Origin of the sequence: Maritalea sp. (genome assembly GCF_051251695.1) — a bacterium.
GTDB lineage: Bacteria > Pseudomonadota > Alphaproteobacteria > Rhizobiales > Devosiaceae > Maritalea.
In genome coordinates this window covers 54,456-151,187 of the sequence record NZ_JBPOEU010000007.1, presented here as the reverse complement: position 1 = coordinate 151,187, position 96,732 = coordinate 54,456, and the positions used below count along the sequence as shown (strand labels likewise).

The 96,732-nt window shown below is 48.8% G+C and carries 88 protein-coding genes and 1 tRNA gene (1 of these 89 cut by a window edge); 55 read left to right on the top strand and 34 right to left on the bottom strand.

Annotation, left to right across the window (positions count from 1 at the left end; genetic code table 11):
- Positions 1-29: 29 nt before the first annotated feature.
- Both ACSHWX_RS05975 and ACSHWX_RS05970 read right to left on the bottom strand, forming a co-directional pair.
- A complete protein-coding gene (locus ACSHWX_RS05975) occupies positions 30-1,388 on the bottom strand; it encodes a phosphomannomutase (protein ID WP_435667281.1) in 1,359 nt (452 codons plus the stop codon).
- Between the two features lie 153 nt (positions 1,389-1,541).
- Positions 1,542-2,000 (bottom strand): MarR family winged helix-turn-helix transcriptional regulator, encoded by a 459-nt coding sequence (locus ACSHWX_RS05970; RefSeq protein WP_435667280.1) that lies wholly within the window; start codon positions 1,998-2,000, stop codon positions 1,542-1,544.
- A gap of 99 nt (positions 2,001-2,099) precedes the next feature.
- Between ACSHWX_RS05970 and hmgA the strand changes: the two genes are divergently transcribed.
- The 3 genes from hmgA to maiA are packed head-to-tail and all read left to right on the top strand — an operon-like array spanning position 2,100 to position 5,100.
- Positions 2,100-3,419 carry a homogentisate 1,2-dioxygenase gene (gene hmgA / locus ACSHWX_RS05965; RefSeq protein WP_435667279.1) on the top strand — a complete coding sequence of 440 codons (1,320 nt, stop codon included), beginning with the start codon at positions 2,100-2,102 and terminating at the stop codon, positions 3,417-3,419.
- A gap of 4 nt (positions 3,420-3,423) precedes the next feature.
- Entirely contained in the window at positions 3,424-4,437 is a 1,014-nt protein-coding gene (locus ACSHWX_RS05960) for a fumarylacetoacetate hydrolase family protein (protein WP_435667278.1), read from the top strand.
- A gap of 18 nt (positions 4,438-4,455) precedes the next feature.
- Positions 4,456-5,100, top strand: a complete 645-nt coding sequence (gene maiA, locus ACSHWX_RS05955; protein WP_435667277.1) for a maleylacetoacetate isomerase — start codon at positions 4,456-4,458, stop codon at positions 5,098-5,100.
- Between the two features lie 75 nt (positions 5,101-5,175).
- Here maiA and ACSHWX_RS05950 read toward each other — a convergent pair whose 3' ends face one another.
- Both ACSHWX_RS05950 and ACSHWX_RS05945 read right to left on the bottom strand, forming a co-directional pair.
- A complete protein-coding gene (locus ACSHWX_RS05950) occupies positions 5,176-5,718 on the bottom strand; it encodes a GNAT family N-acetyltransferase (RefSeq protein WP_435667276.1) in 543 nt (180 codons plus the stop codon).
- Between the two features lie 598 nt (positions 5,719-6,316).
- Entirely contained in the window at positions 6,317-6,781 is a 465-nt protein-coding gene (locus tag ACSHWX_RS05945; RefSeq protein WP_435667275.1) for an Lrp/AsnC family transcriptional regulator, read from the bottom strand.
- A gap of 130 nt (positions 6,782-6,911) precedes the next feature.
- Here ACSHWX_RS05945 and hppD point away from each other — a divergent pair, with 130 nt between their 5' ends.
- The 6 genes from hppD to ACSHWX_RS05915 all read left to right on the top strand — a co-directional run bounded on the left by hppD (position 6,912) and on the right by ACSHWX_RS05915 (position 12,808).
- The gene (gene hppD, locus ACSHWX_RS05940) at positions 6,912-8,024 is read left to right on the top strand and encodes a 4-hydroxyphenylpyruvate dioxygenase (protein WP_435667274.1); all 1,113 of its coding nucleotides are present in this window, start codon (positions 6,912-6,914) and stop codon (positions 8,022-8,024) included.
- A gap of 164 nt (positions 8,025-8,188) precedes the next feature.
- A complete protein-coding gene (locus tag ACSHWX_RS05935) occupies positions 8,189-8,605 on the top strand; it encodes a COG4315 family predicted lipoprotein (protein WP_435667273.1) in 417 nt (138 codons plus the stop codon).
- Positions 8,606-8,692: 87 nt separating this feature from the next.
- The gene (locus ACSHWX_RS05930) at positions 8,693-9,190 is read left to right on the top strand and encodes a sigma-70 family RNA polymerase sigma factor (protein ID WP_435667272.1); all 498 of its coding nucleotides are present in this window, start codon (positions 8,693-8,695) and stop codon (positions 9,188-9,190) included.
- Positions 9,187-9,963: an anti-sigma factor family protein gene (locus ACSHWX_RS05925; RefSeq protein ID WP_435667271.1), complete on the top strand. Its 777-nt coding sequence runs from the start codon at positions 9,187-9,189 to the stop codon at positions 9,961-9,963. The genes ACSHWX_RS05930 and ACSHWX_RS05925 overlap by 4 nt, the downstream gene beginning before the upstream one ends.
- Before the next feature lie 72 nt (positions 9,964-10,035).
- On the top strand, positions 10,036-10,698 hold the full coding sequence (locus ACSHWX_RS05920) for an aquaporin (RefSeq protein ID WP_435667270.1): 663 nt from the start codon (positions 10,036-10,038) through the stop codon (positions 10,696-10,698).
- A gap of 118 nt (positions 10,699-10,816) precedes the next feature.
- Positions 10,817-12,808, top strand: coding sequence for a putative bifunctional diguanylate cyclase/phosphodiesterase (locus tag ACSHWX_RS05915; protein ID WP_435667269.1), 1,992 nt, complete (start codon positions 10,817-10,819; stop codon positions 12,806-12,808).
- 1 nt (position 12,809) lies between these two features.
- Here ACSHWX_RS05915 and ACSHWX_RS05910 read toward each other — a convergent pair whose 3' ends face one another.
- Positions 12,810-13,445 carry a response regulator gene (locus ACSHWX_RS05910; RefSeq protein ID WP_435667268.1) on the bottom strand — a complete coding sequence of 212 codons (636 nt, stop codon included), beginning with the start codon at positions 13,443-13,445 and terminating at the stop codon, positions 12,810-12,812.
- The gene (locus ACSHWX_RS05905) at positions 13,442-14,830 is read right to left on the bottom strand and encodes a cache domain-containing protein (RefSeq protein ID WP_435667267.1); all 1,389 of its coding nucleotides are present in this window, start codon (positions 14,828-14,830) and stop codon (positions 13,442-13,444) included. Before ACSHWX_RS05905 ends, ACSHWX_RS05910 begins: the two co-directional genes overlap by 4 nt.
- Positions 14,831-15,086: 256 nt before the next feature.
- Here ACSHWX_RS05905 and ACSHWX_RS05900 point away from each other — a divergent pair, with 256 nt between their 5' ends.
- The 7 genes from ACSHWX_RS05900 to ACSHWX_RS05870 all read left to right on the top strand — a co-directional run bounded on the left by ACSHWX_RS05900 (position 15,087) and on the right by ACSHWX_RS05870 (position 21,349).
- Entirely contained in the window at positions 15,087-16,187 is a 1,101-nt protein-coding gene (locus ACSHWX_RS05900) for a TRAP transporter substrate-binding protein (RefSeq protein ID WP_435667266.1), read from the top strand.
- Positions 16,188-16,276: 89 nt separating this feature from the next.
- Positions 16,277-16,837 (top strand): TRAP transporter small permease subunit, encoded by a 561-nt coding sequence (locus tag ACSHWX_RS05895; RefSeq protein WP_435667265.1) that lies wholly within the window; start codon positions 16,277-16,279, stop codon positions 16,835-16,837.
- Entirely contained in the window at positions 16,834-18,207 is a 1,374-nt protein-coding gene (locus ACSHWX_RS05890; RefSeq protein WP_435667264.1) for a TRAP transporter large permease, read from the top strand. The genes ACSHWX_RS05895 and ACSHWX_RS05890 overlap by 4 nt, the downstream gene beginning before the upstream one ends.
- 140 nt (positions 18,208-18,347) lie before the next feature.
- On the top strand, positions 18,348-19,064 hold the full coding sequence (locus tag ACSHWX_RS05885; protein WP_435667263.1) for a cytochrome c biogenesis CcdA family protein: 717 nt from the start codon (positions 18,348-18,350) through the stop codon (positions 19,062-19,064).
- An 18-nt stretch (positions 19,065-19,082) separates the two neighbouring features.
- Complete coding sequence (locus ACSHWX_RS05880) at positions 19,083-19,484, top strand: TlpA family protein disulfide reductase (protein WP_435667262.1); 402 nt, start codon at positions 19,083-19,085, stop codon at positions 19,482-19,484.
- A gap of 54 nt (positions 19,485-19,538) precedes the next feature.
- The gene (locus ACSHWX_RS05875; RefSeq protein ID WP_435667261.1) at positions 19,539-20,420 is read left to right on the top strand and encodes a c-type cytochrome; all 882 of its coding nucleotides are present in this window, start codon (positions 19,539-19,541) and stop codon (positions 20,418-20,420) included.
- Positions 20,421-20,512: 92 nt separating this feature from the next.
- Positions 20,513-21,349, top strand: a complete 837-nt coding sequence (locus ACSHWX_RS05870; protein WP_435667260.1) for a TerC family protein — start codon at positions 20,513-20,515, stop codon at positions 21,347-21,349.
- Positions 21,350-21,363: 14 nt separating this feature from the next.
- Here the strand turns inward: ACSHWX_RS05870 and ACSHWX_RS05865 are convergent, their stop codons facing one another.
- The gene (locus ACSHWX_RS05865) at positions 21,364-22,953 is read right to left on the bottom strand and encodes an L-aspartate oxidase (RefSeq protein ID WP_435667259.1); all 1,590 of its coding nucleotides are present in this window, start codon (positions 22,951-22,953) and stop codon (positions 21,364-21,366) included.
- Positions 22,954-23,117: 164 nt separating this feature from the next.
- Between ACSHWX_RS05865 and ACSHWX_RS05860 the strand changes: the two genes are divergently transcribed.
- The 4 genes from ACSHWX_RS05860 to ACSHWX_RS05845 all read left to right on the top strand — a co-directional run bounded on the left by ACSHWX_RS05860 (position 23,118) and on the right by ACSHWX_RS05845 (position 25,961).
- On the top strand, positions 23,118-23,765 hold the full coding sequence (locus ACSHWX_RS05860) for an SH3 domain-containing protein (RefSeq protein WP_435667258.1): 648 nt from the start codon (positions 23,118-23,120) through the stop codon (positions 23,763-23,765).
- Between the two features lie 82 nt (positions 23,766-23,847).
- Entirely contained in the window at positions 23,848-24,351 is a 504-nt protein-coding gene (locus ACSHWX_RS05855; protein WP_435667257.1) for a CreA family protein, read from the top strand.
- Positions 24,352-24,417: 66 nt separating this feature from the next.
- Entirely contained in the window at positions 24,418-24,627 is a 210-nt protein-coding gene (locus tag ACSHWX_RS05850) for a PhnA domain-containing protein (RefSeq protein ID WP_435667256.1), read from the top strand.
- 134 nt (positions 24,628-24,761) lie between these two features.
- Complete coding sequence (locus tag ACSHWX_RS05845; protein WP_435667255.1) at positions 24,762-25,961, top strand: hypothetical protein; 1,200 nt, start codon at positions 24,762-24,764, stop codon at positions 25,959-25,961.
- A 61-nt stretch (positions 25,962-26,022) separates the two neighbouring features.
- On the opposite strand, the gene nadA is transcribed toward ACSHWX_RS05845, so the two are convergent.
- Positions 26,023-27,108, bottom strand: coding sequence for a quinolinate synthase NadA (gene nadA, locus ACSHWX_RS05840; protein ID WP_435667254.1), 1,086 nt, complete (start codon positions 27,106-27,108; stop codon positions 26,023-26,025).
- Between the two features lie 143 nt (positions 27,109-27,251).
- Between nadA and eda the strand changes: the two genes are divergently transcribed.
- Genes eda through ACSHWX_RS05820 form a run of 4 tightly spaced genes read left to right on the top strand, consistent with a single transcriptional unit; the run spans position 27,252 to position 30,361 of the window.
- Complete coding sequence (gene eda, locus ACSHWX_RS05835) at positions 27,252-27,887, top strand: bifunctional 4-hydroxy-2-oxoglutarate aldolase/2-dehydro-3-deoxy-phosphogluconate aldolase (protein ID WP_435667253.1); 636 nt, start codon at positions 27,252-27,254, stop codon at positions 27,885-27,887.
- 5 nt (positions 27,888-27,892) lie between these two features.
- Positions 27,893-28,642 (top strand): molybdate ABC transporter substrate-binding protein, encoded by a 750-nt coding sequence (gene modA / locus ACSHWX_RS05830; protein ID WP_435667252.1) that lies wholly within the window; start codon positions 27,893-27,895, stop codon positions 28,640-28,642.
- Entirely contained in the window at positions 28,639-29,343 is a 705-nt protein-coding gene (locus tag ACSHWX_RS05825; RefSeq protein WP_435667284.1) for an ABC transporter permease subunit, read from the top strand. Before modA ends, ACSHWX_RS05825 begins: the two co-directional genes overlap by 4 nt.
- On the top strand, positions 29,336-30,361 hold the full coding sequence (locus ACSHWX_RS05820) for a molybdenum ABC transporter ATP-binding protein (protein WP_435667251.1): 1,026 nt from the start codon (positions 29,336-29,338) through the stop codon (positions 30,359-30,361). The genes ACSHWX_RS05825 and ACSHWX_RS05820 overlap by 8 nt, the downstream gene beginning before the upstream one ends.
- A 21-nt stretch (positions 30,362-30,382) precedes the next feature.
- Here the strand turns inward: ACSHWX_RS05820 and ACSHWX_RS05815 are convergent, their stop codons facing one another.
- Positions 30,383-31,009 carry a trimeric intracellular cation channel family protein gene (locus ACSHWX_RS05815; protein WP_435667250.1) on the bottom strand — a complete coding sequence of 209 codons (627 nt, stop codon included), beginning with the start codon at positions 31,007-31,009 and terminating at the stop codon, positions 30,383-30,385.
- 142 nt (positions 31,010-31,151) lie between these two features.
- Between ACSHWX_RS05815 and ACSHWX_RS05810 the strand changes: the two genes are divergently transcribed.
- A complete protein-coding gene (locus ACSHWX_RS05810) occupies positions 31,152-31,601 on the top strand; it encodes a hypothetical protein (RefSeq protein ID WP_435667249.1) in 450 nt (149 codons plus the stop codon).
- Positions 31,602-32,037: 436 nt separating this feature from the next.
- Here ACSHWX_RS05810 and ACSHWX_RS05805 read toward each other — a convergent pair whose 3' ends face one another.
- The gene (locus ACSHWX_RS05805; protein WP_435667248.1) at positions 32,038-32,457 is read right to left on the bottom strand and encodes a hypothetical protein; all 420 of its coding nucleotides are present in this window, start codon (positions 32,455-32,457) and stop codon (positions 32,038-32,040) included.
- A 152-nt stretch (positions 32,458-32,609) separates the two neighbouring features.
- On the opposite strand from ACSHWX_RS05805, the gene ACSHWX_RS05800 reads away from it, so the two are divergent.
- The 6 genes from ACSHWX_RS05800 to ACSHWX_RS05775 all read left to right on the top strand — a co-directional run bounded on the left by ACSHWX_RS05800 (position 32,610) and on the right by ACSHWX_RS05775 (position 39,817).
- Positions 32,610-34,205 (top strand): DUF1007 family protein, encoded by a 1,596-nt coding sequence (locus ACSHWX_RS05800; RefSeq protein ID WP_435667247.1) that lies wholly within the window; start codon positions 32,610-32,612, stop codon positions 34,203-34,205.
- Between the two features lie 189 nt (positions 34,206-34,394).
- Positions 34,395-35,987 (top strand): bifunctional metallophosphatase/5'-nucleotidase, encoded by a 1,593-nt coding sequence (locus tag ACSHWX_RS05795; protein ID WP_435667246.1) that lies wholly within the window; start codon positions 34,395-34,397, stop codon positions 35,985-35,987.
- 199 nt (positions 35,988-36,186) lie between these two features.
- The gene (gene hemH, locus ACSHWX_RS05790; protein WP_435667245.1) at positions 36,187-37,212 is read left to right on the top strand and encodes a ferrochelatase; all 1,026 of its coding nucleotides are present in this window, start codon (positions 36,187-36,189) and stop codon (positions 37,210-37,212) included.
- A 117-nt stretch (positions 37,213-37,329) separates the two neighbouring features.
- Positions 37,330-38,289, top strand: a complete 960-nt coding sequence (locus ACSHWX_RS05785) for an SPFH domain-containing protein (RefSeq protein WP_435667244.1) — start codon at positions 37,330-37,332, stop codon at positions 38,287-38,289.
- Positions 38,290-38,291: 2 nt separating this feature from the next.
- Positions 38,292-38,744, top strand: coding sequence for an NfeD family protein (locus ACSHWX_RS05780; protein ID WP_435667243.1), 453 nt, complete (start codon positions 38,292-38,294; stop codon positions 38,742-38,744).
- Positions 38,745-38,887: 143 nt separating this feature from the next.
- Positions 38,888-39,817 (top strand): LysR family transcriptional regulator, encoded by a 930-nt coding sequence (locus ACSHWX_RS05775; RefSeq protein WP_435667242.1) that lies wholly within the window; start codon positions 38,888-38,890, stop codon positions 39,815-39,817.
- A 12-nt stretch (positions 39,818-39,829) separates the two neighbouring features.
- Here ACSHWX_RS05775 and ACSHWX_RS05770 read toward each other — a convergent pair whose 3' ends face one another.
- Together ACSHWX_RS05770 and ACSHWX_RS05765 are read right to left on the bottom strand one after the other, a co-directional pair.
- Entirely contained in the window at positions 39,830-40,687 is an 858-nt protein-coding gene (locus ACSHWX_RS05770) for a flagellar motor protein MotB (protein ID WP_435667241.1), read from the bottom strand.
- Positions 40,688-40,712: 25 nt separating this feature from the next.
- Positions 40,713-41,480: a motility protein A gene (locus ACSHWX_RS05765; RefSeq protein ID WP_435667240.1), complete on the bottom strand. Its 768-nt coding sequence runs from the start codon at positions 41,478-41,480 to the stop codon at positions 40,713-40,715.
- 239 nt (positions 41,481-41,719) lie between these two features.
- Here ACSHWX_RS05765 and ACSHWX_RS05760 point away from each other — a divergent pair, with 239 nt between their 5' ends.
- Positions 41,720-42,919, top strand: a complete 1,200-nt coding sequence (locus tag ACSHWX_RS05760; protein WP_435667239.1) for an outer membrane beta-barrel protein — start codon at positions 41,720-41,722, stop codon at positions 42,917-42,919.
- Here ACSHWX_RS05760 and galU read toward each other — a convergent pair.
- Positions 42,906-43,808, bottom strand: coding sequence for a UTP--glucose-1-phosphate uridylyltransferase GalU (gene galU, locus ACSHWX_RS05755; RefSeq protein WP_435667238.1), 903 nt, complete (start codon positions 43,806-43,808; stop codon positions 42,906-42,908). The genes ACSHWX_RS05760 and galU overlap by 14 nt on opposite strands.
- Positions 43,809-43,967: 159 nt before the next feature.
- On the opposite strand from galU, the gene galE reads away from it, so the two are divergent.
- From galE to ACSHWX_RS05740, 3 genes are read left to right on the top strand one after another with little or no spacing between them, the layout of a single operon-like run.
- On the top strand, positions 43,968-44,975 hold the full coding sequence (galE, locus tag ACSHWX_RS05750; RefSeq protein ID WP_435667237.1) for a UDP-glucose 4-epimerase GalE: 1,008 nt from the start codon (positions 43,968-43,970) through the stop codon (positions 44,973-44,975).
- Positions 44,976-45,013: 38 nt separating this feature from the next.
- Positions 45,014-46,225 carry a lytic murein transglycosylase gene (locus tag ACSHWX_RS05745; RefSeq protein WP_435667236.1) on the top strand — a complete coding sequence of 404 codons (1,212 nt, stop codon included), beginning with the start codon at positions 45,014-45,016 and terminating at the stop codon, positions 46,223-46,225.
- Positions 46,226-46,239: 14 nt separating this feature from the next.
- A complete protein-coding gene (locus tag ACSHWX_RS05740) occupies positions 46,240-47,421 on the top strand; it encodes an SGNH/GDSL hydrolase family protein (protein ID WP_435667235.1) in 1,182 nt (393 codons plus the stop codon).
- 81 nt (positions 47,422-47,502) lie between these two features.
- On the opposite strand, the gene ACSHWX_RS05735 is transcribed toward ACSHWX_RS05740, so the two are convergent.
- The 3 genes from ACSHWX_RS05735 to ACSHWX_RS05725 form a co-directional block, all read right to left on the bottom strand.
- Complete coding sequence (locus tag ACSHWX_RS05735; RefSeq protein ID WP_435667234.1) at positions 47,503-48,930, bottom strand: glutamate synthase subunit beta; 1,428 nt, start codon at positions 48,928-48,930, stop codon at positions 47,503-47,505.
- Positions 48,931-48,942: 12 nt separating this feature from the next.
- The gene (gltB, locus tag ACSHWX_RS05730) at positions 48,943-53,649 is read right to left on the bottom strand and encodes a glutamate synthase large subunit (protein WP_435667233.1); all 4,707 of its coding nucleotides are present in this window, start codon (positions 53,647-53,649) and stop codon (positions 48,943-48,945) included.
- Positions 53,650-54,126: 477 nt separating this feature from the next.
- Positions 54,127-54,594, bottom strand: a complete 468-nt coding sequence (locus ACSHWX_RS05725) for an Hsp20 family protein (RefSeq protein ID WP_435667232.1) — start codon at positions 54,592-54,594, stop codon at positions 54,127-54,129.
- Positions 54,595-55,054: 460 nt separating this feature from the next.
- Between ACSHWX_RS05725 and ACSHWX_RS05720 the strand changes: the two genes are divergently transcribed.
- Entirely contained in the window at positions 55,055-56,032 is a 978-nt protein-coding gene (locus ACSHWX_RS05720) for an alpha/beta fold hydrolase (protein WP_435667231.1), read from the top strand.
- A gap of 20 nt (positions 56,033-56,052) precedes the next feature.
- Here the strand turns inward: ACSHWX_RS05720 and hisN are convergent, their stop codons facing one another.
- Positions 56,053-56,871: a histidinol-phosphatase gene (gene hisN, locus ACSHWX_RS05715; RefSeq protein ID WP_435667230.1), complete on the bottom strand. Its 819-nt coding sequence runs from the start codon at positions 56,869-56,871 to the stop codon at positions 56,053-56,055.
- 303 nt (positions 56,872-57,174) lie between these two features.
- A complete protein-coding gene (locus ACSHWX_RS05710) occupies positions 57,175-58,056 on the bottom strand; it encodes an N-formylglutamate amidohydrolase (RefSeq protein ID WP_435667229.1) in 882 nt (293 codons plus the stop codon).
- Positions 58,057-58,238: 182 nt separating this feature from the next.
- Here ACSHWX_RS05710 and cpdR point away from each other — a divergent pair, with 182 nt between their 5' ends.
- On the top strand, positions 58,239-58,598 hold the full coding sequence (gene cpdR, locus ACSHWX_RS05705) for a cell cycle two-component system response regulator CpdR (protein WP_435667228.1): 360 nt from the start codon (positions 58,239-58,241) through the stop codon (positions 58,596-58,598).
- Positions 58,599-58,610: 12 nt separating this feature from the next.
- On the opposite strand, the gene ACSHWX_RS05700 is transcribed toward cpdR, so the two are convergent.
- Together ACSHWX_RS05700 and ACSHWX_RS05695 are read right to left on the bottom strand one after the other, a co-directional pair.
- A complete protein-coding gene (locus tag ACSHWX_RS05700) occupies positions 58,611-59,546 on the bottom strand; it encodes an alpha/beta fold hydrolase (RefSeq protein WP_435667227.1) in 936 nt (311 codons plus the stop codon).
- The gene (locus ACSHWX_RS05695) at positions 59,546-60,415 is read right to left on the bottom strand and encodes a fatty acid desaturase family protein (protein ID WP_435667226.1); all 870 of its coding nucleotides are present in this window, start codon (positions 60,413-60,415) and stop codon (positions 59,546-59,548) included. Before ACSHWX_RS05695 ends, ACSHWX_RS05700 begins: the two co-directional genes overlap by 1 nt.
- Positions 60,416-60,578: 163 nt before the next feature.
- Between ACSHWX_RS05695 and ACSHWX_RS05690 the strand changes: the two genes are divergently transcribed.
- A tRNA-Val gene (locus ACSHWX_RS05690) sits at positions 60,579-60,653 on the top strand.
- Between the two features lie 81 nt (positions 60,654-60,734).
- Here ACSHWX_RS05690 and ACSHWX_RS05685 read toward each other — a convergent pair.
- The 4 genes from ACSHWX_RS05685 to ACSHWX_RS05670 are packed head-to-tail and all read right to left on the bottom strand — an operon-like array spanning position 60,735 to position 63,780.
- On the bottom strand, positions 60,735-61,499 hold the full coding sequence (locus ACSHWX_RS05685; protein WP_435667225.1) for a hypothetical protein: 765 nt from the start codon (positions 61,497-61,499) through the stop codon (positions 60,735-60,737).
- A gap of 4 nt (positions 61,500-61,503) precedes the next feature.
- Positions 61,504-62,229: a fluoroquinolone export ABC transporter permease subunit gene (locus ACSHWX_RS05680; protein ID WP_435667224.1), complete on the bottom strand. Its 726-nt coding sequence runs from the start codon at positions 62,227-62,229 to the stop codon at positions 61,504-61,506.
- Positions 62,226-63,089: an ATP-binding cassette domain-containing protein gene (locus ACSHWX_RS05675; protein WP_435667223.1), complete on the bottom strand. Its 864-nt coding sequence runs from the start codon at positions 63,087-63,089 to the stop codon at positions 62,226-62,228. Before ACSHWX_RS05675 ends, ACSHWX_RS05680 begins: the two co-directional genes overlap by 4 nt.
- Positions 63,090-63,096: 7 nt before the next feature.
- Entirely contained in the window at positions 63,097-63,780 is a 684-nt protein-coding gene (locus ACSHWX_RS05670; RefSeq protein WP_435667222.1) for a TetR/AcrR family transcriptional regulator, read from the bottom strand.
- Positions 63,781-63,994: 214 nt separating this feature from the next.
- Between ACSHWX_RS05670 and ACSHWX_RS05665 the strand changes: the two genes are divergently transcribed.
- Positions 63,995-64,573 carry a hypothetical protein gene (locus ACSHWX_RS05665; RefSeq protein ID WP_435667221.1) on the top strand — a complete coding sequence of 193 codons (579 nt, stop codon included), beginning with the start codon at positions 63,995-63,997 and terminating at the stop codon, positions 64,571-64,573.
- On the opposite strand, the gene ACSHWX_RS05660 is transcribed toward ACSHWX_RS05665, so the two are convergent.
- Positions 64,570-64,983, bottom strand: a complete 414-nt coding sequence (locus tag ACSHWX_RS05660) for a MerR family transcriptional regulator (RefSeq protein WP_435667220.1) — start codon at positions 64,981-64,983, stop codon at positions 64,570-64,572. The genes ACSHWX_RS05665 and ACSHWX_RS05660 overlap by 4 nt on opposite strands.
- Positions 64,976-66,679: a long-chain-fatty-acid--CoA ligase gene (locus tag ACSHWX_RS05655; protein WP_435667219.1), complete on the bottom strand. Its 1,704-nt coding sequence runs from the start codon at positions 66,677-66,679 to the stop codon at positions 64,976-64,978. The genes ACSHWX_RS05660 and ACSHWX_RS05655 overlap by 8 nt, the downstream gene beginning before the upstream one ends.
- A 260-nt stretch (positions 66,680-66,939) precedes the next feature.
- On the opposite strand from ACSHWX_RS05655, the gene ACSHWX_RS05650 reads away from it, so the two are divergent.
- From ACSHWX_RS05650 to ACSHWX_RS05605, 10 genes are all read left to right on the top strand, one after another.
- Positions 66,940-69,414 (top strand): acyl-CoA dehydrogenase, encoded by a 2,475-nt coding sequence (locus ACSHWX_RS05650; protein ID WP_435667218.1) that lies wholly within the window; start codon positions 66,940-66,942, stop codon positions 69,412-69,414.
- 51 nt (positions 69,415-69,465) lie between these two features.
- A complete protein-coding gene (locus ACSHWX_RS05645) occupies positions 69,466-71,436 on the top strand; it encodes a 3-hydroxyacyl-CoA dehydrogenase NAD-binding domain-containing protein (RefSeq protein WP_435667217.1) in 1,971 nt (656 codons plus the stop codon).
- Positions 71,437-71,445: 9 nt separating this feature from the next.
- Positions 71,446-72,732, top strand: a complete 1,287-nt coding sequence (locus ACSHWX_RS05640; protein WP_435667216.1) for an acetyl-CoA C-acetyltransferase — start codon at positions 71,446-71,448, stop codon at positions 72,730-72,732.
- Between the two features lie 506 nt (positions 72,733-73,238).
- Positions 73,239-74,873, top strand: coding sequence for a peptide ABC transporter substrate-binding protein (locus ACSHWX_RS05635; protein WP_435667215.1), 1,635 nt, complete (start codon positions 73,239-73,241; stop codon positions 74,871-74,873).
- A gap of 183 nt (positions 74,874-75,056) precedes the next feature.
- A complete protein-coding gene (gene oppB, locus ACSHWX_RS05630) occupies positions 75,057-75,983 on the top strand; it encodes an oligopeptide ABC transporter permease OppB (RefSeq protein WP_435667214.1) in 927 nt (308 codons plus the stop codon).
- 9 nt (positions 75,984-75,992) lie between these two features.
- Positions 75,993-76,922, top strand: coding sequence for an ABC transporter permease subunit (locus ACSHWX_RS05625; RefSeq protein WP_435667213.1), 930 nt, complete (start codon positions 75,993-75,995; stop codon positions 76,920-76,922).
- A gap of 68 nt (positions 76,923-76,990) precedes the next feature.
- On the top strand, positions 76,991-78,829 hold the full coding sequence (locus tag ACSHWX_RS05620) for an ABC transporter ATP-binding protein (protein WP_435667212.1): 1,839 nt from the start codon (positions 76,991-76,993) through the stop codon (positions 78,827-78,829).
- Positions 78,830-79,043: 214 nt separating this feature from the next.
- Positions 79,044-79,169, top strand: coding sequence for a type B 50S ribosomal protein L36 (gene ykgO / locus ACSHWX_RS05615; protein WP_027835018.1), 126 nt, complete (start codon positions 79,044-79,046; stop codon positions 79,167-79,169).
- A gap of 173 nt (positions 79,170-79,342) precedes the next feature.
- Complete coding sequence (locus ACSHWX_RS05610) at positions 79,343-80,551, top strand: ammonium transporter (RefSeq protein ID WP_435667211.1); 1,209 nt, start codon at positions 79,343-79,345, stop codon at positions 80,549-80,551.
- Positions 80,552-80,564: 13 nt separating this feature from the next.
- Positions 80,565-80,903, top strand: a complete 339-nt coding sequence (locus ACSHWX_RS05605; RefSeq protein WP_435667210.1) for a P-II family nitrogen regulator — start codon at positions 80,565-80,567, stop codon at positions 80,901-80,903.
- Between the two features lie 90 nt (positions 80,904-80,993).
- Here the strand turns inward: ACSHWX_RS05605 and ACSHWX_RS05600 are convergent, their stop codons facing one another.
- The 4 genes from ACSHWX_RS05600 to ACSHWX_RS05585 all read right to left on the bottom strand — a co-directional run bounded on the left by ACSHWX_RS05600 (position 80,994) and on the right by ACSHWX_RS05585 (position 83,834).
- A complete protein-coding gene (locus tag ACSHWX_RS05600; protein WP_435667209.1) occupies positions 80,994-81,386 on the bottom strand; it encodes a carboxymuconolactone decarboxylase family protein in 393 nt (130 codons plus the stop codon).
- A complete protein-coding gene (locus ACSHWX_RS05595) occupies positions 81,383-81,799 on the bottom strand; it encodes a MerR family transcriptional regulator (protein ID WP_435667208.1) in 417 nt (138 codons plus the stop codon). The genes ACSHWX_RS05600 and ACSHWX_RS05595 overlap by 4 nt, the downstream gene beginning before the upstream one ends.
- 134 nt (positions 81,800-81,933) lie before the next feature.
- Positions 81,934-83,370, bottom strand: a complete 1,437-nt coding sequence (pyk, locus tag ACSHWX_RS05590; protein WP_435667207.1) for a pyruvate kinase — start codon at positions 83,368-83,370, stop codon at positions 81,934-81,936.
- 11 nt (positions 83,371-83,381) lie between these two features.
- Positions 83,382-83,834, bottom strand: coding sequence for a DUF1036 domain-containing protein (locus ACSHWX_RS05585; RefSeq protein ID WP_435667206.1), 453 nt, complete (start codon positions 83,832-83,834; stop codon positions 83,382-83,384).
- A gap of 225 nt (positions 83,835-84,059) precedes the next feature.
- Here ACSHWX_RS05585 and ACSHWX_RS05580 point away from each other — a divergent pair, with 225 nt between their 5' ends.
- Positions 84,060-84,332 carry a DUF2312 domain-containing protein gene (locus ACSHWX_RS05580; RefSeq protein WP_435667205.1) on the top strand — a complete coding sequence of 91 codons (273 nt, stop codon included), beginning with the start codon at positions 84,060-84,062 and terminating at the stop codon, positions 84,330-84,332.
- Positions 84,333-84,365: 33 nt separating this feature from the next.
- Here the strand turns inward: ACSHWX_RS05580 and dxs are convergent, their stop codons facing one another.
- The 4 genes from dxs to ACSHWX_RS05560 all read right to left on the bottom strand — a co-directional run bounded on the left by dxs (position 84,366) and on the right by ACSHWX_RS05560 (position 91,678).
- Entirely contained in the window at positions 84,366-86,300 is a 1,935-nt protein-coding gene (dxs, locus tag ACSHWX_RS05575; RefSeq protein ID WP_435667204.1) for a 1-deoxy-D-xylulose-5-phosphate synthase, read from the bottom strand.
- Between the two features lie 133 nt (positions 86,301-86,433).
- Positions 86,434-88,092, bottom strand: coding sequence for a DUF882 domain-containing protein (locus ACSHWX_RS05570; RefSeq protein ID WP_435667203.1), 1,659 nt, complete (start codon positions 88,090-88,092; stop codon positions 86,434-86,436).
- Positions 88,093-88,367: 275 nt separating this feature from the next.
- Positions 88,368-90,020 carry a L,D-transpeptidase family protein gene (locus ACSHWX_RS05565; RefSeq protein WP_435667202.1) on the bottom strand — a complete coding sequence of 551 codons (1,653 nt, stop codon included), beginning with the start codon at positions 90,018-90,020 and terminating at the stop codon, positions 88,368-88,370.
- Positions 90,021-90,205: 185 nt separating this feature from the next.
- Complete coding sequence (locus ACSHWX_RS05560) at positions 90,206-91,678, bottom strand: sigma-54-dependent transcriptional regulator (RefSeq protein WP_435667201.1); 1,473 nt, start codon at positions 91,676-91,678, stop codon at positions 90,206-90,208.
- Between the two features lie 392 nt (positions 91,679-92,070).
- Between ACSHWX_RS05560 and ACSHWX_RS05555 the strand changes: the two genes are divergently transcribed.
- The 5 genes from ACSHWX_RS05555 to ACSHWX_RS05535 all read left to right on the top strand — a co-directional run.
- Positions 92,071-93,912 (top strand): M3 family oligoendopeptidase, encoded by a 1,842-nt coding sequence (locus ACSHWX_RS05555; protein WP_435667200.1) that lies wholly within the window; start codon positions 92,071-92,073, stop codon positions 93,910-93,912.
- Between the two features lie 37 nt (positions 93,913-93,949).
- Complete coding sequence (locus ACSHWX_RS05550) at positions 93,950-94,081, top strand: aa3-type cytochrome c oxidase subunit IV (RefSeq protein ID WP_435667199.1); 132 nt, start codon at positions 93,950-93,952, stop codon at positions 94,079-94,081.
- Between the two features lie 90 nt (positions 94,082-94,171).
- Positions 94,172-95,320 carry a Re/Si-specific NAD(P)(+) transhydrogenase subunit alpha gene (locus ACSHWX_RS05545; RefSeq protein ID WP_435667198.1) on the top strand — a complete coding sequence of 383 codons (1,149 nt, stop codon included), beginning with the start codon at positions 94,172-94,174 and terminating at the stop codon, positions 95,318-95,320.
- Positions 95,317-95,679 carry a proton-translocating transhydrogenase family protein gene (locus ACSHWX_RS05540; RefSeq protein WP_435667197.1) on the top strand — a complete coding sequence of 121 codons (363 nt, stop codon included), beginning with the start codon at positions 95,317-95,319 and terminating at the stop codon, positions 95,677-95,679. Before ACSHWX_RS05545 ends, ACSHWX_RS05540 begins: the two co-directional genes overlap by 4 nt.
- Positions 95,680-95,687: 8 nt before the next feature.
- A protein-coding gene (locus ACSHWX_RS05535) for an NAD(P)(+) transhydrogenase (Re/Si-specific) subunit beta (RefSeq protein WP_435667283.1) crosses the window boundary here: on the top strand, positions 95,688-96,732 show its 5' portion. It continues 359 nt past the right edge of the window; 1,045 of the gene's 1,404 nt are visible here — the first part of the coding sequence; the start codon lies at positions 95,688-95,690; the stop codon falls past the right edge of the window.

Sequence of the window (96,732 nt, the reverse complement as noted above, 5' to 3'; positions counted from 1 at the left end):
GCGTTGATGCGCCGCGCGTTTTTTGTCTGTTACTCAGCTTTAATAAGCTTGGTGAGCTCTGCAACTTTTTGTTCAACCAATGCTTTGTCGCCACGGGTTTCAACGTTGATGCGCAAAAGCGGTTCTGTGTTTGATGAACGGATGTTGAAACGCCAGTTTTCATATTCAACACTTAATCCGTCAATATGTTCAACCTTTAGCGCGTCGGGTGCATATGTTGCTTCAATGTTGGCGATGATTTTTGGCGCATCATTGACCGTGAAGTTGATCTCGCCAGAGCAAGGGAACTTTTGAATGCGTTCCTGCACCATTTCTTTGAGCGTTTTGCCGCTCGCTGAGATTTCAGAAACAATGGCCAACCAAGGCAACATGCCTGTATCGCAATAACTGAAATCATCGAAATAGTGATGAGCGCTCATCTCGCCGCCGTAAATTGCTTTTTCTTCGCGCATGATTTGCTTGAAAAATGCATGGCCGGTTTTTGATACGATAGGTGTGCCACCTGCTGCTTCCACCACATCAACAGTGTTCCATGTGAGGCGCGGATCATAAATGATTTTGCCACCCGGGCTTGCGCGCAACAGCGTTTGTGCGATTAGGCCAACAAGGTAATAGCCTTCAACAAACTCGCCCGTGTGATCGTAAAAGAAGCAACGATCAAAATCACCGTCCCAAGCAATGCCCAAATCCGCGCCATGTTCTTTCACTGCATTCGCGGCTTTGGCGCGCTTTTCCGGCAAAAGAGGGTTTGGAATGCCGTTTGGCAGATTGCCGTCGGCCTCATGGTCGATTTTGATGAAAGTAAAGGGAAGATGTTCTTCCAACGCGTCAATCACTGCCCCGGCACAACCATTGCCTGCATGGCAAACAATTTTAAGCGGCTTTAGGTCAACATCTTTTACTTGATCCAAAAGTCGAGCAATATATTTTGAGCGGTCTAGCGTTGGAAGGTTTTTGCCGCGCTTTTCGTAAGCGACATTCTCAAAAACACGGTCGCTCATCACAGCGTCTTCTAATGGCTTTAGCGCATTGTCGCGGGTTGCTGCTTTTGCGCCCTTTAGTACCATTTTGATGCCGTTATAATTTTGCGGGTTATGACTTGCTGTCACCATTAATCCGCCATCAGCGCCACTATTGTCGGTGTGGAAATAGACTTCTTCGGTGCCGCATTGCCCAACTGGCAACACATCGACGCCGCTATCTTGCAGGCCTTGAATGATGGCGCTGGCAAATGGTGCGCTATCCAGGCGCATATCATGTCCCACGACAATTGTTTTTGCGGCAAGTTGATGTGCAACTGCTTGGCCAAATCGGTAGGCAAATGGCACATTCATTTGCTCTGGGATCAGGCCACGTACGTCATAGGCTTTAAAAGGAGATTGGGACATTTTGGCTCGCTTTGTTTTCTTGCGCTGCTGTTTTATGCACGATTTGGTTATTCGAACATAAAGGCCATGTGTTTCACCTGCCAAATCATGTTTTTTACCTGCCAAATAGAGCAAAAAGACATTTGATGCAATTTTGTGTCTTGGATAGAAGCCCTAGTCGGCAAATCGTCTTTCGATGGCGTTCAGTGCTTTGAGCAAAAGTTCGGCGTCTGCTGCACCTATGGAATCAGTGAAATTTGTCTCAAACGTTTTGGCGGATTTGACCAAATCCTTATAGGTGGCTTGGCCGACATTTGTAAGCTCTAGATGCTCCAATCGCCGGTCTTGCGGGTCTTGTGTGCGTTTGATCCAACGGCGTTTTTCCAGTGAAAAAACGGCCCGAGATACCTTTGTTTTATGCATTGGCGAATGATCGCAGATTTCTCTGGCGGTAATGGAGCCGAATTGGCCAATGGTTGCAAAGGTGCGCCACTCTGGACGGGTGAGGCCATATCTGCGTTTATATTCCTGCGCGAAGCGTAGGCTGACCCGTTCAGCCGCGCGGTTTAGCCGATAGGGCAGGAACTTTTCCAGCGCTAAAATGCCATCATTTTCGGTATTGTGGTCGTTCATCATTGTCCTCCAACAGATTGATAGTTACATAATGGATGGTTACATGTGCAACCACAATTTTGCCTTTGGAAAAATTAGATAGGGTCCAGCGGTGTTATTATGAGCAAAAATGATCTTGATTACATGCCAGGTTTTGGCAATGATTTTGAAACTGAGGCGCTGCCGGGTGCGCTGCCGCAGGGCCAGAATAGTCCACAAAAATGCGCTTATGGCCTTTATGCCGAGCAGCTTTCTGGCTCGCCATTTACAGCGCCAAGGGGCACCAACGAACGGTCTTGGTTATATCGCATTCGGCCAAGTGTAAGGCACACAACAAGGTTCACGCCTTTTGATCTGCCGCTTTGGAAAACCGCGCCGCACCAGATGAAGGGTGAGATGCCGATTGGGCAAACGCGCTGGGATCCAGTGCCTATGCCTGAGGAGAAAACGGATTTTCTGGCCGGGGTGAAAACTATTACCACCGCAGGGGACGTATTCACCCAAGTTGGCATGGCAAGCCATGTTTACGCGTTTAATGCGTCGATGGAAGACGATCATTTTTTCAATGCCGATGCTGAACTGTTGCTGGTGCCAGAGATGGGCAGCCTTCACATTTTTACCGAGATGGGCAAGTTCGATGTTACGCCGGGCGAAATCGTGGTCATCCCACGTGGTATGGTGTTCAAAGTTAGCGTTGAAGGGCCGTGTCGAGGCTATATGTGCGAGAATTACGGCGCGAAATTCACGCTGCCGGATCGTGGCCCGATTGGTGCGAACTGCCTTGCAAATCCGCGTGATTTTAAAACGCCTGTTGCGGCCTACGAGGAAAAAGACACGCCTTGCCGGGTGATCGTTAAATGGTGTGGCAAGTTTTACGAAACACAAATCCCCCATTCACCTTTGGACGTTGTCGCGTGGCACGGCAATTACACGCCATACAAATATGATTTGGCGACCTATTCACCGGTTGGCTCAATTCTGTTTGACCATCCTGATCCGTCAATTTTTACGGTGTTGACCGCGCCATCCGGTGAAGACGGTACGGCGAATATTGATTTCGTGATTTTCCCACCGCGCTGGTTGGTGGCAGAACACACGTTCCGCCCCCCTTGGTATCACCGCAACATCATGAGCGAATTTATGGGTCTTATCCATGGGCAGTATGATGCGAAAGAAGAGGGTTTTGTGCCCGGGGGCATGAGCTTGCACAATATGATGTTGCCGCATGGGCCGGACGCTGGCGGATTTTACAAAGCTTCTACGACTGAGCTAAAGCCGCACAAACTTAAAGACACGATGGCCTTTATGTTTGAAACGCGCTTCCCTCAGCTCTTGACTGAATATGCTGCGACGCTAGAAACACAACAAGACGATTACATCGATTGCTGGGCTGATCTTAAGAGCCACTTTGATGGCACCCCAGAAGGAAAGTGGGACTGATTTTATGAAACTTGCAACTCTTTCAAATGGTTCGCGTTATGGCGAACTCGTTGTGGTTAGCACTGATTTGAAGCGCTATGTTTCAGCTAACGACGTGGCAGTGACCATGCGGGACGCGATTGACAATTGGTCGAAGGCTGAACCCGGTTTGCAGGCGCTTTCTGACAAAATCAATGGTGACGCAAGTGTGGGCGAAGCTTTTGATGTGACCAAAGCAATGGCGCCTTTGCCAAACCCAAGCCAGTGGGCTGATGGGTCTGCATATGTCAATCACGTTGAATTGGTGCGCAAAGCGCGCGGCGCGGACCTTCCGGCCAGTTTTTGGGAAGATCCATTGATGTATATGGGTGCGCCAGACGCGATGCTTGGGGCAAACCAAGATGTTGAAGTCGGCTCTGAAAGTTGGGGCATCGACATGGAAGCGGAAATCGGCGTGATCTGTGATGACTTGCATATGGGTATTTCACCGGACGATGCGGCAGATAAGATCAAACTAATCGTGTTGCTCAACGACGTGAGCTATCGCGCTTTGATCCCCGGCGAATTGGCAAAAGGCTTTGGCTTTTTCCAATCAAAAGGCGCAACCGCCTTTGCACCTGTGGCCGTGACCCCGGACGAATTGGGCGACCATTGGGCTGATGGCAAAGTCCATCGGGACATGTTGGTGCATTATAATGGCGACGCGTTTGGCAAAGCCAATGCGGGCGTTGATATGACGTTTAATTTCCCAAAAATCGTTGCCCACGCGGCTAAAACGCGGCACGTTGCAGCTGGCGCAATTATTGGCTCAGGCACTGTGTCGAACAAAGACAGTGATGGCACGCCAGGTAAGCCAGTTCGCGATGGCGGATTGGGTTATTCTTGTATCGCGGAAATCCGCATGATTGAAACGATCAATGATGGTGCGCCAAAAACTGAATTTATGAAATTCGGTGATCAGGTGCGCATTGAAATGCTCAATGATGATGGATCGACTATTTTTGGTGCGGTTGACCAAAAGATCGTCAAATTTGGATAAGTTGGTAGGAGCGCCACTATGACAAAGCCTGTGCTTTATGACTATTGGCGCTCATCCGCCGCCTATCGCTTGCGCATCGCGTTCGGTATATGCGGAATTGAATATGACCGCGTGATCGTTGATTTGCTTAAGGGCGAACATAAGAGCGAGTCATATCGGACCCTAAACCCGCAAGGTTTGGTGCCAACGATTGAGCTGGATGGCATGCTATTCACCCAATCACTCGCCACCATTGAGTATTTGGCCGAAAAGCATCCCGAAGCCGGTTTGGTGCCAGGGGATGCAGTGGACCGCCAACGGGTGAGGGCACTTTCTCACGCGATTGCCATGGATATTCACCCGGTGTGCAATTTAGGTGTTGTGAAATATGCGATGGGCCTTGGCGATGATGGCGATAAAATCCGCCTAGACTGGTTTCAGCACTTTATCGGCCAAGGTCTTGAGGCTTATGAGGGGATGTTGAGCCACCAAACGGAAAGTAAATTTTCGTTTGGTGATGCGCCAAGCATGGCGGATATCTGCCTGATGCCGCAACTTTACAATGCGCGGCGCTGGGAGGTCGACCTTTCAGCGATGGAGCGCATTTTGGTAATTGAAGAAAACTGCAATCAGCATCCTGCATTTAAGGCTGCGCATCCGGATATGTTTGCTCCTGAGGGGTGATGGGTTCGGCTATCAAAAGTGGATTGGTGGCTTTGTGGATTTTGCGGTAGTTGAATTCTGCTATGCAAATGTTAGCTATCCATGATTGCTGAACTCTCGGTCCAATATACTCATCATCACGTCATCGTGCCACTTTCCGGCTATATTGGCGGACTCTCTTTCAATACCTTCTTGAATAAAACCGCATGCTAAATAGCATCGAATTGCACGCTTATTAAAGGCGAGGACGCGAAGGTCGATCCGGTGCAGATCTAGCACCTCAAATCCATGTTTGAGTACAAGTTTTATAGCTCGTCGTCCGATGCCTTTGTTAAGGTCGGCCTCTCCAAAAAGACCAATTGCCATTCGCGCTCGCCTGTCATGTTGATCGACGTTATCCAAACGCGCTTCGCCGACAAGTCGTCCGCTGAATGTAATACTCCACGCACAAGGATGTTTTGATAATCGGTCAAACCACTCCCGCGCATGTTCCAACTGCATTTTCGGGACTGGTCCCGAAGGAACGCCATACATAGTTCGAATTTCGTTAGAGAATCCGTAGTCGAGGCGGTCCATCACGTCCGATTTTATTGGAGTGCGGATCGATACATTTGTGGATAATTTGTCTATTTGTGCCATTAAATTATCATCTCAAATGCACGAAGCTTGGTCAAACTGAAAAACAATTCCCTCCCGTGAACCGGCTTTGGCCGTGCGGCAGATAATTGGTCGTTTGGGCTCAATCTTGCCATCTCTTCTCTCTCGTCATCCGAGGGTCCATGTTACACATCCATTTAACTTAGTGTTGCCAATTGAAACGGTGAGAGCCGAATTGACCCGGCGTTTGGACACTCGGGTGAAGCCTGAGTATGACGAAGTAGGTGAGGTTACATATGCGATGGCCGTTCCTCCCTTCATACGCGGCTAACGTGTTGGTGCGTGATATCCATCCGCCCTCATGGTGAGCCTCACCCTGAGCTTGTCGAAGGGCGAACCATGGGAAGTAGTGCATTGCGGTTTTATCCTTCGACAAGCTCAGGATGAGGAAGGGGAGAATGATGCTGACAGAATGGAACAGATGTCTCACCACGCACAGTCGTCATCCCGGATTTAGTCCGGGATCCAGTCGTGAATATCTATGAACTGCGGCGCCTTTGCTGATAAACCTCCTGCCTGGATTCCCGCTTTCGCGGGAATGACGGTTTGAGATGGAGGGAAAGTCGTGTGCATTACCTGTTCACCCCACCGGCAAGTTTGACGTGTCCTTGAGCGTTTCCAGAACGATGGAGGTCTTCACATTCTGAACTGACTCGTGGGGCAACAGCACGTCGTTGACGAATTCTCGTAGCTCGTTCAAGTCCTTTGCGACCACTTTGATGAAATAGTCCATTTCTCCGGTTAAGGCGTGCGCTTCTTGCACTTCGGGCAAGTTTAAAATGAGGGCGGCGAAGCGTTTTGAATTGTTGGGATTGTGGGTGGCCAGGGTGACATTGATGATCGTAACAATGTCCAGCCCGACTTTTTCCCGGTTCAGCTTGGCGTGATAGCCGGCGATCAGTCCGTCATCTTCCAGCCGAGACCGTCGTCTTGAACATTGGGATGCGGAAAGGTTTACCTGTTCGGATAATTCATTGTTGGTTAGTCGCGCGTCATCCTGCAATAAAGCCAGGATTGCGCGATCGAATTGATCAAGTGTGCTCATAGTGTGTGAATTATCCTTCATAATTGCACAGTTCTTGCATATAATTTCTGTTTAGGTGAAATTTTGCAAGCCTCTTGCATGTTTTTTGCGCGATAATCGTTTCAACGTAAAATGATAGGGAGAATTTAAAATGGGACCATTTCCTCACGACGCGCCGGTTGCGACGATTTCTGAGAAAAATCCAGCAGGCACCGACGGTTTTGAATTTGTCGAATTTGCACATGACGAACCCGAAAAGCTTGAAGAGCTTTTCACTAAAATGGGTTACGTTGCTGTCGCAAAACATAAGACCAAGAAAATCTGGCTTTGGCGTCAAGGTGATGTGAACTACATCTTGAACGGCGAAAAAGACAGCTTTGGTGGTCGCTTCGTTGATCTACACGGCCCATGTGCCCCTTCAATGGCATGGCGCGTTGTTGACGCCCAACATGCGTTCGATTACGCGGTGAAAAATGGCGCGGAACCTTATACTGGCGATGACAAATGTATCGATGCGCCAGCAATTTTGGGTATTGGCGGTTCGCTGTTGTATTTCGTGGATAGCTATGGCGAAAAAGGTTCTGCTTACGAAGCTGACTTCGAATGGCTAGGTGAAGTAAATCCTCGTCCTGAAGGCGTGGGTTTTTACTATTTGGATCACCTCACACATAATGTGTTCCGCGGAAATATGGACAAGTGGTGGGATTTTTACCGCAACCTTTTCAATTTCGAGCAAATTCATTTCTTCGACATTGATGGCAAATTTACCGGGTTGGTTAGCCGCGCGATTACATCGCCATGTGGCAAAATCCGCATCCCATTGAATGAGTCGAAAGACGACACGAGCCAAATTGAAGAGTATTTGAGAAAATACAAAGGCGAAGGCATTCAGCATATCGCTGTGGGTTGCGATCATATTTATGACAGCACAGATAAACTGGCTGAAAATGAGCTTAAGTTCATGCCGGGTCCACCAAAGACCTATTATCAAATGTCACATGACCGGGTGAACGGTCATGACGAGCCGCTTGATCGCATGATGAAGCACGGCATTCTGATTGACGGCGAAGGTGTATTGAACGGCGGTATGACTAAAATTCTATTGCAGATATTTTCCAAAACGGTCATCGGCCCAATCTTCTTTGAATTCATTCAGCGCAAGGGTGATGAAGGATTTGGCGAAGGTAACTTCCGCGCGTTGTTTGAATCTATCGAGCGTGAGCAAGTGGAACGCGGCATCGTTGGAACAGACGCCGCCGAATAAAAATAGCAGGGCAAAATGCCTCCCATTTTGAATGCTAATAGGGCATCTTTGGTTCTCCAAAGGTGCTCTTATTTTTGAGCAATTGAAATTTTTTTGAAATTGTTGGGAATAAATTTCGCTGAATTCTGTTGTCTTAGTATCGAAGCAAAATATGGGAGACAATTATGACCACGACAATTATGACTAAGACAATTATTTCAAAAATTTCAGCAGCCGCACTAATGTTTGCAAGCATTGGCGGTATCGCGTTGGCCGCAGGGCACATTCCGGTGCAAAAATACAAAACCGACATGGGTGAAGTATTGGCCGACAAAAACAATATGACGCTTTATACGTTTGATAAAGACAGTGACGGCGTTTCAAATTGTTATGACCAGTGTGCGCAAAACTGGCCGCCGCTATTTGCCGAAGAAGACGAGCATGAGGGTGACTATTCTGTTGTTGCGCGAAATGACGGCACAAAAGTTTGGGCCTATAAAGGCCAGCCGCTTTACTTATGGGTAGGTGATAGCGAGCCAGGTGATGTTAGCGGTGACGGCGTTGGTGGTGTATGGCACGTCGCCAAACCATCAATGTATTAATTGACGGCATTTCTCTGATATGATGGCAATAGATGCCTCGCCAATTTGTGGCGGGGCATGTTCCAGCGAGGCTTGGGAGAACAAAGTTTGAATTTTCGGCTGGAAGATCAGTTTGTGGTTCATATTCCCGCGCTGCAAAGATTTGCGCGAACGCTTACCGGTGCGCCGGAGCGGGCAGATGATTTGGTTCAAGACTGTCTTGAACGGGCGATCCGAAAAAAATCGCTATTTCGTCAACCCAATAATCCGCGCGCTTGGTTGTTTAAAATCATGCACAATGTTTATCGCAATCAGGTGGTTAAAGTCCGACCTACAGCCGATATTGAAGAGCTTGAAAACTTGGCTGAAGCCCCGCGCCAGGATGGGGTGATGGAGTTGACCGATGTACGTGCGGCCATGCATTTTTTATCCAAAGAACACCAAGAGATACTAATGCTGGTGGCCGTTGAAGGACTTAGTTACGCAGAGGCCGCCGATATATTGAATGTCCAAAAAGGTACAATTATGTCGCGTCTGGCACGGGCGAGGGACCATCTTCGCTCTATTATGAATGGTGAGCGTCAACAAAAAGGTGAAGCAAGATGAACATTTCTGACGATATGTTGGTTGCCTATGTTGATGGGGAATTGCCACAGGACGCGCGAAAACAGGTTGAAGCCTATCTGGCCGCAAACCCGGATGCGAAGCAGCGGGTCGATGAGTGGCAACAAAATGATGCGGCCCTTCGGGATGCTTTTGATTTAGGTGAAGAAGTGTTTGAAGCTGCACCGTTGGAAGCGCAAAATGACAATCAACGTTGGCGACAGTTGACGCGCTATGCGCTTGCGGCCTGTCTTTTGTTGGCTATTGGATTTGGGGGAGGGCTTTCGCTTTCTCAATTGCCTTTTATGCCAAAAGACAAATTTCAACTGCAAGTGGCAGCGTGGGCCAATGAAGCGCACGAAATATTTGCAATTGATGAAAACCGGCCCGGTGAGTTTGGATTGGACAGCACAGAGCAAGCCGCAAGTTGGTTGCGAAAACGCGTAGGTGTGAACGTTGCAATTCCGGATTTGAGCGCAAATGATTTGACGTTTGTTGGCGCTAGACTGGTGGGGCAAGGCGGCGCACCTGCAGCTTTGATGACCTATGAAGGCGCTAATGCCATAAGGGTTTCAGTTTATGTGCAGGCCCATCAACAAGAACTCGATGAATTGGGATATTGGTTTTTCCACGGTGAAGACAAAACGACTTGTGTGTGGCTTAACCAAAAGGTTGCTTTCTCCATTACTGGCGATTTGCCCGATGATGAGTTGAAAAGAATTGCCGTGAAAATGGCCGATGGGCTGGGCATGTCTTATCGCGGTCGAAACGTCTAGCGGGCCTTGGGTGTCATCTAACTGTCACCAAGGCGCATTAAAGCACCTAAAACAACGGGTTTTGGGTGTAATATGTTTAGCCGTTCTCAGACTTTACTTGCAGAGTTTTTGGGCACTGCTTTTCTGCTCGCGACGGTAGTTGGCTCTGGCATCATGGCCGAACGCTTGGCAGATGGAAACATCGCGATTGCATTGCTGGGTAACACGATTCCAACCGGGGCCATCCTATTTGTGCTCATCACCATATTGGGACCGATCTCTGGGGCGCATTTCAACCCAGCGGTGACCATGGTGATGGCGTTAAATGGCGACCTAAAACGTTTTGACGCGTTGCCCTATATCGCTGTTCAGATCATTGGCGGCTTGGTTGGTGTTTGGTGCGCGCATATGATGTTCGCTGAACAGGTTCTGCAAATATCGCAAAAAGACAGGTTTGGGCAAGGGCAGTGGTTTTCAGAATTTGTCGCGACCTTTGGGCTGATCTTGGTCATATTCTTGGCCGTGAAGTTCAAAAGAGAGGCCGTTGCGAGCGTGGTGGGTCTATACATCACATCGGCATATTGGTTTACCGCAAGTACTTCTTTTGCCAATCCCGCTGTTACGATTGCCCGCAGTCTTTCAGACAGTTTTGCAGGCATCGCCCCGATGTCGGTTATGCCATTTATCGGTGCGCAGTTGCTTGGTGCGCTTGCGGCCTTGATGATTTTTTTGTTCTTTAGACAACTTCCCAAGTAGTTGATTTCCAATAATATCTATTATTAACAATTACTTAACATGACTGTAAAGCCCAAATAGTTATGTATCTGTCACATTTAGCTGGTCTAATTGTCGATAGATATTATTTGAGGTATTTATGAGTCGGTTCGGCTTTTTGGGTTCTTTTGCGTTAATTCTATCGGCGTTCTTGATGTTGGTTTTCACGTCGGCGTTCCTAGCGCCTGCCATCGTCCAGGACCTGTCGTCATTAGATGCACGCTTGCTTGCGCGTGATTGGCTTGCGACCTTAAAGACCCAATTTGATCTGCCCGGAGAACCAGTAGAGTTCGAGACTAATATTACCGACAAGATCGCCGCTTCAATTTTGCATGGAGATAGCGAAAGATCGACCGATGTGGACCTGTTCCATCCGGTTGAGTTTCAGTCGGTTGACCATTTCGGCCAAATTAACGGCTACGTGGTTTTCACCAAATTCGGCGAAGTGTTTATCGCAGGTGGGATGCCCCGGCTGCGCTCATTCGACGATGTGGATTTTGATGCGGCTGTTCGAAGCTCAATGCGCGAGTTGAAGACTGTGGTATTTATGCACAGTCCTGATGATCGCAATGGCAAGTCTTCGTTGGTTGTGATTATCCCCATGACCAAGTTTGGTGTGCCGCGCGGCGTTGTGAGTATTGAAGTGGACCGGCATCAAATTGAAGGGGTTATGGAACGCGGTGTTCAATTCACCAGTTTCATTACGGCCACCATTTTGGCTTTCTTGGCGCTGGTTGTCATGGTCACGCTGTTTTATTGGGGGCGTCAGCGGCGCAAGGCGGAAAAAGAAGCCATAAAGCTCGCTTTCTTTGATTCTCTAACTGGATTGCCCAACAGACGCCGGTTCCATATGGATTTACCCCGATTGGTTCAGGAGGCATCCACGAAGGGTAGCGAGATCGCCCTTTTGAGTATCGATGTAGATAAGTTCAAGCAAATTAATGACCTTTATGGACACGGCGCGGGCGATGCTGTGCTGAAAGAGGTCGGAAATCGGATAAAACAACAGCTTTGGCAAGATGATCTTGTTTACCGGCTGTCCGGTGACGAATTTGTGGTGATTTTGCGCGATCAATTTATTCGGGGTCGACTTGACCGTATTTGCAACAATTTGGTGGGTGCAATGGTGCCGCCATTTATGATTGAACAAAACAATATCGTTGCCAATATATCAATTGGAGCTGCGACTTATCCATTTCACGCCTTGGATAGTGACCAATTGCTCAAACGAAGTGATTTGGCCCTTTATAATGCTAAAGAAAACGGGCGTGGTAGATGGTCGGTATTCACGCTTGAATTGGAACAGATACAAAAGCACAAGTTCCGGTTAGAGCGTGATCTGCGTACGGCAATAAGTGGGGGTGAATTGCAATTGCATTTTCAGCCTCAAGTGATGGCTAAAACTGGCCAACTTGTTGGTTTTGAAGCGCTTGCGCGGTGGACGCATTCAGAACTAGGCCCCATTTCCCCAGAGGAATTTATCAATGTTGCGGAACAAAGCGGATTGATTCAACCGCTTGGCATGTGGGCACTTGAAACGGCCTGCACCGAAGCCGCGCGCTGGGGGGGCGACCTCACGATTGCCGTCAATCTTTCACCCTTGCAATTGCGTGACGCACAGATTGTGACCTGCGTGCGTGACGCGCTAAATAAAAGTGGACTTGAGCCCAAACGGCTCGAATTGGAGATCACTGAAGGCGTGTTGGTTTTTGACACGGTAAAGGTTCGCGAGACGCTGGACGAATTGCGCCAGCTTGGTGTTGGTATTGCAATGGACGATTTTGGCACTGGCTATTCGTCGCTGAGCTATTTGACGCGGCTTCCTTTGACCAAGTTGAAAATTGATCGCTCGTTCATTACAAATTTTAAGCTGGGCGAGGCTGACGATGCCGTCGTGCATTGCGTTATTGGACTGTCCAAGTCACTCCAACTTAAAGTCGTTGCGGAAGGCGTGGAAACCAAGGAGCAGGTTCAGGCTTTGAAAACGGCAGGGTGCGATATTTTGCAAGGCTATTATTTTGGCAAACCAACTGGAAAACCTTCAGCGGTTATTGCTGAGTTTGCCGCGCATAAATTGGCGAAAACGGGCTAAATCAAATACTGGATAGTCCATTGGCGATGACATATCTGGTTAAGCCTGCTGTCGTTGCAATACCGAGTTTCTTCTTGATGTTTTTGCGGTGGGTTTCGACCGTTCTGATAGAGATATCCAATTTCACCGCCACGTCCTTGTTGGAGAACCCTTCCGCAACCAACAATAGAACGGCTTGTTCTCGTGTGGTGAGGAGCGAGCTGACGCTTTGTTTGGTGTCTTCGCCCATTAAAACTTGTGAAACACCGGTCGAAAAGTAAGTGCCGCCTGCAGCAACCGTTTCAATTGCGGTAACGATTTCTGACGTCGAAACATCCTTTAGCACATAACCGGACGCCCCATACATGGTGGACGTTGAAATATATTCTCGGCTATCATGCATTGAAAGCATTAGCAATTTGGTGTTTGGCAATTGATCTTTGAAGAGTTCGATCGCGTCAATGCCGTTCATTTCGGGCATGTTGATGTCCATCAACACCACGTCCGGCAGTGTGTTTCGAGCAACCCCAAGGCCGGTTTTGGCTGAGGGTTGTGCGCCGACCACTTCGATGTGGTCGTACGTCTCCAATACGGAGCGAATGCCTTCTAGCACCAATGGGTGGTCGTCGATCAACATCACTTTGATAGGTGTGTTCATGCGTCTTGCATCTCCGTTGGTTCTTTGGTGTTGGTGAGATAAATGGACCGTGGCAACCGCGCAACAAGTCTAGTGCCTTTTGGTGTGCTCAACACATCTAGATTGCCGCCAAAGTGTTCCATCCGTTCCTGCATATTACGTAGCCCGAGGCCGCCGGACGGGCCAACAGTTTTGTCTTTTGGGTTTTGCTGGGCAACAAATCCACGACCGTTATCGATGATTTTCATCTCTAGCCCTGAATTGTTGCTTTTAAGGACGAGTTTGACATGGTCGGCGCCTGAATGCCGTTCGATGTTGCTCAGCGCTTCTTGGGCAATACGATAGATTGCGGTTTTGGCGTCGAACGGGAGAACGTTTTTGAAGGCAACGCTTTCAAAATCAACAACAATGTCGGTGCGTTCTTCAAAGTTGCTGATCAGCGATTCTAATGCGGCACTTAAACCCAAATCATCAAGTTGCCCGGGCCGTAAATCATGGGATATGCGGCGGACTTCTTTAATGGCGGTATTTAGCGCACCCGCGCCACGTTCAATGGTTTCAAGGGCTGTGCTTTTGCCTTCCCGTACCTGTCGTTCTGCAAGGTCGAGCACATAGCGAACCCCCACCATGTTTTGGCTTATCCCGTCATGCAGCTCGCGAGCAATTCGCGACCGTTCTTCTTCTTGGGTATCAACGATACGTTGGGTAAGTTCTTTAAGCTTGCCGTCTGCCAAGCGGCGCTCGCGCAAGTTCATGATAATGCCGGTGCCAAACACCGCGAAAACCGCAGGTACAGTGATCAAGGCAACCAACCAAAAAGTTTGGTTCACTGTGTTGCTCAGGCTCTGATTGGCCGCCTCGGTTTGTTCCAAAATGTCGTCAATGTAAGCGCCGGTACCGATCATCCACTGCCATTTTTCAAGCCCTACGGCGTATCCCAGTTTATCAGAACTTTCATTGGATGAAGGCTTTTCCCAGACATAGCGATGGTAGCCGCCGCCGTTCTTTGCGTAATTTAAAAGTGCTGCGACATCTGGATGATCTGCCCAGTTTTTGCCAACCCGAAATGGCTGGCGAGGATGGACAACATTCGTGCCGTCATAATGATAGACGTAGAAATAGCCGTCTTCGCCAAAACTCAAACGTTTGAGGATCAGTTTGACCTGCTCTTTTGCGATTTCGTCGTCAGGGCTGGCATTTAGATATATTGGATTAATGGCGGTGAGAGCCATTTCAATATAGTTTTGAAGTTCGTCCTGCTTGGCGTTCAGCATCGATTGCTCAAACGTTTGAATACCTTCTTTTGACAATTGGCTAGATTGCCAGGTCACCAATGTTGTAATGGCAAGAATTGCCAGCAAAAGCGGGATGGTGGTGAGCGCAAGAATTTGTTGCCGAAAGGTCATTTTGCATGGTTCTCAAGAACAGTGGTTCAACAATTTAACATTTTTTCTCACGGTGATCTCCGTATTTATGGGTAATTTTTGTATCTAGGCGAATTCATCTACCCAGAAATCCGCATGTGGTGCTGTTTCTGCTTGAAAGTTGTAAAAAATACGGTTGGACTGTGGGCCAAGGTGCAGGCGAAACGCGTTTGGGCCTTGTTTACTTTTGCGCGGGGTTTTGCCGCTGCAATGAATTTGAATGATTTGGGAGGAACGAATGAAAAGACGTGAGTTTTTCAAAAAAGCAGGTGTAACCGTAGCCGGTGCCGCCGGTGCCGCAACGTTGGCATCGCCAGCATTGTCGCAAGGTCGCCAGCAATGGGTCGGCGTTTCGGCTTTTGGTAAAGCTGGCCTTTTGGGCGCAGCGCTTGAAAATTTCGGTAAGACGGTCAATACGCTTACAGAAGGTAGCCTTGAGATCAAGATGTATCACTCTGGCGAACTTGTTGGTGGTCTTGAAGCACTTGATGCTGTGCAGTCTGGTACTGCACAAATGGGCTTTGGCGCACCATATTATTGGGGCGGTAAGTCTGATGCGATCTCGTTCGTGGCGGCTTTGCCTTATGGTTTGAACGCGCAAGAACAGAACGCTTGGTTCTATTATGGCGGCGGCATCGAGCTTGCTGACGAAACAAGCTACAATCCGCTTGGTCTAAAGTTCTTGCCAATGGGCAATACCGGCAACCAAATGGGTGGCTGGTTCGCTAAAGACATCAACACCGTTGCTGACTTGGACGGCCTTAAGTTCCGTATGCCGGGACTTGGCGGTGAAGTGTTGAAAACTTTTGGCGTGAACGTTGTTTTGCTGCCAGGTTCTGACGTGCTTCCAGCTCTAACATCTGGCGCAATTGACGGCACAGAGTGGATCGGTCCTGCGGCTGATCTGGGTGCTGGCTTCTTTAAAGTTGTAAAGAACTACTATTATCCTGGTTGGCACGAGCCAGCTACGGTTCTTGACTCATTCTTTGATAAAGGCGCATGGGACGGTCTTACCGACACGCAACGCTCTGCAATTGAGCAAGCGGCGATGGCCACAAACTTGGGCATTTTGTCCCGTTTCCAAGCGGTGAACAACGCGTCATTGAAAAAACTTGTCGACGAACATGGCGTTCAGTTGAAGCCATATTCTGATGAGTTGTTGCAAGCTATTGGCGAGCGTACACCTGAAGTGACAGCTGAATTGGCTAAAAAGTCACCAGAAGCAACCAAACTTTACAACTCAATTGTTGAGTGGCGTGAAGGCATGGTTCAATGGTCAGGCATTTCTGAAGGTAAATTCATGAATGCGCGGACTTCTGCGAACTTCAAAACCGTCTAAATTTTGATGGTTTAAACCTATTGGCGGGGTCATTTGGTCCCGCCTTTATTATACCCTATAGTGGGAAAATATCCTTTGGGGGGAGTACGATGTCTGGGCTGATAAATGGTATCAGACTTGTGGCTGGGCTCATTGATCGGATCAATGAGATGGTGGGTCAAGTATTGTCTTGGCTGGCTCTGCTGCTGGTTTTAAATGTCTTCTTAGTTGTTGTTTTGCGATATGTTTTTTCATATGGCGATGTGTGGATGCAGGAAACTTACATCTGGATGCACGCATTTGTTTTCATGCTCGGCGCGGGATACACGCTTTTGCATGATGGGCATGTGCGAATCGATTTGATCTATTCGGGTGCATCGGATCGCTACAAAGCATTTGTGAATTTTTTCGGTTCAATCTTTTTGGCCGCCCCGGTTTTGTGGCTGATTTATGGGCGCGGGATGGACTTCTTCTATAGATCATTCTCCCGTCTTGAGACATCTCCGGAAGCAGGTGGTTTGCCTGCACTTTATGTCTTAAAGGCAGCCATTCCAGTGTTGGCCATCCTTTTGGGCCTGCAGGTTTTGTCCATGACGCTACGTTCGCTAGACACAATCATTACCGGCGAACGTGTTCGCTTGGTAGAAGACGAAGATGAGCCGCTCACATGACCCCAGAAATCTTAGCTTTTGTAATGTTCGGGGTAACGATTTTTGTGTTGCTCCTTGGTTTTCCCGTGGCGTTATCGCTTGCTGGAACGGCCATCATATTTGCCTTTCTCGGCGATCAACTTGATCTGTTTCATTTCGCATTTTTGAATCTTTCGCCAACGCGGATATTCTCGTTGATGAAAAACGAGCCGTTGGTGGCAGTGCCGCTGTTTGTCTATATGGGCGTCATATTGCAGCGATCGGATATTGCTGGCCAATTGCTTGAATCGATGGGTCAATTGTTTGGTAAAATTCGCGGTGGTCTTGGATATTCCGTGATTATTGTTGGCGCGTTGCTTGCTGCGTCTACCGGCATTGTTGGCGCGACCGTTGTGACCATGGGCCTGATGAGTTTGCCAGTGATGCTTAAGGCTGGATACAACCCCAAAATTGCTGGCGGTATCATTTGCGCGTCCGGTACGTTGGGGCAGATCATCCCGCCGTCTATTGTTTTGGTTTTGCTTGCGAGTATTTTGCAGGGTGTGAACGAAGAAGCGGCCGCCCTTACAGGCAATTTGGCTCCCGAACCGGTAACCGCAATTGACTTGTTTGCAGGGGCTTTGTTCCCTGGCTTAATGCTTGTCGGGCTCTATCTGCTTTGGATATTCATCCTGACCATCATTCGGCCACAAGATGTGCCGTCGATGAAAGATGAAAGCGTTACTGCGCCAAGCGTTGGAACACTCATTCAGGCGGTTGCACCACCCCTTATGTTGATCATTTTGGTGTTGGGTTCAATCTTAGCTGGTATCGCAACACCAACAGAATCTGCCGCAGTGGGTGCAGCGGGTGCTGCTGTTCTTGCGTGGCGTGCCAAGAAATTTAGCTTCACCCTGTTCAAAGAAGTTGGCTTGGAAACGGTGAAAGTGTCTTCGATGGTCTTTTTGATCATCATCGGAGCGGGCCTTTTTTCGACGGTCTTTAAGGGCTTTGGCGGCGATGATGTGATTGCAGAGTTCTTGCGCAACCTGCCGGGCGGTGCGTTTTCAGCGCTTCTTCTTGTGATGATATTGATGTTCTTTCTTGGGTTTTTCCTTGATTTCATCGAGATCATTTATGTTGTGGTGCCAATTGTTGGCCCGATCCTCATTGCGCTTGGTTATGATCCATTGTGGCTTGGGATTATGATTGCGATTAACTTGCAAACAAGTTTCCTCACGCCGCCCTTTGGGTTTGCGCTGTTCTATTTGCGAGGGGTTGCCCCCGCTGATTTCAAGACCAGCGATCTTTATGCCGGGGTGATGCCGTTTATCGTTATTCAGTTGATCGCACTCGGCTTGTTGTGGGTATTCCCAAGCATTGTGACATGGTTGCCAAGAACGCTGTTCTAGGCAATTGATGACTGATCAGAATATTGGCTGCGCGGGATAACCGGGCAGCCTTTTTTGTTCACACGCTTGTGACAAAAGGTTAGCAGCACCCGCTGGTTTGATGCTGTAAGTGTTTATATAGTGATTTGAAAGAGGGTGCAGTGCTGGACTTTGTATTTGCCTATTTGGCGGGTTTGCTAACGCTGATCAACCCTTGCGTGTTGCCGTTGCTGCCTATTGTGTTGGCTGGGTCTGTTTCTAAAAACAGGCTTGGGCCAGTGGCGATGGCGGTTGGTCTTGCTGCCTCTTTTACCATCGTTGGGTTTCTTGTTTACACCGTCGCGCAAACTGTTGGGCTGGACCAAGACGCGATTTCGCGGTTCGGTGCTGGCATTATGATTGCCTTTGGGGTGATTTTGGTAGTGCCGCAGTTTGAACGTCAGTTTTCAAAAGTTACGGGCGGCTTGGCCGTTGGCGGCAATAAGACGATCAATGAAATTGACGACAGCAATCTTGTTGGACAAGCCTTAACAGGCGTGCTGTTGGGTGTGGCGTGGTCACCCTGTATTGGGCCAACATTGGGCGGCGCGATTGGGCTGGCGAGCCAAGGTGAGAGCTATTTATTTGCGCTGGGGATTATGGCTGTATTTTCGCTCGGGGCGGCAACAATTGTGTTGGCGCTAAGTTACGGGTCGCGTGAGTTAATTGGGCAAAGACGGGATGCGCTTAATTCTATTTCCCAATATGCAAAGCCTATAATGGGCGTTGCCTTGTTGTTGGTTGGATTGGCCCTTTGGTTTCACATTGATCGCATAATTGAAATTTGGGCGCTGGATAATCTACCGCTTTGGTTGATTGAGTTGTCTGTAAGTCTTTAGAATTTTTAGGAGGTCGTGATGCGACAAATATTGATTAAGTTTTCGGTCGTGATGGCACTGTTGCTGTCCGTTGTTGGTAGTGCAAGTGCTACCGACTATGTGGATTATAGCCCGGCTGTGTTAGCAAAAGCTGAGCAAAGCGGAAAACCCTATTTGCTTGATTTTTATGCGAGTTGGTGTGGGACCTGTCGGCAGCAAGAAAATGTGCTGGGCAATTTGCAGTCTGCCGACGCGCGATACCGAGATGTTCAAATTATTCGCGTAGATTGGGATAATCCGATTTCAGACGATGTGATAGCTTGGCACAAAATTCCACGTCGATCCACGTTGGTCATTTTTAAAGGTAAAGACGAATTGGGCCGTGTTGTTGCACAGACAAGTGCCAAAAAAATCCAGACATTGTTGGAGCTTGGGCTTTAAACGGATTTGACAGCGATGGCGCTGCGTGAATAATCAACCTAAGGGGAGAATATTATGCAGCGTCGGTTTTTGTTTCTAGTCGCACTGGTGGTCATCGGCTTTGCTGGGGCTGCCTATTTCTTTTGGCCGGTAAATGGGCCAGCGCGAAATCTCAACCTTACCGGCGACGTGGTGCGCGGCAATTACGTCATTCGGACTGCCGGATGTGTCGCGTGTCACACGGATATTGAGGGCGGTGGCGCCTACCTTGCAGGCGGATTGCCACTTAAAACCCCGTTCGGTGATTTTATTCCGCCCAACATAACTTCAGATAAGCAAGCCGGAATTGGGGCCTGGAGCCTAGAAGAGTTTTCCCACGCGATGAGCAACGGGATTTCACCGGGTAACAAACATCTTTATCCATCGTTCCCGTTCGACAGCTATACCAAAATGTCGGATCAAGACATGGTGGATTTATATGTCGCACTGATGGCCAGCGCGCCGGTGGCTCAAAAGGCAGCGGACCATTCAATTGGATTTCCGTTCAATATCAGGCTTTCAATGCAGGGCTGGAAACGCCTGTTTTTCCACCCAGAGCGCTTTACACCCGATATATCTAAATCCGGACTTTGGAACCGTGGGGCCTATTTGGCCAATGGCCCAGCCCATTGCGGCGCATGCCATACGCCGAGAAATATTTTTGGCGCAGCGCAAACAGATCAACATTTTAAAGGAACCCCAACGGGTTCCAAACCATTTTTCCCGGCAATTGACGCAGCAACGCTTAAGGAACGCGGATATGACGCTGAAACGCTGGTTGATGCGTTAACGGGTGGGTTTGATCCGGATTTTGATACGCTTGGCGGCGCCATGGGCGAGGTGATCAATGAGAGTTTGACCCACTGGACGCCAGAGGATTTATCCGCACTTGCTGCTTATTTGCTTGATGAAGATTGATTGAGTTGTCTCAATCTCTTCTTATGGGGTTGAGTTTGCGGCTGGATATCTGCATTAGTTCTTCGAAATTAATTTGATAGGCGGAAAGATAAATGGATAGTCTTTTTTCATTACAAAACTGGTTCACGCTTTTAATGTTGTTTGGATTGTTAGCCGTTCTTGGCTTTGACAATCTATTGTACATTTCACTTGAGTCTCAACGGGTTGAAAAATCCAAGCAACAATTTGTGCGCCGCATGGGCATTGGCCTTGCGGTCATCTTTCGTATCGTATTGCTGTTCTTATTGTTGCAGTTGATCGAGTTTTTTCAAGAACCATTCTTTGTTCTGAGTTTGACTGGTTTTATTGAAACCGAAATGAACGTGCATGCCTTTATCGTTTTGATAGGCGGCGGTTTCATTATCTATACGGCAATCCAAGAGATTTTTCACATGATCTCGGTGCATGATTTGCATGACGCAAATGACGATAAGCGTAAGCGAAGCGTTGGGATGACGATCTTCTGGCTGGTGGCGATGAACTTGGTGTTCTCATTTGATAGTGTGCTGTCTTCAATCGCGTTGACCGATCAGTTCTGGGTTATGGCTGTCGCGATTGTGTTATCGGGCATCATGATGATCGTGTTGAGCGATTATGTATCTGAATTTTTGCAACGTAATCGCATGTACCAAGTACTTGGTCTGTTCATCTTGCTGCTTGTCGGGATATTGTTGCTCAGTGAAGGTGGGCACCTTGCGCACCTAAAACTGTTTGGGTTCCCTGTTTTGCCAATGGCAAAATCGACATTCTACTTCGTACTGTTCGTAATGGTAGCCGTAGATGTGGTGCAAAGCAGATTTCAAAAGAAGCTCATGGCTGAGCGTGAGCATCGCGAAAAGCTAATCCGTGATGTGATAAAAAAAGAAGGCGCGGTCGAAGACCACGCCTAATTTGATTATTCGAATTAAACCGACGCGCGGATCTTAAGTGCGTCGGTTAACGTCATGGTCGTGTGATCCTTAAAGGCGGGGTCTTTTTCAGGGAAATCTGTTCTGAAATGTCCGCCGCGACTTTCGGTACGCTCAAGCGCCGCCGCTGCCACCAAGGTCGCAGAAATGGTCATGTTCAAGAATGATCGGGTGACGTCTTTCGCGGTTTCTTCTAGTTCTCGAATTTCACGCAAAGCTTGCTTGAGGCCAGCTTCATTACGCTCCACACCCACATGGTTGGTCATGACGTGCCGTAATTTTTGCACAGCGTCGAGGTTGCGCAACACCCGCTCGGCTTCTTGACCCTCGGCTTCATCCCATTCAATGCCTAAATAGGGGGGGAGGCTCGTGTTGATCGGCTCCAGCCCAGAAATATCTTCGGCAATGCGCGACCCAAACACCACTGCTTCGAGCAGCGAGTTTGATGCAAGCCGGTTGGCCCCATGCAGTCCTGTACATGATGCTTCCCCGCAGACCCAAAGCCCGGCGAGTGAAGAGCGTCCGCGATCGTCAACTTTTACGCCCCCCATGTGGAAATGGGCGGCAGGGGTGACAGGGATCATGTCAGCGACCGGGTCAATGCCCGCTTCTTTGCAATAATTGGCGACGGTTGGAAATGCCGTTAAAATGCGTTCGCCGAGCACTTCTCGCGTATCGAGGAAGATTTTTCGTCCCGCCTGAATTTCGCGGAAATTGGCGCGGGCAACGACGTCGCGTGGGGCAAGCTCAGCGTCTTCATGAACATCAAGCATGTAACGCTCGCCCAAATCGTTCAGCAATGTTGCGCCTTCACCCCGCAGTGCTTCTGTCGCCAATGGCGCTGGGTCTTGCCCGACGGCCATTGCCGTTGGATGGAATTGAACAAATTCGCTATCTGCTATGATGGCACCAGCACGGGCTGCCATGCCCATGGCGTGGCCACGAACGCCCGGTGGGTTGGTTGTAACCGCATAAAGGCCACCGAGCCCGCCAGCAGCCAAAACCGTTGCCCGGGCGCGGATCAATACCGGCTCTGCATAGCGGTCACCTAACTTACGGGCATAAACGCCGATCACCCGTCCGTTTGAACGGGCTAAATCAACGGCGGTGATGCCTTCAACAATTCGAATTGAGGGGGTATTGCGTACCTCTTCAATCAAGGCTGCCATAATTTCGCGTCCGGCCCGGTCGCCAGAAACGCGGACCACGCGATTGACAGAGTGCGCCGCTTCTTTTGACAGAATGAAACTGCCATCTTCTGCGCGGTCAAAGGGGGTGCCCCACTTGGCCAAATCATCTATGCGTTCTGCCGCTTCTGCTGCAACAGATTGTGCAAGCTCGAAATCAACAATGCCAGCGCCTGCAATGTCGGTGTCACGGGCGTGTGCTTCTGCGCTATCGCCTTCGCCAACGGCTGCGGCAACGCCACCTTGTGCCCATGTCGAAGACGCCCCTAAACCCAAAGGTTTTGGCGACAAGACGGTGACCGGGCGAGGTGCCAATTTGAGCGCACAGAACAACCCCGCAAGCCCAGCACCAACAATTAGCGCGCCTTCTGCATTCAAGACATTGTCATAAATGGTCATAGATATTTCTCAATTGCGGTTCAGAAAAGTTTCGGGCCAATTTTAATTGCTTTGGCAGATTCGTTTTGCTGACCGGCAAGATACATTTATTGATCGGTCAATGAAAGAGCTGGCAAGTTGGCTTAAGGGCAAATTGACAAGGATTGATAAGGGAAGAGGGAACGATGATTAAGGTGATGAGTGCCACCGTTGGTGGTTTGGTAGGTGCATTGGTGTTTTCGGGAACAGCATTTGCGAGTGGTGAGACAATGCCCGCCGGCACACTTTATGTGTGCGACGAGGGGACGCCCTATATTCAGGTGCTCGTACCCAATGACATGAACAAGAACACCATTTTGATGCTTGAGAGCGAGCAAATTGAAATGACGCCAACCCCGGTTGCATCCGGCTTTGGCGCAGATGTCATTGTGGGGCCGCATCATTGGATGGTTCACGGCAAAGGCATGAATGAACTGCTGTTGATGAAAGACGATGACGCACCGAAAAACTGCACAGCCAACAATGTCGACAAGGTCAGTGACAATAAACTGAATACCGCTTCCAGTGATGGCGTTGTCTCAGCGATGGGCAATTTCTCTTTGGGTGGTATCGTGCGGTCTGGCCCGGGCATGGACTATGATAAAACTGACAGCCTTCCCTATGGCGAACCTGTGGTTTTAACAAAACGGTCGGGTGTCGTGATGGACAATTATGAGTGGTTCCAAATTGAATATAGTGAGGGGCTAACCGGTTATCAGTGGGGCGGCATTATGTGTTCAAAATCGCTGCATATTACTGGCCTTTATGAAGATTGCCCTGCTGACTTGAACTAAATTCATCTTGAGTGAAGACTTGTAAATGCGCTCGTCACTTCCCAATTGAAGATCAAGTGAAATCAAACCGGATTTAAAAAAGATGAAAAAGTTTTTTGCAACCGTTGCCCTTATTTCTGCGTGTATGTTTACATTCGCTACCCACGCCGATGAAGTGGGCAAAATCGGGGTGGATTGGGTCGGTAATGATATATTGATCGAAGCGGTTCAAGATCGTGAAATTGACGGTGTTACTTGCCATCTTGCGTATTTTGACCGTGGTTTTCTTGATCGATTGCAAAAAGGCAATTGGTTTGAAGATCCTTCCAACTCGTCGATTGCTTGTCGTGTGACCGGTCCTGTAACGATTGGTGAGATTGACTTGGACAAGAATGGCGAAGAGGTCTTTAAAGAAGGTCGTTCGTTCCTTTGGAAAAAGCTTGTCGTCAAACGCATTTATGACAAGAAAAATGACACACTGATCTATTTGTCCCATACCCGTGAGGTCGCAGAAGGATCAGCCAAAATGTCAATTTCCACCGTGCCGCTTTATGGGGTTGATGTGACTTGGAGCGACAAATATTGGCCAAATGGTCGTCCTGAATAGGAATTTGCGCGACATAATTGTCGAACTGGTTTATGCCTCGCTCAGTGTTTTGAGCGAGGTTTTTTTATGAGCGCACGTGACTGTAATGGTGCAGAACTTGAAGATGGTGACAATGTTCAGGTCAACAAGGACTTGAAGGTTAAAGGCATGTCGAAAACGCTGAAGCGTGGCACAGCCATCAAAAACATTCACACGACGGACAAAGACACTGAAGTTGAATGCCGGATTGGCAAATCAACGATTGTGCTTAAGACTGAGTTTTTGAAAAAAGCCTAGCTTTGTTCGCGGCTCATTTTGCCGCGACAGTTTCCTTTCATTTCAGGACGCAAAAATCCACCAAAGTTCTTGCTTTAGTGGTAGATGTAATATTATAACATTACCTTTCTACTGTATATATGAAAGGTGATGTAATGAAACAAATCTCTAAGGGGCAGCGAGCTTTGGCCATCTTGGCTATTGCTGGTTTCGCTTCCAGTGCTTTCCCAGCACAAGCTGAAAGCGATGTGTGGCGGTTTTTTGTGGCGGATCATGAACGGCCACAGATTTCCGTTTTGGAGAGTGGCAAAGAGCCGGTGCTGTGGGATGAATTATTGGCGCCAGCTCGATTGTATAAAAGCGCGGATGGCGGATTGGTTTTCGCCGTGCAACGCAACAATGGACGTGTTGATTTCGGAACCACCGGATTGGGACACGACGACCATGGTGATCATAAAGATATGCATTTGGACGAACCGCAATGGAATGGGTTGTTCCTGACCGGTTATAAACCAACGCATTTTGTGGTTCATGATCACTCAATCGCAGCATTTATGGACGGCACAGGTAGTGTGCAGCTTGTCGATCTAGATGAAGATAAAGCGCCATACTCAGTTGATGTTGGCATATCCGCAAGGCCCCATCACGGTGTCGCGGTGCCGTTGCACGATCATTTGCTGATCAGTGAGCCGCCAACAGACAGCGACAGCAGTTTGCCAAGTTCCGTCCGCGTGCTCGATCAAGAAATGCAGCTTGTAGGTGAACCGCATAAGTGTGACGGCCTTCATGGCGAGGCCACGTCAGGCGACAAAATCGCCTTTGCTTGTACTGATGGAATTTTGGTTTTCGACGAGAAGAATTTAACAACGTCCCGTTTCTTTGCTTACCCGGAAGAGTTGGGTGAGGGGCGTTCTGGCCGACTTGATGGCGGTCAAAACATTCAATTTTTTGCCGGGAATTTTGGCAAAGACAAAATGATCTTTATCGACGTTGAAGGTGAAGGGCAGTTCACAGCGCTCACTTTTGAGGCAAAGCTTGTTTCTGGATATTTGGATCCTGAAAATGCAGCGATGGCCTTTGCCCTAACTGCAGATGGTAAATTGCACAAAATTGACGCGCTGAGTGGCAAAATCGTTCAATCAACAGCGCTTATGGCGCCAATTGATATGGAGGGTGGACATAGCGCTGCGCGTCCAGCCTTCACTTTTGCCGGCGCAAATCTAGCGTTGGTTGATCCGGCCAAGGGACATTTGCATTTGATCAACAAATCCAATTTGTTGATTGCAGATACGATACAGGTTGGTGGAAAGCCGTTTTCAATTGTTGCCGTCGGTGGGCACTTGGAAGACCACTAAAAAATTGCCCTCGGCTAGATTGGCCGAGGGCGTTCAAATTCGCTTAAATTCCTACAAGTATTTAATTTTTTCGTTTGGTGGCTTGTTTGTCTTTGCCAAACTCAATCATGCGCTCAACCGCGCCGCGCGCCTTTTCGGCGATCGCGGGATCAACGGTTACTTCCTCCGTACCCGTATGCAGGGACCAAAGGATGTTTTCCAAATTGATGCGCTTCATGTGGGGGCAAATGTTACAGCCCTTAAGGAACTGAACGCCCGGTGTTTCCGCGGCCACATTGTCCGACATTGAGCATTCGGTGACCATGACGACATTTTTTGGCTTTTTGGTTTTGACCCAATTGATCATTCCCGCAGTGGAGCCAGAAAAATCACACGCATCAATAACGTCGGTCGGGCATTCTGGGTGGGCAATGATTTTCGCCGTTGGATAGGCTTCGCGCAATTCGGCGATATCAGCTGCCGAGAATGTTTCATGAACTTCACAGGCACCCGCCCATGTGATGATTTTTTTCTTGGTCTTTTTGGCTGTATTCTGCGCCAAATATTGATCAGGGATCATAATGATCGTGTCGCTATCCAACCCTTCAACAATGTCGAGCGCGTTGGAAGATGTGCAGCAAATGTCCGTTACTGCTTTTACCTCGGCTGAGGTGTTCACGTAGGTGACAACGGGCACGCCGGGATATTGCTCGCGCATGGCCATAACGTCTTCTGCCGTGATTGAAGAGGCCAAGGAACAGCCCGCTCGCGCATCCGGAATAAGAACTGTTTTTTGCGGGTTGAGCAGTTTTGATGTTTCGGCCATGAAATGCACGCCGCACTGGATGATCGTTGATTGATCAACCTTTGTCGCTTCAATGGCTAATTGCAAACTGTCGCCAACAACATCCGCAACACCATGATAAATTTGTGGTGTTTGATAGTTGTGCGCCAAGATGACGGCATCTTTCTCGCGCTTTAGCTGATTGATTTGACGAATCAGGGGTGCATAAAATTGCCACTCAATTTCGGGGATTTGGCCTTTGATACGTTCATAGATCGGGGCGGTTTCTTTTTCGACAGCTTTGGTGAATTTAAGGTCAAACAGACCTTTTAAAACGTCACGAGCCTCATCAAGCTGTGTCACCGAGTTGATCAATTGCGCCATAAAATCGCCCTTTCAGAAGCATCATCGATGCGGAACTTAGGTATTTTTGTTGTGTATTTCAATTGACCCTTTGTGTTAAAGCCCAAACCAATGTCGATTTTTCCGCATATTACACGCGGTGACCCTTTGGAGAAAGGCAGAATATGGCCCAGAATGTAGCTCAACTTACCCCCATTTTAACCGCAGCACCTGTCGTGCCGGTTATTGTTCTTGATGACATTGAAGCGGCGTTGCCCCTCGCTCAAGCCTTGGTAAAAGGTGGATTGCCTGCTTTAGAGGTGACTTTGCGCACGCCCAACGCGTTGACGATCATCAAAGAAATGGCAAAAGTTGAGGGGGCGTTTGTCGGCTCTGGCACGGTGCGGGATAAAAACCACATTGAACAATCGATAAAAGCAGGTGCGCAATTTATGGTTTCACCCGGTGCCCCAGCAAAATTGTTGGCTGATGCGTTGGAATATGACGTGCCGTTGCTCCCAGGTGTTTCAACAGCGACTGAGGCAATGGCGGCCTCAGAAGCAGGGTATTCCTATTTGAAACTGTTTCCAGCCGAAGCTGTGGGCGGCGCAAAGCTGCTCAAAAGTTTTTCTTCGCCATTGCCTGATCTCAAATTCTGCCCAACTGGCGGCGTTAGCCCGCAAAACGCGATGGACTATTTGAGCTTGCCAAATGTTATTTGTGTTGGTGGATCTTGGATTGTGCCTGCGGACGCAATCAAAGCGCGTGATTTTGATAAAATCGAAGCCTTGGCACGTGAAGCGTCTCAAATCGGCAAATAGTGAACATGTTGCGGCGACTGATATTTGGATTTTTGGTTTGGCTGGTGATTGTTTCACCGACCATTGCCAAGTCCAATATTTTTGTTGCCGCAAGTTTGAGCGACGTCGTTCAAGCGCTTGTTGATGCTTCTAACATTGATCAATTGGTTGTCGTGACAGGGGGCAGTTCTAGTCTTGCACGGCAAATAAAGGCCGGTGCGCCTGCCGATATGTTTATCTCAGCCAATAAAGATTGGGCCGAGTTGGTTGCTGGTGAACGCGATTTGACGGCCTTGTTCTCGAACAGTCTGGTGTTGGTTAGCCAGCAGCCAACCACAATTAAAGATATTGACGCGTTACCCACACAGCTGGATAATAAGCGATTGGCCATTGCTGATCCCAATCATGTGCCAGCTGGTATTTATGCTCAACAAGCGCTGGAATATTTGGGGATATGGCAAGATCTGTCCGATAAATTAGCGCCAACGGAAAATGTGCGTTTGGCCGCTCGGCTGGTGCAAATCGGTGCCGCACCGTATGGCGTCGTTTATGCTTCGGATGCTCAACTCTTAAAGCTGAATGTTGCCTATTCTTTCCCTGAACAAAGCCATGTTGCTATCCATTATTGGTCGGTGAAGTTAAATTCAGGCAAACGTGACATTGATGCATTTGAGCAGTTTCTTGGCAGTGACGAAGGCCGTGCTATAGTTGCCCAATATGGGTTTGTCCCAAATGAGTTTGCTGCAAATGAATTTGTTCCAATTGAGGGTGAATAGTGTCGGCTGAGATTTGGTCCATCATCTTTCTCTCTCTAAGGGTCGCATTGTTTGCGCTGACTTGGGCCGTGCCTGTGGCGTTTGGCCTTGCCTATATTCTTGCTCGGAAACGGTTCTTTGGCCGTGAACTGCTCAGTGCATTTTTGATGCTGCCATTGGTTATGCCACCTGTCGTCACCGGGTTGGTGCTTTTATTTGTCTTCGGGCCTACCGGCCCGATTGGCCGTTTGCTTGAACCGATTGGTGTTTCCTTCGCTTTCAATGCAGCTGGGGCCAGCTTGGCCGCCGGACTTGTCGCTCTTCCGCTGATTGTGCGGCCCATACGACTGTCGCTGGAAAGCGTTGGCGAAGATTTAGATGAGGCGTTGGCCGTGGCTGGTAGAACGCGCTGGCAGCGTTTTACATTGCTTTATTTTCCCATGTCGTTGCCCGGGGTTATCGCGGGTGGCATTTTGGGGTTTGCAAAGGCTCTTGGGGAGTTTGGTGCAACGATCACATTTGTTGCGAACATTCCGGGTGAAACACAAACATTCTCATTGGCTATCCATTCGGCCTTGCAACGTTTTGACGGCGGACAGACGGTTTTATTGTTGAGTGTGATTTCGATTGGCATTTCGGTTATCGCTGTTTTGGGATCAGAATATTTGCTCAAATGGTTGCAGGACCGTTTAATGGGCGAGCAGAAGTTGCGCCATGCTTGAAGTCGATGTTCAGGGCATACGCGGCAATCCAAATGCGCAATATCGGTTTACCGCTAAGGCGGGTATTACAGCAATTGTCGGCCCGTCAGGCGCGGGCAAAACGTCTTTGCTACGCGCCATTGCAGGTCTAGATGAGGTGCGAGGCGGACAGATCAAGTTGACTGGCGAGGTTCTGCCCCCCAAGCCAGAAAAGCGGCAATTGGGCATGGTGTTTCAAGAGCCAAGGCTTTTACCCCATTTGAACATATTGCAGAATATCGACCTGGAACGAGTTGGACCCAAACCCGCAGCTGAGATTGCCGATCAGCTCGGCATTGGCCAACTGTTGGGGCGTTCCCCCCGGCACCTTTCTGGTGGCGAGAAGCAACGGGTGATGATTGCTCGTGCGCTTTTTGGTGCGCCAAAGATGATGCTGTTTGATGAGCCGCTAAGCGCAATTGATCCGCATCTTAAAAGTGAGTTGGTTGATCTCATTCGGACCCAATTTGGGCAAGCCAATATTCCGGTTCTGTACGTCACGCATCAAATTGAAGAGGCCGCCCAATTGGCCCACAGTTTGATCGCGATTGAAGAAGGTCATATTGTTGCACAGGGACCATTGGCGGCGACAATGGCAAAATTGGACGGGCCCTCATTTTTTGAAAATGGCATCACCAGCATTTTATCTGGATTGGTCACCGGGATTGATCAACGCTTTGGCCTTGCGACGGTTTCAGTTGGGCAACAGCAAGTGGATTTGGTGCAAAAGTCGCTCAAGCTCGGCGATAAGGTGCAATTGCGGATTTGGGCGCGCGACGTGTTGCTGGCCAAGGATCGGCTCACTGGCGTCAGCGCACGCAATCAGTTGGCAGGCGAAATTCTCTCCATCGATAAAGTTGATATTGCGCACTCAGATGTTTTGGTTCGGGTCGAAGGCGAAATGGTTCGAGCACGGATTATGAACAAGACCGCCGCCGAACTGGATATGGCGGTGGGTCATAAAATTTTTGTAGTGTTTAAGTCAGTGTCGATTGAATAGGCGCTGCGTTTCGCATGCGGATCAATATTCCCGGCCCTCACGCGGTTTGTAGCGTGGGATTTGCCAGCCAAGTTGAATGCCGCCTGCTCGCAACGCAAAGCCAAAAAAGGTGCCTGCAATGGCGGCGTAAAATGGGTCGACGCCCAAATATATGAGGGCGATATAGCCCCCGGCTGCCAATAGCGCAGCGGTTGCATAGATCTCATCCTGCAAAATCAGCGTATTTTCATCGCAAACGACATCGCGGATCATGCCGCCAAAGGTTGCTGTCATCATGCCAAGTGCGATGGCGACGAAAAACCCTGCGCCGTTCTGGTGGGCGATATGGGCACCTAAAACGCCATAGGCAGCCAACCCCACGGCATCAAGCCATAAAAGAGCTAGGTATCGCCGCTGGATTAAGTGGGAAGTGAAAAACGCGACAAAGGCGATGGCCAAACAGGTCGCAAGATAGGTTTGGTCAACAATCCAAAAAACGGGCCGGTCCAAAATTAGGTCGCGCACCGTACCGCCGCCTACACCAGTTAACGTCGCCAACAGCCCAAAACTGATAATATCCAGCTGCTTTCGGCTGGCAACCAAAGCGCCAGTGGTCGCGAAAATGGCAACACCAAATAGGTCCAAATAATATATGGGCAGGCTGAACATAGAGGTCTCCACCAAATCAGTTGTGCAACTCTAACGCGTCGGCAAAATTGGCAAAAGCAAATTCACGATTTGCTTAAAAATCAATTTGAGCTATTTTTAGTCCGATATCTTAAAGTTGTCACAGCGAATTGGAGGGCAAGGTTTGACGTTTTCACAGCGATTTTCAGCCCACCTTTTTCACCGCTCCAATTGGTGGTTGCTGTGCTTTGTGGCGTGGATTTCCCTTTTGTGGAAATTTGGCGCGGGTGACGGAATTTACGCGCAAGACGCAAATGGGTTTCCCACGCTGGCGCTGGTTTTTTCCTATTTCGCGGTGTCACCTGCCTTCTTTTTTGCGCTTGCTGGGGTAAATCCGAAAGCCGCATCACGAAGTTGGGGTTATTTGGTCGAGGCAACTTGGCCGGTTTATCTATTGGACCATGTGGTCAATCTGGTGACAATTTCGGTGCTTTATTGGCTCGTTGGCGCCCCAATGGGGTGGGGCGTGTTTTTACCTGTCACTCAATCGATATATTTTGCGTTTTATGCTACGCGCGGCTATGTGCGGCGGGTTGGCTATAATCAATTTGATGATGAAAAAGATGAAATTTAGAGAATTATTTTGGGCGCATTTAACGCATAAAGAAATGTGGTGGGCACACGTTTTGGTCGTTTGCTGCATACCATTTTTTCTTTGGCTGAATCAGATTTTTAATGACGAGTTCAGCCCTGTTGAATTTCTTGGAGTCTGGCTTTTTTTAGTATTTGGCACCTACGAGTCGGCGCTGTTTTTTGCAATGGTAAGGGTGCCCGCCGAAGTGAAGAAAAGAGAGGAAGTGTTCTATTGGGACTCAAACTGGCAAATTTACATATTGCGACTGACGATGCGCTTGGTCGCATTCACTGTGTTTCTTAGACTGATGAATAGTTCCTATTGGCCATTCACTTTTTACACATTGGCAGTAATATTTTGCGTAACTTCTATTCGCCGATATTTTAAACTGCGAAAGGGCCAACAATCGCACTTCCGTGCCCACAAACATCGCAGTTCAAAAACTATCCGCTAATTTATGCAGTGCTTGTTTGAGTTTTTTGCGTTTCTTATGCGGCAATTGTCCGCGTAGTTGCCGATCAAGGGTTCGCCAATGGTGATCTAAGGCTTCAACCAAATTTAAGCCGCCTTCGCTTAGGGCGACGTCTAAATCATCGCTCCTTTTCGATGGGGTGCAGTGAACTAAACCTGCATTTTGGAAGCGGAACAAAATGGATCGCAAGGTTTCTTTATCCAAACCCAATTCAAACAACATTTCAGAAAATTCAGTTTGTTTGTTGCCGTTGAGCCAAAGCAAAATCGCATCATCGCCAGGGGCGAGGCCCAACTCGCGCAAGGGGGCCAGGGCGGCCTGTCGGCTTAGGGCGCCTGTTTCGATCAGGGCGAACAGCAATGTATTTTCGGTTTTTTTGGCCATAACTTCTTTTAGCCCATTTGTTCAGGCATTGGAAAATCCAGTCTTAGACTATCGTTAATCGGTTAATTTCAACTGACCCGCTTTGCAAAACTGAGAAAATTCTGCAAGAAACGAACGACTTAACGAACGACTTGTGGGCAGAAGGAAATGATATGCCATTTTTGCGTGCTGTTTTAGTTATTGTATTGATGGCGGCGGCTATGACCGACCGGGCAAATGCGCACCCGCATATATTCATCGATGCTCAGGTTGTCGTGGCTTTTAACGATCAAGGGGAAGTTTCTGGTTTGCGCCAAGCGTGGACATTTGACGCGCTTTACTCAGCTTGGGCCATTCAGGGCCTTGATCAGAATGAAGACGGGCAGGTTTCTAGCGACGAGCTGCAGGAACTCGCCGACGACAATATGCTGGGGCTTAAAGACTTCAATTATTATTCGGTTGTCGGTTTGGCGGGCGGCGCGGACCAAGAGTTTAAGACTGGCCGTGATGCGCGCATGGAGTATGACGGGACGAACTTAAAGTTGGCGTTTGTTGTTGATTTGGTATCTCCGCTTGCGCCGTCAGGTGATATCGAAATTGAAGTTGCGGACCCTGAATACTATTCAGCATTTCAGTTTGCTGAGGGTGATGCTGTGTTTTTTGACAATGCACCATCCACTTGCGTTGCTGACGTGAATGGCCCAAAGCAGATTGACCCAGCAATTGAGGAACAATTGTTCGCTCTTGGCACGGATGTTTTGGAACTGCCTGGCGCATTGGCACAAGCGGTTAAAGACCTTTCCAACGTGATTATTGTGCGCTGCGATGCAGATGGTGCGGCGACAGGGGTGACCCCTGTTGTTGAGCAAAAGCCAAAGGGTTCGCCATTTGTCGCGCCGCCGCAAGAGCCGAATTTTGGTGGACAGCAGTCTGGCATTTTGGGCTGGATTAATATCCAACAAAAAGCGTTTTACAGATCATTGACCGATACGATGGCACGAATGCGTCAAGATGGCAGTGCGTTTTGGGTATTGGGCGGATTGAGCTTTCTTTATGGCATTTTTCATGCTGCCGGCCCCGGGCACGGCAAAGTCGTGATTTCCTCCTATATGCTGGCCAACGAAAGCGAGTGGCGGCATGGCGTATTGTTGAGCTTTGCAACTGCAATGGTGCAATCAATTGTGGCGATTGTCTTTGTGCTGGTAGCGGCCAGCTTGTTGCGGCTCACGAGTTTTGCCATGTCTGACGCGGCCCATTGGATGGCTGTGGGGTCATATTTTTTGGTGATGCTGTTGGGTGCATGGTTGATTTGGCGCAAATTGTTCAAGAAGGGCCATGTTCACCACCACCACGAACATTCAGGTGATCATCACGATCACGATCACAATCACGACCATGAGCATGGCCCAGATTGTGGCTGTAATCATGCGCCTGAACCGAGCCAATTCCGAGGGCAATCGCTGCGCGAACAATTGGGGTTGATCATTTCGGTTGGGTTGCGTCCATGTTCAGGCGCATTGGTGGTTTTGGCCTTTGCCCTTAGTCAAGGTTTGTTGTTGGCTGGCATTGCTGCAACATTTTTGATGGGAATTGGAACGGCGATCACCGTTTCCATTTTGGCGGCAATTGCGGTCTTTGCAAAAGGGTTTGCAAAAAGACGGGCTTTGGCTGGTGGCACTATTTGGGGTGAAGTGCTGGCCACCGGCGAGTTGGTTGGCGCATTTGTTGTTTTTGGATTTGGCGCACTGTTGCTGGTTTCAGCGTTCTAGCGGATCAATTTCTTGTCCAAATGGTCTAAAAATCCACTGGCCAGCGTCACAAAACTGTCATAAAGTCTTAGAAGATGCCAGAGCCTGTGGGAGGGATGGCGCATCAAAAATTCGTCGCACATTGTCAAAAATATGCAATGGAACGCGTTCTATAAGAAACTGATCTATATTTATTTGGAGGCTCATAAAATGAAGAAAAAAGTACTCGCGCTTGCGCTTGGTGCCGTTTTGGCCAGCGTTTCAGCGCCAGCATTTGCTGATTATACATTAAGCATTTTACACATCAACGATGTGCATTCGCGTATTCAACCGATCAACAAATATGATTCTGGTTGTAGTGCAGCAGACAATGCCGGTGGTAAGTGTTTTGGCGGCATGGCGCGTGTTGCGACGGCGATTGAAACACGTCGCTCTGCGCTGGAAGGCGCTGGCAACAATGTTTTGACGTTGGACGCCGGTGACCAGTTCCAAGGTTCGCTTTTTTATACAACATATAAAGGCGCGTTGGCTGTTAAGCTGATGAACATGATTGGCTTTGATGCCATGGCAGTGGGCAACCACGAATTCGACGATGGCCCACAAAAGCTAGCTGACTTTGTTGACGCCGCAGAATTTCCAGTTCTGTTCGCCAATACAAACTTGGCAAATGAGCCATTGCTTGCAGGCAAAATTCCTTCTCATATCGTGAAGGAAATTGGCGGCGAGAAAGTTGCCATCATTGGTGTACTTGCAGAAGACACAGTGGAAACTTCATCTCCGGGTGAAAACGTTCCGTTTATTCAAGCCGAAGATATTTTGAAAAAACTCGTTACTCAGCTTGAAGCTGATGGTGTGAACAAAATTATTCTGCTGTCTCACGTTGGCATTAATCGCGATAAACGGATTGCAGCTGCGGTTGACGGCATCGACGTAATTGTTGGCGGTCACTCGCACACATTGCTTGATGACTATCCAACAGTTGTTGAAGCGCCAAATGGCAAGTCAGTTCAAATTGTTCAGGCCTATGCATACTCAAAATATTTGGGTGAGCTAACGGTAACTTGGGACGAAAATGGCGATGTGACATCAGCAAAAGGCCAGCCTTGGTTGTTGGATGCTCGTGTTCCAGAATCTGCTGAAATGGTTGCGTTGATCGCGGAACAAGCGGCACCGCTTGAAGAAATTAAAGCAAAAATTGTTGGCGAATCTACAGCGATTATTAGTGGTGACCGTAATGTTTGTCGTGCCGAAGTTTGCTCGATGGGTGTGCTTGTTACAGAAGCGATGCTTGATCGGGTGAAAGACCAAGGCGTGCAAATTGTCATTCAAAATGGTGGTGGTCTACGTGCATCAATTGATGCGGGTGAAATCACTATGGGTGAAGTTCTAACGGTGTTGCCATTCCAAAACACGCTTGCAACATTTGAGTTGAAAGGTGCTGGCGTTATTGCAGCATTGGAAAATGGTCTAAGCCAAGTTGAAGATGGCGCAGGTCGTTTCCCACAAGTTGCTGGTATCAAATATACTTGGAGTGCATCAGCAGAAGCCGGTAGCCGCGTTGTGTCAGTTGCTGTGATGGGCGAAGACGGCTCGTTCGCACCAATTGATGAAGAAGCGACCTACGGCGTTGCGTCAAATAACTATATGCGTGGCGGTGGCGACGGATATAAAGTCTTCGCGACGGACGGCATGAACGCTTACGATTATGGCCCAGGTCTTGAAGATGTTGTGGCTGCGTATATCGTAAAACTTGGTGGTGCTTACACCCCAGTGGTTGATGACCGGATTACCAAAGTAGAATAGTTTATTTTACCAAGTAAATTTTGTTGAGGGCGATCCAATGGGTCGCCCTTTTCGTATTTGCAATTGAGAATGTACTCTTTATGCTGACCGCTGAAGGTTAGGGACCCGTGCGACAATTGGGCCACTGCACATTGCGGTGGTCGTCTTTATGTTGTGGCGACCCCTTTGGCGCTGCTAACAAAAAGAACAACGAGGCAAAATGTCGTCGCAACTCCCAACTGACCACCCTAAAGTTTTATCCAAAAAAGTGGGCGTATTGCTGCTCAATTTGGGCACACCTGACGCCACTGACTATTGGTCTATGCGTCGATATTTGAAAGAGTTTTTATCTGACCAACGGGTCATTGAAATACCAAAGTTGATTTGGTGGCCGATCTTGAACGGGATCGTTTTGACTGTGCGCCCAAAAAAGTCGGGTGCGGCTTACGATAAGATTTGGGATTATGAAAATGGCGATAGCCCGTTGCGGGTTATTTCTGAGGGGCAAGTAAAAGCTTTGCGCTCTTCGTTGGCAGGTCACGATAACATCGTGGTTGATTATGCAATGCGTTACGGTAATCCTTCCACGCAATCAAAGCTTGAAACCTTACAAAAACAGGGATGCGACAGAATTTTGCTGTTGCCGCTTTACCCGCAATATTCCGCCGCAACAACGGCAACTGCCAATGACAAAGCATTTGAAGCGCTCCAACAAATGCGCTGGCAGCCTGCAGTTCGCACGGCGCCTGCCTATTTTGAGACTGACGCCTATGTAAGCGCCATCGCGCGCTCGATTGAAGATGGGCTTGCGGGATTGGATTTCGAACCTGACTTGGTCATCACCTCCTATCATGGAGTGCCAAAAAGCTACTTGATGAAGGGCGACCCTTATCATTGCCAATGTATCAAATCGACCCGGCTGGTGCGCGAGAAACTCGGGTGGGCCGAAGACAAAATGATGGTCACGTTCCAGTCTCGGTTTGGACCGGAAGAGTGGTTGCAACCCTATACCGACAAAACGCTGGAAGCACTGCCAGCAAAAGGGGTAAAAAAAGTCGCCATTCTAACGCCGGGCTTTTCGGTAGATTGTCTTGAAACGCTTGAAGAGATTGCGATGGAAGGCAAGGAAGAGTTCATGGAGGCAGGGGGCGAAAAATTTGCCTACATCCCCTGTCTCAACGATAGTGAGTTAGGCATGAACGTTATAGAAGATGTTGTGCGGCGCGAACTGTCTGGCTGGGTTTGATTATGCGATAAGCGGTCCAATCACGAAGTGAAGTGGTTTCCCGAATTCGTTTGAATTTCTTGTAAAACCGGCCCATTGTCCCCACATATTCAATAGATTCAGTTTTTGGAGAGCATTATGGACGGATTTTCAATTGCCATTATTGTGGGCGCCTTTTTGGTTGTTTTGGTGCTGCTTGCTGGCGTTAAAACCGTACCGCAGGGGTACAATTACACCATTGAGCGTTTCGGGCGTTACACAAGAACACTTACCCCCGGGCTTAACCTGATCATTCCTTTTGTGGATGGGATCGGGCGCAAGCTGAATATGATGGAACAAGTGCTTGATGTTGCCCACCAAGAGGTCATCACCCGCGATAACGCTTCGGTCACAGCAAACGGGGTGACGTTCTACCAAGTTATGGATGCACCCGCTGCGGCATACGAAGTGAACAATCTTGAGAACGCGATTTTGAACCTGACGATGACCAATATTCGTACGGTGATGGGATCAATGGATTTGGATGAACTCCTGTCCAATCGGGATGGTATCAATTCACGCTTGCTCAGCGTTGTTGATGCGGCTGTATCACCTTGGGGCGTTAAGATTACGCGTATTGAGATTAAAGATATTGATCCGCCAAAAGACCTAATTGAAGCTATGGGTCGGCAAATGAAGGCCGAGCGGGAAAAGCGGGCGACCATTTTGGAATCTGAGGGCCGTCGTCAAAGTGCAATTCTTGAAGCAGAGGGTGAAAAAGAAGCCCAAGTGCTGGAGGCTGAGGGTCGTAAAGAAGCTGCCTTTAGAGACGCGGAAGCGCGCGAACGTTCTGCTGAAGCGGAAGCAAAGGCAACCCAAATGGTGTCAGAGGCCATTGCCCAGGGTGATGTGCAAGCGGTGAACTATTTTGTCGCGAACAACTACATCAAGGCGCTTGAAAGTATCGCGAAATCTCCAAATCAAAAAGTGCTTATGATGCCAATTGAAGCGGCAAATGTTATTGGCGCGGTTGGCGGTATCGCAGAGATCGCCCGCGAAGCTTTTGGCGGTGATAAGCCACAACGTAACAACGGGCGCGTTCCGAATTCGGAGAGCTAAAAATGGATATCATTGGTTTACTAGTCGAATATGGCGGTTGGTCTTGGATTATTGGCGGGTTCGTTCTTTTAGCGATTGAACTCGCGGTTCCCGGTGGGGTCTTTGTTTGGTTTGGCGTGTCTGCGGTGCTTGTGGGCGTCGCAACACTAACCCAATCGTTGAACTGGCAGCTCCAATGGATATTGTTCGCCCTGTTGTCCGTTGCAAGCGTGACGGTTTGGACGCTTTACTTTAAGGGGCGAAAAGACGTTTCAGATCGCCCGTTCCTAAATGCACGCAATCACAAGCTAGTTGGCCAAAGCTTTGTCCTTGATGAGCCAATTTTGAACGGCGTCGGACGTGTTAAGATCGACGATAGCTTTTGGCGGGTTACTGGGCCCGACGCCGACAAAGGTCAAATGGTTAGCGTTACTTCTGTTGATGCAACCGTTTTACATGTGGATGTTTCTGACTAGCTTTTAAGCGTTCGCGTGGGCTTTCTGCGGGCGGATACGTGCAGCAGCCGTACTAATATTTAGATGTGATTAGTTCTTTTTAGCCTCGACAGCCCAACATATATGCCTCTATTAGTTCTTCTAAAGAACTAATGGAGGGTGGAATGTCTAGACGTACGGACCAAATGCAGCAGATGCGTGTGTTTGCTATGGTTGCAGCGCAGGGCAACTTTGCGCGGGCAGCCAATGCGCTTTCTTTGCCAGCTTCTTCAATAAGTAAAACAATCGCCCAGTTGGAGGCGCGTCTAGAAACAGTACTTATCCGAAGAACGACGCGGGCAATTCAACTCACTGATGACGGCAAGGAATATCTGCGCAGCGTGAAAATTGCGCTGTTTGAGATCGATCGTGTTGAAGATCGGGTGCGCGCTGGGAACCGGCCAAAGGGCAAATTGCATGTCACCGTGCCGGTTGCATTTGGGGAGAGTTTTTTGAGCCCGATGTTGCCAGCATTTTGTGCAAACTATCCGGATTTGCTGATCGATTTTGATACGGATCGGCGCTATTTGGATATGGTGAGCCACAATATTGATGTGGCTGTTCGCACAATGAAGCCTGAGGAAGACTCCGCTTTTATTGCCCTTAAATTATTGCCTCATGTCAATTTCTTGGTGGCATCTCCTGAATATCTGGACCGGTTTGGGGTGCCTCAATCCATGGAGGGTTTAAATCAACACCGTCTGATGTATTTCGATTGGCCGAAAAGACAAGGGCAGTGGCAGATGCGCATTGATGGGCGGCCCATAATTATTCACAACGAGGCAGTGTTTCGGACCAATAGTTATCACACGCTCAAACATGGTGCCGTTTCTGGCATGGGGATTGCGAATTTACCGGCAGACTATGCGGTGGATTATCTTAAATCCGGCGAATTGGTGCGGGTGCTGCCTGAGGTTTTGGATGATAGGGGACACAGGGTGGCACTTTATCACGAGCGTCGCGCCCAATCACCAAAGACCGATGTGTTCCTTGATTTTCTAGTCGAGGCGACCGCAAAGCACAAAGCAAACTTGGCGGATCTTGGCTTTCACTAAACTGATAACCGTCTAGGGCTCTAGCTCAATTGGAACGGGTGGGCTTTCCTGCATCACCAAAATTGAAATTCTACGGTTTGCAGATAGGTAGGGGTCATTTGGGAACAATGGTTTCGCGTCGCCCTTGCCAACCACCGAGAAAACGCGTTCTGACGGTAGGCCATATTCTTCCATCAATCGACGCACGACGTTTGCCCGGTCGGATGATAATTCCCAGGGGCCATAGGATGCAGTTTGATATGTTGCGCCAGCGGCCGTGTGGCCAGTAATCCGAATTTGGTTTGGCAGTGTCTTTAGAATTGGAGCCATGACAGAAAGCGCCTGACGTGTAGCCTCATAGGGGTATTTTGACCCTTCTGGGAACATCGAACGACCTTCTTGGTCCACGATTTGGATGTGCAAACCTTCTTCGGTTTCTTCGATCAACAAATTATCGGCGACAAAGGTGATTTCAGGCAATTCTTGCCAAGCTTGGCGCAATGTTGTTGTTGCCAGAGCGAATTCTCGTGGCGTTTCAACTTCGGATTTTTCAATATCGTGGGTGTTGGCTTCTGGGCCCTGTTTTGAACGCTGATCATGTTTGATGTCAGAATATTCGGTTTGAGTATTTTGCTCTTCAACCGCAATGGCTTTGACGTATTCGCGTTGGGGATTGCCATCGCGCTCGATAATACCGGCGCGCGCTTCGATTTGGATAACGCCAAACGCATCTTTTAAAGAGCCTGCAACAACTTGAAGTTTCTCGTCGTCTTGAATTGAAAACGAAACGATAAGAACGAAAAACGCCACAAGAATGGACATAAGATCGGAAAAGGTGACAAGCCATTCGGGTATGTCACTACCACCGCCTTGTTTTTTCTTTCTCGCCATTTCAGTCCCCTAAATTCGTTGCCACTTACGCAGCTTCTTCCAAAGCATCGCGTTGTTTTTCGGGCAGGTAGGCGGTCAGCATTTCTTTGATCAAAGCCGGGCTTTTGCCATCACGAATGGACATAATGCCGTCGATGATCAACGTCTGATTGATGTCTTCTATTTCTAACTTAGAAGCGAGTTTGTCGGATAAGGGCAGACACACCAAGTTGGCCAAAACAGCACCATACATCGTGGTCAAAAGAGCAACCGCCATGGCTGGGCCAATCGCTGCAGGGTCAGACATGTTGGCCAACATCTGCACCAGACCAACAAGAGTTCCGATCATACCAAAAGCCGGAGCCGCATCACCCAAAGATTTGAAAACCCGCTGTCCTTCGGAAAGACGGGTGATGAACTGGTCACGTTCCAATTCCATCGTTTCGCGGATGAAAGCCGCGTCATAACCGTCAGCGATATATTGAGCGCCCTTTTTAAGGTTGGGATCCTGTGTTTCGACATTCTCTAGACCCAGTGGGCCGCTTTTTCGCACAATGTCGCCCATTTCGGCGACCTGTTCGATGAGGTCTTTTGGGTCAACCTTTTTATGGGTGAAGGCAACTTTGCCTCCGGTGACCAATGCTGTAATCACGCCCGACAAGGGGAACCGAATAAGGGTGGCCGCCGTTCCGCCGCCAACAACGATCATAATTGAGGGATAATCAACAAACTGCGCAAATGATCCGCCCATAAAAATGGCAAGCGCGATAAATGCAGCACCAGCAATCATGCCGATAATTGTGGCTAAATCCATGTGACCTTACTCCTAACTGCAACCCAAAAACGCGGGTGCTAGGTCAATTTACTTGGATGCAGTCTACCCCGTTAAGGCTAATCAGCTATTAATACGAAAATACAAATTGTACACATGTTTTGGTGCTATCTTATCGCCAAGTCATTGAATAGCGTCGTTTTTTACCAAAATTGGTCGGCGCATTTTATAGGTTCATTAACCATAATCCAGCATGTTCAATCTAAAGGATCCTTAAACAGATGGCGCCGGAATTGTCAGCAAAACTCAAAACACATCCAATTGTTGGCGTTGCGCTTGGCGCGGGCGTGACGTTTGGGTTGCTTTGCCAGACAGTCCAGGGCGAAGAAATTTTCGGCGGTTGGGATTTGCAAAGCGCGGTTAGTTTGCGTGGCGGTTTTGAGGACCAAGACGGAAACCGTTCCCACATGTTGGTGGTTGCGCCTGAATTTACACTGCGACGCGAAAATGATGATTTGGCCTTGGGCATAAGCGGTGGGGCGCAGTTTGAGCAAACTGGAAATAATCAATTTACCCCCCGAGCCGCCGGTCTTGGTGTTGACGCGACATTGCAACTTAGCCGTCGCGGCCAAGCGAATTTTGCGGCAAACTATAGCATCGAGCAACCGCGAAATACTGACCCGGAATTGCCAACCGATGTCAAAACGCCGGGTTTCACGCAACAGTTCGGCATATTGGCTGGGTACAGCCATCAGTTCGCCAAAACTCAAGTCGATTTACGCAGCGCCATTGGACGCGGCCAAACAGCAGACACCACGCTCAATGATGATAGTATTCAATCCAACGCGGACCAAAATGCGTGGCGCTATGGTTTGGGTGCCCGGGTAACCCGTGAGATTACACCGACAATTGGCGCGTTTGTTGATGCGCAGATTAACAGAGAACTTTATGACACACCGTCAAGTGCGCTGAATGCGAGCCGCAACAATTGGTCCTATGAAGCGCAGGTTGGGGCGGCGGTTAACTTTAATGAAAAAGTGCAAGGTGAAGTCGCCTTTGGTCAATTGCGCCAAACATTTGATGATGCTGGATTAGATGCTGTTCAAACATTCACCTATAATGCGGGTCTTGCTTGGCAAGTGTCAGATATGGCTGCGCTTCAATTGAATGTCAGCACAAATGTAAGCCCAACCAGTGTTGCGGGCGAAGCCATGCGCGTTGTTGATGTTGGAAGGCTCACTTATAATCAAGAGATTAATACGCAGATTTCTTTCTCCGCGTTTGGGGAGATTGAACGGCAGCACTACCAGAATAGCAATGATGAGATAAAAACCAGTCGGGCAGGCCTTGGCTTACAATATTTGGTGAACGAGCAAATCTCGACCTTTGCGAACTACTCGTTTTCGTTGCGCGAACCAACTGGGGCAGCTGCAAGCCGACGTCATATGATTGAGGCCGGCGTACGCTTTAATCGACAATAGAAACGTCGTTAAACAGCTCTTTTACTACTTTGCGCAGTTCGCTTTTAAACTCTTCAGCAATGTCTTCGCGATCCATCGCAAACACCACATTGGCGGTTAGGAAACCGACTTTAGAGCCACAGTCAAAGCTGTGCCCGTCATATTTAACACCGGTAAAGCGATCATGTTCCATCAGTTTTACCATCGCGTCGGTGATCTGAATTTCCCCGCCCGCACCCTTTGACTGTTTGCTCAACAGGTCAAAAATTTCGGGCTGTAGAATATACCGACCAGAAATAATAAGGTTGGATGGCGCTTTCTCGACCGACGGTTTTTCTATCATTTCGGTGATATCGAACGCGTTGTCTTCCCCTTTGCCGCGTCCCACGACACCATAAGAGCTGATTTCTTTTGGATCGACTTCTTCCACCGCAATAACATTGCCGCCGCGTTCATTGTAGCTGTCGATCATTTGGCTCAACACACCAGGTTTTGAACGCATCAACATATCCGGGAGCAGCAAAGCGAACGGTTCGTTGCCCACAATGTCGCGTGCGCACCAAACGGCATGACCAAGCCCCAAAGGTTCCTGCTGGCGGGTAAAACTGGTTTGCCCTGGCTTTGGAAGGCCCTCGCTCAACATTTGCAACATGTCGTTCTTCTGGCGCTGATGCAGGGTAATTTCTAACTCCACTTGGCGGTCGAAATGGTCTTCGATGACACCTTTGTTGCGGCCAGTTACGAACACAAAATGTTCAATTCCAGCTTCACGGGCTTCGTCAACGGCATATTGAATGAGTGGTCTATCAACTACCGGCAACATTTCCTTGGGCATGGCTTTGGTCGCAGGCAAAAAACGAGTGCCTAGACCGGCGACGGGAAAAACGGCTGTGCGAACTTTTTTTGTCAACATGTCATCCTTTGGCAGCATCCCAAATCATATATCCGTTGGCCTCAATTTTGACGCCATAATTTAGAAATATTTCTATTACACCTAGTCATTGTGTAATGTAATCGCAACCCTTGAGGTGTTAGATCAAATTACGTTAAAATTGTTTAAGGACGTGTGATGAGCATATTGGTGACAGGTGGCGCGGGCTACATTGGTGGACACACGGTTTTGCAGTTGGCAGATGCTGGTGAGCGTGTGACTGTTTTGGACAATTTGACCACAGGATTTCAGTGGGCAGTTGATCAACGGGTTGATTTTGTTGAAGGAAATGCCGGTGATGTTGAGTTTGTCACTGCGCTTTTGCAGGAACGTGGCATCAAATCGATTTTGCATTTTGCAGGTTCGATTGTTGTGCCTGAATCGGTGGAGAATCCGCTAAAATATTATCAAAACAATACGTCCACCACGCGCAACTTAATTGACGCAGCGGTGCATGCTGGGGTGAAAAACTTCATCTTTTCTTCAACGGCAGCGGTTTATGGAATGGCTGGTTCAGAACCTGTTAGCGAAGATAATCCTTTAAACCCACAATCGCCTTATGGTCGTTCAAAATTAATGAGCGAGATGATGCTTGAAGACGTGGCGGCAGCCCATGACATTAAATATGGCGTGTTGCGCTATTTCAATGTTGCTGGCGCGGACCCGCAGGGGCGTTCAGGTCAATCAACGCCGTTGGCCACCCACTTAATCAAGGTCGCTTGCCAAACTGCCCTGGGGCAGCGCGACAAAATGAAAATTTTCGGCACCGACTATGACACCAATGATGGCACATGTGTGCGCGACTATATTCATGTGACCGACTTGGCTAAAGCGCACGCTTTGCTGCTTGATTACCTTCGAAATGGAGGCGAAAGCACAACCATGAATTGTGGGTATGGGCGTGGTTATAGTGTTCGTGAAGTGGTGCAAGCGGTGAAAAAAACTACTGGTGTTGACTTTGTTGCAGAAGAAACAGGCCGTCGTGCTGGCGATCCTGCAGCGATTGTTGCCAGTGCAGACCGGGTGCGCACCGTCTTGGGCTGGGAGCCCAAGCATGAAGATTTGCGCGGCATTATCGAACATGCTTATAGCTGGGAACAATATTTGTTGACCCGCAATGACCGCCCAGAAATGGGCCAACTTTAATGTTTCAATCTCCTGATGTTTCATATTGGGGGAGAGCAATGCGCTTAGCGGTATCCATATTCGTTGTTTCGTTCTTTGCGATGACAAGCGCAGTCTTTGCTGCACCTGAGCAAAGTTTTGCCCAATTTTTGCGCTCGTTTGAAACCAAAGCCGTTGCGGCTGGTATTCCTAAGTCCGTTTATCGGGCCGCGACAAACGGTTTGACTGCAGACCCATCGATTAAGGTCGCGCAGGGCACTCAACCTGAATTTGAAAAGCCGATTTGGGACTATCTTGAAAAGCGCGTGACAGCTGACCGCATCAAGCGCGGACGCAATGCGTTTGCGAAAAACAAGGCACTGTTTGAGCGCATTGGGCTGGCCTATGGGGTTGATCCCTATATGTTGGCCGCCATCTGGGGCGTTGAGACCGACTTTGGTGCGATTATGAACAATGACCGCTATTTCAAGCCGGTTTTGCGCTCCCTATTTAGTTTGGTGCATCAACGGCGGGGGCGGGTGGCGCTGGACGAAGCTGAGTTGATTGCCGCCCTGCGGATTGTCGCCCAAAAAGAAGCGCCTAAGGGCGGTTTAAAAGGTTCGTGGGCTGGTGCATTGGGGCATTTGCAAATTATGCCTTCCGCGTTTTTGACCCACGGGACAGATTTTGACGGTGACGGACGACGCGATCCGCACAATTCTTTGGCAGATGCTTTGGCATCAAGCGCAAAGTGGTTGTTGGGTGTGAAATATCAACCCGGCCACGATTGGGGATATGAAGTTCAATTGCCTGAAAGGTTTGATTACCTGCTTGCTGGTCGAACAAAGCTGCGTCCGGTTTCGTTTTTCGCCGGGAAAGGCGTTTCACGCGTTAAGGGGCGGGAATTTGGCGATCTAAACGAACGGGTTTTTCTTTATGTGCCCGCTGGTGCAAATGGGCCGAAATTTTTGATGACGCAAAACTACCTGGCGTTGAAGGGATATAATTTTGCAGACTCCTATGCGCTGGCCGTCGCCCACCTTACCGACCGGATAAAGGGGGCTGGGCCATTCGTTAAAGGGTGGCCAAAAAGTGCAAAGTTCCTCAACCGGCAGCAACGGATTAACTTGCAAACAAAGCTGATGAAACTCGGATTTTACAACGATAAGTTGGATGGTCGTTTCGGCCCAATAAGTCAGGACGCTTTGCGGGCGTGGCAGGCGAGAAATGGTAAATTGGCAGATGGTTTTGCCACAATTGCCGTCTATAATGCGGTTATGAAGTCAAACTAGGTACGATGAGCAAGATGCGACGTTGGGCATTTAAATTATTGATGGTTGTGGTTTTGATGTTGGCCTTCGCGCCAGCAACAATCGTCAATATTGGCATCGCTCAAGAACGGATTGAGGTTGCGCAGGCCGAAAAGCAGAAGAGGCGCACGCTTTTTGATGTTTTATTTGGTCGCAACAAGCCGGAAGAAAAAAAGAAAACTGCACCCGTAAAGAAGACCACAAAACGGAAATCGTCGCCAAGTATTACGAGCGTGCCAAAAATCAAAATGATTGAAAAAGCACCTGATGCGCGAACACTTTTGGTTGTGGGTGACAGTTTGGCCATTGACTTGGCCAAAGCACTTGATCGCCATTATGCCAAGGATACCCAATTAGCGATTGTCAGCAAAGGTGTCGGCTCGTCGGGTTTTGTTCGCGATGATTATTTCGACTGGAACAAAGCGATCGAAACCTATTTGACCAGCGAAGAATTTGACATGGTCGTGGTGGCTGTTGGTATTAATGATCGCCAAGAAATCAGAGCCAGCAATGGCCGACACAAACCCCTTACAGATGGATGGCGCACCGAATACGAACAACGGTTGAGCTCATTCTTGCGCGCGCTATCAGAGGCTAACAAACCTGTTGTTTGGATGGGTTTACCCCCGATGAGCAAAAGAACATACTCCAAAGCCATGAGCCAGATCACTTCGCTTCATCGCCTTGCGGCTTTCGCCAATGGTGCTGAATATGTCGATATTTACGAGCGTTTTGCCGATGAAGATGGCAATTACACCGCTTATGGTCCCGACCTTAACGGCCAGAATAAACTGATGCGCAAGGGGGATGGTATTCACCTTTCGTCAGCTGGGAGTGACAAGGCGGCGTTCTTTATTGATAAAGTCATCAAGCAGTTTTATCGCGGTGGGGAAATCAGCGTTGCCATTATTGATCCTTTAGCGGGAACCGATGTTGCTGGCATGCTGCGCCCTCCGTTCCAAGGCGTCGCTCAGGTGCGAAAACTTGAATTGGCTGGTGCGGTGCGTGAGCTAGGTGAGAAGGCCAAATCTTCTGGTGGGTTGGTGTTGGCGCAAAAATCAGACAAGCCCAACCTGTCTCTTACCCAGCTATTCGCCGTTCAACCCGGACGCGCTGACGGGTTTGGGGTTTCTATAACTCCCGTTGCAGAACCTGATTTAAGAACAATAGAACAATAGAACAATAGAACAATAAATAAAGCCGACATCAATGGGGTGCATTGATGTCGGCCTTGCAAATCCAACGCGCGGATTGTGGGGTCAGCGCGGTAGACTTGTGTTCCCCATTAGGTCGAAATCAATAGAGCGAGCGGCTTGGCGTCCTTCACGGATCGCCCAGACCACAAGCGATTGACCACGACGCATATCGCCCGCGGCATAAACGCCTTCGACGCTGGTTTTATAAGACATGGTGTCAGCAAAAAGGTTTTTGCGTGGATCAAGGTCTGCACCAAGTTCTTCAATCATGCCTTCAAAAATCGGGTGCGCGAAACCAATTGCCATGAGCACCAGATCGGCTTTGAGAATAAAGTCTTCGCCCTCAATTGGTGAACGGGTTTGATCCACACGAGAGCATTTTACGCCCTTAACATGGCCAATATTGTCGCTAATGATTTCAAGCGTTGCTGCTTGAAACTCACGATTTGCGCCTTCAGCTTGTGACGAAGATGTCCGCATTTTAATCGCCCAGTTGGGCCATGAGGTTAGCTTGTCTTCTTTTTCAGGTGGTTGTGGGCGGATATCCATTTGGGTCACAGAAACGGCGCCTTGACGGAAGGCTGTGCCCACGCAATCAGATGCGGTGTCGCCGCCGCCAATCACGACAACTTTTTTACCCGTGGCTAAAATGGGATCGGCATCGCCGATTTCTTCGCCGCCATTGCGTTTGTTTTGCTGCACCAAGTAGGGCATCGCATAATGTACGCCAGCAAATTCTGTGCCCTCGCAACCCGGATCACGAGGATGTTCAGAACCACCGGTTAGCAATACAGCGTCGTGGGTTTTTTGAATGCCTTCAAGCGTGCGGGTGACGCCAATATTTTCATTATAATGGAACGTAACGCCTTCGGCTTCCATTTGCTCAACGCGGAAATCAATATGGCTTTTTTCCATTTTGAAATCTGGAATACCGTAGCGCAACAAACCACCAGCTTTCGCTTCGCGTTCAAACACATGAACATCATGTCCGGCACGTGCCAATTGTTGAGCTGCCGCCAAACCAGCTGGCCCAGATCCAACTATCGCTATCTTTTTGCCGGTTTTTGTTTCTGGAGGCTGAGGCGCAATCCAGCCATTTTTAATGGCACGATCAGCGATGGTTTGCTCAACCGTTTTGATGGTGACAGGTTGGTCTTCCAAGTTCAGCGTACATGCTTCTTCGCAGGGTGCCGGGCAAATGCGGCCCGTGAATTCTGGGAAGTTGTTTGTTGAATGTAGGTTAAGCGCGGCACGTTCCCAATCGCGTTGATGAACGAGATCGTTCCAATCTGGAATTTGATTGTTTACCGGGCAACCCGTATCGCCATGGCAATAGGGAATGCCGCAATCCATGCAACGCGAGGCCTGCCGAACGATTTCACCCTCGGTCAGTGGCACCGTAAATTCATTATAGTGCCGAATGCGGTCCGAAGCCGGTTCATAACGTGCTTCTTGACGGTCGACTTCGAGAAAACCTGTATGCTTACCCATCTTAGTTCTCCCTTACGCCTTGGCCGAAGATTGTTTGTTTTTTTGCTGTTCCATCTCAAGGATGGCGCGGCGGTATTCGACTGGCATCACTTTTACGAACTTGGAACGGTGTTGCTCCCAGTCGTCCAAGATCGCTTTGGCTCGAGTTGAACCGGTATAGTGAAAATGGTTTGAAATCAGCTGACGCAAACGCTCGTCATCATGCTTGGTCATATCGCCTGAAATATCAACACGACCGTGCCATTCGATGTCGCCACCATGGTGGTGGTGTTCGCGCATCAATTCTTCTTCTTCCAGCACCGGTTCAATATCGACCATTGCCAAATTGCAGCGAGAACGGAATGTTTGGTCTTCATCAAACACATAAGCCACGCCGCCCGACATGCCCGCAGCAAAGTTGCGACCGGTTTCACCGATCACCACGACGATGCCACCGGTCATATATTCACACCCATGGTCGCCGGTGCCTTCAACAACAGCAACTGCCCCTGAGTTACGCACAGCGAAGCGTTCGCCTGCAATGCCCCGGAAATAGCACTCGCCAGAAACCGCGCCATACAGCACCGTGTTGCCGACGATGATGGCGTTTTCAGGCACAATATTTGTGTTTTCAGGTGGCCGAACCACAATGCGTCCGCCAGACAAGCCCTTACCAACATAATCGTTGGCTTCACCAACCAGGTCAAAGCTCACGCCGTTCATCAAGAATGCGCCAAATGCTTGGCCCGCAATGCCTTTTAAGTTCACTGCAATTGTGTCTTCAGGCAAACCTTCAAGGCCGTATTTTTCTGCAACTTTGCCCGAAAGCATCGCGCCTGCAGAACGGTTCTTTGATTTGATATCTATATCAAACTTAACCGGTTCACCGTTTTCCAAAGCTGGCTTCGCTTTCTTGATCAGTGTGCGATCAAGGATTTCTTCAAGCTCATGATTTTGAGTTTGCGAGTGATAATATGTATCATCGCCAACCAGTTCAGGCTTATGGAAAAGCTTAGTAACGTCGATGCCTTGAGCTTTCCAATGGTCGTCGGTTCGCTTTTGACCCAAAAGATCAGAACGCCCCACAAGCTCATTGATGGTTTGTGCGCCCATTTCTGCCATCAGTTGGCGAAGTTCTTCAGCGACATAGAAGAAATAGTTGATCACATGCTCGGGCGTGCCTTTAAAGCGTTTGCGCAATACAGGGTCTTGTGTGGCGATCCCGACAGGGCAAGTGTTCAGATGACATTTGCGCATCATCAAGCAACCCGCAGCGATGAGGGGCGCTGTGGCAAAAGCGAACTCGTCCGCACCCAACAGTGCGCCAACAAGAACGTCACGGCCCGTTTTGAAACCACCATCAACTTGTAACGCTACACGAGAGCGCAAGCGGTTTAGAACAAGGGTTTGATGGGTTTCAGCAAGGCCGATTTCCCACGGAGATCCTGCATGTTTTAGCGATGTAAGAGGCGACGCGCCTGTGCCGCCATCAAAGCCTGAAATCGTGATATGGTCCGCATGTGCTTTGGCCACACCGGCAGCAACAGTGCCAACACCCAATTCAGAAACGAGTTTTACTGAAATGTCGGCTTTCTCATTGACGTTTTTCAGATCGTAAATCAGCTGAGCCAAATCTTCGATTGAATAAATGTCGTGGTGCGGTGGCGGTGAAATCAAGCCAACGCCGGGCGTGGAGTGACGGGTTTGGGCAATCACTGCGTCCACTTTGTGGCCGGGCAATTGTCCGCCCTCGCCGGGTTTTGCACCCTGGGCGACTTTAATTTGGATCATATCCGCATTGACCAAATAGTCGGTTGTTACACCAAAGCGGCCAGACGCGACTTGCTTGATGGCCGAGCGTTCAGGATTGCGCGAGCCGTCAGGCAGTGGGTTATACCGATCTGGTTCTTCGCCGCCTTCACCTGTGTTTGACTTGCCGCCAATTTGGTTCATGGCCACCGCAAGGGACGTGTGCGCTTCTCGGCTGATGGAGCCGTAAGACATCGCGCCGGTTGCAAAACGGCGAACGATATCAGTGGCCGGTTCAACCTTTGAAATGTCAATTGGGTCGCCAAGCGGTTTGATTTCGAACAGCGAACGGATGTTCAATAGTTTTTCAGAAGCATCATTGATCGCTTTGGCGAACGTATCATATTTTTGCTGCGCAGAAGCCGGAGACTGTTCTGCTGTGCGCACCGCGTGTTGCAAATCGGCAATCGCGTTTGGTGACCACGCATGGGCTTCCCCACGTACGCGATATTGATATTCGCCACCGACATCCAGTGAGTTGGTCAATGTAGCATCGTCGCCAAACGCGAGGTCGTGACGGTCCACTGTTTCGCGCGCAACTTCGGTAAGGCCAACGCCTTCAATTGAAGTGCCTGTGCCAAAGAAGAACTGTTCAACAAACTGAGTAGAAAGGCCAACGGCATCAAAAATTTGTGCCCCGCAATAGGACTGGAAGGTTGAAATGCCCATCTTGGACATGACTTTTAACAAGCCTTTGCCAATTGATTTGATGTAGCGATCAACACATTCTTGTTCATCAACTTCGGGTGGGAACTGGCCTTCGGCTTGTAACGCCGCGATGGTTTCAAATGCCAAATACGGGTTAATCGCTTCTGCGCCATACCCTGCCAAAACAGCAAAGTGATGGACTTCGCGGGCTTCGCCCGTTTCAACCACAAGGCCACATGATGTGCGCAAGCCTTTGCGGATCAGGTGATGGTGAACGGCAGCTGTCGCCAGAAGCGCTGGTATCGCAATTCGGTCATTGCTGAGCAGGCGATCAGAAAGCACGATAATGTTTGTGCCCAAGAGCACAGCACTTTCTGCGCGGTCGCAGATCGCTTCCAAAGCCACTTCCATCCAATCAGCGCCTTTTTCAGCCGCATATGTAACGTCAATGGTTTCGGTGAGGAACTGGTTATCGCCAATATTGCCGATGGTGCGGATTTTTTCCAAATCTTCATTGGTCAAAATCGGCTGGCGCACTTCAAGGCGTTTCTGGTTCGACAAGCCTTCAAGGTCAAACAAGTTTGGCCGTGGTCCGATAAAGGAAATCAAGCTCATGACACTTTCCTCACGGATCGGATCGATCGGCGGGTTGGTCACTTGCGCGAAGTTTTGCTTGAAATAGCTATAGAGCAATTTGGATTTATCGCTGAGCGCCGAAATTGGTGTATCTGTGCCCATGGAACCAACTGCTTCTTGGCCCGTGGTTGCCATCGGCGTCATCAAAAACTTGATGTCTTCAGTTGTGTAACCGAACGCCTGTTGGCGATCCAAAAGACTTTCAGATGATTTTAGCGGGTGACGATCAACCGCTGGCACGTCTTCTAGTACGATTTGTGTGCGGCCCAACCATTTTTGATAGGGGTTTTTCTGCGCGAGTTTGGTTTTGATCTCATCGTCGGAAATGATTTTTCCAGCTTCCAGGTCAACCAGTAGCATTTTGCCCGGCTGTAAACGCCATTTTTCAACGATTTGATCTTCGGGGATGTCCAAAACGCCAGCTTCAGACGCCAAAATGATTTGACCCGATTTGGTGACGCAATAACGGGCAGGGCGCAGGCCGTTGCGGTCTAGTGTCGCTGCGATACGACGACCATCTGTCATGGTCAGTGCGGCAGGGCCATCCCATGGCTCCATGATCGCTGCGTGATATTCATAAAACGCTTTGCGCTCTTCATTCATTAACGGATTGCCGGCCCATGCTTGGGGCACCATCATCATCGCTGCATGGGGTAGGTCATAGCCGCCACGCACAAGGAATTCGAGCGCATTGTCAAAACAGGCCGTGTCCGATTGCCCCTCATATGAAATGGGCCAAATTTTGGAAATGTCATCACCGAACCGGTCAGAAGAAACGGATGCTTGGCGCGCGGCCATCCAGTTCACATTTCCCCGGATCGTGTTGATTTCGCCATTATGAGCGACAAAGCGATAGGGGTGAGCCAATTTCCAAGACGGGAACGTGTTGGTTGAAAAGCGTTGGTGAACAAGCGCCAATGCGGACGTGAAGTCTTTGTCGCCTAAATCGGGGTAAAACGGGCCCAATTGATTGGCGAGGAACATGCCTTTATAAACCAGCGTTCTGGCGGACATGGAAACAACGTAAAATCCGTTGTCGCTGTTAGAAGCAGGTAAAGCGGCGTAAATAGTGTTTGAAATCACTTTGCGGGTGATGAGCAATTTTGTTTCAAACGTGTCGGTGTCCATGCCTTCGGGGCGTGCGAAAAACACTTGTTCGATAATGGGTTGGGTGCCGATTACGCCTGCTGAAAGGCCTGAATTGTCAGTGGGGACTTCGCGCGTACCAAGAATTTCAAGGCCTTCGCCTTCTGCGCATTCGGCAAGTTTAGCGGCGCACTGAACTTTTAGGTCTTGGTTGTTGGGGTAAAACAACATGGCAACCGCATATTCACCGGGGGCGGGTAGTTCAAAATCCAACGATTTTGCAAAAAATGCATGGGGCATCTGAACCAACATGCCTGCGCCGTCACCCATCAATGGGTCGGCACCTACCGCACCACGGTGCGTTAAGTTGATCAAAATGTCTAAGCCGTTTTGAACAATATCGTGGGTTTTCGTATTGTCGATATTTGCAATGAAGCCTAGACCGCACGCGTCATGTTCGTTCGCTGGATCATAAAGGCCCTGCTTGGCGGGACGACCATTATACGCGAAGGTCGCGCTTGTTGATGCGCTCTCCATCAAGGTGTCGATACTGTTGGCCATAAGCCCCTCCATAAGTTTCGCCCATTAGTCCAGCACGGACTAAATTTTGGGTCAGGTCATCTGCTCGGGTCGCTCGTTGGAATACCACGAGCGGCTCGTTGCGACGTTGCGCAAACAATTTTCAAAAGAACGGGCAATTTGATATGTTGCCGTTCAGCTTGAGAACTTGGTTTTCCAAGCTCTCCCCTAGCGCCTTACCAATGGCGTATGACACGCGTTCAACTGTCCATATCCAATAATTTTTATGGGATAAAGACAGTGCGGTGTTTTTTAATGGACAATATTGCTGTCCTATTTTGTGATGCAGATTGCCAGAAAAAATCCGTCTGGGCAAGATGTGAGAGGTAAGTTTTTTTGTCGCAGGGCAAGAGAATAGTTGGAATGTAAATGCCAAAGCAGGCGCAGTAATTGTTAAATAACTGCGCCTGCCATATGTATAATTTATCGAACTATTGAAGCATTAGGTATAGTTACAATTTAGTTCTTTGCTTCGTTTTCAATAGTCTTTGTTTCATTTGATGAAGTTGATCCAATCGCAATCTTGCGTGGCCGTTTGCTTTCGGGCAGTTCTCGCGTCAAATCAATGTGCAACAGGCCATTTTCTAGATCAGCGCCGCGTACTTCAACGTGATCGGCGAGCTGGAAGCGGCGTTCAAATGAGCGCTCTGCAATCCCGCGATGGAGGAATTCACGTTTTTGCTCTGTGCCAGAAGTTGATTTGCCGCCTTTGACGCTGATCGAGTTTTCTTTTGTTTCGATCACGATGTCATCGGACGAGAAGCCTGCAACGGCCATCGTGATGCGATAGGTATCGTCGCCAGTGCGTTCGATATTGTAAGGGGGAAATGCGTTCGCTTCTTGTGGGGAGTGATCGTCAAGAAGTGAGAAAAAGCGATCAAAGCCCACTGTTGAGCGGTAAAATGGGGATAGGTCTAAATTTTGCATAACATATTCTCCTATGAGCAACATGCAGTTTTGTTGTTGTTGGCACGACCCGCATATTAGCGGCGGCGCTCCAAGTTGATCCCATCAGTGGCAACCAACGATTGTAATGTTGTGCATAAATTTTAGGTTTCAAGACCTGTTCGTTTAAAAAAAGTTCTGTCCATCTAAAAAAATACAGCCAACGATTTCAGTAATTTTCCTGCCTGAACGGAATATGAATGACTATTTCGGAAATCGTTCAGTTCACCTTTGATAGGTATTTGATTGTGGCGCCAAAAAGTCTGATCACTTCACAGTGTGCCACAAAACTTATCTGAAATGGGACGCCATCATCCGCCCCCCGCATGGTGTCCCAATTAAAGAACCAGCAATTCATTTTTGGATTGCTGGTTTTTTTGTTGCGGTTGAACTACTAAATGAGAAGCGAATTGATCGCTCAATAGATTTAGTGTGAGGCAGTATGTCGTCAGTTGTTAAAGTGGATGGTCCACAGTTAGCCAATACTCCGTCAAATCCAGTTCCTGACGGCGCGCGGGCAGGTTTTTTTAAAACCCAGGACGGCATTCAATTGCGGTATGCATTGTTTGCCTCAACCAGCAATAAGCCCAAAGGCACCATTTGTTTGGTGCAGGGGCGCACTGAATATATTGAAAAATATTTCGAGACCATTGCGGATTTTCAAAGCCGTGGCTTTAACGTGGCGACATTTGATTGGCGTGGTCAGGGTGGTTCGGCGCGTCTCATTGCCAATCCGAAACTCGGATATGTTGAAGATTTTCGCGACTATTTGACGGACTTGACCAGCTTTCATGTGGATATTTTGCTGCCGGACTGCCCCCCGCCATATTATCTAGTAGGGCACTCCATGGGCGGGCTTGTTTCCCTCATGGCAACCACGCGCGATCAGTTGATGTTTGATCGGGTGTTTTTAACCGCACCAATGGTGGCGGTTGAAACTGGCTTTAGCCTTTCAACAACAGCTACGATGTTAAGTGTCGGCAAGTTTTTAGGGGCGGGACAGTTGCCGCTCAAACCTTGGGAATTTAAACGCCCCAGCGAAGCGACATTTCCCGGCAACGATATAACGTCCGACCATGGTCGGTATATGCGAATGGTGAAAACACTTGATCATCGACCTGATTTGGAGATCGGTGCGCCAACAGTGAGTTGGGGCGCCGCGTCATTCAAGGCGATGATCAAAGCCAACAGTTCTGAGTTTCCATCCAGCGTTCGTATTCCGGTATTGGTGCTTGCAGCGGCGTCGGACACTGTCGTGTCAACGCCCGCCATCGAGCAATTGGGCATGAGTATGCGCATAGGGCGTCATGCAGTGCTGCCCAATTCGCGCCACGAGATTTTTATGGAAACAGATGGTATCCGCGCCCAAGCACTGGCCGCGTTTGATGCGTTTATTACAGAGCACACGAAGGGGAGTTAGTTCCGCTTTGCCGGCAGCTCTTAGTCCGTTGCGACTGGAGCTAAATATTCAAGTGCTAGTGCATGAATTTTGGGGTTTGCAGCGGCGATGACCTGACCGCCTTCAGCTGCATTTTTGCCTGACCAAGTTGAAACAATGCCGCCAGCTTGTTCAATGATCGGGATCAGCGCTGCGATATCTACGTTCTTAAGCCCTTCCTCAACCACCAGTTCTGCGTGCCCTGCAGCCAACATGGCGTAGGCGTAACAATCTAGCCCATAGCGTGCCAGTTTGACGCTGGCTTCTAGCTCATTATAAGCTGCAAGTGATTTATCGTGTAGAAATATACGTGGAGAGGTGGTGAACATTGTAGCCTGCTCAAGCGTTTCAACTTTGCTCGTTAAAAGTTTAGTTTCTACGTTGTTGTGCGTAAGGATTGCTTTGCCTGGCAGACCGATGAAATCTTCCCCGATATGAGGCTGGCTCATCAGGCCAGCAACAGCTTTGCCTTCAAACGTAAGTGCAATGAGCGTGCCCCACACTGGTAAGCCGGATATAAAGGCGCGGGTGCCATCAATTGGGTCGATTACCCACTGGTAGGGGCTGTTGGTTTCTTTGTTGTCCCATTCTTCGCCGCATATGCTGTGGTCTGGAAAATGCTGTGTGATGACCGCACGGATTGCCAATTCGGCTTCTCTGTCTGCAGCGGTAACGGGGTCGAACCCTTGTCGCAGTTTATTGTCAATATTCAGGGTTTTTCGGAAGTATTTAAGTGTAATTTTTTGTGCTTCTTGCCCTGCAAGCTGTAGAATTCTGTGAATTTCTTCAAAATCCAAGTTTGGTTGGTTTTTTGCGCCCATGATATTTGCGTTCACTTTTCAACTTGCTGGTTTTATTATGGAAAATGATAGGTTTAGAAAAAATTTACACTTTTATCTTAAGATGTAAATACGGTCATTTAGGCAACAGCTAGCTGGTTAGCGCCCTTTGTTGCTGGTACATGGCTTGCATTTCGGGGCAAATCAGTTCACCCCAGTAGATGCATGATGCCGTGGCGGCTCAGCACATTGCTTGGAGCTGCTAACGTTTCCTCCCTTGACTTAGGGCCGCTTCGAGCGGCCCCCTTTTTGGGCAAAATCAGACGCACAAGTTTGATTGATGAGCTATTCCGCTGCGAGTTGTAAGTCAATGAGTTGACGCAGGTCCAACCGGATGAGCAGTGAAATCAATTGTTCGGTGAGCTGCTGCATATGAACAAAATTGGCGTTTTTTTCCAATGTGGTCTCGTTCATATAAAGATGGCGACCAATTTCGATCTGTAAAGCGTGTACGTTGTTGCCCGGCTGGCCGTAGGTCTTTGTGGTGAAGCCACCTGCGTAAGGGCGGTTTCGCGCAACCTTAAGGCCTGCTGTTGTGAATAATGTGTCGGTTAGGTCCGCGATCATCGGATGACATGTTGAGCCAAACCGATCTCCCAGAACAATGTCCGGCGCGCTGGCATTGCCCCGTTTGTCCAGATTGGGCATCGAATGGCAATCAATCAGCACAGCAATGCCAAAGTTGGCTAAAGTTTCGCTCAACAGATTTTGCAGGGCGAAATGATAAGGCTTGTAAATGCCCTCAATCCGCATTGTTGCATCAGCCAACGATAGTTTGGTGCGGTATATTGATTTCTTTTCCGCGACGATTTTTGCAATTGTGCCAAGTCCGGCAGCAACGCGGGGAGACTTTGTGTTGAAATTGTCGGGCAGGGGATCGCTGAACATAGATTGGTCGAGTTCATAAGGTTCTCGATTGACGTCCAAATAGGCGCGGGGGAAATGCGCGCGTAACATCGGTGCGCCAAAATTTGGCGCACGGCCAAACAATTCATCGACAAATGCATCTTCTGACTGGCGAATGCTGAGTTGGTCCAAGCGCGTTTGCTCAATGAACCGACCGGGATAATCGCGACCGGAATGGGGGGAATTGAAGACAAAAGGCGCACGCTGGGTGCGTGGTCTTATTGTTTCAAACGCAGGGCGGTCAAAATAATCAGATTTCAACAGTATCTCCGTGGATTTTGCTGATTTTTTAATACGCATATTGTGTCGAATAAATGACTTTAAGTCCACAGGAACAAGCGGATTTGATTGGTTCATATAAATAGTGACAATGTTGACTTGAGTTTAAGTGCTGGGCGATGCAAAATCCGAATCAGATGATCGCTTTTTGAGGGGCTAATTTAATGCGTCGGATCTTGTTGGCTGAAGATGATAACGATATGCGCAAATTCTTGACGCGTGCGTTGGGCAATGCGGGTTACGATGTGGTGGCATTTGACAATGGCCGTTCTGCATATGAGCGGTTGCGTGAAGAACCATTTACGCTTTTGCTTTCTGATATTGTAATGCCGGAAATGGATGGCATTGAACTTGCCCGCCGCGCCACCGAATTGGACCCAGACTTAAAAGTCATGTTCATCACCGGATTTGCTGCTGTGGCGCTTAATCCAGATAGCGAAGCGCCCAAAGATGCTTCTGTGCTTTCAAAGCCGTTCCACTTGAAAGACCTCGTGGACGAAGTTGAGCGTTTGCTCGCGGCATAAACTCATTTAGATTTAAGATTTGAAGTAGGCCTCGATTTCCTTGTGGATCGGGGCCATTTCTTTTTCTCCTGGCATGTGCGCACTTTGGGTCAGAATAAACTCCTGCCCGATATTTAACACCGAATGGGCGTGCTTTCGCGTTTTAGCGTAAGGAAATAGAATGTCGTTTTTGCCGAAGATGATGAACACCGGCTCCATCATTTTAGGCATATCCTCTTTGAAAAACGGTCCTGCTGGTCGATGTCGCCAAAATGCGGTTTGGCGAATGACGATGTCCAGATATTCTAGATTTTCCGGCGTTAGGTGTCGCGAAAGCGGACGCGCGATTTTCGGCAATAGCGATTTTTTGGGCACAAACCGATAGGCAAGCCAAGTGAATAATAGTTTGGCGTAAATTTTGAAGTAAGGCACTTTGGGGGTCAACCCTGCGGTAACAATCAGCGCATGTTTGTTCACCCGACCAGGCATTAATTTTAACAATTCTAGGCCAATGGAGCCGCCAAAGCTTGCGCCAGCAATATTGATTTTTTCAATCGCAAGCCCATCCAGCAGTTCGCTAAGCCAAATGCCATAAGCATTATGTTTGGGCGAAAACGGCACGTCCGCAGAACGTCCAGGTTGCCCGATAAGGTCAGGTGCGATTAGCCAATGGTCCTTTGCGAGATAAGCAAAAAACTCAAGCATAAGCGGCCCCGCCGTAGACATGCCCGGCAGGATGAGGATTGGTGCGCCATTCGAATTTCCCATCATGGAAACGTGAGAGGCACCAAAGCTTGTGGAGACCATTTTCGTCTGTATCGGGTATGGCGACCTTCTTAAGGTGTCGTCGTAAAGGGCCTGAAACTCAGCGCGCCCTTCTTTTGATCGATAAACCGAGTGCTTGGGCAAGGGTGAATGGGTGTCTGCCCATGCCAATTCAGCATTCGTTTGGATTAAACGTTGATCCATCAGTCAACCATCTCGGTCGATTTATCGCCGATCGTTCGCACCTGCACGCCACTTTTCTTCAAGCTTTGTTTGGATTGGGCGAAAAGGTTCTCATGGGTATAACATGGCAATTTTGGGTATTCATGGTGCAAAAAGTGATGGTTATTGAGCCAAAAAAATGGGCTAACGATCCATTCCCAAACGCCCTGTCCCCGCACGATAATTGTTGTTCTCTTTCGGTCTGGCGTTTCCTCAATGGTGTGTAGCATTCGGTGAGACACCGCGATAATTGAAGACGCGATTGATGCGGGAGCTAGCCACAAAAAGAAAGTTTCCACTGGCGCGATAAATAGCAATGTGAGCAACAGGGCGACCAATACAGCGATCCGCAAGAAGCTGAAAATGGCCATTTGAGCGGACACAGCTTTGTTTTGAACCGCAATGATGAACATGCGTAAATAGTGCAAGGGCACAAATAGACCCAAAACCAGTCCAACCGGAATGGAGACGTGTTGCAGCCAAAAATCAGGGTCCAGTTCGGGATCGTTGGTATTGGCGTGATGGCGCAGATGGAGGAATTTGAATGTCGGGAAATCATAGAGCAAAAGCCAAGCGTGGGCCGTTCCCAATAAACGGTCGACCCACGCAAACCGCGCATTGTTCATGATGGTCTTATGGGTGGCTTCATGAGCGACGGCAAAACTCAAGTGGATCGCAATAAATGCCAAAGGCGTGGCAACCCAAAGGGAAATCAGCCCGCTTTGATGACCAATTGTGGCGAAAGCAAAAAGCGCTAACAACCCAAAAGACGCCGCCAATGTTGGCCACGCAACCCTGTTGCGTTGAAGCTGCATCATTGACCTTGCGAGTTCGGTCGGATTTTGCGGCATGTTGGCCCTCAATTTGGTCGCCTGTTCAAATGAGTATGCAAATCGAGCGGCATAATGTCTAGGATAGAAGTTGTATTGCGATGAATTGGATTTTTGTTTGAATTGCTATTGACCCAACTGTTGATTTTATGGTCTATCAGCCCAGCAATTTGATTGCACGGATGGGCGTATAGCTCAGCGGGAGAGCACTACATTGACATTGTAGGGGTCACTGGTTCAATCCCAGTTACGCCCACCATCCACCCCCTAATATGAATTCTCGTTTTATGATGCGCCGAGTCGAGTGAGCCAGCGCGCTTTCTTGTTTAAAGTTGCCGGTTTAACTTTGCGCCAATTGTTTGTGAAACCTGTTCACCATCAGCCAAATCAGTGCCAATTGGCCCAAGATGCCCGCTAGCAACGGCCAAACCCAGTTGCCATTCATAGCAAGGGCCATCCAATAGGCTTTTGCAATCAAAAATGGTGGGAATAGACCGAAAGCCCATTGCATCGGCTCCGGGACGAACCACCCGATCAAGATGATCCAGCCTGCAATGCTCACAAATTTGGCGATTGCGAAGCCTTGAAGTTTGTTTTCAGCAAAATTGGCATAGGTCAATGTCGCGATAGGTCCGGTTAGCGATGCGCCGATGGCCAACGCTAAGCCGATGTGAATTGGAACCTGCGCAAGGCCGATAAACTGGAGCTGTGAGAACACTACAATTCCAGAAAGGACGGCAGGAATATACATGCGTACGCTGATAAACTTCGCCGCAGAAACGGGTGTTACGCGCATCGCGGCTAGGGTGTTGTCTTCTTTTTCATCGAGCAATAAAAACCCATAAATTGCACCGGAGAGCAATGCGCCCTGAAAAATCACCAAAAATCCAACCATCATCGGGTAAAAATGACTAAGTGCCTCCGGATAAAAGCTGCCCGGCATGATGTTGTTCTCACTCAGGTAGGCGTTAAGCGCTGGCGCTGCGAGGCGTAAAAACAACGCGATGAAGATCACAAAGCCGCACATCATCAACAAAAATCGATCCCGTCCAATCAGGCGAAAATCATTGCGGCCAATTTTTTGCGCTAAGGGAATAATGTTCATCGATCTATCCCATCTTCATTGTGATATGCGTGTGGAACGCGGATTTTGCCCAATAGGCAAAAACAAGGATTGCTGCGGCCGCGTAAGCGATGGCGTAAAGTGCTTCCCACTGTTCAAGCGGGCGAAATGCGCCTTCCATAATCATAGTGGGTGCTGATGTTGGAATAGCCAGCAGACTTGGATGTTTAAATATTCCCCAAAAATACATGAAAGGCAGCTGCATCAAAATTGCGACGCCGGACATCGGGATCAAAAAATCGGTGATGCGTTGATAGCGGACCACAATGGCAATGCCCACAAGCGTAAACAAGATAGAGACCGATAGGATGCCCAAAACAAGCCATATTGGATTAGGCCAAACTGCGTCCCCGCCAAATAAATGTATGGCGATTGCGCCATAAATCGAAATCAGGGATTCAAATGTTGCGAGCAAAACAAGCGAAACAATTTTGGACGCTAGATATTCGGCATCGGTTAGGGGTGAAACAATAGTGGCAGCCATCGTGCCTTCGTCTTTTTCAAAGATCACCATACCCGCAACATAGAGCATGGTTGTGCCACCAATGATGAGCAGTATCGCCGCTGGAATGACGTTGACCAATTGATTAGGGCTCGCAAGCTGAGACAGGGCAAGGGCGATCAAAAGCGAAATGACAATGCCGACATGATAGAGATTGTTTCGATATTGCACGATTAAGTCAGTTTTGATCGCTTGAACGAGGCGTCTCATGCTGTCAGCTCCCGTCCCGTCACCTGAATGAAGATATTATCAAGTGTGGTTTCTTGGCTGTGAATGCGCTCAATACGGTGGGCCGCTTTAACGGCCTCGTGAAACTGGGCGTTTGTTTGCAGTCCATCAAGTTCGAAATGTGTGCTGGTGAGATCGCCATGTTGGTTCGAAACATCTAGGCGAACTTTGCGCTGTCCATATTGTTTTTTTAACGCGTCCGGGGCGTCGATCACTGAAATATTGCCTGCGGTTACAAAAGCAACGCGGTCACACAACTCGTCTGCCAAATTCATATTGTGAGTGGTCACAAAAACTGTGGTTCCGGCGTCCCGCAACCCCAAGATTAGGTCTTTAATCCGTTTTCCGTTGACGGGGTCCAGCCCACTTGTAGGCTCGTCTAAAAACAGGATTTTTGGTTTGTGCAGCAGGCTACGTGCGACGTTAAGGCGGATTTTCATGCCTTTTGAGAAATCGGATACTTTTTTGTCGGCGTCCATGTGCAAATCGACCATTTCCAGCACTTCGTCTGGGGTCAATGTGGGGCCCTGATAGAAGCCTGCAAAATGTTGCAAGTTCTCGCGGGCTGTTAATTTGAGATAGTGGTTGGGCAATTCAAATGAGACACCAATATGCTCGTAAAGTTCGTTACCCCAGCTTTTTAAGTCTTTGCCCAAAATGGAAATTTCACCACGATAGTCTTTCAAAAGACCGATTAAGATTTTTTGGGTGGTGGATTTGCCGGAACCTGACGGGCCAAGAAATCCGAATATTTCCTTTTCCGCAATATCAAAGTCGATGCCATTCAACGTGTCAGCCGTTGCATTTGGATAGGCGAATTTTAAGTTCTGAGCAGAGATCATAATGTTCTCAATTTTGGTTTTTTGATTTATCAAATTCTGCAATGCCAGCTTGAAAGAGCTGACGCAGGACCTGTTTGCCTGCATCGCTGTTGGCACCTTCGTCAGGCGTTAGTGCGCGGTCCATCATGTCAGCGATCCCTTTGATAACGGCGTCCGTTTCTGGAATATCATCTGGTTTTTTGAACTCTGAAATCACCACCAGACCATAGCTAAAAATATCCATCAAATGAGCGGTGACAGCAGGGTCGAGTTCTTTTCGCACAGCGCCTGCTGCTTGCATCATGGAGATGAAATCATGGCGCATGCCAGAATGCTGTTGGCGTTCAAAAAAATTGCCAGGCTGCTTGATATAGTTGCCCAAAATTGTCGGATCTTTGCGCATGATCACCGACATAAAGGGGTTGGTGTCAAAGGCCTTGAGCATATTGATATACATGTTGGCGATGCGCCCGCCTTCCGGGTCAGCTTCTACCGCTTCAAACCAAGCAATTGAGTATTTGTAAACCGTTTCAATCAACAACGCCTCGAGCACTTCTTCCTTGGATTTGAAGTGCAGGTAAATAGCGCCTTTTGAAATACCTGCTGCTGAGGCGATGTCGGCAACAGTTGTCTTGTTGTACCCAAACTTAGAAATTAACGCAGCCGTTGCCTCAAGTATGCGGGTTTCGCGCAGTTTGTCCTTGTCGTTCAATTTAAGGTCTTTCTTGACGGAATAGTGTTATGACCTTTTGACCCAAATTGCAAAAAGAGTCAAATTTTGTCTGTGGGGTGTACTTACTGTGCAGAACGTTTGCGAGGTCGAAACAATAATAAATGGTTTAGGAAATACACTTAGGAAATTGACCATTTGCACAAAGTCCATGTGTATTTCTAATTAGATATTTGTAACATTTAAGTATTTGAACATGTTGAATCGTTGTAGTGCCCTTGTATTTTCAGATGATGGTAGTTGGTCAGAAGCATTTTGTTCCAACCTGAAGACCGTTGGGTTTTTAAAAACGCATTGTGTCGGTGATTTCGAGGCGTTGGAGCGCACGATATCTAAGCACCGGATCAATTTTTGTTTTTTCTCGCAGATGGGGCGGATGGACCAGCTTCGGGCCGCAACGCAAGCTGTTCGAGTATATGGCGATGAAATTCGATTTTCGCCGCTCTTTCTCATGGCTAGAGAAATCTCTCAACAGGAACTGGGCCAATATTTATCGGTCGGCTTTGATGATATCGTGCAATCTCCCTGTACGCTGGACACGTTACGATCACGGATAAAACGTCAACTCAACAACGTGCATAATTATTATGAGACTGAGCAATATTTTGGTCCTGATCGTCGGAGAAATGAGCAGGCGGACCACCAACATAAGGCGCGTACTGGTATGGTGCCATACCGGCGATACTCAATTCGCCGGGATGTTTTTAAGGGCGTCGAAATCATGGATATTTTCGATCACAAACCTGTTTCGTTTGCCGATGCGCTCGAGGTTTAAACCGTTTGTGTTTCAAGTTGGTCGAGTGCGTATTTTTGCATCGACTCTAATTCTTGAATGGCGATTTCTAAGTCTGCTTTTTGCGCATTTAACATGTCTAGGCGCGAATTTACCCGCTCGAGCAAGTGTTGGGTTTGCGTCGCTTGGGTCTGGTCTGCGTCATACAGTTCCAAATATTCCGAGATTTCCTTCAGTGTGAAACCCAAACGTTTGCCGCGTAAGATGAGCAGAAGTCGTGTCCGGTCGCGCCGTCGAAATACGCGTGTGGTGCCAACTCGGTCCGGGACAATCAGGCCTTTAGATTCATAAAACCGAATGGTGCGGGTTGAGATGTTAAACTCCCCCGCAAGTTCGGCAATCGAAAACAAGTCGTGCTTTTTGTCGACAGGTTTGGCCAATATTTTATTCACTGCTCTTGTACTCTTCACGAAGTTCCTTCTTAGACAGTTTGCCAATAAGTGTTTTTGGCAATTCGTCCTTAAAAATGATTTCTCGCGGCATTTCAATTTTTGAAATGTCAGTTTTGATGAATTCCATCAGTTCATCTTGCGTGGCGGTTACCCCGGTTTTCAGTTTAACAAAAGCAACTGGCGCTTCGCCGCGATATTCATCAGGCACACCGATTACATTGCACTCGTCGACTTTTTCGTTCTTGTACAACGCGTCCTCAATCGCTCTTGGATACACATTATATCCAGAACAAATAATGGTATCTTTGATGCGGTCGACGATGAAGATAAAGCCGTCTTCGTCGATATAGCCAACGTCGCCGGTGCGAAAATATCCGTTTACGAATGAATTTTCATTGGCTTCAGGATTGTCCAAATATCCGGGCATGACCTGTGGCCCCTTGGCGACCAATTCACCGCGCTCGCCTGGTGCGACAAATCGGGTTGGGTCATCTATGTCGACAAATTGAATGTCAGTGCCGGGCAGGGGTTGGCCAATGGAATTGTCTTTGCCAGCCCCATAAAGCGGCGAGCAACATAGAACCGGTGCGGTTTCGGTTAAGCCATAGCCTTCTGCGATGAGGCCGCCAGTTGCCTTTGCAAATGCGACCTTGGTGTCATTTGGCAGCGCTGCGCCACCTGAAATGCCAACCTTAAGGCTAGAGATATCGTATTTGTCCAACTCCGGTGCTGTTGCAAGGGCGTGGGAAAGCGTGGGGACGGCGGGGAATATGCTGGGCTTCGTTCGATTGATCATTTTGAGAAGGGGGATCTTCTCATACCGGGGCAGCATCACCACTTTCACACCGCTGACGAGCGGCGTGTTCATGCAAACAGTCATCGCAAAAATGTGGAAAAATGGCAGAACGGCGATCAATCCGGCAGGTGGGCGGAATAGATCTAAACCCCATAAGTCGATCTGGCTCAGATTTGCGGCTATATTTTCATGGGTGAGTACAGCTGCCTTTGGAATGCCTGTTGTGCCGCCCGTAAACTGTAATACAGCCATATCTCGAGGTTCTATTTTAACGGGGTCAGCAATGGCGCCCGAATTTTCCAGATCGTCCCAGTGAACTACTTTTTCGGCTTGAGAGGATTGGTTGATCTTTGAAAGGTCTTTGCTCTTTAAAAGCTTATAGAGCACCTTCTTAAGGGTCGGCAATGCGTTGGGAAAATGCGCAACGACAAGTTTTTCACATAGGCCTTTTTGCGCTAGCGCCTCTGCCTTTTTAAACGTTAGGTCCAAGTCTAGCGTGACAATAATTTTTGAATTTGAACTCTTTAGAATATGGGTCAGTTCTGAAACAGTGTAGAGCGGATTGCAGTTTACAATCGTCGCGCCAATTTTCAGCGCCGCATAATAGGCAATGGGAAAGAAGTGCGTGTTCGGCATTAAAAGCGCCACGCGGTCACCCTTTTTGATGCCCATTTCCTTTTGCAACGCACCCGCCATTTGATCAATCGCGATGCCCAGTTCTGCGTATGTTGTTTCTCGGCCTAAAAAGTCGAGTGCAACAATGCTGGCATTTTCAGCGACGGATTTTGTGATGCGCTCCGTGACAGGTGTCGTGTCAATTGGTGCGTAATAGTCGATCCCATCAGGGTAACTGTTCAACCAAGGTTGGTATAGTTGGTGGTTTGCTGATCCCGTTGCCATAATTTTCTCTCCCTGCCCAATTATGTTGAAGTATTACATCAACTGACGTTAACGTCAATTGATCGACGCACGTTTACGTTTTTCACGGCATGGCTGTTTGCCAAAACGCTAAATCATTAAAAAATCTACGTAATACGAATAGTTGCCTATAAAGTAATCACGTTGACGTTAACGTATATCTGTGACATTGTGTTCGTATTGGACTTTTGCGTGCTTGGCAGTGCTGTGCAGCACATGGATTTTGATTGCTGGAGGATTTCATGGCGTTTATTCTGATGTTGGCTGGGTTGGCGGCGTTTTTCGCGTTGGCGCTCATTGAAGCGCGGCTTGTTGTTTGGGGGCTTGTTGCAATTGGCTTTGCAGCCATTTGGCAAGTGATCGTTGGCGGTGGCTTTAATCCGAGCGGTTTGGGCCTATTCGTCTATATCCCAGGCATATTGATGCTTTTATTGTCCGTTCCCTTGATCAGGCGTCTTGTACTGACCGCACCGATTTATGGCGCTGTTAAAAAGATCCTCCCACGGGTTTCCAGTACAGAACAAGAAGCGCTTGATGCAGGTACGGTTGGCTGGGACGCGCAATTGTTCTCTGGCAAGCCAGACTGGTCTCAACTTTTAGACATCCGCAAGCCAGTGCTGACAGCAGAAGAGCAAGCCTTCATGGATGGCCCGGCTGAAGAAGTTTGCGGCATGATCGATGACTGGGACACGCGACACAATCGTGCTGATATGCCGGATGCTGTGTGGACATATCTCAAGGAAAACCGTTTCCTTGGTATGCTTATTTCAAAAGAACATGGCGGGTTGGGTTTTTCCGCTCAAGCGCAATCGATGATTGTTTCTAAAGTTGCTTGTCGCTCTATTGCTGCGGGTATTTCGGTGATGGTGCCAAACTCCTTGGGGCCAGGCGAATTGCTGGAAAAATACGGAACCGATGCACAAAAAGACAAATATCTGGAACGCCTTGCCACTGGCAAAGAAGTGCCTTGCTTTGCGCTAACCGGTCCTCACGCTGGTTCTGACGCTGCAGGAATGCGCGATGCTGGTGTTGTTTGTTACGGTGAACATGAAGGCAAAGAAGTGCTGGGCGTCAAGCTAAATTGGGACAAGCGCTACATCACGCTTGGTCCTGTGGCTACGCTTCTAGGGCTGGCTTTCAATCTTTATGATCCTGAAAACTTGCTTGGCAAAGGCACTGATGTGGGTATCACATTGGCGCTTATTCCAACCAAGCATGAAGGCGTCAATATTGGCCGTCGTCATTACCCATCCCGCTCAGCATTTATGAATGGGCCGAATAGCGGTAAAGACGTATTTATTCCGCTTGATTGGATTATTGGTGGAACCGATTATTGTGGTCAAGGTTGGCGGATGTTGATGGAGTGTCTATCAACTGGTCGCGCCATTTCATTGCCTGCAATTGGCACTGTTTCGATTAAACAAGCTTTGCGGGTGACAAGTGCTTATGCGCGCATTCGCCGTCAGTTCTCCATACCCGTTGGGATGATGGAAGGGGTCGCAGAGCCTTTATCGCGGATCGTTAAAGACGCCTATATGTTTGAGGGCTCGCGTGCCGCAACCGCTGCGATGGTGGACGAGGGGCAAAAGCCTTCGGTTATTTCAGCATTGTTGAAATATCGCACCACCCAAGCCATGCGCGACCGTTTGGACGACGCGATGGATATTCACGGTGGTCGCGCGGTTTGTGACGGACCGTCCAACTATTTGTTTTCTGCCTACCAAGCCGTGCCAGTGGCGATTACTGTTGAAGGCGCGAACATTCTCACCCGCACGCTGATTACCTTTGCTCAAGGCGCATTGCGTGCGCATCCGTTCCTTTATAGCGAGATTTCGGCAGCGCAGAATGAGAATAAAAGCGAGGGCTTGAAGGCGTTTGATAAGGCGTTTGCTGGTCACACGGCCTTTATGTTGCGCAATATTACGGGGTCACTTTTCCATAATATCACGTTTGGTGCATTTGCCTCATCACCTAGCACTGGTCCATTGAAAACGCACTATCAACAGCTTCACCGCTATGCGCAAAGCTTCGCGCTGGTGGGAGATTGGACTGTTGTTGTTCTCGGCGGCGATATTAAACGCAAGCAAATGCTGTCCGGTCGTATGGCGGATATCCTATCGGACCTTTATTTGTGGTCTACCACGCTTAAACGGTACGAAGATGACGGCTCTATTGCCGAAGATTTGCCAATTGTTGAGGCGATTGTTGCAGACCGAAAAGCGGCGATTGAAAAAAACTTTTTGGACGTTTTTGCGAACTTTCCAAATGGTTTGATGCGTTTTGTTATGCGTCGATTGGTATTCCCGTTTGGCGCACATGCAACAGCATCTCCGGATCGGGTCAATTACAAATTGGCCAAAGCTGTTCTTAAGCATTCGGACCAGCGTGATCGGTTGACACGAGATCTATATGTTAGCTTCGACCCGGAAGACAGAACCGGTGTGCTTGAAGACGCGCTGATCAAAGTTGAAGAAGCCGCTGACGCTGAAAAGAAATTCATCCGTGCGCTGAAAAAAGGTATGCTTAACCGCCGTCTTGATCGTGATGCGATTGAAGATGCGGTGGATCAGAACATCATCAGCCATAACGAAGCAGGCCTGTTGCGTGCCGCTGACGAAGCAACGGACAATGCAATCCGGGTTGATGATTTTGCGCCGGACGAACTTGCAAAAATTGCCCGAAAGCCGCAAAAAGGTGATCATATTGCGGCTGAATAGTCACGTCGACTAAACGGCAAATACGAATTGATTTAAGTGGGGAGCGAAGAGATGGCACAACCCAAAATGCCCAAACTCAAATATTGGCACTTTGAAATAGATTTTGAAAAAATCGGCTGGCTGACGATTGATACGCCAAAGTCACCGGTGAATGTTCTGGGTACTCAGTGCATGGCCGAGCTTGAAACTCTCGCCTTGCGGTTTGAGGATTTGGTCGCATCCGATGAGTTGGCTGGTGTTGTGTTGCTTTCCGCTAAAGAAAACGGCTTTATCGCTGGCGCTGACGTGCGCGAATTCGATGGAATGAGTGATCCGTCTGTTCTGCCCGAAGCGCTTAAAAAGGCGCACGCTATTTTCAACCGTATTGAAAATCTCAAAGTGCCGGTTGTCGCGGGCATTCACGGATTTTGTTTGGGTGGTGGGTTCGAGCTTGCGCTCGCTTGTCATTATCGGATTGCAGTGAATGACGATAAAACCCGCATTGGTTTCCCTGAAGTGAAGCTTGGCATTTTCCCTGGTTTTGGCGGCACTGGGCGTTCGATCCGTCAGGCTGGGCCTGTGGCCGCGATGACCGCGATGTTGACGGGCAAGTTTTATCGCGCTGGTGCAGCAAAGGGATTAGGGTTTGTCGACAAACTGGTGAGCCATCGTGATCAATTGCGCTGGGAAGCGAGGAAAGCTGTGATGCAGCGCCGCAAGGCCGAACCTGCCGGCCTGTCCAAGCGTATCATGGCTATGGGACCACTTCGCGGTTTTACGGCCAATAAAATGCGACAGCAAGTGGCGAAAAAAGCCAACAAAAAACACTATCCTGCGCCGCATAAATTGATCGATATTTATGAAAAACATGGCGACGATCCAAAAGCGTTTATCAACGCAGAGCTAGAACACTTTCCGCCCTTGATGGCGACTGATACAGCGCGTAATTTGCGCCGTGTGTTTTTCCTTTCCGAAGGGCTTAAAGCTCAAGGTGTGCAAAAAGGCCCAAAACCAAAATTCAATCGCGTTCATGTTATTGGCGCTGGGGTGATGGGTGGCGATATTGCTGCGTGGTGCGCATTGCGTGGCATGGAAGTAACGCTGCAAGATTTGGATATGGAACGGATTGCGCCAGCCCTGAAACGCGCGAAATCACTGTTTAAAAAACGGCTTCGAAAGCCAGATTTGGTGGCGGCTGCGATGGCGCGGCTTACGCCAGACCCTGAGGCAAAAGGGGTTGGTCGAGCTGACGTGGTGATTGAAGCTATAATTGAGAATTTGGAAATCAAGCAGAAGCTATTTGCTTCGCTAGAACCAAATCTGAAACCAACTGCGATTTTGGCGACAAATACGTCGTCCATTCCGTTGGAGAACATTGCCTCAGCTCTTAAAGACCCATCGCGGTTAATCGGCTTGCACTTCTTCAATCCGGTTGCACAATTGCCGTTGGTTGAAGTGATTGCGCAAAAGCATAATAGCGATCAAGTTGTGCGCATTGGGGCAAGCTTTGCAACGGCGATTGGCAAGAGCCCGGTTGTTGTGAAAAGCGCACCTGGTTTCCTCGTCAACCGCGTGTTGATGCCTTACATGCTGCAAGCTGTGATGCGGGTTGAAAACGGGGAAAACCGTGTGACGATCGACAAAGCGGCGGTGGCGTTTGGCATGCCCATGGGCCCCATTGAATTGATGGATATGGTTGGCCTTGATGTCGGGCGGTCTGTTGCTGAAGAGCTTGGACAAGACGTTAAAGATGGTGGCATTTTTGCGGACTTGGTGGCTGGTGGTCATCTGGGCCGTAAGACGGGCCAAGGTTTTTACAAATGGGAAAATGGCAAGGCCGTTAAGGGCGACGCGGAGCAGGTGGCTGATCTTGAAGCGCTTGGCCGCGAGTTGGTGAAGCCATTGGTCGATGAATGCGAAATTTGCGTAAAAGAAGGCATTGTGGCCGACGCAGATTTGGCGGATATCGGCGTAATTTTTGGAACGGGATTTGCTCCATTCCTTGGCGGGCCGATACAGGCACGCAAAGACGGCAAAGCGTAGGAGAATAAAATGGCGAACAAAACAGTTAAACGTGTTGCTATTGTTGGCAGTGCTCGTATTCCATTTTGCCGCGCTTATTCCGGTTATATGGGGGAAACCAACCTCTCCATGATGTCTGGCGTTTTGTCAGGCTTGGTGAATAAGTTCGATCTTAAAGGTCAGCATATTGACGAAGTCATGGGCGGCGTGGTGCTCAATCATTCTCGCGATTTTAACATTGCGCGCGAAGCTTCTTTGAACGCAGGGCTAGCGCCAACAACGCCGGGCACGACAGTGCAAATTGCATGTGGCACATCGCTACAAGCTGCGATGATCATTGGCGCCAAAATCGCCAGCGGTGAAATTGAGAGCGGTATTGCATGTGGCTCGGACAGCGTTAGCGACAGCCCAATTGTTTTTGGGCCGAAATTTTCAAAACGGATGATCAAACTCAGCCGCGCTAAAACGCTTGGCCAAAAGCTTGGCGTGTTCAAAGGGTTTGGTTTTGGTGAAGTTGTGCCAAATGCACCTTCCACTTCTGAGCCACGCACTGGCCTGTCCATGGGGCAACATTGCGAACTGATGGCACGCGAATGGGGTATTACCCGTGAAGCACAAGATGAGTTGGCATTACGCAGTCATTTGAATGCGGCCAGCGCCTATGACGAAGGTTTCCATGATGATCTGGTTGTTCCTCATGCGGGAATCGTTCGCGACAATAATGTGCGCGCCGATTCAACGATGGAAAAAATGTCTTCGCTTAAGCCTTCCTTTGACCGTAAATCTGGTCACGGCACACTAACGGCCGCGAACTCGACACCGCTTACGGATGGTGCCGCTGCTGTATTGCTCGCCAGTGAAGAATGGGCAAAAGAACGTGGGCTTCCCATTCTGGGCTATTTGCGTGCAGGTGCTGTTTCTGCCAATGATTTTGCGGCTGGCGATGGGCTTTTGATGGCCCCCACGATTGCTGTTTCCAACATGTTGCGCAAAGAAGACTTGGACTTCGCAGACATTGATCTGTTCGAACTGCATGAAGCGTTTGCGGCGCAAGTTCTTTGCACCATCAAGTCATTTTCTGACCGTGCCTATAATCGCAAGGTTTTGGGACGTGAAAAGGTTCTTGGCAAGATCGATCCCAAAAAGCTGAATGTCAAAGGATCCAGTGTTGCTTATGGTCATCCCTTTGCCGCCACAGGCGCGCGTATTTTGGGCCTTACAGCTAAGCTACTTGACGACACGCAAAAACAACGCGCGCTCATCTCCGTTTGTACGGCTGGCGGGCAAGGTGTTGCTGCGATTGTCGAGCGAACCTAACCGGACTTCGTGCTAATTATTTAGGCATTCAATCCCCAAAACTCTTCGCAGAGATACGATTTGGCTAAGTGTGCCTTTGTTACAATTTGCGGTTTTACTAGGAACCCGTGGGTACACGTATTGGTATTCATATATATTGTCAGACAAATATAGCTATAGCATTCAAGTTTAAAGGATATTTGGGCTGCAATTTTGTGACAAACGTGTGAAATTTGACGATTTTCTTCAATTTTTTTTAGTGGAAATTCACAAATCTAAGCAGGGCCTAATCTGCTGAAATATCTAGGTAAAATTTGTGAAGAGCTTTTTTAGCATTCTGAAAGTCCTGGTTTTTGGCGGCTAATTTGAGGGGGTTGCACCAAACAGTGCTTGCCAAAAGCGATGGTTGAACGCTAGGTTCTAACCTCGCATTTGGGCCCGTTTGCCCAACTGTAGTTACGACCTAAAGACTGTCCGAAAAAGTGGCAGTCGTGGTCGAAGGAAACGTCTACTAGGGAGAGTAGTTTATGAAGTTTACCTCAATTTTTAAGGCTGCATCAGCAGCGACCTTGATGGTCGCCATGGCTGGCGGCACTGCATTTGCAGACAAAATGCATCCGATGACCGGCGAAAAGCTGGCCGCGGATCAGACTTTTACATACCGTTTGCTTGATGGCATTCCAACACTTGATCCGCAGCTGAACGAAGATGTTTCTGGTTCAGATATTTTGCGTGACTTGTTTGAAGGTTTGACCAACCAAGACGCAGACGGCAACACAATTCCAGGCGTGGCTGAGAGCTGGGAAGCTTCAGAAGGCAACACAGTTTACACCTTTAAACTTCGTGACAATGCGAAGTGGTCAAATGGTGATCCAGTAACCGCTGCTGACTTTGCTTATGCTTGGCGTCGTGCTGCTGATCCAGCAACCGCTTCACCATATGCTTGGTACATGGAATTGATGTCAATCGCCAACGTTGCTGACGTTTTGGCCGGCGACAAAGACCCATCTGAACTTGGTGTCGAAGCTGTTGACGATCACACATTTAAAGTAACATTGAGCCAAGCTCTTCCTTACTTTGTGGCGATGACAACTCATGCGACTGTTTTCCCAACACACAAAGCAACTATTGAAGCCCATGGCGATCAGTGGACGCGTCCAGAGAACATGGTTTCTAACGGCGCTTACAAGTTGACTGAGTGGGTGTTGAAAGAGCGTACTACACGCGAACGCAACGCAATGTACTGGAACAACGACAAGACTATTCTTGATAAAGTTGTGACATTGGTCATCAATGACGAAAACGTGGCGCTAACACGTTACCGTGCTGGTGAACTTGATCGTACTGAAGTGCCAACAGGCCAGTATCCTCGCCTTGAAGCAGAGCTTCCTGATGAGACACATTCTGTGCCTCGCCTATGTAGCTATTACTACACATTCAACCTAACTGATTCAGGTAACCCTGCATTTAAAGACGTTCGCGTTCGTAAAGCGTTGTCATATGCGGTTGATCGTGACGTAATCGTGGATAATGTGCTTCAAGCTGGTCAGTTCCCTGCTTACACATTTACGCCTGGTGCAACAGCTGGTTTCGACGTTCCTGACGTTGATTATGCTGGTTGGACACAAGCAGATCGTGATGCGAAGGCTAAAGAGCTTTTGGCTGAAGCTGGCTACGGCGCAGACAACCCGTTGAAGTTCGACATGCTCTACAACACTTCTGAAGGCCACAAGAAAATTGCAACAGCAATGGCTGCAATGTGGAAACAGAAACTTGGTGTTGAAGCAATTTTGGCGAACATGGAATGGAAAACATTCTTGGACGTTCGTGGAAAGCAAGACTTCCAGCTAGCACGTGGCGCATGGTGTGGTGACTACAACGAAGCATCTACATTCCTTGATCTTGTTCAGTCAAATTCAGGTTATAACGATGGTAAGTATTCAAACGCCGAAGTTGATAAAGCGTTGGCAGAAGCGAAAACATCTTCTGACACAACTCCGCTTTATACACGTGTAGAGCAAATCATGGCTGCAGAAATGCCTGTGATCCCTGTGTACCACTACACCGCAGTGTTGATGCTTAAGCCGAACCTGAAAGGCTGGCCTTTCGGTAACGTTGAGCAAAACTGGTATAGCCGTGACCTTTATAAGGTTGCTGAATAGCAGTTGATAATTGGAGGCGCCGCGACTTATTTGTCGCGGTGCCTTCTTTATTTGGATCACCGATAAATTCGGGTTCCAGTATTTGGTGAATGTTCTCTCAATCGTTGACGGTTTGGCGGCTCGTTTCGTTGATCTTAGGTGCAACAATAGAAGAGGCACGCTAAGGGAAGCAGGGTCAAAGCTATGTTCAGCTTTATCGTTAAACGTATGATGTCGGCGATACCGACAATTTTATTTCTTATCCTATTTTCGTTTGTGCTGATGCGATTGGCGCCAGGTGGTCCGTTCACCTCGGAACGCCCGCTTCCACCACAAGTGTTGGCTAATATTCAAGCCAAGTATGGTCTTGATCAACCTTGGTTGATACAGATTTGGAACTATGTTTCCGGGATTGTAACTAAATTCGATTTTGGTCCCTCCTTCCGATACAAGGATCAGACGGTAAATAGCATTTTGGCACAGGGTTTTTCAGTTACCCTGGTTTATGGATTTTGGTCTTTTGTTGCTGCTGTTGCGATCGGTCTGCCGTTGGGCATTGTAGCCGCTATTAAGCATAATAGCTGGCTTGATTATCTAGCGGTTGGAATTTCCATCGGCGCGCAAGTTTTGCCAAACTTTGTGATGGCCCCAATTTTGGTGATTATTTTCACCCTTTGGCTGGGTTGGCTTCCTGGTGGCGGCTGGAATGGCGGCGGCATTGAATATATAATAATGCCAGTGATTGCGCTTTCCACAAGCTATATGGCATCTATCGCGCGTATTGCACGCTCATCAATGTTGGAGGTTTTGCATTCCAATTTCATCCGAACGGCGAAGGCAAAAGGTTTGCCGATGACGAGCATCATCATGAAACATGCGATTAAGCCAGCGTTGTTGCCAGTGGTTTCATATCTCGGCCCTGCGTTTGTCGGTATGATCACGGGTTCAGTTATTATTGATATATACTTTTCTACTGGTGGCATGGGCCAATATTTTGTCGATGCAGCTACAAACCGTGACTATTCACTCCTTATGGGTGCAACGATTATTTTCGGCTCACTCACTATCCTTTTCAACATGATCGCCGACATAGTTTATGCTTGGCTAGATCCAAAAATCCGGTTGGCTTAGGGGGCTATTATGTTGGTAAGTAAAGAAAAAATGGCCGGGGTAGTTGAAGCTACGTCAGTTGGCAAAGAGATCGAGGGTCGTTCGTTATTGCAGGACGCCTGGGAGCGTTTTCAGCGAAATAAAGCCGCTGTTATTAGTGTTGTCGTTTTGACTTTCATGGTGGTGTGGTCCTTTATTGGCCCAGCCATTTCACCTTGGTCTTATGAAGAAATTGATTGGAATGTAATCGGGAACGCTGCGACAGCAGGTTACCCTTCTATTGAATCAGGACACTATTTCGGCACGGACGATTTGGGTCGTGATATTTATGCTCGTACCCTTCAAGGTACACAGATTTCGCTGCTTGTAGGTTTGGTTGGCACTGCAGTGGCCGTGATAATTGGTGTGCTGTATGGTGCCGTTGCAGGTTATGCCGGTGGTCGCATTGACAATTACATGATGCGGTTCGTCGATTTCCTAATGTCGATTCCCTACATGTTTATCTTGATCATCTTGTTTGTAATGTTTGGCCGTTCACTTTGGCTCCTATTTGCAGGGCTGGGCGCGTTCGCATGGATGGACATGGCGCGTATCGTTCGCGGTCAGACTTTGGCAATTAAAGGTAAAGAGTATATTGAAGCGTCTGTCGCCTCTGGTGTTGGCAGTTTTAAAATTATTCTTCGCCATGTTCTACCAAACCTACTGGGTATTGTTGCTGTCTATACGACACTTCTCATTCCAGGCTTGATCCTGACGGAGAGCTTTATCTCGTTCTTGGGGTTAGGCGTGCAAGAGCCACTTACATCATGGGGTGCCTTGATCTCTGACGGTGCGAAGACCATTCAATATGGCACACCTTGGCAGCTAGGGTTTCCGCTTGGCTTCTTCGTTGTAGGCTTGTTCTGTTTCTATTTTATTGGTGACGGCTTGCGCGATGCGCTTGATCCGAAAGATCGATAGGAGAATTTGTTGATGAATATTCAAACTTTCCAATTGTCGACCTTCAATTTGAGTAAAGGATCTCTAGCGTGAGCGAACAAAAAAGAAATGTTTTGGAGGTCAACGACCTTGAGGTGACCTTCGACACCCCAGATGGCGACGTACGAGCTGTTAAGGGTGTAAGTCTGCATATCGAGCCTGGTGAATGTCTTGGGATTGTGGGCGAAAGTGGGTCAGGTAAAAGTCAAACTTTTATGACTGCCATGGGTCTTTTGGCTAAAAATGGGCGCACTAAAGGTGAGATCATTTTCAACGGCACGTCGTTGTTGGGATTGTCCACTAAGGAACTCAACCAGGTGCGTGGTCGTAATATGTCAATGATCTTTCAGGATCCATTGACCTCTTTGACACCACACCTCACCGTGTTTGAACAGATGAGTGAAGTGTTGCAGCTTCACACCGGTGAACGTGGCGGCGCTGCTGAGAAAAAGTGCCGGGAATGGTTGGACCGGGTCCGCATTCCTGAATCTGACCGGCGTCTACGTCAATATCCGCATGAACTTTCTGGCGGCATGCGTCAGCGTGTGATGATTGCGATGTCTATGTTGTGTTCGCCTGATCTGTTGATCGCCGATGAACCAACCACTGCTCTGGATGTGACCGTACAAGCTGAAATTCTTGACCTTATGGACGAGTTGAAGCGCGAGAACGGCACAGCGATTGCGTTGATCACCCACGATATGGGCGTTGTTGCCCGCATGTGTGATCGTATTCAAGTTATGCGTGAAGGCATTTATGTTGAGGAAGGAACGGCTGAAGACGTTTTCAACAATCCACAACATGAATATACTCAAATGCTGCTTGAAGCGATGCCACGGATTGATCAGCCAGATAAAGCGACAAACCGTAAGCTTAAAGAGTACGACCTAAAAGGCCGCGATGAAGACTTCTTGAAAGTTGATGATGTACATGTGCATTTCAACATCAAGGTTCCGACCGGTTTTTGGCATCAAAATGTGCCGCTTAAGGCAGTGGACGGGGTGAGCTTTGAGTTGAAGCCTGGCGAAACATTGGGGATTGTGGGCGAAAGTGGCTGCGGAAAATCAACGCTAGCCCGCGCGGTTTTGCAATTGATCCCGCCGACCCAGGGTCATGTAAGTTGGCTTGGTAAGCCACTTGATGCATCAAACAAAGCGGACCTGAAGGCCAAACGCGAAGATTTGCAAATCGTCTTCCAAGACCCTCTTGCAAGCCTTGATCCGCGTATGACCATTTCAGATAGCATTATGGAGCCATTGCAAACCTTCAGTCCTGATTTGAGCCGCGACCAGATGAAGGCCCGTGTTGCCAAAATCATGGAACGTGTTGGTCTTGATGCAAATATGATCAACCGTTATCCGCATGAGCTATCTGGCGGTCAGAATCAACGCGTGGGCATTGCCCGTGCAATGATCATGGAGCCAAAATTGGTTGTGTGTGATGAGGCTGTGTCGGCGTTGGATGTTTCCATTCAGGCGCAAATCATCGAGTTACTGATGGACTTGCAGGAAGAGTTTGGGCTTTCCCTACTGTTCATCTCGCACGACTTGTCTGTTGTTCGTGAAGTTTCTCACCGCATCATGGTGCTTTATCTAGGAAGGATTGTGGAACTGGCGGATCGCAATGCGATTTATCTTGATCCACAACATCCATATACACAGCAGTTGATTTCTGCCGTGCCTATTCCTGACCCTAAGATTGAGCGGACGCGTAAGCGTATTCGGTTCCCGGGCGAGTTGCCCTCTCCAATGGACCCGACCGCGAAGCTGCGTTTCTTGCAGTCAAAGCTTAAGGCCGAGCAGTTTGATTATGTGCCTGAGTTGCAAGAACTTCGGCCCGGCCATTTTGTGGCTGAGCATGATCCGCTTGAGGATTTGCTTGTCGGCTAGGTGTGTTGCTGATTCTTGATGAATAAATGAGGGGGCAAAATTGCCCCCTTTCTGCTTTAAAGGATGATAGGTGTGTATTTAGGCCAATTAAGGCGCCAACTTATCGCTTTTACACTGAGATGCGTTGACAAGTGCCTCGTTTGCTCATAAATAACCTCCAACGAATTCCCGGCGCCAGTGGCGCCTATTTTTATGAATGTGAAGGGTGACCGGAATGAAAATCAAAAATTCCATTAAAGCGCTGCGCACCCGGCATCGCGACAATAAGGTCGTTCGCCGTCGCGGTCGTATCTACATTATCAACAAAGTGAACAAGCGTTTTAAAGCCCGTCAGGGTTAAGTCGCAAAGTTCAGTTTGAAAAGTTTAGGGGTCGGTGAAGTTTTCACCGGCCCTTTTTCGTGCGCTGCGCATATTGCTGAAATATTGAACAGCTTTGACTTTTGCCTCAGAATAAGCAATAATGTGAAGTGCCTAAAATTTGGGCATTTTTGTGTTTTATGGAGAAGTTAAAGATGAATGGTGCAGACACGAGCTGGATTTTAACGGCTACCGCGCTCGTTTTACTCATGACAATGCCAGGCTTGGCGCTTTTTTATGCAGGTCTTGTGCAAGCAAAAAATATCTTGTCGGTGTTGATGCACTGTGTGGCGATTGCTTGCGTCGCGTCCATTCTGTGGTTCATGTTTGGCTATTCGCTTGCCTTCACTGAAGGTAATGCTTTTATTGGTGGACTTAGTCGGATCGGCCTTGCTGGTGTGGAGCGAGACAGCCTTAGTGGCACCATTCCTGAAAGTCTTTGGGTTATCTTTCAAATGACCTTTGCGGTTATTACGCCCGCTCTAATGGTTGGTGCGTTTGTTGAACGCATAAAGTTCTCTGCTGTGTTGTTGATCAGCGCCGTATGGTTGATGTTGGTTTATGTGCCTGTCACGCATTGGGTTTGGGGCGGCGGTTGGTTGGCTCAGCTGGGCGTCATCGATTTTGCCGGCGGCATTGTTGTGCATGTTACAGCAGGGGTTTCCGCAGCGGTTATTGCCTTTATGCTTGGCGCGCGGAAGGGATTTCCGAACGGTGTTCGTCCACCACATGCTCCGTGGATGGTTATGGTTGGCGCTTCGCTTTTATGGGTTGGGTGGTTCGGCTTTAATGGTGGCAGCGCCGTTGCGGCAAATGGCGACGCGACCATGGCCATTTTGGTGACCCACCTGTCGGCTGCTACCGCTTCACTTGTGTGGATGATCATTGAGTGGGTTAAGTTTGGTAAGCCAAGCGTTGTTGGTATTGTGACCGGCACCATTGCCGGGCTCGCCACCATCACGCCGGCTTCAGGTTCAGTTGGCCCGATGGGCGCGGTTGTGCTTGGCATCGCTGGCGGCCTTATTTGTTTTTATGCAGTGGATTTGGTCAAGAGCCGGTTCAACATTGATGACTCACTAGATGTGCTTGCGGTGCATGGCATTGGCGGCGCTACGGGTACGCTTTTATTGGCGTTTCTCTTGGCGTTCGGGTCTGGTGCATCCGGCTATGCTGAAGGCATGAATGCGATGAGCCAGTTTGGCGTGCAAGTGCTTGGCGTGGCGGTGACCGCCCTTTGGTCGCTGGTCGTTACTGTTGCGATCGTTTGGCTCACTAAACGAGTGGTTGGTCTGCGCGTTGGCGTCGAGGAAGAAACAACAGGTCTTGACCTCACGGTGCATGGTGAGACAGGATATAGGCATTAGGTTTGGGAATTTTATGAAACTCATTATTGCTATAATTAAGCCGCATAAGCTTGACGATGTACGCGATGCGATCGGTGCGCTGGATATTTCTGGCATGACTGTTACTGAAGTGCGCGGTTATGGCCGACAACGCGGCCATACTGAAATTTATCGCGGTGCTGAATATGAGATTTCTTATGTTCCCAAACTCAAGTTGGAAATTGCCGTGCCGCAAAGCAAGGTAGATCTTACAATGGACGCCATCCGTGAGGCGGCAACTGAAGGTAAGATCGGTGACGGCAAAATATTTGTGTTAGATCTTGAAGCTGCTGTCCGTGTCCGCACGGGTGAGGTGGGCGAAAACGCGCTTTAAGCGACGCCCCAGTTTCAAGAGCGAACGCGTCAATCAAGTGGGAGAGGTAAGCCCTTATTATCTCTTCAACCGATTGACGCGTTGTCGTTTCTAGTTCTGGTCCGGTTGGTCTTGCTTATCGAAGAATTGTTTTGCGACGTTCATTCCATTTATCGCCGCAGGCATGCCTCCATAAATTGCCATTTGCATAATGGTTTCAAAAATCTCTGTTTTTGATGCGCCATTGGCGTGGGCATGTTCAATATTGATTTCCAGTTGCGGCGCTGTTTGTCCACCTAAGGCGGTGAGCGCGCCTACGGTGATCAATTGGCGGGTTTTCATATCCAAGCCTTCACGGGCGTAAATGCGGCCATAGGCAAATTCGACTAAGGTTTCGGCAAAGTCAGGTACGTCATCATCATACCGCTCCGCCAGCGTTTTCTCCAACGTTGGGTTGAACGTTTTAGTGATCGCGCGACCGCGTTCTAGTGCTGTGTCAGTCATTCATCTTCTCGCTGTTTGAATTGATCAGAAGTGCAAGCTGAAATGGGAATGTCTGTGCTTTTTTCAATCGCGGTTTGATAGGCCGCAACTTTTGCTTTTACCAACGCCAAACAATTTTGTTGTTCGGCAATTGTGTTTTGGATGCGCTTTTGGTGTGTGATCAGGAGCGCACAACGTTGTTGATTGGATTGCGGTCCTGCTTGACGGTGTTCGGCATAAGCGAGCATGTCTTTTAGGGGCATGCCTGTGGCTTTGAGCACCTTGATAAACGCGACCCATGCAACAAAGCCCTGATCATATACGCGACGTCCGCCTGCATCGCGCGGGACGTTTTTGATCAAGCCGATCTTTTCGTAATACCGCAATGTATCGATGCTGGTATTGCCCGTTTTTGCTAGTTCGCCGATATACATTTAACGTTCTCATTTCGTTTGCTTGATCACTTGTAGGTGCTGGAGTTCACTCCAGGTCAAGCACTAAGTCAAAAAAATACCCGCCAGAAATGACGGGTATTGAATTTGCAATTTGTAGCGGTAATTTGTTGGCCTTAAGAGGAGCCAACGCCATCTTGGCCGACAAACGCGATGCGTAGCATGTTGGTTGCGCCAGGCGTACCTAACGGAACCCCTGCGGTGATCGCAATGCGATCGCCAGGGCGTGCAAAGCCTTCCCGATAAGCGATGGAACAAGCGCGGTCCACAACATCATCCAAGTTCACCGCGTCGTCTGTACGTACACAGTGCAGACCCCAAACAAGGGAAAGGCGACGAACAGTTGCCAATTTTGGTGATAGAGCAACAATGGGTTTTTCAGGGCGTTCGCGGGCTGCGCGAATACCGGTTGAGCCTGAAGATGTATAGGTGACGATTGCCGCAAGATCCAGCGTTTCAGCAACTTGTCTTGCAGAAGCCGAAATGGCATCCGCCGCGGTTGCATCTGGTTCGATATTTTGACGGCGGATAATGCCTTGATAAAGCCCATCTTGTTCCACAGCTACTGCGATGCGGTTCATGGTGGAAACGGCTTGAACAGGGAAGTCACCGGCAGCTGATTCAGCTGATAGCATCACCGCATCAGCGCCTTCATAAACAGCAGTCGCGACGTCAGAAACTTCGGCTCTTGTTGGCACAGGCGCTGTAATCATTGATTCAAGCATTTGGGTTGCAACAACAACCGGCTTGCCCTGCTGGCGTGCCATCCGGATCATGCGTTTTTGCAAGCCTGGCACCGTTTCAAGTGGCATTTCAACACCAAGGTCACCCCGGGCGATCATGATCGCATCAGACAGTTTGATGATTTCTTCAAGACGTTCGATGGCTTGTGGTTTTTCGATCTTTGCAAGAATGCCTGCACGGCCTTGAACGGTTTTGCGTACATCGATGATGTCTTCAGGGCGTTGAACGAAAGAGAGTGCAATCCAGTCAGCATTGACTTCAAGCGCGGCGAGCAAGTCGGCGCGGTCTTTTTCGGTCAATGCACCAACACCCAACAAAGTGTCCGGTAGGCTTACGCCTTTTCGATCAGATAGCTTGCCGCCATGAACGACTTCACATTCAATTTTGTCAGCAGTTTTACCAATACAACGCAGTTCTAGCTTGCCGTCATCAATGAGCAGTTTTTGCCCTTTTTCGATAGCCTCAAAAATTTCTGGGTGAGGCAAGTGAACGCGGGTTTTGTTTCCCTCAGAACTATCAGTATCCAGCGTAATGACATCGCCTGCAGCGAGCAAAACGGAGCCTGTGTTGAATTTACCGACCCGTAATTTAGGGCCCTGCAAATCGACAAGCACGCCAATCGGGCGCTTAACCGCTTTTTCCACATTGCGGATGGCGTCCATTGTTTGGCCGAGCAATTCGTGGCTCGCATGGCTCATATTGATGCGGAAAACGTCTGCACCTGCACGCGCCAACTTCTCAATGGTTTCTTCGTCGTTTGAGGCTGGGCCGAGGGTTGCGAGAATTTTGACTTTGCGTAGACGTCTCATTGGATCTCCAATTATTGCAGATCGGCGTCCGTTAATTGAACAGTCCAATCCTTGTTTTTCTGGGTGTCGACTTCCATGAAGCCGGTCCGTTCGTAACCGCGGGCTAGACAATCCTTTTCACCGAAGATTGTGAAGGACTTATCACGGGTACACATAAAAATGCGCCCGTCCCAACGATTTCCGCCGATATCATCAACGGCGTGAATATAGAAAAATTGCGATCGCTGCTCGCTCAATGGACCATTGAACACCACCGCGCAATTTTCCGGCTCTGCCATCCACCAGCCTTCAGATTGCCAGCCTTTTTCGCTGCGAAATCCTATGGCAATGGCCACCGGGTTTTGACTTTGATTGCATATCCGCAGATCGGCTGATGCTGGCGTTGCATAAAACAAGGTTAGCAATAGGATCAGTGGTGCAAATCTCATTGCGGCTTTTGTTATACTAAAGTCGATAAAAAACAAGGTCCGGACACTCCAAATGCGCACCTAATTGCGCCAAGGTCATTTGTTATAGTCGATTTTGGACCGTTCTGTGACCATCAATTGCAGAATTTGTGTGGAATTTAAACATCAAATCCATTTCCTTCAATCAGGTGGTGGATGAGCGATATTCGGCCTTGCCAAAAAGGGTCATGATGGGCGAAAGATATAGCCCGGATTTTTGCAAAAACATAAAAGAGAAATGATATGGGACAGTCTACCGTTGCCCGCGAACAATTACGCGCCTTTGTCGAACGTATTGAGCGTTTGGAAGAAGAGAAAAAGTCGATCTCTGAAGATATTCGTGATGTTTATGCCGAGGCTAAAGGCAATGGCTATGATGTCAAAGTGCTGCGTGAAGTTGTGAAGTTGCGCAAACAAGAATCACATGAGCGCCAAGAGCATGAAGCCATTCTTGACCTTTATAAACACGCTTTGGGCATGATCCCATCTGCACCAGTAGATGACGAGGCGCTTTAATTCTAAGCGAATCCAAATCTTCAAGAATTTGATTTAGCCGTCGATCAATCCTGCAAGGACTTGATTGGCGGCTTTTTCGTTTCCGATGGCGCGCATGGCCGTTGCGGCGATAGCATTGCGATCAAGACCGGCTTGGACATACATTTTATCTTGTGACGCGTGATCAAAATGTTGATCCGGAATGAACATTGGACGGCACTTTAAGCCGCCATCTAACAGACCGTTTAAGGCTAGGTGGTTCAATACAAAACTGCCAAAGCCACCAATTGATCCCTCTTCAATGGTGATCAGAACTTCATGCTCTTTGGCCAAACGTTCAATCAATGCGACATCAAGCGGCTTTGCAAAACGAGCATCTGCCACCGTGGCTGAAATGCCAAAGGTCGATAAAATTTCCGCAGCTGCAAGTGTTTCGCTTAGACGGCCACCGAACGACAATAGCGCAACTGAGTTGCCTTCACGCAGGACGCGGCCTTTGCCGATTTCAAGGAAACTGCCTCTTGTTGGCATTTCCACGCCAGATCCTTCGCCGCGTGGGTAACGGAAGGCGATTGGGTGTTCGTCAAATTCTGCAGCAGTGCGCACCATGTGCTTAAGTTCAGCTTCGTCGCCCGGTGCCATCAACACCATGTTGGGGATCGCACCCAAATAGGCTGTGTCAAATGCCCCTGCATGGGTGGGGCCATCCGCACCAACAAATCCAGCCCGGTCGATTGCAAAACGTACCGGCAAGTTTTGAATGGCAACATCGTGGACCACTTGGTCATACCCCCGTTGCAAGAATGTCGAGTAAATCGCACAAAACGGGCTCAGCCCTTCGGTGGCAAGTCCAGCGGCAAATGTAACTGCATGTTGCTCTGCAATACCAACGTCAAAGCACCGGTCGCCAAATTGCTTGGCAAATTTGTCCAGGCCAGTGCCCGAAGGCATAGCTGCGTTTACCGCGACAATACGTTCGTCCAGTTCGGCTTCTTGAATGAGGCTTTGGGCAAACACGCCCGTGTAAGACGGGGCATTGGAGACGGGTTTAGACTGCGCGCCAGTGATCACGTTGAATTTGGATACACCGTGATATTTGTCCGCAGCGTTTTCTGCGTGTTCGTACCCCTTGCCTTTTTGGGTGACAATGTGAACAAGAATGGGACCGGTTTCAGCATCGCGCACATTATCAAGGATGGGCAGCAAATGATCTAAATTGTGGCCGTCAATTGGACCGACATAGTAAAAGCCAAGCTCTTCAAACATGGTGCCGCCAGCCCAAAAGCCGCGCGCATATTCTTCGGTCTTGCGTGCTTTTTCGGAAACGAATTTCGGCAAATGTTCTGTTAGGCCCTTCGCGATTTCACGGATCGAGCGATAGGCTTTGCCTGATACAAGGCGTGCGAGGTAGGCGCTCATGGCTCCGGTGGGTGGCGCGATAGACATGTCGTTATCGTTGAGTACAACAATAAGCCGCGCATTCATTGCGCCTGCATTGTTCATAGCCTCATACGCCATGCCAGCGGACATAGCACCGTCGCCAATAACGGCGATGATGTTGCGTTTCTCGTTTTTCAGGTCAGCGGCAACAGCCATGCCAAGTCCCGCAGAAATTGAAGTGGAAGAGTGGCCTGCGCCAAACGGGTCGTATTCACTTTCCTTGCGCTTGGTGAAGCCTGAAAGTCCATTTTCTTTGCGCAAGGTGCGCATTTGTTCGCGCCGTCCGGTCAAGATTTTATGGGGGTAAGCCTGGTGCCCTACGTCCCAGATGATCTTATCGTCTGGCGTGTTGAAGACATGGTGAAGCGCAACTGAAAGTTCTACAACTCCCAATCCCGCACCCAAATGCCCACCTGTTACCGAAACAGAATCGATCATTTCCGCGCGCACTTCGTCCGCCAATTGTCGGATTTGCTCGCGGGGCAGTTCACGCACGTCTTTCGTGCTGGTGATGCCATCAAGAATTGGGGTTTCAGGGCGTTTCGTCACTCATGCCTCGCTTAAAACAGTCAGGACATTTGTTGCATGTCCCATCTGGGTCATGCAGATTTAAACCTAGTTCAGGACCCGCGCAACCAGTAGGCGGCGAAAGGTCGCGAATTTCATAATAAAAAGATGAGTTTTACAGTGAATTTGTGGGTTTGAAGCTGATGTTGCCCACAACGATCTGCTCGAACTTCGATACGAAACCAAATTGAGATTTGTCGCCCATCACAACTGAAGGGGCCAAATCGGCTTCATCTGGCTCAAACATCACCGCATATTGGGTGCTTTGGAACCTTGCAGGTTCAGTCATGAGATCGAGCACATGTTCAAGATCTGGCGCATGAAGTTCCCCAGCACGCTGCTGCAATTCATATGTGGGTTTCATGACGGTCGATTTTGTATTGCCTATCCGTGCGTTTTGCAAAATGGACGTAAAATCGTTGAAGTCGGGTTGCAGTGATGCTGTTGCAAGGGCTGCACGAATGCCCGATCCAAGGTTTGTTTTGTCATTTGTTTCGCCAAACGTTTTGCGTAATTCAGTTGCGCCGTTTTGGCGGTTCAAGATAATTTCAAGCGCCTTTTGAGCGTCGGGTGAAGCTGGCGGAGATGTTGGCGCATAGGCAGCAAGCAGCGCGTCAGCTGCATTGGCATTTGGTGCCGCATTTATGCCTGCTCGATTTGGCAATTGAGGAATTATGCCAGATTGAGCGCTGGCGTCTTCAACAAAACGAGATGGGTTTGGCAACTCATTTGGATCAATCGATGCGACAGCAAACCGTGATGGCACTTGAATGACAAAGTCATCCTCGACAAGGGGTGATGTAGCTGTAGCCAACAAAACGGTTTCCGGCCGGATAGGCGGGGTGACCGAGATTTCGGCAACCGCAATGGCCAGTTCCGCTTGCGCCGGGGCGGTATTTAAATTTGGTGTTTGCAGGGCAACAGGGCGGCTTGGGGGAAGTTGCCCCAATGCTGCGACCTTGATCACTTGAGATTGTACGGCCCGTTGTGCAGGCGCTTTTGCAACTTTAACATCGTCTTTGTTGCGACCAAACAAAACGTCCATCAATGTGCGGCCTGAGCCTGCATCATTATCGTCTTTTTGAAGGCTAGCAACGCGTGTGGTCCCATTACAAGGGATTTGCTTGCAGCGTCTGTAGTCTGCCTTTGCTTTGGCGTATCCGGCTTTGGAAAGCACAACACCGTTGGATGGTATGTGCATGGTTTTGCCCTTGGGGAAAACCTTTTTCAGTTGAGCCGTGGTCATGCGTGGCCATGCGCGAACGCTGCCCGTATCAAGATGAACAAATGGGCTGCCGGATGTTGGATAATATCCAACACCGCCCATTTGCTTTTTCATCGCCGCTCGTCGCAATTTGGAAATTGGGACACCGGGAATGAAAAAATCCATCGCCAAGCCGCGCGTGTGGTTAGAGTTTTTCGCCACAGCGCTGGAGCGTGACCGCAACATTTCGTTGGTTTTTGGCGAACGGTAAGCGGAAACAACGTGAACTGGTTTTTTGGCGCCAACGTCTTGATAGACTTCCCAGATCAAATCAAAAAGACGGGGGTCCATTTTGGTGGGTTCATTACGTCGCCAGTCGCGCAAAAATGCATTGAGCTGGGCTAAACCTTTTTTGTCATAGCGGCCATTGCGCTTAAAGGTGATTTTGGCGGTTTCTTTGGTGTGGGTATAATAAAGGTACAAGGTGCGATCGCGTGCAGCCATTGCCGGTCCAGCAATACTGACCACCGCAAGCACGGTTGCTGCTAACAAAATAAACGCACGCTTCATAATGTTTGCCTGAAACTTGGCGTTTGCCCTAAATCTGCCCAATATACCCAACACTTTTTGGACGCCTTTTACTCTACAAATTTTAATCATCTTAACCGAAATAAGATGAGAATTTGTTAACGATAAAAGACGCGTCCTTTGCCCCTAATTCATTTAGCACAAAACTCAACTTACCTCTTTTATATGGGTGAGAAAAGAGGCTGAACCAAGGCATATGCGTCAATCTGCCCGACCCAGAATATTGGCGGGGCTAGGCAGAGGAATATAGCCGGGTCTTACGAGTTTAAAAGTGAAAGGAGCTTTTTGTGATGGCCATAAACGTCACCATAGCTGCGCACTGTTCCATCATCACCAATTCGCAAGGTGAAATAGGCGAGGTGAACCGGGATATGGTCGCCAAGATTGTTCCATTTTTCCGAGCCGCCCATCATGCCCTTGATCTTTTTAAGATCGAGCGAGGGTTCATACCGCAACAACGCGTTGGCGAATTCAAGCGGGTTGTGGACGCGCACGCAGCCATGTGAAAATGCGCGATAGGTACGTCCGAACAATGACTTGGAAGGCGTGTCGTGCAGATAAACAGAGTGCTGGTTTGGGAAAAGGAATTTGATGGTCCCTAGCGCATTGCCGCGCCCGGGACGTTGCCGGATGCGGAAAGGTGGTTTTTTCGGGTTGATGTTCGCCCAATCAACGGACGATGCATTGATGACTTTGCCACCGGCGAGCAATTCATAATTGCGAGCATCGAAATAGCCGGGGTTGCCATTGGCGCTCGGCAGCAGTTCTTTTGTGGCGATTGAATAGGGGACGTTCCAGTAAGGATTGACCACAACATGTTCAATTTCGTCCGAAAATACGGGTGTTTTATGCTTCGGTTTTCCAACCACCACGCGTGTTGCGTGTTGCACGACGCCGGATTTTCTGACCTGCAGACGGAATTCAGGAATATTGACGAAAACGTGAAAATCGCCCAAATTTTTGGGCATCCATCGCCAGCGTTCCATATTGGCGACAATATCTTCAACGCTTGCACCATGGGCACCGTTTAGCGCCGCCACTGTTGCAGGGCCAATTACGCCATCAGCAATCAAGCCAATTGAAGTTTGAAAATCTTTTACGGCGTCTACGGCAGCCTGATCAAAAATAAATTCGCTGCTGGGGTCAAGCAGTTCGATTTGCAACCGTTCGCGCAAAATTGGCATCCGTGGGTCAGATTTACCCACTTTCATCAATTTGCCGTCGGGCACGATGATCTGGTCAATTTCTGGGCCAGTCATTTTTTTTGCAAGCTCGGCGCGTAGCGCTTTAAACTCTACATGTGTTGGATGCATGTTTTGTAGCAATTGAGCCGGATCTTTGGCGCTAACAAGGTCAACGCGCAATTTTGCCAAGTCCACACGGGTAGGCCGTAATGTGATTGAGCTTGAAACTGCGCCGGGCAGAATTCGTCCACCTGATGCGTGTTTGGCATAAAGAATGGCGGCATCGGAAAATGCCGTTTCCACTTGCGCTAAAAGCTGCGGGTCATTTTGAGCTGCGTCGATGTTTAGAGCTGGTGTCAAATAGTCAGCGGGGCGCAATCCTTCGGCATCAGCTTTTTCAAACAGGCTGAGAATGCCAAGCGCTTTTTGTGAGAATGCGACTTTGTCGCCATTATCTTCTAGCCAAAGTGGTTCGAAGTTGCGCGCGCCATAAAAATAGTAAAGACCTTGCGCATTCGTCCAAACCCGCGACCCGGCTTTTGCGCCATAGTAGTCGTCGCGCAAACCAGATTTGATGATTTTGGCCAATGGAGATGTTGCAGGGCCGATAACGACACGGGTCGCCTCGATACCGTTTACCAACACCATTTCTTGGGCATTCGCGCTAAAGGCAGTTAAACTGGCTAGGCTTAAACCGAGAATCAGTGACCGAATTTTACAGCGCATTTTTTTCCCTCAAAGTCCTCAAAAGCCTTCATTAGCTTGCGATAGACGAAGTTTCCAGCGTTGCGCCACAAACTTAACGCATTCAACAAATGCAAAATGTTGGCGATTTATACGCTGAGATTATGTCGAAGCCAAGTATTTCGCATAAATGTTACTGGAAAAAGAATGAAATGCAGGATTTGACGTTAAGCTGCGTTTTCTTCGAGGTCGTATTCTTTGAGTTTTCGATACAAAGTTGATCGCCCGATGCCCAATGCGCGCGCAACAGCGCTCATTCTGCCCTGATGTTGATCTAGGGCAAAAGCGATCAAATCTCTTTCAACATGGTCGAGCGGCGCAATTTCGCCATTTGTTGCGATAAATCGGTCGGCAACGGTCTCTACTGTTGATGCTTGAGATGGATTTGGTGCGGATAGGTCATCAATATGAACCGGGCGAACGAGTTGAGGTTGATTTGCCAACTCAGCCCTCATGGCATCAGTGCCGTCAATCGATGCGCGGATTTGGGGGAAGTCGTCGACCTGCAATATAGAATTGGTCGCCAACACAACAGCGCGATAAACGGTGTTTTCGAGCTGCCTTACATTCCCAGGCCACGCGAATTTTTTGAGCAATTGCATGGCTTGGGGGTCGCATTGCGAGATTTGGCGTCCCTCTTGTGCGGCGAAACGGGTGATGAAATGGCTAACCAGTGCGTCCAAATCGTTCATTCTCTCCCTTAGAGGGGGCAAGTAGATCGGAAACACATTTAGACGGTAATATAGGTCTTCGCGAAAATGACCTTCTTTGGTCAAATTAAGCAGCCGTTTGTTGGTGGCTGAAACAATTCGAACATCTACTTTTTCGATTTTCGTCGCGCCAATAGGTTCGACTTCACCCTCTTGTAATGCGCGCAGTAGCTTCACTTGCATGTCGAGTGGAAGCTCGCCGATTTCGTCCAAAAATAGCGTGCCGCCATCTGCTTCTTGGAACTTACCTTTTTGATCGGTGGTCGCCCCGGTGAACGACCCCTTTTTGTGTCCAAAAAGAATGGATTCAACAAGATTGGCAGGGATTGCGCCGCAGTTTACGGTGATAAAAGGTTTGTTTGCGCGTTTTGATGCGCTTTGAATAGCGCGGGCGATCAGTTCTTTACCGGTGCCGCTTTCCCCTTCGATGAGAACAGGAATATTGCTGGCACCCGCTTTTAGCCCAAGCTGTTTTACCCGATCCATAACAGGAGATTTTGTGATGATGTCATCAAAGCCAAACTGGCCAGACAGCCGGTTTTGCTCTGTGCGCAGGCACGTTTCTAAGCTCTGCCGTTTTAGAGCGTTTTGCAGCGAAATGACCAAACGTTCGGGGGCAACGGGTTTGACAAAAAAGTCAACTGCGCCGTGCCGCATGGCGGTAACAATGGTTTCGATAGATGAATTTGCAGTTTGAACAATAACGGGGTGATTCATGCCGCGTTTTTTCATTTCAGCCATAACGCCCATGCCGTCCATCTCGGGCATGATCAAATCCAAAATCAGCGCATCAATTTCGTCTTCAGCCAAAATCTCTAGGCCCTCAGCACCCGACAAAACGTCGATTGCCTCGTAACCATTTGCTTTTAAAATCTCTGCACTAAGGCGGCATTGCACGGGATCATCGTCGATAATCAGGACTTTGGCCATTAAACAAACTACTCACAATCAAATATGGTCGCATCAGGCCAAGGCCGATACGCGAATCATCGAACTGTTCTATTTTGGGGCAGAGTAGGGGTGAGTTCTTAACAGTGATTTAAGTATAAATTTTAACTTTTAGGTTGCCCCCGTACCTACCTCCATACGAATGAAGTCCTGGTTTTTAATTTGAAAATGACTTTGTGGAAGTCTTGAATAGTGATTTACATCTTGGGTCAAACGCACATTGGTGCGTTTGGGTATCGAAAACTTTGGCGTAGTTAGTGAGGGGTTTTCACATCATTTTGAACTACCCGATGGTCTGGGCAAAGACATTGCGTATTGGTCAAAGCTACTCTTCACAAGCTTTGCGAATGTGCTAATGTTTAACGTAAATCTTATTGGAGTTTTCGTTTTTCAACATGAACAAAGCAGTATTTGGTGCCCCGGTGGAAAAAGCCGCTGGAGCGGAATTTGGTAATTTGCCTGAATGGGACCTTGATGACCTATATCCAGGTCTTGAAAGCCCTGAACTTCAAGCTGATATAGAATTTTGCGAACAAGAAGCAAAAAGCTTTGCCGCTGACTATAAAGGCAAACTAGAAGAGTTGGCCAAAAATGGTGGCCTGATCGATACGATCAATCGCTATGAAGCACTTTCAGACAAGATGGGGCGGCTTGGCTCTTTCGCCTATTTGCAATATGCGCAAAATACAACGGATCCTGACCGGTCAAAATTCATGGGCGATATGAATGAGAAACTCACAAGCTTCTCCACGCCAATGTTGTTCTTCTCCCTTGAGTTGAACCGGATCGATGATTCAATCTTTTCTGCGGCTTTTGAGAAAGACGCAGCGCTTGCGCGTTATAAGCCATGGTTTGACGAGTTGCGCAAAGCCAAACCCTATCAATTGGAAGATCGGGTCGAAGAATTGTTCCATGACAAATCGGTCACCGGGCGCTCTGCCTGGAACCGCTTGTTTGATGAAACAATGGCGAGCTTAAAGTTTAATGTTGATGGCGAAATGTTGGCGCTGGAGCCAACATTGACCAAAATGACCGACAAAGACGGCACGGTTCGCGAAGCGGCGTTTAAAGGTCTTGTTGGAACGCTTGGCGAAAACCATCGCCTGTTCACGCACATCACTAATGTGTTGGCCAAAGATAAAGAGATATCTGACCGTTGGCGCGGTTATGAAGATGTGGCGGACAGCCGTCACATGGCGAACTCGGTTGAACGCGAAGTCGTTGATGCGTTGGAAACAGCTGTGCGCGAAGCCTATCCAAAATTGTCGCATCGCTATTATGCGATGAAGGCAAAATGGTTCGGCATGGAAAAGCTGAACGCTTGGGACCGCAACGCGCCATTGCCCAACGATGATGATCGTTTGTTCAATTGGGATGAAGCCACTGAGATGGTGATGTCAGCCTATGGCAAATTCTCCCCTGAATTAGCTGAAATCGCCAAGCCGTTTTTTGGTTCCGGCTGGATTGATGCGCCGGTGCGTGAAGGCAAAGCGCCAGGTGCTTTTGCCCATCCCACGGTGCCAAGTGCGCACCCTTATTTGATGCTCAACTATTTGGGTAAAGCACGAGACGTGATGACGTTGGCGCACGAATTGGGGCATGGGGTTCACCAAGTGCTGGCTGCCGATCAGGGTCCATTGATGGCGTCGACACCGCTTACTTTGGCGGAAACGGCAAGCGTGTTTGGGGAAATGCTCACCTTTAGGTCGTTGCTAGAAGCGACAACGGACAAAAAAGCACGTTTCGCTCTATTGTCTGGCAAAGTCGAAGACATGCTGAATACGGTTGTGCGCCAAATCTCGTTTTATACGTTTGAGCGCAAAGTGCATACGGCCCGTCGCAATGGCGAGTTGAAAGTTGAAGAGCTCAATCAAATGTGGCTGGACGTCTCCAAAGAGAGCTTGGGGCCATCTGTTGTGCTGAATGAGGGGTATGAGAGCTTTTGGTCTTACGTGCCACACTTCATCCATGCGCCGTTTTATGTCTATGCTTATGCGTTCGGTGATTGCCTTGTGAACTCGCTTTATGCGCAATATCAAAAATCAGAGGACGGATTTGCGACACGCTATCTTGACTTGTTGCGCGCTGGCGGGTCCAAACATCACTCAGAATTGTTAGCGCCATTTGGCTTGGACGCTAAAGACCCGAATTTCTGGTCGCTTGGGCTTTCAATGATCGAAGGTCTAATTGACGAGTTAGAAGAAATGGACGCCTGATTGGCGTCTGAAATTGATTTGTTAAACGGAGAATTAAATGGCTACCGAAGCTGAAAAGCTCTTTGAAGAGCAATCTAAGACATATTCGAGCGTTATGAATGTGCTGAAATACGCAACCATCGCCATCGTTGTGGTGCTGGTTTTGATGTATTTCTTCCTCGTGGCCTAACGGCTAACGATTATTGTCGTGCCGCAAGTGTGGGGGCGGCGCATTTTTGTTAATGCGTTTGGGTTTGTAAGCAAGCCCAGGGAGTAAGGCATGAAGATAGCGATCTTACGCGAAACTGCCGCCAACGAAGCCCGTGTGGCGGCAACACCGGAAACGGTGAAAAAATATATCGGGCTCGGCGCTAAAGTTAGCGTTGAAAAAGGAGCCGGCGAAGGCTCCAAAATTCCCGATGCGGACTATAAAGCGGCAGGGGCCACGGTCTCTGCCACTGCATCTGCAACCATTAAGGGCGCAAATGTTGTGTTGACCGTGCGTCGGCCAACCGCCACAGCGCTTAAAGGTGCCGCCAAAGGCGCACTGGTGATTGGCCAAATGGACCCATTTGGTAACGAGAAAGATATCGCGGCCCTTGCAAAAGCAGGGTTCGGCGTCTTTTCAATGGAGTTCATGCCTCGGATTACCCGTGCGCAGGTGATGGATGTATTGTCCTCACAGGCGAACCTTGCAGGCTATCAAGCGGTGATTGAAGCATCTGCTGCCTTTGACCGGGCCTTTCCAATGATGATGACAGCGGCGGGTACTATTCGCCCGGCCAAGGCGTTCGTGATGGGCGCTGGGGTTGCTGGCTTACAAGCCATTGCCACGGCAAAACGTTTGGGTGCGGTTGTTTCGGCAACGGATGTGCGTCCAGCGGCAAAAGAACAGGTTGAATCTTTGGGCGGCAAGTTCGTTGCTGTTGAAGACGAAGAGTTCAAGCAAGCTGAAACATCGGGCGGTTATGCCAAGGAAATGAGCAAGGAATATCAAGCCAAACAAGCTGAGCTTGTGGCGGCCCATATTGCTAAGCAAGATGTGGTCATTACTACAGCGCTCATTCCGGGTCGTCCTGCCCCACGTCTGATCACCAAGAAAATGGTTGAATCGATGGCGCCGGGGTCGGTGCTTGTTGATTTGGCCGTTGAACGGGGTGGCAATGTTGAAGGCGCGAAGCTGAATGAAATTGTCGACCATAAGGGCGTCAAAATTATCGGTTTTGAAAATATGGCCGGTCGCGTCGCGTCATCTGCTTCGCAGCTTTATGCGAAAAACTTGGCTTCATTCCTTGAGACATTGATCGATAAGGAAGCAAAAACATTGGCGGTTGACCCAGAAGACGAACTGGTGGCCGCAACTCAACTGACCCGTGATGGCGCAGTTGTTCATCCTGCCTTTAGTGGCAAGAAGGGAGCGGCATCATGATCGCATCACTAGATCAAATGTCTACAGCAACAGCCGCTGCCGCGTCCGCTGCATCAGGTGGCGCTATTGACCCATTCGTTTTCCGTTTGGCGATTTTTGTGTTGGCTATATTTGTTGGCTATTTTGTTGTGTGGTCGGTGACCCCAGCGTTGCACACACCATTAATGAGTGTGACCAACGCGATCTCTTCGGTGATCGTTGTAGGTGCGTTGCTCGCGGTTGGTGTGCATCTAGCTGCAGACGGCAACTGGATTTCCAAAGTCTTTGGTTTCCTGGCTTTGGTTTTCGCCAGCGTCAACATTTTTGGCGGTTTCATGGTCACCCAACGCATGCTCGCCATGTATAAGAAGAAGGGGTAAGCGACATGATTTCTGCAAATATAGCTGCTGTTCTTTACCTCGTTTCTGGGGTTCTCTTCATCTTGGCGCTTCGGGGCCTTTCTTCTCCTGCAACTGCGCGTCGCGGTAATACTTATGGTATTATCGGGATGGGTATTGCTGTGGTAACAACGCTTTTGGTTGCTGCGCCATCTGATATGCTCTCTTGGGCATTGATCATTGGTGGTATCGGTATTGGTGGCGCGATTGGTGCTGTTATGGCCCGTCGCATCGCGATGACCGATATGCCTCAACTTGTTGCAGCCTTCCACTCACTGGTTGGCTTAGCTGCAGTGTTTGTGGCCGCTGCTGCGCTTTACGCACCTGATGCGTTCGGCATCACAACTGACGGACATATTCACGCCCAAGCCTTGGTTGAAATGAGCCTTGGTGTTGCCATTGGTGCATTTACGTTCACAGGCTCTGTGATCGCCTTTGCCAAGCTAAACGGTAACATGTCCGGCAGGCCGATCATCCTACCTATGCGCCATATTTTGCATATCGCGCTTGGTGCTTTGCTCGTCTATCTGGTTTGGCAGTTCACCTTAACTGGTGATGCAACATGGTTCTGGGCGATTACGGTGTTGGCACTGGTTTTGGGTGGTTTGATGATCATCCCAATCGGTGGCGCTGATATGCCGGTGGTTGTTTCTATGCTCAACTCATATTCAGGTTGGGCGGCTGCGGGTATTGGCTTTACGCTTGGCAATACCGCGTTGATCATCACTGGTGCGCTGGTGGGCTCGTCTGGTGCCATCCTTTCTTACATTATGTGTAAGGCGATGAACCGGTCGTTTATCTCTGTGATCCTTGGTGGTTTTGGCGGCGATAGTGGCCCTGCCGCTGATGGGGAAGAAGAAACTCGTCCTGTTAAGCACGGCTCAGCCGACGACGCTGCCTTCATGATGAAAAACGCTGGCAAAGTGATCATCGTACCGGGTTACGGAATGGCGGTTGCGCAAGCTCAACACGCGCTGCGCGAAATGTGTGATCTGCTGAAAGCTGAAGGTGTGGAAGTCAAATATGCAATCCACC

What these genes read in the sequence shown, in the direction of transcription:
- ACSHWX_RS05975 (WP_435667281.1), bottom strand. Translation starts at nt 1,388, where the DNA reads ATGTCCCAATCTCCTTTTAAAGCCTATGACGTACGTGGCCTGATCCCA.
- ACSHWX_RS05970 (WP_435667280.1), bottom strand. Translation starts at nt 2,000, where the DNA reads ATGAACGACCACAATACCGAAAATGATGGCATTTTAGCGCTGGAAAAG.
- hmgA (WP_435667279.1), top strand. Translation starts at nt 2,100, where the DNA reads ATGAGCAAAAATGATCTTGATTACATGCCAGGTTTTGGCAATGATTTT.
- ACSHWX_RS05960 (WP_435667278.1), top strand. Translation starts at nt 3,424, where the DNA reads ATGAAACTTGCAACTCTTTCAAATGGTTCGCGTTATGGCGAACTCGTT.
- maiA (WP_435667277.1), top strand. Translation starts at nt 4,456, where the DNA reads ATGACAAAGCCTGTGCTTTATGACTATTGGCGCTCATCCGCCGCCTAT.
- ACSHWX_RS05950 (WP_435667276.1), bottom strand. Translation starts at nt 5,718, where the DNA reads ATGGCACAAATAGACAAATTATCCACAAATGTATCGATCCGCACTCCA.
- ACSHWX_RS05945 (WP_435667275.1), bottom strand. Translation starts at nt 6,781, where the DNA reads ATGAGCACACTTGATCAATTCGATCGCGCAATCCTGGCTTTATTGCAG.
- hppD (WP_435667274.1), top strand. Translation starts at nt 6,912, where the DNA reads ATGGGACCATTTCCTCACGACGCGCCGGTTGCGACGATTTCTGAGAAA.
- ACSHWX_RS05935 (WP_435667273.1), top strand. Translation starts at nt 8,189, where the DNA reads ATGACCACGACAATTATGACTAAGACAATTATTTCAAAAATTTCAGCA.
- ACSHWX_RS05925 (WP_435667271.1), top strand. Translation starts at nt 9,187, where the DNA reads ATGAACATTTCTGACGATATGTTGGTTGCCTATGTTGATGGGGAATTG.
- ACSHWX_RS05920 (WP_435667270.1), top strand. Translation starts at nt 10,036, where the DNA reads ATGTTTAGCCGTTCTCAGACTTTACTTGCAGAGTTTTTGGGCACTGCT.
- ACSHWX_RS05915 (WP_435667269.1), top strand. Translation starts at nt 10,817, where the DNA reads ATGAGTCGGTTCGGCTTTTTGGGTTCTTTTGCGTTAATTCTATCGGCG.
- ACSHWX_RS05910 (WP_435667268.1), bottom strand. Translation starts at nt 13,445, where the DNA reads ATGAACACACCTATCAAAGTGATGTTGATCGACGACCACCCATTGGTG.
- ACSHWX_RS05905 (WP_435667267.1), bottom strand. Translation starts at nt 14,830, where the DNA reads ATGACCTTTCGGCAACAAATTCTTGCGCTCACCACCATCCCGCTTTTG.
- ACSHWX_RS05900 (WP_435667266.1), top strand. Translation starts at nt 15,087, where the DNA reads ATGAAAAGACGTGAGTTTTTCAAAAAAGCAGGTGTAACCGTAGCCGGT.
- ACSHWX_RS05895 (WP_435667265.1), top strand. Translation starts at nt 16,277, where the DNA reads ATGTCTGGGCTGATAAATGGTATCAGACTTGTGGCTGGGCTCATTGAT.
- ACSHWX_RS05890 (WP_435667264.1), top strand. Translation starts at nt 16,834, where the DNA reads ATGACCCCAGAAATCTTAGCTTTTGTAATGTTCGGGGTAACGATTTTT.
- ACSHWX_RS05880 (WP_435667262.1), top strand. Translation starts at nt 19,083, where the DNA reads ATGCGACAAATATTGATTAAGTTTTCGGTCGTGATGGCACTGTTGCTG.
- ACSHWX_RS05875 (WP_435667261.1), top strand. Translation starts at nt 19,539, where the DNA reads ATGCAGCGTCGGTTTTTGTTTCTAGTCGCACTGGTGGTCATCGGCTTT.
- ACSHWX_RS05870 (WP_435667260.1), top strand. Translation starts at nt 20,513, where the DNA reads ATGGATAGTCTTTTTTCATTACAAAACTGGTTCACGCTTTTAATGTTG.
- ACSHWX_RS05865 (WP_435667259.1), bottom strand. Translation starts at nt 22,953, where the DNA reads ATGACCATTTATGACAATGTCTTGAATGCAGAAGGCGCGCTAATTGTT.
- ACSHWX_RS05860 (WP_435667258.1), top strand. Translation starts at nt 23,118, where the DNA reads ATGATTAAGGTGATGAGTGCCACCGTTGGTGGTTTGGTAGGTGCATTG.
- ACSHWX_RS05855 (WP_435667257.1), top strand. Translation starts at nt 23,848, where the DNA reads ATGAAAAAGTTTTTTGCAACCGTTGCCCTTATTTCTGCGTGTATGTTT.
- ACSHWX_RS05850 (WP_435667256.1), top strand. Translation starts at nt 24,418, where the DNA reads ATGAGCGCACGTGACTGTAATGGTGCAGAACTTGAAGATGGTGACAAT.
- ACSHWX_RS05845 (WP_435667255.1), top strand. Translation starts at nt 24,762, where the DNA reads ATGAAACAAATCTCTAAGGGGCAGCGAGCTTTGGCCATCTTGGCTATT.
- nadA (WP_435667254.1), bottom strand. Translation starts at nt 27,108, where the DNA reads ATGGCGCAATTGATCAACTCGGTGACACAGCTTGATGAGGCTCGTGAC.
- eda (WP_435667253.1), top strand. Translation starts at nt 27,252, where the DNA reads ATGGCCCAGAATGTAGCTCAACTTACCCCCATTTTAACCGCAGCACCT.
- modA (WP_435667252.1), top strand. Translation starts at nt 27,893, where the DNA reads ATGTTGCGGCGACTGATATTTGGATTTTTGGTTTGGCTGGTGATTGTT.
- ACSHWX_RS05820 (WP_435667251.1), top strand. Translation starts at nt 29,336, where the DNA reads ATGCTTGAAGTCGATGTTCAGGGCATACGCGGCAATCCAAATGCGCAA.
- ACSHWX_RS05815 (WP_435667250.1), bottom strand. Translation starts at nt 31,009, where the DNA reads ATGTTCAGCCTGCCCATATATTATTTGGACCTATTTGGTGTTGCCATT.
- ACSHWX_RS05805 (WP_435667248.1), bottom strand. Translation starts at nt 32,457, where the DNA reads ATGGCCAAAAAAACCGAAAATACATTGCTGTTCGCCCTGATCGAAACA.
- ACSHWX_RS05800 (WP_435667247.1), top strand. Translation starts at nt 32,610, where the DNA reads ATGCCATTTTTGCGTGCTGTTTTAGTTATTGTATTGATGGCGGCGGCT.
- ACSHWX_RS05795 (WP_435667246.1), top strand. Translation starts at nt 34,395, where the DNA reads ATGAAGAAAAAAGTACTCGCGCTTGCGCTTGGTGCCGTTTTGGCCAGC.
- hemH (WP_435667245.1), top strand. Translation starts at nt 36,187, where the DNA reads ATGTCGTCGCAACTCCCAACTGACCACCCTAAAGTTTTATCCAAAAAA.
- ACSHWX_RS05785 (WP_435667244.1), top strand. Translation starts at nt 37,330, where the DNA reads ATGGACGGATTTTCAATTGCCATTATTGTGGGCGCCTTTTTGGTTGTT.
- ACSHWX_RS05780 (WP_435667243.1), top strand. Translation starts at nt 38,292, where the DNA reads ATGGATATCATTGGTTTACTAGTCGAATATGGCGGTTGGTCTTGGATT.
- ACSHWX_RS05775 (WP_435667242.1), top strand. Translation starts at nt 38,888, where the DNA reads ATGTCTAGACGTACGGACCAAATGCAGCAGATGCGTGTGTTTGCTATG.
- ACSHWX_RS05770 (WP_435667241.1), bottom strand. Translation starts at nt 40,687, where the DNA reads ATGGCGAGAAAGAAAAAACAAGGCGGTGGTAGTGACATACCCGAATGG.
- ACSHWX_RS05765 (WP_435667240.1), bottom strand. Translation starts at nt 41,480, where the DNA reads ATGGATTTAGCCACAATTATCGGCATGATTGCTGGTGCTGCATTTATC.
- ACSHWX_RS05760 (WP_435667239.1), top strand. Translation starts at nt 41,720, where the DNA reads ATGGCGCCGGAATTGTCAGCAAAACTCAAAACACATCCAATTGTTGGC.
- galE (WP_435667237.1), top strand. Translation starts at nt 43,968, where the DNA reads ATGAGCATATTGGTGACAGGTGGCGCGGGCTACATTGGTGGACACACG.
- ACSHWX_RS05745 (WP_435667236.1), top strand. Translation starts at nt 45,014, where the DNA reads ATGCGCTTAGCGGTATCCATATTCGTTGTTTCGTTCTTTGCGATGACA.
- ACSHWX_RS05740 (WP_435667235.1), top strand. Translation starts at nt 46,240, where the DNA reads ATGCGACGTTGGGCATTTAAATTATTGATGGTTGTGGTTTTGATGTTG.
- ACSHWX_RS05735 (WP_435667234.1), bottom strand. Translation starts at nt 48,930, where the DNA reads ATGGGTAAGCATACAGGTTTTCTCGAAGTCGACCGTCAAGAAGCACGT.
- gltB (WP_435667233.1), bottom strand. Translation starts at nt 53,649, where the DNA reads ATGGCCAACAGTATCGACACCTTGATGGAGAGCGCATCAACAAGCGCG.
- ACSHWX_RS05725 (WP_435667232.1), bottom strand. Translation starts at nt 54,594, where the DNA reads ATGCAAAATTTAGACCTATCCCCATTTTACCGCTCAACAGTGGGCTTT.
- ACSHWX_RS05720 (WP_435667231.1), top strand. Translation starts at nt 55,055, where the DNA reads ATGTCGTCAGTTGTTAAAGTGGATGGTCCACAGTTAGCCAATACTCCG.
- hisN (WP_435667230.1), bottom strand. Translation starts at nt 56,871, where the DNA reads ATGGGCGCAAAAAACCAACCAAACTTGGATTTTGAAGAAATTCACAGA.
- cpdR (WP_435667228.1), top strand. Translation starts at nt 58,239, where the DNA reads ATGCGTCGGATCTTGTTGGCTGAAGATGATAACGATATGCGCAAATTC.
- ACSHWX_RS05700 (WP_435667227.1), bottom strand. Translation starts at nt 59,546, where the DNA reads ATGGATCAACGTTTAATCCAAACGAATGCTGAATTGGCATGGGCAGAC.
- ACSHWX_RS05695 (WP_435667226.1), bottom strand. Translation starts at nt 60,415, where the DNA reads ATGCCGCAAAATCCGACCGAACTCGCAAGGTCAATGATGCAGCTTCAA.
- ACSHWX_RS05685 (WP_435667225.1), bottom strand. Translation starts at nt 61,499, where the DNA reads ATGAACATTATTCCCTTAGCGCAAAAAATTGGCCGCAATGATTTTCGC.
- ACSHWX_RS05680 (WP_435667224.1), bottom strand. Translation starts at nt 62,229, where the DNA reads ATGAGACGCCTCGTTCAAGCGATCAAAACTGACTTAATCGTGCAATAT.
- ACSHWX_RS05675 (WP_435667223.1), bottom strand. Translation starts at nt 63,089, where the DNA reads ATGATCTCTGCTCAGAACTTAAAATTCGCCTATCCAAATGCAACGGCT.
- ACSHWX_RS05665 (WP_435667221.1), top strand. Translation starts at nt 63,995, where the DNA reads ATGTTGAATCGTTGTAGTGCCCTTGTATTTTCAGATGATGGTAGTTGG.
- ACSHWX_RS05655 (WP_435667219.1), bottom strand. Translation starts at nt 66,679, where the DNA reads ATGGCAACGGGATCAGCAAACCACCAACTATACCAACCTTGGTTGAAC.
- ACSHWX_RS05650 (WP_435667218.1), top strand. Translation starts at nt 66,940, where the DNA reads ATGGCGTTTATTCTGATGTTGGCTGGGTTGGCGGCGTTTTTCGCGTTG.
- ACSHWX_RS05645 (WP_435667217.1), top strand. Translation starts at nt 69,466, where the DNA reads ATGGCACAACCCAAAATGCCCAAACTCAAATATTGGCACTTTGAAATA.
- ACSHWX_RS05640 (WP_435667216.1), top strand. Translation starts at nt 71,446, where the DNA reads ATGGCGAACAAAACAGTTAAACGTGTTGCTATTGTTGGCAGTGCTCGT.
- ACSHWX_RS05635 (WP_435667215.1), top strand. Translation starts at nt 73,239, where the DNA reads ATGAAGTTTACCTCAATTTTTAAGGCTGCATCAGCAGCGACCTTGATG.
- oppB (WP_435667214.1), top strand. Translation starts at nt 75,057, where the DNA reads ATGTTCAGCTTTATCGTTAAACGTATGATGTCGGCGATACCGACAATT.
- ACSHWX_RS05625 (WP_435667213.1), top strand. Translation starts at nt 75,993, where the DNA reads ATGTTGGTAAGTAAAGAAAAAATGGCCGGGGTAGTTGAAGCTACGTCA.
- ykgO (WP_027835018.1), top strand. Translation starts at nt 79,044, where the DNA reads ATGAAAATCAAAAATTCCATTAAAGCGCTGCGCACCCGGCATCGCGAC.
- ACSHWX_RS05610 (WP_435667211.1), top strand. Translation starts at nt 79,343, where the DNA reads ATGAATGGTGCAGACACGAGCTGGATTTTAACGGCTACCGCGCTCGTT.
- ACSHWX_RS05605 (WP_435667210.1), top strand. Translation starts at nt 80,565, where the DNA reads ATGAAACTCATTATTGCTATAATTAAGCCGCATAAGCTTGACGATGTA.
- ACSHWX_RS05600 (WP_435667209.1), bottom strand. Translation starts at nt 81,386, where the DNA reads ATGACTGACACAGCACTAGAACGCGGTCGCGCGATCACTAAAACGTTC.
- ACSHWX_RS05595 (WP_435667208.1), bottom strand. Translation starts at nt 81,799, where the DNA reads ATGTATATCGGCGAACTAGCAAAAACGGGCAATACCAGCATCGATACA.
- pyk (WP_435667207.1), bottom strand. Translation starts at nt 83,370, where the DNA reads ATGAGACGTCTACGCAAAGTCAAAATTCTCGCAACCCTCGGCCCAGCC.
- ACSHWX_RS05580 (WP_435667205.1), top strand. Translation starts at nt 84,060, where the DNA reads ATGGGACAGTCTACCGTTGCCCGCGAACAATTACGCGCCTTTGTCGAA.
- ACSHWX_RS05570 (WP_435667203.1), bottom strand. Translation starts at nt 88,092, where the DNA reads ATGAAGCGTGCGTTTATTTTGTTAGCAGCAACCGTGCTTGCGGTGGTC.
- ACSHWX_RS05565 (WP_435667202.1), bottom strand. Translation starts at nt 90,020, where the DNA reads ATGCGCTGTAAAATTCGGTCACTGATTCTCGGTTTAAGCCTAGCCAGT.
- ACSHWX_RS05560 (WP_435667201.1), bottom strand. Translation starts at nt 91,678, where the DNA reads ATGGCCAAAGTCCTGATTATCGACGATGATCCCGTGCAATGCCGCCTT.
- ACSHWX_RS05550 (WP_435667199.1), top strand. Translation starts at nt 93,950, where the DNA reads ATGGCTACCGAAGCTGAAAAGCTCTTTGAAGAGCAATCTAAGACATAT.
- ACSHWX_RS05545 (WP_435667198.1), top strand. Translation starts at nt 94,172, where the DNA reads ATGAAGATAGCGATCTTACGCGAAACTGCCGCCAACGAAGCCCGTGTG.
- ACSHWX_RS05540 (WP_435667197.1), top strand. Translation starts at nt 95,317, where the DNA reads ATGATCGCATCACTAGATCAAATGTCTACAGCAACAGCCGCTGCCGCG.